Here is a 115,343-nt window from a genome sequence, read left to right on the forward strand (position 1 = left end):
AGCCTTTCCCTCGGCCTTGCCTTTCAGGCGGGTCTCCTCGATGAGGGTTCCGCTGCCGGGGAAGCGGCTGGTGCGGGTGGTCATCAGTTGCCTCCAGAGTTCGCGGGTCTGGGCGTCGCCCAGGCCGATCTCGGTGTATTCGGCCCAGTCCGCTGCGGTGTCGCCTCCGGTGTTGGCGAGCGCTGTCGCCAGCGCGTCCAGTATCGCAGGGAGGGCGGGATCCTTGGCGTGGGTGAGCGCGGAGAAGACGGAGACGGGGAGGTCGCGTGCCGCCTCGTCCGGGTCGGTGATCGCGGGGAGGTTGTCGGGGCCCAGGACCAGCGGGAAGACCGCGATGCTGGTGTGGGTCGGCGGGCCGATGCGGATGGGTTCCGCTGCCCAGGACGCGGTGGTCTTGTCCTGGCACACGACGAGCAGGATCGGCGGCACTTCGTACTTGGCGTACAGGTGGGCCAGGTAGTACGTCCAGCTGTTGAGCTTGTCGGGGTCCCGTCTGCCCTGCGACTCCACGGCGAGCAGGTAGCTTCCGTCGTGGGCCGTGTCGATACGCACCAGGGTGTCCACACGGCGTTCCAGCGGCTTGATCTCCGTGAGATCGGTGTCCAGGAGCTGGATCGCCGTGGGTTCGGGGAATGCGATGCCGGCCTTCGGAAGGGCCCGGGTGAACAGGCCTGGGTCCTCCCTGAAGATCTGGTGCAACGCCTCATGTGCTGAGCTGACCATGTGACGGAACGTAGTGAGGTTGCCCGCGCTCCGATGGTCGAACGTGATGCGTTCAGCCGTTCGCGTGACTTTGCCGCTGGATTATGCCGGAGCGGCAGGTCGGATATCTGTGGTGCGAGCCGGTGTTGAGCCGGAGGGCACAAGGTCAGGCCATGGAGTACGCGCGACGCAGGTCGGCGGTCATGCTGGGCTTCTGCGAACCGCCCGCCCCGCCATCACGTCCGTCCGCCGACCATCCTCGATCACGAAACGGCCGTCGATCAGGACGTACGGGATGCCCGTCGGCAGCGTGCGCGGTCGCTCGAAGGTGGAGCCCGCCGCGACCGTGGCCGGGTCGAAGAGCACCAGGTCGGCGCGGTAGCCCTCGCGCACCAGGCCCCGGTCCGGCAGGCGGAGGCGGGCCGCCGGGCGGCCGGTCAGATGCGCCACGCACTCCTCCAGGGACAGCACCCCCAACTCCCGTACGTACCTGCCCAGGTAGTGCGGGAAGGTGCCGTACGCCCTCGGGTGCGGCTTGTCGCCCTGGAGGATGCCGTCCGAGCCGCCGGTGTGGACGCGGTGCCGCATGATCGCCCGTACGTTGTCCTCGTGGCCCACGTGCTGGAGGATCGTCGAACCGAGGCGGTCCTCGGTCAGCAGGCGGCGGGCGAGGGTCCACGGGCTCTCGCCGCGCAGGTCCGCCGACTTCTGGACGGTCCGGCCGACGTACGACGCGAGCGCCGGGTCGCTCACGCCCGAGATCTCGATGGTGTCCCACTCGACAGGCACGCCGTGGCAGCCGTCCGCGCCGACGACCTCCATGTGGTGCCGGATCCGCTCGGCCGTCGTGTCGTCGGCGAGCCGCTCGAGGATCTCCGCCGGTCCGCCCTCGCTCGCCCAGCTCGGCAGCAGTGCCGCCAGCGTCGTGGAGCCGGGGGTGTAGGGGTAGGTGTCCAGCGTGATGTCGGCGCCGCCCGCCAGCGCCTCGTCGAGCAGGGACAGCAGCTCGGGGGCGCGGCCCTTGTTCACGCCGAAGTTCATGGTGGCGTGGGCGAGGTGGAGCGGGCAGCCGGCCTCCCGGGCCAGGCCCACCATCTCCTCGTACGCCTCCAGGGCGCCCGCCCCGTAACTGCGGTGGTGCGGGCAGTAGTAGCCGCCGTAGGAGGCCACCACCCGGCACAGTTCGGTGAGTTCGGCGTCCTTCGCGTACATGCCGGGCGTGTAGGTGAGCCCGGACGACATGCCGACCGCGCCCTGTTCCATGCCCTCCGCGACCAGCCGCCGCATCCGGTCCAGTTCCTCGGGTGTCGCCTCCCGGTCCTCCCAGCCAACGGCCAGCATCCGGACCGTGCCCTGGGGGATCAGATAGGCCGCGTTGACCGCGATGCCCTCGTCCAGGCGGTCCAGGTACTCGCCCACGGAGCGCCAGGTGAAGTCGATGTCGTCGCCGTACCCGTTCCAGCCGGTGATGGCGCGGCGCACCTCTTCGAGCGTCCGGTCGTCGACCGGGGCGTACGACAACCCGTCCTGCCCGATGACCTCGAGCGTCACGCCCTGCGCGGCCTTGGCGCTGTGGTCCGGGTCGCGCAGCAGGGCGAGGTCGCTGTGCGCGTGCATGTCGATGAAGCCGGGGGAGAGCACCAGGCCCTCGGCGTCCAGCTCCCGTACGGCCCGGGGGCGCTGGCAGCCCGCCTGGGCGGCCTCCTTGACGATCGAGACGATCCTGCCGTCCTTGATCGCCACATCGGCGCGGTAGGAGGGGTCGCCGGTGCCGTCGACGACGTCGGCGTCCCGGATGGCGAGATCGGCGAGGTCGGTGAAATCCACGGGGTCCATACCGTCCACGGGGCCTCCTGGCGGAACGTGTGATGTGGTCGACCTGGAAGAACGTGCGATGCGGCCGGCCTGGCAGAAAGCGCGATGCGGTCGGCCTGGAAGAACGTGCGACGTGGTCGGCCTAGAAGAACGTGCGGACGTAGTCCACGACCGTGCCGTCCGCCTCCGCCACCGGGATCAGCTGCCATTTGTCGAACGACGTGCACGGGTGCGACAGGCCGAGGCCGATCCAGTCGCCGACCTCCACGTCCGCCTCCGGCGTGGTGCGCAGCCAGGCGTGCTGGTCGGACAGGGCGGTCACCGAGACGCCGGTGGCCGGCCGCTCCTCGCCGTCCCGGCGCACCACCTGGGCGAAGGGCAGGTCCAGGTCGTAGGCCGCGTCCCGCTTGCCCGCGTTGACGAAGGCCTGCTCGGGGGAGGGCCGGGACACCACCTGCGCCCACAGCCGGAACGCCGGCTCCAGCGCGCCCTCCTGCGGGATCCTGGTGAACGGGGTGATCCTGCGGTAGTGGCCGTCGTCGTGCGAGACGTAGGCGCCGGAGCGGAGCAGCTTCAGGACGGTCGAGGAGAGTTCGGGGATCTCCGTGAAGACCTCCGCGACCGCGTCGAACCAGGCGCTGCCGCCCGCGCTCACCACGATCTCGTCGCATCCGGCGAAGCGCCCGGCCATGTCGAGGTCGACCGCCAGGGCGACCAGCCGGCGCAGCCACGCGCGCACCCGGTCCGGGTCCGGCTGCGGCACCTCGCCCTCGTATCCGGCGACCCCCACCAGCCGCAGCGTCGTGGTGGCGGCCACCGCGTCCGCGACCGCCGCGCACTCCGCCTCCGTCCGCACGCCGGTGCGGGCGCCCTCGCCGGCCGCGAGCTCCACGACCACGTCCACCGGGCGGGCGGTTCCGGTCAGGGCCGCGTCCATGAGTTCGACGCCGCGTACCGAGTCGACGTAACAGACGAACCGGAAGTCGGCGTCCGCGGCGAGTTGGTCGGCGACCCAGCGCAGGGCCGCGGGGTCGACGAGTTCGTTGGCGAGGAACACCCGCTGGATCCCGAACTCCCGTGCCACGCGCACCTGGTGGGGGACCGCGAGCGTGATGCCCCACGCGCCGTGCTCGATCTGGCGGTGGAAGAGCTGCGGAGCCATCGACGTCTTGCCGTGCGGGGCGAAGGCGAGGCCGTGACGGACCGCGTACGTCTCCATGAGCGTCAGGTTGTGCTCCAGGCGCTCCGCGGAGAGGGCCAGCACGGGTGTCGTGAATCCGCCGGTGAACAGATTGCGGCGCTGGGCGGCCAGCTCGCCGACGGTCAGGCCCTCGGCGTTTGGAGGGAGGCCCTTGAAGCGGTGGTCGACGCGTTCATCGGCCAGGCGGTCGAGCGCCTCGATGCCCATGGAGCCTCCTGATCTGTGCCGTTGCAGTATGTGCAACGAGCATTGCGTATGTCGCTTACGGCTGTCTAACATCTCGGCCGACGCGGGGTCAACGGACGCCGACCGAACCCGCACCCCCACAAAGGAGCTCCGACCATCGTGACCACCGACGGATCGCGCAAGGCCCACGACGTCGTGGACGTCGTCGCGCTCGGCGAGTCCATGGTCACGTTCCTGCCCACGGTGCCGGGGCGGCTCGCCGACGTTCCGTCCTTCGAGCGCGCCATCGGCGGCGCCGAGTCCAACGTGGCCTGCGTGCTCGCGGCCGCCGGGCACTCGGCGCGCTGGGTGAGCCGGGTCGGCGCGGACGGCTTCGGCGACCACCTCGTGGAGACGATCGGGGCGTACGGCGTCGACGTGTCGTTCGTACGGCGGGACCCGGCGCGGCCCACCGGCGTCTACTTCCGCACGGCCGGGGACCGGGCCACCGACGCCCACGAGGTGGCGTACTACCGGGCGGGCTCGGCGGCCTCCGCGATGGCGGTGGACACCGTCGACCTGGACGCCGTGCGCGCCGGCCGCGTGCTGCACCTGTCCGGGATCACGGCCGCGCTGTCCGGGCCCTGCCTGGACCTGCTGCGCGAGCTGACCGCACCCCGCCCCGGCCGCCCGCTGGTCTCCTTCGACGTCAACCACCGTCCCGGGCTGTGGCGCGACGCGGCGGGAGCACGGGTGCTGCTGGAACTGGCGCGGGGCGCGGACATCGTGTTCGTGGGTGACGACGAGGCGCGTGAGGCGTGGGGACTGCACGGCGCCCGGGCCGTCCGCGAGGCGCTGCCCGAACCGGAGATCGTCGTCGTCAAGCAGGGCCGGGGCGGGGCGACGGCGCTCGACAAGGGCACCGACGTCCCGGCCGAGGACGCCCCGGGCACCGCCACCTTCGTGCCCGCGCCGAACGTCGACGTCGTGGCGGCCGTCGGCGCCGGGGACGCCTTCGCCGCCGGTTTCCTCTCGGGAACCCTGCGTGGGCTGCCCGTCCGGGACCGGCTGCGCCACGGTCATCTGATGGCCGCCGCCGCGCTCACCGTCCCCGGCGACCTCGCCACGCCCCCCGCCCGCGACCACGCCGACCGCCTGGCCGCCCTCGACGACACCGCGTGGGGGACACTTCGACTCGGCCCTGGCTGGACCGAAGCCGCCCCCCGGGCCGAGGAGGAGGTACCCACCCCATGAGCCAGACCGTCGACCGGGCGCTGAGCATCCTGCCGCTGCTCGCCGAGGGACCCGCCGATCTCGGGCGGGTCGCCGACCGGCTCGGCGTGCACAAGTCCACCGCGCTCCGCCTGCTGCGCACCCTCGACGAGCACGGTCTGGTCTACCGCCAGTCCGACCAGCGCTACCGCCTCGGCGCGCGTCTCTTCGCCCTCGCCCAGGAGGCGATGGAGAACCTCGACATCCGCGAGATCGCCCACCCCCACCTCGTGCGCCTCAACGAGGAGTGCGGTCACACCGTGCACCTCGCCGTCTACGAGGAGAACGAGGTGCTCTACATCGACAAGGTGGACAGCCGCTATCCGGTCCGCATGTACTCCCGGATCGGCAAGCCGGTTGCCATCACCGTCGCCGCCGTCGCCAAGCTGCTCCTCGCCGACCTGCCCGAGGCCGAGCGCCGCGCCCTCGCGGAGAAGCTCGACTACCCCCCCTACACGGCCCGTTCCACCCCCAACGCCGCAGCGTTCCTGCGCGAGTTGGAACAGGTGCGCGAACAGGGCTGGGCCACCGACCTCGGCGGCCACGAGGAGTCCATCAACTGCATCGCCGCCCCCGTCCGCGGCGCCGACGGACGGGTGGTCGCCGCCATGTCGGTGTCCGCGCCGAACGTCGTCGTCACCGCCGAGGAACTCCTCACCCTGCTCCCGCAGGTGCGCCGTACCGCGGACGCGATCAGCGGCGAGTATTCCGGCAGAACACCAGTAAGGGACCCCGAATGACGGACAAGATCGCCCTCACCCCGAAGACCCACACCACCCCGCCCGCGAAGTTCTCGCACGGCGTGAAGAAGGGCAACATCCTCCAGGTCGCCGGCCAGGTCGGCTTCCTGCCCGCCGAGGAGGGCAAGCCGCCCACGCCCGCGGGTCCCACCCTGCGCGAGCAGACCCTCCAGACCCTCGCCAACGTCAAGGCGATCCTCGAGGAGGGCGGCGCCACTTGGGACGACGTGATGATGATCCGCGTCTATCTGACGGACGTGGACCACTTCGCCGAGATGAACGAGATCTACAACTCCTACTTCGAGGAGCAGGGCCTCACCCAGCCGCCCGCCGCCCGGACCACCGTCTACGTGGGCCTCCCGGCCGGACTGCTGATCGAGATCGACGCGCTGGCCGTCCTCGGCTGACGCCCCGTCGGCTCCCGCTCACTCCCGCACACTCCGTACGCCGTCACGGCGCGTCGACCGAACACCCCTGGGACGCCGCGCCGCGATCACCCATGCCCCGAACCCCATGGATTTACGAGAAGCAAGAGGACCACCTGTCATGCTCATGTCCCTCTCCTCGCTCGCGGCGTCCCCCACGCCACCGCCCGCACCCCACACCGGCGGCCTGCTCGCCCTCGTCCACGGCACCGCCGGGCTGCTCACCGTCGCCGCGCTCGGCATCGTGCTGCTGCTCGTCCTGATCATCAAGGTCAGACTCCAGCCCTTCGTGGCGCTGCTCGCGGTCTCCATAGCCGTCGGCCTCGGCGCCGGCCTGTCGGTCACCGAACTCTTCGGCACGGTCCAGCGCTCCGACGCCGTCTCCCTCATCGAGTCCGGCATGGGCGGCACCCTCGGCCACGTCGCCGTCATCATCGGGCTCGGCACGATGCTCGGTGCGGTCCTCGAGGTCTCCGGCGGCGCCGAGGTGCTGGCGTCCAGGCTGCTGGGCCTGTTCGGCGAGCGGCGCGCCCCGCTGGCCATGGGCCTGACCGGCCTGATCTTCGGCATCCCCGTCTTCTTCGACGTCGGCATCTTCGTCCTCGCGCCGATCGTGTACGCGGCGGCGAAGCGGGGCGGCAAGTCGATCCTGCTCTACTGCCTGCCGCTGCTCGCGGGCCTGTCCATGACCCACGCGTTCCTGCCGCCGCACCCGGGCCCGGTCGCCGCGGCCGGTCTGCTCAAGGTCGACCTCGGCATGGTCATCCTGATGGGCGTCGTCTGCGGCATCCCGGCCGTACTGGCCGCGTGGGCGTGGTCCGCGTGGATCGGCAGGCGGATCTTCGTCCCCGTACCGCAGGACATGGTCGAGGCGGCCGAGGAGGCCAAGGCGGCGCTCGAGCGGGAGCAGCGGGCGGCAGGCGTGACGCCGCCGGAGAAGCCCGTGCCGCTCTCCATCGTGTTCACGATCATCGGGACGCCTCTGGTCCTGATCCTCCTGGCCACCTTCTCCTCGATCGCCTTCGACCCCTCGACGTCCCGCTCGGTCATCGAGTTCTTCGGCCACCCCTTCGTGGCGCTGACGATCGCGCTGCTGCTGGCGTACTACCTGCTGGGCATCCGCCGTGGCTGGTCCCGCAAGTCGCTGGAGACGGTGTCCACTGCCTCGCTCAAGCCGGTCGGCAACATCCTGCTGGTGGTCGGCGCGGGCGGGGTCTTCGGCGCGGTCCTCAAGGGCAGCGGGGTGGCGCAGGCGCTCTCCGACACGTTCCACGACGTGGGCCTGCCGGTGATCGTGCTGGCGTACCTGATCTCCCTGGTCCTGCGCGTGGCCCAGGGCTCGGCGACGGTCGCGATCGTCACCACGGCGGGCATCGTCGCCCCGCTGCTGACGGAGGGCCACCACTCGCAGGCGTTCACGGCTTTGGTCATCATGGCCGTCTCGGCCGGCTCGATCTTCGCCTCGCACGTCAACGACGGCGGCTTCTGGATGGTCGCCAAGTACTTCGGGATCAGCGAACGGGACACGCTTCGGACGTGGACCGTGCTGGAGAGCGTGCTGTCGGTGGCCGGGTTCGCGGTCGCGGCGGTGGTGAGCCTCTTCGTCTAGGGTCTTTCGTTTGGATCAGGCCCCGCGAGCCCGGCGTGATCCAAGCGAGACGCCCCAGCCGTCCGGTGCCGACGTGAGGGCCGGTCGTAAGACACCCAAGACGTAAGACATCGGGCTGGATTCGTATAACGATGCCGGGGCCGACTGTGTCCGGCACAGGATCTTCGACCATACTGCCCGCTGTGGAGCAGCGCATTGGTTCGAGCAGCCAGCCCCTGGACGGCGCCGGGGTCGACCCGGCCTTCATCCCCGGGCTCACCTCACCCGTGGCCGTGGACCGGAAGGACTCCGTCGAACCGGACGACTCCGTGGAGCCGAACGACTCCGTAGAGCCGGAGGACGTGGTTCCGGAGACGGAGGCCGCCGCCGCGGAACCGGAGCAGGAGGCCCCTGCCGGGGAGACCCCCGCAGAGGGGCAAGAGGCTTCTGACGGCCCGGTGTTCGAGGCCGCCGACCGCCGCGCCCGGATCGTCGCCGATCGCAGTGGTGTACGGCTCCGCCTGGACGACCAGGAGTGCGAGTTCCGCTGGGACGAGATCGGCGCGGTGGAGACGGAGACCGCGCGTTTCGGGAAGCGGTTCACGGTGACCGTGCACACCCCGGAACGCCGCTGGTACCCCATCGAGATCGAGGCCGACTCCCGCGCACGCTTCCAGGAGTGGGAGACCAGGCTCGACGAGGTGCTGGACGCGTACTTCGAGGACGGCGAGGAGGAACCCGCCGCCGTCGAGAAGGACGACGACTGACCGTGGGATACGGTCCCCCGGGATACGGGCCCCCTGGACACAATCCCTCTGTCTCCGGTCCTTCTGTCTCCGGTCCTCCTGTAGCCGGTCCTCCTACGGCCGGTCCTCCTGTATACGGCCACCCGTCGCCACCGGCCGCGCCACCGGGCTTCGGACCGCCGCCACCGGCCGCGCCACCGGGCTTCGGACCGCCGCCACCGGCCTACGCCCCGTACCCGTCGTACGCTCCCCCGGCACCCCAGGTACCGCCCGGACCGGACTTCCTGGCCGCCGACCGTCACCACTCCGTCGTGGTGGACGCGTCGGGTGTCGCCTTCGAGATGCGCGGTGTGACGGCGGACTTCCCGTGGCCGGTGGTCCGCAGCGTCCACTACCGCTCCGGCCCCGACGAGAAGGTGCTGATGGTGGCGGTCGTGCACGTCGACGGCCGCGTGTTCGAGTGCGGGGTGGACGCGAAACGCCGCGAGAGGTTGCGGGAGTGGTTCGCCGAACTGGCGGCGGTACTGGGGCACTACCGCCCGATGGGCTGACTCACGGCACCTGGGCGTCCGCCGGGCGGTCGAGGGCGCCGACGAACGCCAGCGCGGCTGGGCTGGGATTGAAGTCGCTCCAGACCAGGTGCTCGACCCGCACCGGGCCCTCGGTGACCGGAACGGTGACCACGTCCGGCAGATCGCGGGTGAACGCCGTGGGCAGGAGGGCGACCGCGAGGCCCTGTCGGACGATGCGCGTCATCAGGTCCGCGGCGGTGACCTCGAAGGCGACCTCTCGGCCGAGACCGGCGGCGGTGAAGGCCTGGTCGCTCTGAGCGCGTCCAGGGGTGCCGGCGGGAAAGTCGACGAAGGTCTCCTCGGCCAACCGTGCCAGATCGACCTCGCCGGCGGCGGCGAGCGGGTGCGCGGTGCCGACGACGGCCACGAGACGGTCGCGGGCCAGCTCCCGCGCCCGCACGCCGAGCGGTCGGTCGGTCTCGGGCAACCCCAGGAAGGCGACGTCGAGTCTGCCTTCGCGCACCTCGGCCGTGAGCTCGTCGCTCGAGCCGACGCGCAGCGCGATCCGTACCCGCGGATGCTCGTCGCGGAACCGGTGCAGCGCGGCCGGGACATCGACCGCGGCGACGGTCGGGATCACGCCGACGGCCAGACGGCCGCGTACCTCGCCCACCGCTGCCGCGGCGTCCACGCCCGCCCGCTCGGCCGCCTCCAGGCACTGCCGGGCTGCGGGCAGAAATGCCTCCCCCGCCGCGGTGAGCCGCACCCGGCGGCTGGTGCGTGCGAACAGCTTGAGGCCCAGTTCGCGCTCCAGGTTGGCGATCCGGTGGCTGAGCGCCGACTGGACGACGAAGCACCGCTCGGCGGCCCGCGTGAAGCTGCCGGTCTCGGCCACCGCGAGGACGTACCGCATCTGCTGCAGATCCACCCATCGATCTTCCGCACAGATGGATGCCATGACAAGCATGTGTTGGATTCATCGACAGCTGAGGGCCGACAGTGATGAGGTGACTACGACAAGCATGCACACGGCCGCCACGGCCGCCGCCCCTGCTGCCCCTGCTGCCCCTGCTGCCCCTGCCGTCCCGGCGGGCCGGGCGGCCTCGACGTTCGCCACGGCGATCGCGCCCGCGGTGTGGGGCACGACGTACAGCGTCACGGCCCGGTTGCTGCCCGAGGGGCATCCGCTGTTCGCCGGGCTCATGCGGGCACTGCCCGCCGGGCTGCTCGTCCTGGCCCTGACCCGCACCCTGCCCCGCGGCGCGTGGTGGGTGAGGGCGGGGGTGCTCGGTGCGCTCAACATCGGCGTGTTCTTTCCGCTGCTGTTCTTCGCCGCCGAGCGGCTTCCCGGTGGTGTCGCGGCCACCCTGGGCGCGGCCCAGCCGATCGTCGTCGCCCTCCTCGCCGTGCCCGTTCTCCGCGAGCGTCCTTCCGTGTGGCGTCTGGCCTGGGGCGTCATCGGCGTGGTCGGCGTCGGACTCGTCGTCATCGGCCCGACGGCCGCGCTCGACCCGCTCGGCATCGCCGCCGGGCTGGCCGGCGCGGGGGCCATGGCGCTCGGTGTCACCCTCACCAAACGCTGGGGACGTCCCGCGGGTGTGGGTGCCATGACGTTCGCGGGCTGGCAGCTCACCGCGGGCGGGGTCGTGCTGCTGCCCGCCGCGCTGCTCGTGGAGGGCGTCCCGGACCGGATCGGCGCTCCGGCGGTGGCCGGCTACCTGTGGCTCGGCCTCGTCGGCGGTCTGCTCGCCTACACCCTGTGGTTCCGCGGGATAGGCACTCTGCCCGTCACCGCGACCGCCCTGCTCGGGCTGCTCTCCCCGCTCGTCGCCGCCGCCCTCGGCGTACTCCTGCTCCGCGAGTCCTTCACCGGCCTCCAGCTGACGGGGTTCGTCCTCGCCCTGGCCGCGCTGCTCGCCGGGCAGATCACTCCGTCCCGGACGCGACCCGCCCGGTGACCGTCTCTGCGACACGGAGGAGAGCGTCGGGGCTCGGGGGTTGCATAATCATGCGAAGGTGTGCATACACTTGGCCTCGTGTCCAAGGTGCTGACTTCCCTGCCTGTCGGTGAACGAGTCGGGATCGCCTTCTCAGGCGGCCTCGACACCTCTGTCGCGGTCGCGTGGATGCGCGAGAAGGGCGCCGTGCCCTGCGCCTACACCGCCGACCTCGGCCAGTACGACGAGCCCGACATCGCCTCCGTGCCCGGGCGTGCCACGGCCTACGGCGCCGAGGTCGCCCGGATCGTGGACTGCCGCTCCGCGCTCGTGGAGGAAGGACTCGCGGCCCTGGCGTGCGGCGCCTTCCACATCCGCTCCGGTGGCCGCGTCTACTTCAACACCACGCCGCTCGGCCGGGCCGTCACGGGCACCCTGCTGGTGCGCGCGATGCTCGAGGACGACGTGCAGATCTGGGGTGACGGCTCCACCTTCAAGGGCAACGACATCGAGCGGTTCTACCGCTACGGTCTGCTCGCCAACCCCTCCCTGCGCATCTACAAGCCGTGGCTGGACGCCGACTTCGTCAGCGAGCTCGGCGGCCGGCAGGAGATGTCCGAGTGGCTGCTGGAGCGGGACCTGCCCTACCGGCACAGCGCCGAGAAGGCGTACTCGACCGACGCCAACATCTGGGGCGCGACGCACGAGGCGAAGTCCCTGGAGCACCTCGACACGGGCATCGAGATCGTCCAGCCCATCATGGGCGTGCGGTTCTGGGACCCGGAGGTCGAGGTGACCCCCGAGGACGTCACCATCGGCTTCGAGCGGGGCCGGCCGGTCACCATCAACGGCAAGGAGTTCGCCTCCCCGGTGGACCTGGTCCTGGAGGCCAACGCGATCGGCGGCCGGCACGGCCTGGGCATGTGCGACCAGATCGAGAACCGGATCATCGAGGCCAAGAGCCGGGGCATCTACGAAGCACCGGGCATGGCGCTGCTGTACGCGGCGTACGAGCGGCTGGTCAACGCCATCCACAACGAGGACACGCTCGCCAGCTACCACACCGAGGGCCGCCGCCTCGGCCGGCTGCTGTACGAGGGCCGCTGGCTGGACCCGCAGGCGCTGATGCTGCGCGAGTCGCTGCAGCGCTGGGTGGGGACGGCGGTCACCGGAGAGGTCACGCTGCGGCTGCGGCGCGGCGACGACTACTCCATCCTCGACACGACCGGACCGGCGTTCAGCTACCACCCGGACAAGCTCTCCATGGAGCGGACCGAGGACTCCGCCTTCGGCCCGGTCGACCGGATCGGCCAGCTCACGATGCGCAACCTCGACATCGCCGACTCCCGCGCCAAGCTGGAGCAGTACGCCCGGCTCGGCATGGTCGGCGGCAGCCCGGACCCGGCGCTCATCGGCGCCGCCCAGGCGGCCTCGACCGGCCTGATCGGCGCGATGCCCGAAGGTGGCGCGGAGACGATCGCGTCCCGGGGAGAGGGCACCGCCGGCGAGGCCGAACTGCTCGACCACGCCGCGATCGAGTCGGGTACCGACTGAGACCCGACGACCCTGTCCTCGAGCGCACGGCCCGCCGCCTCCACCGGAGGGGCGGGCCGTGCGCCGCGGTCAGCCCCTGCCTACGGCAGCGCGTGCACGTGAGGGCCCACCGAGGCGGACCACGCGTTCCCGGACGCCGCGTCCCAGTTCGTCGACCACGTCATGGCGCCCCGGAGGTCCGGGTACGTCCTCGACGGCTTGAACGTGCCGCAGTTCGTTCCCTTCGACAGGCAGTCCAGGGCGTTGTTCACCACGGAGGGCGACACGTAGCCGCTGCCCGCCGCGCTCGTCGAGGCGGGGACGCCGAGGCCCACCTGGGACGGGGACAGGCCGCCCTGGAGCTGGATGCAGGCCAGGGCCGTCAGGAAGTCCACCGAGCCCTGTGAGTACACCTTGCCGTCACAGCCCAGCATGGAACCGCTGTTGTAGTACTGGGTGTTGACGACCGTCAGGATGTCCTTCACGTTCAGCGCGGTCTGGAAGTAGGCGTTCGACGTCGACTGCATGTCGATCGTCTGCGGGGCCATCGTGATCACGAGCGATGATCCCGCCTTCGACGACAGTTGCCTGAGCGCCTGTGACATGTAGGTCGCGTTCAGGCCGTTCTCCAGGTCGATGTCCACCCCGTCGAAGCCGTACGTCTGCATCAGCGCGTACACCGAGTTCGCGAAGTTCGCCGCCGACGTCGCGTCGTCGACCGACACTGTGCCGTTCTGGCCGCCGACCGAGACGACCACCTTCTTGCCCGCGGCCTTCTTCGCGGCGATGTCCGCCTTGAACCGGTCCACCGTGTAGCCGCCCAGGCCGGCCGAGTCGAGGGTGAAGCCCACCGCTCCCGGCGTGCTCGTCGCGTCCGCGAACGCCACCGCGATGATGTCGTACTGCGACGGCACGTCCGAGATCCGCTGCACCGTGGCGCCGTTGTCGAAGTTCTGCCAGTAGCCCGTCACCGCGTGCTTCGGCAGCCCGGTGCCGCCCCCGCCGCCGGACGGCGCCGTCGTGGCCGTCACCGCCGCCGACTTGGCCGACTCGCCCGCCGCGTTCGTCGCCGTCACCTGGAAGGAGTACGACGTCGAGGGGGACAGGCCCGTCACCGTCGCGGACGTGCTGGTCGCCGACGTCACCTTCGTGCCGCCGCGGTACACGGTGTAGCCCGTCGCGCCCGTCACCGCGTTCCAGGACAGGGACACGGAAGAGGACGTCGTGCCGGAGACCGCCAGGCCCGTGGGGGATGACGGGACCGTGGGGGAGGGGTCGCCGCCCCCGCCGCCGTCCGGGCCGTACACCGACACGTCGTCCGCGTAGTAGGCCGCCTGGCCGTACCAGCCGTTCAGGTACACCGTCACCGACGTCGTCGAGGCGCCCGTCGTGAACGTCGTGGACAGCTGCTTCCAGCTCGCCGAGTCCGGCGTCCACGTCGACACGTCCGTCGTACCCGTCCCCGTGGCGCCGAGATAGGTGTACCCGCCCTGTACCCATGCGCTCAGCGTGTACGTCGAGTTCGGCTTCACCGCGACCGTCTGGGCGCACTGCGCGTAGTCCTGGCCCGCGGGCGTCGCCTTCAGGGCGGCCGTGCCGCCGTGCACCGGGGAGGACACCGTCGTGCCGCTGCCCGCCGAGCAGGTCCAGTCGGCGAGGCCCGACTCGAAGCCGGCGTTCTTCGCGTTGTTCACGTCCGCCGCGGCCGCGTGGCCGGCGCCCAGCAGGGAGAGGGCGAGCGCGGCCACGGCGGCCCCGGCGAGGGTCCTTCTGCGGCGGGGCAGGGCTGGTAGGCGGTCCACTTCGGCCTCCGATGTGGGGAGAGGAAAGGGAGGAAAGCGCAGGAGGGCATTGCGGAACGGTGGCCACCGCCTGATGCTCCAAGAATTTGGTCCAGACCAATCCCGGTGTCAAGGGTTCGTGCACCTTCAACCGTCCTGGGGACGTCCGGAGTTGGGGCATATGCCCCTACTCTGTGTGGATCATGTCCCCACCTTCGGTGAGATGATCTTCTCGATTCTGTGTTGAGCGGGGCATGCCGTGGATATGGTGCTGTTGCAGGACGACGCAACAGGACGTCACAGGGGCCATCTGAGGCGGTGGTTGACCACCCCGCCGCAGTGAACGGGGTGGTGAGCAGCCGTGCCGACCGCGATAGCCGTCACCAGTCCCGACCTGGTGCTCCCACCGCTCGACCGGCAGACGCCGTCCGCCGCCGTCCAGCCCCAGCCCACGCTGGAGGCGTCCCTGACCGGTATGCACGCGCTGATCGAGCAGCACGGCTACGTCATCGCCCTGCACCCGGCCTCCGGCGACGACCCGGCCGTGCAGCGGCTGCGCACCGTCCGCTCCGTCCTGGAGAGCGACCGCGTCGCGCTGCTCGGCATCGACCTGCCCCCGCTCGCACTCGCGCTCCTCGCCCAGCAGTTGCGCCAGCTGTCGGTCTGCGACTTCAGCCCCGGCGTCCTCGCGTCCTCCGCGCGCCTGCTGGCCCACTACATCTACGCCGGTGCCCTCCTCGGCTCGGTCGCCAAGCTGGACCGCGTCCCCGTCCCGCTCACGTCCCACGCCAAGTCATGGGTGCCGGGCGCCCAGTTCGCCGTACTCGCCGGCCCCCACCCCCGGCTCGTACGTGTCGGGCAGGAGGAGTTACCCGGCCCCGAGTTCGGCACCCGGATGCTCGTCGCCGCCGGGCAGCCGCCCTCCGACTGGGTCACCGCCTCCCTCGCCCCCGCCTGGCGGGTCCAGGGCGTCGGGACCGTGCCGCTGCCGCAGGACTCGGCCCGCTGGTGGGGCACGAACCGGCTCGTCGAGTTCGCAGCCGGCCTGCACGACGTGTCCGTGCTCTACCAGCTCGTGTCGTCCGTACGGCGCGAGACATGCCACTGGTGCGGACTGGAACTCATCGGCGACCGCTGCGGGTTCTGCGCCGCTCCTCTCCCGCCGCCCCCCGAACAGCCACCGGCCACGACCGTCCGCGCCGCCCTGCCCCGCGGCGGGACGTAACCCGCAGGCGTTGGTCCGCAGTACGTCTCGCACAACGTTCGACCGCTCGACCGCCCGACCCGCCGTTTCCCGTCCCGATCGAGGTTGTCCGCGTCATGCTGCACCGCCCCGGGGGACGCCCCCCGGACCCCCGGCCGAAACGCAGGCCCGCTCGACCACCCGGCACGTCCCTTCGAGGTGAGATGTAGTGAACGCACGCCAGCGCCGCGGCGTCATCCTGCTGGTCCTCTCGGCCCTCGCCGCCGTCGGCGCCTTCGCCGGGGTGCTGTCGGTGATCCGCGACGTGAACTCCAAGGTCGGCCCCGAGGTCACGGCGTACCGCCTCAAGAACGGCATCGACCCCTACAAGGCACTCACGCCGGACCAGTTCCAGAAGATCTCCATGCCGAAGCGGTGGCTGCCCGCCACCGCCGTCACCGATCTGGCCCGGATCCGCGGGAAGATCGCCGTGACCCGGCTGGAGAAGGGCTCCCTGCTCCAGAGCGACATGATCGTGGACCGGCCCGAACTCCAGCCGGGGCAGCAGGAGATCGCCATCATGATCGACGCATCCACCGGCGTCGCGGGCAAGATCGACCCCGGTTCGCGGGTCAACATCTACGCCACCTTCAAGGCCGACAACGACAAGGGCAAGGACGAGTCCAAGGTCATCGTGACCAACGCCCGCGTCCTCGACGTCGGCAAGCTCACCGCCCTCGACCCGGGCCAGTCCAGCGACGATCGGCGGCGCACCGCCACCGAGGCGGTCCCCATCACCTTCGCGCTCGACACGGCGGACGCCCAACGGGTCGCGTACGCCGAGTCGTTCGCCACGCACGTCCGGCTCGCCCTGGTCGCGGGCGGCTCCCAGACCACCATCGCGCCGGGCGACCGTACGTACACCCTCGACCAGGACAAGTAGGAGGCCGCGCATGAGGTCCGTACCGGTCCCCAGCGGGCCTGTCCCCACGCTGTCCGACGGTGCGGGGTGTCGCCGATGACCGTCCGCGTCCTCCCCGCCGCCGGCGACCTCGACGCCGCCCGCTCGCTCACCACCCTGCTCGGCCAGCTCCCCGACGCCGAGCCCGCTCCGCCCGTCCACGACTCCACGGCCCTGCTCGACACCCTGGCGCGCCTGGCCGCGGACTCCCTCGACGAGCTGCCCGAGGTCGTCGTCGTGCACGAGCGGATCGGCCCGGTGCCCGCGCTCGACCTGATCCGCGACCTGGTGATGCGGTTCCCGGCGGTCGGGGTCGTCCTCGTCACCGCCGACACCAGCACCGGCGTGCTCACCGCCGCGATGGACTCCGGCGCCCGCGGCATCGTCACCCTGCCCCTCGGCTACGACGCCCTCGCCGAACGCGTCCAGGCCGCCGCCACCTGGTCCGCCGGGATGCGGCGCCACCTGAGCAGCGGCGCCCCGGAGTCGTACGCCGGCCCCGGAGGGACCGTGGTCGCGGTGACCGGCGCGAAGGGCGGCGTCGGCGCCACGGTCGCGGCCGTGCACCTCGCGCTCGCCGCCCGGGCGTCGGGCCGCACGGTCGCGCTGGTCGACCTCGACCTCCAGTCCGGGGACATCGCCTCCTACCTCGACGTGCAGTTCCGGCGCTCGGTCGCCGACCTCGCCGGGATCGCGGACATCAACCCGCGCGTCCTCCAGGACGCCCTCTACACCCACGACAGCGGCATCGGACTGCTCCTCGCCCCCGCCGAGGGCGAACGCGGGGAGGAGGTCACCGACCGGGTGACCCGCCAGGTCCTCGGCGCGCTGCGCTCCCGCCACGACGTGGTGATCGTCGACTGCGGCTCGCAGATGACCGCCGCCACCGCCGCGGCCGTCGAGATCGCCGACCAGGCCGTGCTGCTGGTCACCCCGGACGTGGTCGCGGTCCGCGCGGCCAAGCGGATGGTCCGCCTGTGGGACCGGCTCCAGATCCGCAAGGCCGAGGAGACGCTGACCGTCGTCAACCGCCACTCGCGCGGTACGGAGATCCAGCCCGCCCTCGTCGAACGCGTCACCGGCACCAAAGTGGCCCGCGCCGCCGTCCCGGCCGCCTTCAAGGAACTCCAGTCGGTCGTGGACGCCGGACGCCTCCAGGACCTCGACGCCCGCTCCACCGTCAAGCAGGCGCTGTGGGCGCTGGCGGGGGAGCTGGAGCTGGTCAAGGCGCAGGAGGCCGGCGGGCGGCGGCGCCGGGCACCGTCGGACCGGGGCGCGCTGAGCCTGTGGCGCAAGGGTGGCGACCGGGGGTCGGTGACCCTGGAGTTCGCCGGGATGTTCCCGCTGGTGCTGGTCGTGCTGGCGCTGCTGTGGGAGTGCGTGCTGTACGGCTACACGTACTCGCTGGCGGGCAACGCGGCGGACGAGGCGGCTAGGGCGGGTACGGCGGCGTTCGCGGCGTCCAAGGGGACCGACTACGACGGGGCCTGCGAGGCGGCGGGCGCCGAGCACCTGCCGGACGCCTGGAGCGGCGCGGAGATCCGTTGCGTCCCGGAGGGACCGGTGATGAAGGCGACCGTGAAGGCCGACGTACCGCTGTTCTTCCCGGGCATCAACCCGGGCTGGCACGTGGAAGGCAGCGCGGGCGCGGCGCTGGAGGGAGACGCCGGGTGAAGGGCAACTTCCGCCGCCACCGCACGCGGATGAAGCGAACCCGCCGCTGGGACGACCGCGGCGTCTCCATGCTCGAGTTCGCCGGCTTCCTGCCCGTCCTCCTCGTCATCGGCATGGCCGCCATCCAGCTCGGCCTCATCGGTTACGGCATCAACCAGGCCGGGTCGGGGGCACGGGCAGCTGCACGAGCGGGATCACAACACCGGGACGGAGTGGCGGCAGGCATTGCCGCGGTGAGTGACTGGCTGGACCCTGCGCCGGACGTCCAGGAGGGCGCCGACACGACCACCGCCACCGTCACCGTCCGCGTGCCGGCGGTGATCCCCCTCTTCGACAACATCCCCGTGCGCCGCCGCGCCACCATGCCCAACGACCCGGACCCCTTCATCCCGGGAAGGAGCTGACGACCGGCATGAGCCTCCGCTCCCGTATCGCCGCCCCCGACGACGGGGGAGCCGCCCGTGAGGACGGACACCTCGTCGCGGTCTACCGCGCCAAGCTCCTGGAGGAGATCGACCTCGCCGAGATGTCGGGCCTCGCCACCGCCGAACGCCGGGTCCGGCTCGAACGCGTCCTCGGCCACATCATCAGCCGCGAAGGCCCGGTCCTCTCCTCCGCCGAGCGTTCCCAGCTGATCCGGCGGGTCGTCGACGAGGCCCTCGGCCTCGGTGTCCTCGAACCGCTCCTCGCCGACGCCTCCATCACCGAGATCATGGTCAACGGCCCCGACTCGATCTTCGTGGAGCGGGCGGGCCGCGTCGAACAGCTCCCGCTCCGCTTCGCCTCCGCCGAGCAGCTGATGCAGACGATCGAACGCATCGTCTCCACCGTCAACCGCCGCGTCGACGAGTCGAACCCCATGGTCGACGCCCGTCTGCCCAGCGGCGAGCGCGTCAACGTCATCATCCCGCCGCTCGCCCTGACCGGCCCCACCCTCACCATCCGCCGCTTCCCGCGCGCCTACACCCTGCCCGAACTCATCGGCCTCGGCTCGCTCGACGAGCAGATGCTGATGCTGCTCGCCGCGTTCGTCCGCGCCCGCTTCAACCTGATCGTCAGCGGCGGCACGGGCTCCGGGAAGACGACCCTGCTCAACGCGCTCTCCGGGCTCATCCCCTCCCGGGAACGCATCATCACCATCGAGGACTCCGCCGAACTCCAGCTCCAGCAGGAGCACGTCATCCGCCTGGAGTCCCGCCCGCCGAACGTCGAGGGCAAGGGTCAGATCACCATCCGCGACCTGGTCCGCAACAGCCTCCGCATGCGGCCGGACCGGATCATCGTCGGCGAGGTCCGCGGCGGCGAGACGCTCGACATGCTCCAGGCGATGTCGACGGGCCACGACGGCTCCCTCGCCACCGTCCACGCCAACTCGGCCGAGGACGCGCTCATGCGGTTGCAGACCCTCGGCTCGATGTCTGAGGTCATGATCCCCTTCGAGGCGCTGAAGGACCAGATCAACTCGGCCGTCGACGTGGTCGTGCAGCTCGCCCGGTACCCCGACGGCTCCCGCAAGGTCGTGGAGATCGCACTCGTCGTGTCGCACGGCCGTGAGCAGTTCCGCGTCGCCACCGTGTCCCGTTTCGTGCCCCAGCCCCTCGGCCCCGACCGGATCGTCCGCGGGCGCTTCGAGCACCTCCCGCTGCCGCGGCCGGTCGCGGAGAAGCTGTACGGCGCGGGCGAACCGCTTCCGCCGGCCTTCGGGGTCGCGGACGCCCTCGACGTACTGAACACGAGGCAGGCCATCGGATGATCCCCGCCCACCCCAGGAGCCGGTCATGAACGATCCCGCCCTCCTCGCCCTCGGCGCCACCGTCCTCACCGGCACGCTCGCCGTCGCGGGCGTGCACTCGTACGCCTCCGGCCGCGCCCAGCGCCGGGCGCTCGTCGACCGGCTCTCCGGCGCCGCGGGCGGCCCGGTCCGCACGGCTGCCGGCCGCGCACGGCGCTTCACGGCCGTGGACCGCAGGCTGCGCCGCACCCGCCTGGGACGCGCCATCCACATGCGCCTGTCGGCCACGGGCCTCGATCTGACGGCGGGGGAGTTCTTCACCTACGTCGTCGCCGTCGTTGTCGCGCTGTGGCTGATCGCGGCGTCCACCCTGGCGCCCTTCTTCGGCCCGATCGCCGGCCTGGTCGGCATCTGGAGCGCGGCCATCTTCCTCAACTGGCAGCGTCAGAAACGCATCGAGGCCTTCATCAACCAACTCCCCGACGTGGCCCGTCTGCTGGCCAACGCCACGGCCGCCGGACTCGCGCTGCGCACCGCACTCGCCATGGCGGCGGAGGAGCTGGAGGCCCCGGCGGGCGAGGAACTCGCCCGGGTCGCCGACCAGCTGTCGCTGGGCCGCTCGGTCGACGACGCCCTGGACGAACTGGCCGAACGCCTCCCGTCGCGCGAGCTGATCGTCCTCGTCACCACCCTCGTCCTCGCCAACAAGGCGGGCGGCTCGGTGGTCAACTCCCTGCGCAACCTCACCCAGACCCTGGAGGACCGCAAGGAGACCCGGCGCGAGGTCCGCACGATGCTCTCCGAGGTCAACGCCACGGCCTTCACGGTCCCGATGCTCGGCCTCGGTTCCCTGATCCTGGTCAACTCGTCGAACGAGGGCGCGCTGGAACGCGTCACCGGCTCCCCGCTCGGCCAGGGCCTCGTCCTGCTCTCCCTCGGCCTCTACACGATCGGCTTCTTCGTCATCCGTCGCCTCGGCAAGATCGAAGTGTGAGGGGGAGAACGCGATGCTTCCGCTGCTCCTCGCCTTACTGATGGCGGTCTCCGTCGCCGGGGTCCTCCTCGGCGTCCGGATGATCCGCGCGGACGCGAAGCTGCCGAGCGACCTCGCACTGGCCCTGGAGGTCGGCGCCACCCGGGTGTCCAGGACGGGCTCGGCGGTCGACCGCCTCGGCATGCGCCTCGCCCCACTCGTGCTGCGCCTGATGGGTCCGCGCCGCGTCGAGGCCAAACGCCGCCGCATCGACATGGCGGGCAACCCCGGCGGCCTGACCCTGAACCGGTACGCCGCACGCCGGGCGGTCTACGGCATCTTCGGCCTGGTCCTCGGCCTGATGTTCCTCACGAACGGCCGACTCCTCTTCGCCGCCGCGACGTTCGCCTTCGGGCTGTTCGCCGCCGACGCCCTGATCTGGCAGGCCATCCGGGAACGCAAGGACGTCATCGACCGCACCCTGCCGGACTTCCTGGACGTCCTCGCGGTCGTCGTCTCGGCGGGCCTGGGCTTCCGGCAGGCCCTCGACCGGGTCGCGGAGAAGTACGAGGGCCCCTGGGCCGACGAACTGCGCATCACGCTGCGCCAGATGGACATGGGCGTCAGCCGCCGCCAGGCCTTCGACGAACTGCGCAGGCGCAACTCCTCCGAACAGGTCGCCCAGTTCGTCTCCGCTCTGCAACAGGGCGAGGAACTGGGCTCGCCCATCGCCGAAACCCTCATCCAGCTGGCCACGGACATGCGCCGCACGGACGCCCAGAACGCCCGCCGCCGCGCCGCCAAGACGATCCCCAAGGCCACGCTGGTCACCCTGGTGTTCATGCTCCCGGCGACGATGATCCTGATCGCGACCGGGATGTTCCTGGGGTCGGGGACGGACTTCGGATCGATTCTGGGCCGATGACGATGAGCCGCACGAGTCATCCCGCCCCCGGGTACTTGGAGGACGACGCCCCCGCTCCCGCCAGCGTCCTCCTCCAGCTCGGTGCGCTCCAGGCGCTGTGCCGCCAGACCGTGGCCGTACGACTCGCCCTGATCCTGATCGGCACACCCTTCGCCCTGGCCAACACGGACCAGGAAGGTCCCCGCTACGCCGCCGTCGCGGCAGCCGTCCTCGGCGTCACGACCTCGTACGCCGTGCTCCGCGACTGGAACCGCGTGGGCCCACGCCTCCTGGCCCACCCCACCCTGATGGCGCTGGACCTGCTCTTCGTCGCCACACTGCTCCTGACCGCCTCCCCGGCCTCTCCCCTCGCGTACGCCACGGTCTGCACGCCCCTGCTGTCCGGCCTGCTGTACGGCTGGCGCGGCGCGGGCGTCCTCACGGGCCTCCAGCTCGCGGTGGTCCTCTCGGTCTTCCGGGCCTGGGAACACCATCCCGGCGCGGCTACCAGCACACTCCTCATCGCCGGTTTCTGCGCCGCCGCCGGCGTCATCGGGGTGACCTTGCGCAACCTGATGTTCCGTATCGGCGTGGCCGGCGAGGCGCTGTCCCAGGCCAATGCCCGCCTGGCCGCGGCAGAGGCGGTGGAGGCCGAACGGGCCCGCCTGGCCCGGGAGATGCACGACTCGGTGGCGAAGACGCTGCACGGCCTGGCCCTGGCGGCACAGGCACTGGCCGCCTCGGCCGACCACGGCGACCCGGACACGCTCAAGCGCCAGGCCACCCTGGTCGCCGGGGCCGCACGCAGAGCGGCCGCGGAGTCCCGCGCCGTGCTGTGCGACCTGCGACGCCGTACGGGCGTCACGCCGGCTCACCTGGACCTGGCGGACGAACTCACCCTCCTCACCCAGGATTTCGCCGACCGCACCGGCGCGACAGTGGCCCTGAGAAAACCGGACGCCCCCCTGCTCCTGCCGTACACGACCGCCCAGCACGTCCTGGCGATCGCCTCGGAGGCGCTGGAGAACACCCATCGCCACGCCCGAGCGAGCCGGATACACATCGCGCTCGAGGCGCCCCGCAACGCCGTGCTGGACCTACGGGTGGGGGACAACGGTGTCGGCCTGCCCCCGTCGACCACGCCCGACGGCCTGGCGAAAACCGGCCACTTCGGCCTGCTCGGCATGACGGAACGCGCCGCCTCACTCGGCGGCCACCTCAGCCTGGGCCGCTCACCGCTGGGCGGCGCCGAGATCCACCTGCACCTCCCTCTCCCCGCGACCGCTTCCCCCGCCCCGCAAGAGGAGGCCGCACATGCCTGACCTGCCTGACCAGGCACAACCCGGCCCGCGCCTGCGCGTCCTCGTGGCCGACGACAACCCGGTCGTCCGGGCGGGCCTGACCGCCCTGCTGTCCGTCCACCACGACATCGAGGTGGTGGCGGAGGCGGCGGACGGCGCCCAGGCCCTCACGTACGCCACCCGGCACCACCCCGACGTCGTCCTCCTGGACCACCGCATGCCGGGCACGGACGGCCTGACGGCACTGCCGCGGCTGGCCGCCCAGGCCCCCGTGATGATGCTGACGTACAGCGGAGAACCCGAGGTGGTGGCGGAGGCACTGCGTCGCGGGGCCTCGGGCTACCTGGTCCACGGGGAGTTCACGGCGGCGGAACTGATCGCGGCGGTCCGGGGCCTCAGGGAGGGCCGACGGACGGTGTCCCCGTGCTCTGTCCGATCCTCGCTCGGCGCTTCCTACGAAGAACGGGAAGTCTCTTCGCACCTGCAACCGGTTATGGCACAGTCGTCGGGGGTTCCGCCCGCCCGGGCGGCGGGTCTGCGGCGCCGCGCCGCCAGGTGGCCGTCCTTCGGGCTGAGTTCGAGGGAGGTGGAGGTCATGGACCTCATAGCGGCCGGCATGAACAACCGGCAGATCGCCGCCGCCTGCTTCATCAGCGAGAAGACGGTCAAGAACCACATCAACCGGATCTTCGCGAAGCTGCACAGCTCATCGCGGAGCGAAGCGATTGCTCGTTGGCTGGGGACGGCTCGGGAGGGGTGGAGCCGATGAATGCACCGGCGGGCGGAAGTTGGGCCCCTGGGCCCACGAAGAGTGAGAGTGTTCTCACCTACGGTGTTTCGGTTGGTGGTTGCCGCATCGGGTGGGAGGGCCGGGGCCGTGATGAACAGGATCAGGCGCGGGGTGAGCGCGTGGGGACGGGCCGTGGGTGTCCGGATGCGGGGGGCCGGACGCGATGCGGGGGCGGGGTTCGTGGAGTATGCCGGGTTGATGATCATCATCGCCGGGATTTTCACGATGATCGACGGACTCGGCCTCGACGGCGCGATCTCGGGGGCCATCATGCGCGCCGTGAACAGCGTCATCGGTGGCGGCTGAGCGCACGACATTTGGCGGACGACCGGGGACAGACGCTCCCCCTCTACATCTGGCTGACAGGGATCCTGTTGTTCGCCGCGTTCGCCTTCTTCGCCTTCGCCCAAGCAGCGTCCGCACGCAATGGAGCTCAATCCGCGGCGGACGCTGCCGCCTTGGCGGCGGCACAGGATGCCCGGGACCAGCTGATGGACCGCATCCAGACCGCCGTTGGGCAAGAGGACGACTGGCTGACCTGGTTGGGCGGCCGACTGCCCGCTGACGACGGAGCCACCGCCGCCGCGCAGCGATTGGCTGCTGAGAACGACTCGGCCCTCGAGGGCGAAGCCGAGCCGGTGACCAGGGGCGGCTATCCCGGATTCCAGGTGGCTGTGCAGACGAACTACACGGTGGGTGATTCGGTCATTCCCGGTACGGAGGGCATGCATGCGAGGGCCCATGCCATTGCAGTCATCGAACCGCGCTGCGACTTCGACGCGCAAGCGGACCCCAAGAAACTTGTGCGACTGAACTGCGACGGCCAGACCGTGGACATCGACCCCGAGAAGTTCAAACCGGTCGACCTTCCTGACGCGTCCGTGCTGTTCTCCGTGCATCTGGCCGAGTGAAAGGAAGCCGTACCGATGGATTTTCGGCACACCATGAAGGGCCGCAGGGCGCTGAGCGCGGTCGCGATCACCGCCGGGTTGCTCCTTGCGGTGGCCGGTTGCGGTGGGGGAGGCGATGGGAAGTCGGACAAGGAGGCCACGACCTCCGCCGCACCCTCTCGGAGCAGCAGCGGTCCGAAGACGTCGCAGGCCCCCCATGCGGATCAGGTGCTCGCCGAGGTCAAAGGGGAGAACGGGCTGACACTCACGGTCACCTCGGCCCGGCGCGACAGCGGGGGCTTCGTGACCGTGGAGGGGACGGTGACGAACAACACCGGCACGCTCTGGGTCGCCGCGAATTGGCGCGGCAACGAACAGGAGCTGAAGAGGAACGGCGGCTCCATCGCCGGGGCCAGCCTGATCGACCAACAGGGCAAGAAGAGGTACCTGATCCTCCGCGACACTTCCGGCCGGTGCCTGTGCACGCAGTTCACCGGCGGTGTGCGGGAAGGCGAGACCGCACAATGGTTCGCTCAGTTTCCCGCCCCGCCCGAAGGCACCAACAAGGTCGACTTCCAGGTGGGCGCGATGCCGCCGGCATCCATCGAGATCTCCGAGGGGTGAGAGACCATGCCCCTCGCCGCTCGAACCGCGATGACCGCCCTCACGGCTCTTGCCGTCCTCACCACACTCTCGTGGGCCGCGCCCCCCGCCTTCGCCGACGACAACCCCAGCGCACCCCCCGGCACCGTAACCACCTCCCACCCCCCTCCATCGACCCCACCAGCCCGGGCCTGAAGCTCGCCGACGGGGCCGCTCTCGCGCCCGCCAAGGTGCTGGACATCAAGTCCGTCGTGGAGGATCTCGGTGGTGAGGAGAGGCGTGAGGACACCAACGAGAACGTGACGTTCGCGCTTCAGGCCGAGGTGCTGTTCCCCAAGGACAGCTCCAAGCTGAACCCGGAGGCGCGGTCCCGTATCAACGCCATCGCGGACGAGATCAAGAAGCAGAACGCCACGAACGTCCGCGTCTTCGGCTTCACCGACAACCTCGGTTCGTACGCCCACGGCCTGACCCTGTCCAAGCAGCGCGCGGAGGCGGTCCACGACCTACTGGCCGCCCGCCTCGGCGGCAACGTCACCTTCGAGGTGCGCGGTTACAGCGAGGACTACCCGATCGCGGACAACTCCACGGAGGAGGGCCGCCGCAAGAACCGACGGGTGGAGGTGTCGTTCCCGAGGGGAGGCTCGGCGGGCGCCGGTGCGTCGGGCGACGGCGGCGCGGCGATTTCCGGCGGCTGACACTCCGGCAGGAAGCGATCAGGAGGCGCATCCGCTGAGTACCGTGGGCGCCGGTGCCGGTCGGACGTCGATGAGGTGGGCCATGAGGAAGATCGTCCTGATGATGTCGGTGTCCCTCGACGGCTATATGGAGGGCCCGAACCGTGAGATCGACTGGCATCTCGTCGACGACGAACTCCACCAGCACTTCAACGACGTCCTGAAGGAGATGGGCGCCTTCCTCGAGGGGCGGGTCACCTACGAGCTCATGGCCGGCTACTGGCCCGACGCCGACCGGGACCCCGACGCCTCCGCCCCCGTCGTCGAGTTCGCAGGCATCTGGCGGAACATGCCGAAGGTGGTGTTCTCCCGCACCCTCCAGCACGCCGACCGGCACACCACCATCGTCCGGGACGTGGTCGTCGACGACATCCTCGCGCTCAAGGCACAGGACGGCGGCGACCTCGCGCTCGGCGGCGCCGAACTGGCCGCGGAGTTCCTGCGGCACGACCTCGTCGACGAGTTCCGCGTGTACGTCCACCCGGTCCTCCTCGGCCGCGGCAGACGACTGTTCCCGGAGGGCGACGCGCTCACCACCCTCCGGCTGATCGACTCCCGCCGGTTCGGCAACGGCGTCGTGCTCCTGCACTACGGGCGCCCGGAGACGGGCGGCCGGTAAAGGTGTTGCCCGGTGGGCAGCCGCCGGGTAGGAAGGCCGCATGACTGGACTCGGTGCTGTGTTCCGGCCCCAACTGCCCCCGGAGCGACTGCGTGCGATCGCGCAGCTCGCGGAGGAGGCGGGCCTCGAGGAGTTGTGGCTGTGGGAGGACTGCTTCCTGGAAGGGGGGATCTCCACGGCGTCCGCCGCGCTCGCCTGGACGGAACGGCTGCGCGTGGGCGTAGGACTGCTGCCCGTCCCGCTCAGGAACGTCGCCCTCACCGCGATGGAGACCGCCACGCTCGAGCGGATGTTCCCCGGGCGGGCCGTCCTCTGCGTCGGGCACGGCGTCCAGAGCTGGATGGGACAGGTCGGTGCCCGCGCCGAGTCGCCCATGACGCTGCTGCGGGAGTACCTGGACGCGCTGCGGGCCCTGCTGCGCGGCGAGCGGGTCACCACGGACGGGCGGTACGTGAAGCTGGACGACGTCGCCCTGGACTGGCCGCCGGCGCAGGCCGTCCGCGTCCTCGCCGGGGTCACCGGTCCGCGCTCGTTGCGCCTGTCCGGTGAGGCGGCGGACGGCACGCTCCTCACCGCCGCCACATCACCGGAGGGCGTGCGGGCCGCGCGTGGGATCGTCGACGAGGGACGCGAGGCGGCCGGTCGCAGCGACCTCCACCCCGTCGTCGTCTACCTCCGTGCCGCCACCGGCCCGGACGCCGCCGCCCGGGTGCGCGCCGAGATCGAGCAGGAGGGCGGGGCGACACACGGCGTGGCCGGGGACGCCGGCACGGTCGCCAAGGCAGTGCAGCAGCTCGCGGAGGCGGGTGCCGACACGGTGGTCCTGCAGCCGACGGGCGACGAACCGGACCCGGAGGGGTTCGTGCGGTTCGTGGCCGAGGAGGTACGGCCGCTCGTGCCGTAGGCCGGCAGCCGGCCGGGCCGGTTCCGCCCGCCGGCCATGTACCCGTGCCGGTCACCCGTAATTCGGTCGCGTCCGCTTCCGTGGCGCTGGGAACATCGCGGCATGTCCGTCCACCGTTCGTTCGAAGAGCTCGTCCGCGAGGCCGTCGAGGCTCCCGTCGAGGGCTGGGACTTCTCCTGGTTCGAGGGTCGGGCCACCGAGGAGCGGCCGCCGTGGGGGTACGCCCGGTCGATGGCGCGGCGGCTCGCCCGCGCGTCCGCCGCGCTCGACGTCCAGACGGGGGGAGGGGAGGTCCTGGCCTCCGCCCCGGCGCTGCCGCCGGTCACCGTCGCCACCGAGGGGTGGCCGCCGAACGTCGCCAAGGCCACCGCCCTGCTGCATCCGCGCGGTGCGGTGGTCGTCGCCTCGGCGGAGGATGCGCCGCTTCCGTTCGCCGAAGCCGCGTTCGACCTGGTCACCAGTCGGCACCCGGTGCGCACCTACTGGGGCGAGACAGCGCGCGTGCTGCGCCCAGGCGGCACGTACTTCTCGCAGCAGGTCGGACCGGCGAGCGCCTTCGAGGTCGTCGAGTACTTCCTCGGGCCGCAGCCGGAGGAGGTGCGCGGCGGGCGCGATCCGCGGCGGGCGCGCACCGAGGCCGAAGCGGCGGGACTGGACGTCGTGGATCTGCGGGAGGCCCGGTTGCGCATGGAGTTCCACGACATCGGGGCCGTCGTGCACTTCCTGCGCAAGGTGATCTGGATGGTGCCGGACTTCACCGTGGAGCGGTACGAGGACCGGTTGCGGTCCCTGCACGAGCGGATCGTGTCGGAGGGGCCGTTCGTCGCGCACAGCACGCGGTTCCTGATCGAGGCGCGCAAGCCGGGGGCGTAGGTTTTCCGCATCGTTATGCAGGCCGACTCCCGTCGGTTCAGGTGGCTCGAGTAAGTTCAGACCAAGGTAATTCGCGTGAGTGAGCTGCGCGGGCGGGACCGCGCAGTGGAGGGGGCTGCGCGGTTCCGTGCACTCCGTGCCGGTACGGCGCCCCCACGGCGTCACGGGTCCCGTATGCCGACTCGTACGCCGGGCCTGATCCCCCAGCGCTCCATCGCCCCGGCCTCCGCCTCCAGGACGTGGCGCGCACCCGGGCGGGGGAGGCCGACGCGGCCCGGCGGCATCGTCCGTACCGCCATGACCCGCAAGGTCCGGTCCAGATACGCCACGTCGATCGGAAACCGCATCCCCAGGGTGTGCACCGCGCTCGCCGGACTCAGCAGCAGCGCGCCGTCGATCCCGTCGCGCCCCAGCAGCCCGCGCCGCCGGGACTGCGCGGACCGTGCGACCTCCAGTGGCACCGGGTGGGGCGTCTCCGGTGTGGTGAGCATGGGCATGCCTGCGAAGTTAGCGGCGGCGTCAAGTGCGGGCTTCTGGCGCGGGTCACTCGGGCGGAGTAGGGAGTGGCATGTCGCCAGGTGACCCACTAGAGGGCGCAAGCCCCTTGGATCCCTTGGCTTTCGGCCGGATTACCCGGGAATGCGCCGGGTTTCGGCCATGATCAGGCCCTGAATGAGGGGTTCCGAGGCCACCGGGGCGTCGCCGGGCGGCTCCGGAGAGTAGTTGTTGGGCGCCGATGCACGCAGGATCCCTTACGAAGGGTTATGGTGGAAGCCCCCCCTCGGGCCGGTCCGTCTCCCCCCCACGGACCGGCCCGTTTTCCTTTCCGCCCGCGGGCGGCCCCTGCCCCGGGAACCAGCCTGAGGGTCTCGCCCCCGACCCGCCGGGGAGTGCGTCCAGTGGACCCCTGCGGAGGCACCCCCTTCAGAACCCCCACACCCCGGAAGCTCCCCCCGCCCCTGCTGGAGGGGCGTCGCCCGGACGGGCTGAACAGAGCCGGTCCGCACCCCGTACGCGCGCAGCCAATCACCGCAAATCCCCCCACCTCCACCCCCATTCAGACCCACAAACCCAAACCAACCCGCTGACACCCGTTGGCCGCCCCCGCCCTCTCCGGCGGTAGGCTTCGGCTTCGGGGACCGCCATCTGACGGGGATCGCGCACGACCGCGCCTGTCTGATCCGCACGGAGGGGCTGACAATCACGTGAACCTGCGCGACAAGCTGCGCGGCCTGCTCGTCAGGCTGTACGCACGCCGGGTGGAAGGCCACCTGGACCACGCTCAGGTGCCCAAGCACATCGGCGTCATCATGGACGGCAACCGACGCTGGGCGAAGGCCGCGGGATCGACCACCGCGCAGGGGCACCAGGCCGGAGCCGACAAGATCGAGGAGTTCCTCGGCTGGTGCGCCGAGACGGACGTCGAGGTCGTCACCCTCTGGCTGCTGTCCACGGACAACTTCGACCGGCCGAAGGAGGAGCTGGTCCCGCTCCTGAAGATCATCGAGGACGTCGTCCGCTCCCTCGCCGCCGACGGCCGCTGGCGTGTGCACCACGTCGGCGCGCTCGACCTGCTGCCCGGGCAGATGCAGACCGTCCTCAAGGAGGCCGAGGAGGCCACCGCCCACGTCGACGGCATACTCGTCAACGTCGCCATCGGCTACGGCGGCCGTCAGGAGATCGCCGACGCCGTACGCTCCATGCTCCTCGACGCCCATGAGAAGGGCACCTCGATGGAGGACCTCGCCGAGTCCGTCGACATCGACATGATCGGCCGGCACCTCTATACGAGTGACCAGCCCGACCCCGATCTGGTGATTCGTACGAGCGGCGAACAGCGTCTGTCGGGATTCATGCTGTGGCAAACGGCCCATTCCGAGTACTACTTCTGCGAGGTCTTCTGGCCGGCCTTCCGGAAGGTCGACTTCCTGCGCGCACTGCGTGACTACGCGGCGCGGCACCGCCGCTACGGCGGTTAGGACTCCCCGGGCGCCGGCCATCGGTACCCGCCCGGGCCGCCCCTGGTGTCACCTGCTCGGGGGACGGGATGTAACAAGGAGTTCACCGGGGCGCCGTCATATGCCGTGGCATGGCGGCGCATTTTCGAGGGCATAAGCCAGACAGGTCGACACCCGAACCACGGGTGTCGTATCTCAGCGGACGGCACGGGGCCGTCCGCCCGGGAGGCCCTTTGCACCAGCCCGACCGTGCGGTCACAGCACGGACGCAGACGCGGAGGGCCGGTTCTCGGCCCGTGCATCGCGGCCGACGACCGGTCCAGCTCCGCCTCGTCGCTCCCCGACCTCATCCGAGGGGGTACGTCCTTCCGTGGTGACCAGCACAAAGCGCCCCAAGCCAGACCGGCGCACCTACGTTCTCGACACCAGCGTCCTGCTGGCCGACCCCAATGCCATGACCCGCTTCGAGGAGCACGAGGTCGTGCTTCCGATCGTCGTGGTCACGGAACTGGAGGCCAAGCGGCACCATCCCGAACTCGGCTACTTCGCCCGGCAGGCCCTGCGCCACCTGGACGACTACCGCGTACGGCACGGCCGGCTCGACGCCCCCATCCCGATCGGGGACCTCGGCGGAACCGTCCGGGTGGAGCTCAACCACTCGGACCCCAGCGTTCTGCCCACCGGCTACCGCCTCGGGGACAACGACTCCCGCATCCTCGCGGTCGCCCGCAACCTGCAGGCCGAGGGGTTCGACGTCACCGTCGTGTCGAAGGACCTGCCGCTCAGGATCAAGGCGTCCTCCGTCGGCCTCCTCGCCGAGGAGTACCGCGCGGAACTGGCCATCACGGACTCCTCCGGCTGGACCGGGATGTCCGAACTGACCCTGTCCGCCGAACAGGTGGACATCCTCTTCGAGGACGGCCACCTGCACGTCCCCGAGGTGGCCGACCTGCCCGTGCACACCGGTCTGACCATCCAGTCGGAACGGGGCAAGGCGCTCGGCCGGGTCACGGCGGAGGGTGACGTCCGCCTGGTGCGCGGGGACCGGGAGGCGTTCGGCATCAAGGGGCGCAGCGCCGAGCAGCGGATCGCGCTCGACCTGCTGCTCGACCCGGACGTCGGGATCGTGTCGATGGGCGGCCGGGCCGGCACCGGCAAGTCGGCTCTCGCGCTGTGCGCGGGACTGGAGGCCGTGCTGGAGCGGCGGCAGCACCAGAAGGTGATGGTCTTCCGCCCGCTGTACGCGGTGGGCGGGCAGGAGCTCGGCTATCTGCCGGGCACCGAGGCCGAGAAGATGAGCCCCTGGGCGCAGGCGGTGTTCGACACCCTCTCCGCAGTCACCACCCGCGAGGTCATCGAAGAGGTCACCGCGCGCGGGATGCTGGAGGTCCTCCCGCTCACGCACATCCGCGGCCGCTCGCTGCACGACGCGTTCGTGATCGTGGACGAGGCGCAGTCACTCGAAAGGAACGTACTGCTGACCGTTCTGTCCCGGATCGGCGCCAATTCGCGGGTCGTTCTGACCCATGATGTGGCGCAAAGGGACAATCTGCGCGTCGGGCGATATGACGGAGTCGTCGCCGTGGTGGAGAAGCTGAAGGGGCATCCGCTCTTCGCGCATGTCACGCTCAACCGGTCCGAGAGGTCCCAGATCGCTGCCCTTGTGACCGAAATGCTCGAGGACGGGCAGATCTGACCCAAGTGTTCAACATGGGATAGCTACCCATGAGTTGGCGTCGTCCGGCAAAGGCGTAGAGCCTAGCCGGGCGGCGCTGTCGTGTGCGGGAGATCCCGAGAATTCCGTGGTCCAAACGGGATGTGAGCTTTCACACTCATCTCGGAATTGCAACGCGGCGCCGGATTACGGCAGAGTCTCGTTCCTGTCAGGCCCCGCATACGACACAGCTGTGCCCCCAGCGGTACGGCGCCACACAGACATCAACTGCATACAGCCGTCGTATGCCGCCCGAGCACCACGCGGCGCTCCCTCAGTGGGAGTCGCCCACCGGGCCCGTGCCTCCCGTGACCCGCAGGTGGGAGGCCAGTGTCAGGGGCACGATCGCGTCCGCCAGGGTCACCGAAGCGGGCGATGCTGGAAGGAAACCGTGTGAGCCCGATCTCGGTCCGGGGATTCGCAGTGGCCTCGGCCACGGCGGTCACCGCTGTCGGAAGCGTCGTCGGAGTCGCCTCGGGCAGCACTGCCCAGACGAACGACGCCGAGGCGACCGCAGCCGACTCGACGCTCCTCGCCGACATACCCGCCGGTCAGCAGGCCCAGGTCCAGACCGCGTCGCTGACGCAGCAGGCGGACACGCAGGCCATCGCCGCGGACACGCTCGCCAAGAAGGACGCCGAGGAAGCGGCCCGCAAGCAGGCTGCCGCGGACGCGATCGCCAAGCAGAAGGCAGCGCAGCAGGCCGAAGAGGCAGCCAAGGCGCGCAAGGAGGCGGAGGCCGCCAGCCGCAGCGCGAGCCGTGACGCCTCCAGCTTCCCGGTCCAGAGCTCGTACACCGTCGCGCAGATCCAGGCGATGGCCCGTCAGATGGTGGCGGCCGACCAGTTCCAGTGCTTCAGCAACATCGTGAACCACGAGTCCAGCTGGAACTACCAGGCGGTCAACGCCTCCTCCGGCGCCTATGGCCTCTTCCAGGCGCTGCCCGCCGGCAAGTACGCCTCCGCCGGCGCCGACTGGCGGACCAACCCGGCCACGCAGATCAAGTGGGGCCTCAACTACATGGACAGCCGCTACGGCAGCCCCTGCCAGGCATGGTCCTTCTGGCAGGCCAACAGCTGGTACTGAGCCGCCGATCCGGCCCGCGCGCGGCGCTCAACCCTCCACAGCCTCTCACCGTCTACGGGTGAGGGGCTGCGGCCGTCTCAGGGACCGCCGCCCCCACCATGTACGGTCGGAACCGACGACTCCAGGGGGGAGTGGTGGGGAGCACCCGGAGAAGCGGGGGAAGAGGACGGATCATGTCACAAGTGCCAGGGTGGCTCTCCCGGCTCGGCGCCGAACTGAGCCGGGTGGGGGAGCGGCTGGACGAACGCCGCGCGGAGGTCGAGAAGGAGCACGGCGAGCCCGAGCCGCCCCCGGCCGTGGACAGCGTCCCGCCACCCCCCGCGTACGCTCCCGCTGTTCGGCCGCAGCCGCGTCCGCATCCCGCCGAGGCGGTGCCCTGGGGCGTACGGGTCGCGGCGGAGGCGGGCTGGCGACTGCTCGTCCTCGCGGGCACCGTCTGGATTCTGATGCGGGTCATCAGCACGATTCAGCTGGTGGTGTTCGCGTTCGTGTGCGCGCTGCTCATCACGGCGCTGCTGCAGCCGACCGTGGCACGGCTCAGGCGCCACGGCGTGCCGCGCGGCCCGGCGACCGCGCTGACCGCGATCCTCGGCTTCGTCATCATGGGCCTGATCGGCTGGTTCGTGACCTGGCAGGTCATGGAGAACATCGACTCGCTGTCCAACCAGATACAGGACGGCATCGACGAACTGCGCAAGTGGCTGCTGAACAGCCCCTTCCATGTCACGGACAAGCAGATCAACCAGATCGCCAAGAACCTGCGCGAGGCGATCGGCGCGAACGCGGACCAGATCACGTCGACGGGTCTGGAGGGCGTACAGGTCATCGTGGAGGCCCTGACCGGCATCCTCCTGACGATGTTCTCGACGCTGTTCCTGCTGTACGACGGCCGGCGCATCTGGGAGTGGACCCTGAAGCTGGTGCCGGCGGCGGCGCGGCCCGGGGTGGCCGGAGCAGGTCCGCGCGCCTGGCGCACGCTGACGGCGTACGTCCGGGGCACGGTGCTCGTGGCCCTCATCGACGCCATCTTCATCGGCCTGGGGATCTACTTCCTCAACGTCCCGATGGCCGTGCCGCTCGCGGTGTTCATCTTCCTCTTCTCCTTCATCCCCCTGGTCGGTGCGGTGGCGTCGGGTGCGCTGGCCGTACTGGTGGCGCTGGTCACGCAGGGCGTCTTCACCGCGATCATGACGCTGGTCGTGGTGCTGGCGGTCCAGCAGATCGAGGGTCACATCCTGCAGCCGTTCATCCTCGGCCGCGCCGTCCGGGTGCACCCGCTGGCGGTGGTGCTGTCGGTGACGGGCGGAGGGATGATCGCGGGGATCGGCGGCGCGGTGGTGGCCGTACCGCTGGTGGCGGTCGCCAACACGGTGGTGGGCTATCTGCGCTCGTATGCGACGGCTCCAGCCGCACGTCAACAGCCGACCGTGCCGCCTCCCTCGCCGGAGAGCACGGCCGTGGGCTCTGCGGCCCAGAGCGAAGGGGAGCCCGAGGCGGCGCTCGAGAACAGGGAGGACTGAGGCCGGCCCACTGCTGTCGGCGGGTGGGGGCCGGAGCACGCAGCACCCGGCGAGGCATCCGGGGACCAGTCCGCGGCGGGGGAGCCGCGGCCGGCCCCCCGGGTCGGGACGGGTAGGCGCGGAGGGCGAAAAACATCCGGGCCCCGCCCACCGCCAAGGTGAACGGGGCCCGGGAAGGCGCGCCGTCGCGGACTACTCCGCGAGCACCGCCTCCGCGTCCAGCGTCACACCGACCGCCTGGACGACAGACGCGATCTTGAAGGCCTCCTGGACGACCTCACGCTCGACGCCCGCCTTCCGCAGCACCTGCTCGTGCGAGTCGAGACACATCCCGCACCCGTTGATCGCCGACACCGCGAACGACCACAGCTCGAAGTCGACCTTGTCGACCCCGGGGTTGCCGATGACGTTCATCCGCAGCCCCGCCCGCAGGCTGCCGTACTCGTGGTCCGACAGCAGATGCCGCGTACGGTAGAAGACGTTGTTCATCGCCATGACGGCCGCCGCGGACTTCGCCGCGGTGTACGCCTCCGGCGAGAGGTTCGCCTTCGCCTCCGGCTCCAGCTCGCGCAGCACGATCGCCGAGCGCGACGCGATCGCCGTCGCCAGCACCGTGCCCCACAGCTGCTGTGCCGGCAGCTCGGAGTTGCCGATGACCGAGCCCAGGTTGAGCTTCAGGTCCTTGGCGTAGTCCGGCAGGGCGGACTTCAGGGAGTCGAGGGACATACGTCACTCACCAGCCAGCAGCTTGACCGGGTCGAGGGTCTCCTCGCCCTTGTTCCAGTTGCACGGGCACAGCTCGTCGGTCTGCAGGGCGTCCAGAACCCGCAGGACCTCCTTGGGGTTACGGCCCACGGAGCCCGCCGTCACCATGGTGAACTGGATCTCGTTGTTCGGGTCGACGACGAAGACGGCACGCTGCGCGAAGCCGTCCTCACCCTCGATGCCCAGCGCGCGCATCAGCTCGTGCTTGGAGTCGGCCATCATCGGGAACGGCAGCTCGCGCAGGTCCGGGTGGTCCTTGCGCCAGGCGTGGTGGACGAACTCGGAGTCGCCGGAGAACCCGAGGATCTGGGCGTCACGGTCGGCGAACTCGTCGTTCAGCTTGCCGAAGGCCGCGATCTCGGTCGGGCACACGAAGGTGAAGTCCTTGGGCCATGCGAAGACGATCTTCCACTTGCCCTCGTAGGTCTTGTGGTTGATCTGCTCGAACTCCTTGCCCTTCTCCAGCGAGACGCAGGCGGTCAGTTCGAACTCGGGGAACTTGTCACCGACAGTGAGCACACGCTCTCCTTGCAGCACAGAAGCACCTCGAGCGCAAGATGCTTCTCATGGGTTGGACTGTTCCGATGCTGGCACAGGGTGCATTGATTAGGGAAATAGCTACACTCGGTCGGGTTGATCGGTGTCGGCTATCAGTAACCGGGAGTAGGAGCATGGCCGCGGGTGGGACCAGGACCAACGGACGCCGCCAGCCCACGCTCGCCCAGTTGCGCGCCTTCGCCGCCGTCGCCGAGCATCTGCACTTCCGGGACGCCGCCGCCGCGATCGGCATGAGCCAGCCCGCCCTGTCGGGCGCCGTCTCCGCCCTGGAGGAGGTGCTCGGCGTCACCCTGCTGGAGCGCACCACCCGCAAGGTGCTCCTGTCACCCGCCGGTGAGCGCCTCGCCGTACGGGCCAAGGCGGTGCTGGAGGAGGTCGGCGCGCTGATGGAGGAGGCCGAGGCCGTCCGCGCCCCCTTCACCGGGGCGCTGCGGCTCGGCGTGATCCCGACGGTGGCACCGTACCTCCTGCCCACCGTCCTCAATCTCGTCCACGACCGCTATCCGCACCTCGACCTCCAGGTCCACGAGGAGCAGACCGCGAACCTGCTCGACGGGCTGACCACCGGCCGCCTCGACCTGCTGCTGCTCGCCGTCCCCCTCGGCGTGCCCGGAGTCGTGGAACTCCCGCTCTTCGACGAGGACTTCGTCCTCGTCACCCCGCTCGACCACTGGCTCGGCGGCCGGGACGGGATACCCCGCGAGGCGCTGCGCGAGCTGAACCTGCTGCTCCTGGACGAGGGGCACTGCCTGCGCGACCAGGCCCTCGACATCTGCCGGGAGGCGGGTCGTGAGGACGTCCCGGTGACCACGACCGCGGCCGGTCTGTCCACCCTCGTCCAGCTCGTCGCGGGCGGCCTCGGCGTCACGCTGCTGCCCCGCACCGCCGTCGGGGTGGAGACCACCCGCAACGGCCGGCTCCTCACCGGCTACTTCGCGGACCCGGCCCCGACCCGGCGCGTCGCCTTCGCCATGCGCGCGGGCGCGGCACGCGGTCCTGAGTACGAGGAGCTGGCCGCGTCCCTGCGCGAGGCGCTGCGGCCGCTCCCCGTACGGGTGCTGGGGCCCGGCGACTGACCGGGCCCCGCACCGGCTACTCCGTGCGCAGCCCGTCCGGCCGCATCAGCCGCAGCAGCGGCGGGAGGCTGAGCGCGGTGACCAGCAGCACGACCCCCGCGCCGAGAGCGGTCATCGTCAGCACGCTCGCCCAGTCCACGCTCACCGTGGCGGCGGACATCTTCAGCAGGACGGCGCCCAGCGTCAGACCGACCACCGAGGCCAGCAGCAGGCCGAGCGCGATGGGGATCGCCGTCTGCCACAGCACCGACAGGCTCAGCGTGCGGCGCCGGGTGCCGAAGGCGACCAGAGACGACAGCAGCTTCTTGCGCTCGCGCAGCTGCTCGAGCTGGGAGACGAGCAGGCTCGCGCCGATCAGCATCAGCACGCACGCTGCGCCGACGAACAACCCCCTGCGGATGGAGGTGAAGCGCACGGACTCCTCGGTGGCCGCCCAGGTCATGGGGGTCGAGTACGGGGCGACCCGCGCCGCGGTGTTCCGTACCAAGTCGGGGGCGTCCGGGACCGAACGGTCGAGCGCGAGGTAGATCTCCCCCCGGAAGCCGCGCTCCGCCTGCGCGGGCAGAGCGCCGCGGGTGAACAGGAAACCGCCGCGCCGTACACCGGTCGGGTCCTCACGGGACTGCGCCTGCTTGAGGCCCTGCGGCACCGTCCAGGCGAACTCCGTTCCCTTCTCGTCGCCGTACGAAGGGTCGAGGTACAGGGTGCGGCCCGGCTTTGCCAGGGCCGGCGTATCGGTGTCGTATTCGGCGCCCCGCAGCACGAAGACGTCGCCCTCCCGGCATGAGGGCAGATGCGCCACCTCGCGCAGAGCCGCGCAGTCGCCGACGGTCACGTCACTGCTGGTCTTGGGGTCCTTGCGCCGGTCGCCCATCTCGGAACCGGAGAACGCCATGACCTGGCGGACGCCCTTGGTGCGGCCGAACTCCGCGGCGGCTGGGGCGACCCGGACGTCGCTCGGCAGGCTCACCTGTATCTGCGCCCGTGACACGTCCTGCCGCGACTGCTTCGTGTAGTCGCCCTCGACGCCGGAGAACAGCATCTGCAGGGCGATCGCCCCGGCCACCGCCACCGCGATGCCGTTGACCATGCGGGCGGCGGTGCCGCTGCTCAACTGAAGCCTGCGAACGGCCAGTTGCCAGGCCACGCCACCGGAGTTCAGCCGGGCGACGACCGTCTCGACGACCCACGGCAGCAGCGCGGTGACGCCGACCAGCAGCAGCAGGACACCCCCGACGACCAGGTACTCGTTGAAGTTCCCGTTGGTGTGGCCCTTGCCGAGCATCGGGTAGAGCATCGCGAGCCCGGCCAGCGGCAGCAGCAGGCGCCACCACAGCCTGCGCCGGGCCGGCTTCGCGGTGCGCACCACGCCGAGCGGTTCGATGACGACACCGCGCAGCGCGAACAGGGTGACCATGACCGCGGCCGCCGGGACCGCGACCGCCACGAGCAGGGCCAGTGTGGGAGAGGGGTTCATGTAGCTGGGGAAGACGCTGACGCCGAACACCTCGACGGATGCGGCGAGCTGACGTCCGACCAGGAAGAACGCGGTGCCGAAGAGCAGTCCGAGCAGTGACCCCGCGAGCGCCTCGCCGGCGGCGATGCGCCGGGTCATCCCGCTGTCCGAACCCACCAGCCGCAGCGCCGCCAGCCTGCGGTCGCGCCGCTCGCCGCCGAACCGCACGGCCGCGGCGATGAAGACGCCGACGGGCATGAGCAGGACGACGAAGACGACCAGGGTCAGCAGGAGAAGGACGGGGTCCGTCTTCTCGGACGTGGGTTCTTCGTCCCCGAACATGTCGATCCGGGCCACGTTCGGGGGGTCGATCTTCGCGGCGAGCCCTTGGGCACCCGCGTAGTAGGCCAGTTCGTGCGAGCCGATGAGCCCGCTCTCCGCGATGGTGCCGGTGATCCGGTACGGCAGCCGCTGCCGCAGCAGGGCGCCGTCGTCGGACTGGAGCAGTTTCTTCAGTGCGGGCGAGACGACCATCGTGCCCGGCTCCGGGAACCGGTCGAGGCCGGGCGGCAGCGGTGCCCGGGCGCCCTCGGGCTCCATCAGCCGTCCGCGGACGGCCTTCTGCCGGTAGGTGGTGTCGATGTCGGCGATCACCAGCGTGTTGTCGGCCTTCGGCTTGGGCGTCTGGCTGTAGGTGTGGTCCGCGCGCGCGTTGTCCCGCTCGTGCCGCACCGCGATCGCGTTGGGGAGAGCGGTGGTGAGGAGCAGCAGCGCCACGCCGAGACCGACGCCGAAGCCGGTCAGCAGGAGCCGGACCCATCCCTCGCGCCCACTGCTGAACGCGAACCTGGCACCCATCACCAGGTCTCTCGACCACTGACGCCCACTCATACGAGGCGCTCCATGTCCCGGGACTTGCCGTCGCGTACGACGACCTCGCGGTCGGAGTAGGCCGCCACCCGTGCCTCGTGCGTGACCAGGACGACGGCGGCGTTGGTCGAACGGGCCGCCTCGGTGAGCAGTTCCATCACGCGCTCGCCGTTGAGCGAGTCGAGGGCACCGGTGGGTTCGTCGGCGAAGAGCACGCGCGGGCCCGTGACCAGGGCGCGGGCCACGGCCACACGCTGGCCCTGGCCGCCGGATATCTCACCGGGCCGCTTGCCCGCGAGGTCGTCGACCTCGAGCCGGGCCATCCAGGACAGCGCGGCCTGCTCGGCCTGTTTGCGGGAGGTGCCGTTCAGCCGCAGCGGCAGGGCCACGTTCTCCACACAGGTCAGCTCGGGGACGAGCTGACCGAACTGGAAGACGAACCCGAACTCGCTGCGGCGCAGCAGGCTGCGCTGGGCATCGCTCATACCGGCCATCTCGCGGCCGTTGTAGACGATGGAACCGGCGTCGGGTGGCACGATCCCGGCCAGGCAGTGCAGCAGGGTCGACTTGCCCGACCCGGAGGGGCCCATGACGGCGACGATCTCGCCGGGGTGGATGGAGAACTCCGCGCCGTCCAGTGCGAGGGTGGGCCCGTACGCCTTGCGCAGGCCCTCGGCGGCGAGCAGGGAACCAGCGGGAGCAGTCACTCGGCCACCGCCTCGGCGAGCTTGGCCAGCCGTGCGGCGGTCAGCTCGAGCCACCGCAGGTCGGCCTCCAGGTGGAACAGGGCGTGGTCGCAGATCAACTGGTCGGCCAGGTCGCCCTTGCGTTTGCGGTCGGTCAGGATCCGCATCGTCCGCAGGTGCTCAGCGCGCTGAGTGTCGAGGATGCCGGCCGCGTCGCGGTGGGTGAGCAGCGCGATGACGACCTTGCTGTACAGGGTCGACTGCAGATACGGCTCCGGCTTCTCCGGCGTCGCCAGCCACCGCTGGACGTCGGTGACGCCGGCGTCGGTGATGGCGTACCGCTTGCGCTCGGGCCCGCCGCCGGGCTCGATCCCGTCGACCTCCACGAGCCCGTTCTTCAGCAACCGGGACATCGTCGAGTAGACCTGACCGTAGTGCAGCGGCCGGTCATGACCGAACTTCTCGTCGAAGGCCCGCTTCAGGTCGTAACCGTGGCGGGGCCCGGACTCCAGGAGTCCGAGGAGAGTGTGACCGATGGACATGCGGAGCACTGTACATACGGCGTATACACCTTGCGTATACATGGCGCGTAGAGGCAGTGACTGCGCGTTGGTCCGTGCAGGTGGGGGCTGATTGTCACGGTTCTGCCACACAGTCACCCCCACCGGGCCCGTCCAGGGGCCGTGCTCGAAGAGCCGGGCGAGTTCGAGGACGAGGCCGCAGGTCGATGTGGGAGTCTGCGGGGCGAGCCCCCGACGGAGGCCTACGCTTCCGGTTCTCCCGAGGCCGGTGGTCGCCCCCGGCGTGGGATCGGCTTGGCCTCGCGCGGCAGGCGCCCCGCCTCCGCCAGAGCCCGTCGCAGCAGGAACTCGATCTGGGCGTTCGCCGAGCGCAGTTCGTCCGAGGCCCAGCGGGCGAGCGCCTCGTACACCGACGGGTCGAGCCGCAACAGCACCTGTTTGCGCTGCTGCGGCCGACGCTGGGGGTCCGCGCCCCCGGAGGGAGCCGTCACTGGTAGAGGGACCCCGTGTTCAGGACCGGCTGCGGCGCCCGGTCCCCGCACAGCACCACCATCAGGTTCGACACCATCGCCGCCTTCCGCTCCTCGTCCAGCTCCACGATGTCCCGCTCCGCGATCCGGGCGAGCGCCGCCTCGACCATCCCGACCGCGCCGTCGACGATCTGCCGCCGCGCCGCGACCACCGCCCCGGCCTGCTGCCGCTGGAGCATCGCGGACGCGATCTCCGGAGCGTACGCGAGGTGCGTGAACCGTGACTCGATGATCCGCACGCCGGCGGCCTCCACGCGCGCGTGCAGCTCGGCGGCGAGCTTCTCGGTGATCTCCTCGGCGTTGCCGCGCAGCGACAGCCCGTCCTCCTCATGGGCGTCGTACGGGTATTCGATCGCGATGTGCCGCACGGCCGCCTCGGTCTGTGTGGCGACGAACTCCAGGAAGTCGTCGACCTCGAAGGTGGCCTGGGCCGTGTCCTCCACCTTCCAGACCACCACCGCGGCCAGCTCGATCGGGTTGCCGTAGGCGTCGTTGACCTTCAGGACGGCGGTCTCGTGGTTTCTGACCCTGGTCGAGATCTTCGTGCGCGAGGTGAAGGGATTCACCCAGCGCAGCCCGTCCTGCCGGATGGTGCCGCGGTAGCGCCCGAAGAGCTGCACCACCCGTGCCTCGCCCGGCGCCACCATGTTCAGACCGCACATCGCGAGGAACGCCGCCAAGCCGATCAGCACGCCGGCGACGATGAGCGCGGCCTTGACGCCGGATGCGGTGACCGTCGCGCCGACGGCGACCAGACCGACGCCAAGGGCCAGCCCCACCAGCCCGAGCAGCAGCGCCAGTCCGCCGCCGATGCTGTGTGCCGGGAACTCCCGCACGCGCGGGCTGGGCATCTCGGGTATGTCCGTGGAGGCGGACGCGGCTTGTGTCGACATGGGTGGTCTCCCCCGGTTTCGTCTCTAGCTCCGAACTAGCAAAGTGATAACACATTACCCTCCTGGACAACCTTCCACTCCTCCTGATCGTCGATTCCGATGGGACGGGTGCTGGATCTCACGTCCGTAAAAGACGTGATCGACAACCCTTTGTCATACCGCGCGGTGTTAGTTTTCTGAGCTGACCTGAACCACGCACCTGTGTGACGCACGAGAGTGAAGCGGAGCGGATCGACCCATGGGACGAGCGGAAGAGAGACGAGCGCGGCAGCGCGGTGGCCGCCGCGCGGCGCCCAAGAGCTCGCCCGGGACGACCCGGTCGGCGTCGGTCGGCACGGTCGGCCAGGGCGGAGCGCCGGCCGGCGGCAGGGCCGCCGCGCGGGCCGCCAGGAATCGCGGAAAGGGCGGCAAGGGCGGTAAGAGCGGCATACGCCGGTTCTTCACCTGGAAGACGGTCCTCGGCTCGCTCTTCGGCTTCGTGCTGCTGGTCATGGGCGCGTTCGTGGCGCTGTACGTGATGACTCCCATCCCGGCGGCGAACGCCGACGCCACGCTGCAGAGCAACGTCTACAAGTACAGCGACGGCTCGATCCTCACCCGCAGCGGCAAGCTCAACCGGGAGACGGTCGACCTCGCCGAGGTCCCCAAGCCCGTCCAGCACACCTTCGTCGCCGCCGAGAACAAGACGTTCTACCAGGACGCGGGCGTCGACCTGAGGGGCACGGCCCGCGGCCTCCTCAACACGCTCTCCGGCAAGGGCGCGCAGGGCGGTTCGACGATCACCCAGCAGTACGTCAAGAACTACTACCTGACCCAGAACCAGACCGTCACGCGCAAGCTGAAGGAACTGGTCATCTCGCTGAAACTGGACCGCAAGAAGTCCAAGGACTACATCCTCGCGGGCTACATCAACACGAGCTACTACGGGCGGGGCGCCTACGGCATCCAGGCCGCGGCGCAGGCCTACTACCACAAGGACGCCAAGAACCTCACGGTCGAGCAGGGCGCGTACCTGGCCGCCCTGCTCCAGGCACCGAACCAGTACGACTGGGCGATCGCCAGCGACACCGGCAAGAGGCTGGTGCAGCAGCGCTGGAACTACGTCCTGAACAACATGGTCGAGATGCACTGGCTGGACGCGGGCAAGCGCCAGGCCATGAAGTTCCCGGTGCCCCTGGCACCCAAGGGCGCGCCCGGTATGGAGGGGCAGACCGGCTACCTGGTCGACGCGGCCAACGCGGCGCTGGAGAAGCAGCTCGTCGCCCAGGGCACCGCCTCCACCCTCAGCGACGCCGAGGCGCTGATCACCAAGGGCGGCTGGACGATCACGCTGAACATCGACAAGAAGAAGCAGACCGGGCTGGAGCGGGCCGTCAAGCAGCAACTGACCAGCAAGCTCGACCAGAAGAAGCGTGCCGTCGACGGCGCCGTCCAGGCCGGTGCCGTCTCCGTCGACCCGAGGACGGGCAAGGTCCTCGCCCTCTACGGCGGCGTCGACTACTTCAAGCACTACACCAACAACGCGACGCGCCGCGACTACCAGCCCGCCTCCACGTTCAAGCCGGTCATCCTCGCCGCCGCCCTGGACGAGGGCGCCAAGACCCAGGACGGCCGACAGATCGACGCGAACACGATCTACGACGGCACCAGCGGCCGCCAGGTCGTGGACAACGGCACCAAGGTCGGCTTCGCCCCGCCGAACGAGGACGACCAGGACTACGGACCCATCACCGTCCAGACGGCGATGAACGACTCCGTCAACTCCGTCTTCGCGCAGATGGGTGTCGACGTGGGCATGGCCGAGGTGATGAAGGTCGCCGGCAAGCTCGGCATGGACACCAAGGGAATGCAGGCGGTTCCCGCGCAGACGCTGGGCTCCATGGGCGCGAGCCCGATGGAGATGGCCGGCATCTACGCCACCCTCGACAACCACGGCAAGAAGGTCACCCCGACGATCATCAAGTCGGCCGAGCACAACAACACCGCGGTCACCTTCCCCAACCCGATAGGCGACCAGGTCATCACCCCCGAGGCCGCCGACACGGTGACCTCGGTGCTCACCGGCGTGGTCGACGACGGTACGGCCAAGACATCGGTGGCGAACAACCCGGCGCGCCACGGCCAGCAGGTCGCCGGCAAGACGGGTACGTCCGACAACAACAAGTCGGCCTGGTTCACCGGCTTCACGCCGAACCTGGTGACCTCCGTCGGCCTGTTCGGCGAGGACCCCAAGACCCATGCCCAGGTTCCGATGACGGGTGCCACCGGCGACGTCCCGGGCAGCCCCAGCGGCCGTATCAACGGCGGTAGCTACCCGGCCCTGATCTGGGCGGCGTACACCTTCCAGGCGATGGGCCCGGTCAGCAAGTTCCAGCTGGACACCACGCAGGGCGCGGCCGTCCAGCCGAGTGTGACACCGACCCCCTCGCAGTCGCCGACCACCTCGCCGTCGTCGTCGCCGACCTCGCAGAAGCCGACGACCAGGCCCCCGACGAGCTCGGCCCCGCCGTCGAGCTCGCCGACGACGAGCAGGCCTCCGACGAGCTCGGCGCCGCCGTCGCCGACCAACTCGCCGTCGCAGCCGACGCCGCCGGAGAATCCGCTCGACCCCCACGGCGGCGGCCACTAGGCCCTGCCCTACGCGAAGGGCGCCCGGTGGACCGGCCACCGGGCGCCCTTCGCGCTGTCGTACCTCAGAGCCTGTGTCGCCGTCGTAGCCGGGAGCCTGTGCCGGACACAGGCTCTCAGCCCCGGTTCAGCTCGAACCAGACCACCTTGCCGGTGCTCAGCCGGGTCGCACCCCAGCGCCGGGCCAGCCGGTTCACCAGGTAAAGACCCCGACCGCCCTCGTCCGTGGCCCGTGCCTGCCGCAGACGCGGCAGCTGAGGCACGTCGTCGCCCACCTCGCAGCGCAGCACGTCGGTGCGCAGCAGCCGTAGCGTGATCGGACGCGACGCATACCGCACGGCGTTCGTGACGACCTCGCTGACCAGCAGCTCCACCGAATCCGTCAGGTCCTGCAGCCCCCAGCGGTCGAGCGCCCGGCGCGCCAGCCGCCTGGCGCGGCTCGGCGCCGCGTCCTCGGGCTCCAGCACCCAGTACGCGACGTCGCTCGGGGCGATCCCGTCGAAGCGGGCGGCGAGCAGCGCGATGTCGTCGTCGCGGTCGCCGGGCCCCAGCATGTCGAGCACCTCGTCGCACAACGCCTCCAGCGGCGGCGGGTGGTCGGCACCGGTGATTTGGGCGGTCGCGGCGAGCTTCTCCCGCAGCTGCTCTATGCCGGTCCACACGTCCCGCAGGCGCGACTCGACCAGCCCGTCGGTGTACAGCAGCAGGGTGGCGCCGGCCGGGGCGTCCAGCTCCACCGCCTCGAAGTCCACCCCGCCCACGCCGATGGGCGCGCCCGCGGGCACCCGCAGCACCTCGGCGCGGCCGCCCAGGTGCAGCAGCACCGGCGGTGGATGGCCCGCGTTGGCGATGGTGATCCGGTGCGAGACCGGGTCGTACACCGCGTACAGGCAGGTCGCCATGCGGTCGGTGCCGAGCCGCTGCGCCTGCTCGTCGAGGTGGTGCAGCACCTCCTGCGGCGGCAGGTCGAGACCTGCCAGTGTCTGGGCCGTCGTCCGCAGCTGCCCCATGATCGCCGCCGACGTCATGGAGTGGCCCATCACGTCACCCACGACGAGCGCGACCCGGCTGCCCGGCAGCGGAATCGCGTCGTACCAGTCCCCGCCCACCCGCGCGGTCTCCGCGGCCGGCAGATAGCGGGACGCCAGCCGCACGCCCGTCGGGTTGGGCAGCGTCTCCGGCAGCATGGTGCGCTGCAACTCGTCCGCGATGTACGCCTCACGGCCGTACAGCACCGCCTTGTCGATGCCGAGCGCGCTGTGCGTGGCGAGCTGCGCGGCGACCAGCAGGTCGTCGGCCTCGAACGCCGGGCGCTCCGCGCGGCGCAGGAACAGCACGGCGCCGATCACCCGGCGCCGTCCGCGCAGCGGCGCGAGGATGGCGCGCTGGCCCGGAGGGACCGTCAGCTCGTCGCCCAGCAGCTCGGGCAGTGCGGCCCGGGCGGCGGGCGCGTCCGCGAACACCGGCCGCACCCCGCGCAGCACCTCGGCGAGCGCACCGCCGGGCCGCACCTCGCACAGCTCGTTGCTCAGCTCGACGACCCCGGAGTCCTCCGGCACCGGAACCGGCAGGATGCCGTCCTCCAGGTCCCGCTCCTGCGGTATCCGGTCGGTGCGCCGCAACCGCAGCACCAGGGGACCGGTGGGGCGCTCGTCGCCCACCGGCAGCGGGTCGCGCAGATACACGAGGATCGCGTCCGAGAACGTGGGCACGGTGGCCCGGCACAAGCCCATCACGATCTCGTCCAGGTCGATGCCGCGGGCGATCCGCCGGGTCGCGGCGCCCACGAAACGCAGCCGGTCGCCGTCGCGCCGCATCGGCATGGGCCCGCTCGGCAGGCCCTGGCCGGTGCGCCGATCCTTGCCGCCGGGCAGGGCGGCGGGACGGTTCTGGTCCCCGCTCGGCTGGACCGGGATCACCTCCGGGGCAGGACGCGGCCGGTGCGTGTCGGGTTCGTCCGCGGCCGGCTGGGAGTGCTCGGTGCCATCCGCCGCGGGCAGCGGGGTGGACGCGCCACCCGGGGAGCCCGGCGATCCGTGCTGGGCGCAGGGCGCCGGCGCGGCGGGCGTGTCACCCGCCCGCGTCTGTGCGGGTAAAGCCGTGGCCGGCGGAGAGGTGAGCGGCTCCGGGGTACGCAGGAGCGCCCCGCGGGGCTCCGCGGGGCCGACGCCCGGCTGGGGGCGCTCGTGGGAGGTCGGGTGCTCCGTCACGCGTGTCGAATCCATCCGTCCGGGGCTGCGCGCCGTGCGTGCAGTTCGTCCCGCCGTGAAGCCGATACCCGGAATACGTGCCCCAGGAACGGATTTCCCGCCAGGTCACACGACGTTCCTGGTGCACCGGTCGGACGAGCCGTCCCGGTCTGGCCCTCGTACCCCTCGCTCACGTCCTGCCGCCCCTCGGTGACGTTCGGTCAAGCCCAGCGCTTACTGCGGGAGTTGCTGTGGTGCGCCCTTGCGGAGGACGATCCTACGGTTGTACCGCGGGGGCGCAACAAGGGTCTCATGACGTCGTGTACGCGGGAGTACGGTCCCAGTCGTCCGGCAGCCGCGGCACCGACCAGGCCGGATCGGGACGCCAGTGCTGCCAGCCGTCCGAGAACGGCGTGCCCCAGGCGCGGATCACCTCCACCGCGGACCGTCCCGCCTCCCGTACCCGCTCGGCGAGCTGAGCGTCGATCAGGCCGTCCTGCTGGGCCTGTGCGAACTCGTCCTCGTCGCGCCAGTCCCAACTGCGGTCCGGGTAGACGCAGATGTCCAGGAAGTGGTCCTCGGAATCGACGCCGCCGGCCCAGCGCACCAGCGGCTCCTCCAGGTTGACGTACCAGTTCTTGAAGCGCCAGCCCGGGTCCCAGAACAGCCACACCGACCAGGGCTCCCCGGGCCGGGCCAGCTTGAGCACTCCGGTGCCGAACCAGCGGTCGAACTGCACGGTGCGCGGCTTGGTGTAGCGGGTCCGGAGCGGCTCGGCGTGCAGCGGAGTGCCGTCGGCGAGGACGGGCCGCACGCACGTGGTCCCCGGCGCCATCCACACGGCCAGCAGATCCGAGTCGTCGCGTACGACGGTCACGGGTCGGGCGATGTGAAAGCGCTCGCCCGCGTTCTCCCGGTACCGCCACAGGATCTGGTCACCGGGCGCCCAACGCCCCGTCACCCCGTCGGCTTCGCCCGCTTCGCCCGCTTCCACTCGTCTCACCGCTCCACCCTCTGCCATGCACAGATATTAGGTGCCCCAGGCATACGACGCTGTGGTGCCCGTCATCGGTTCGCGTCACGGGCGGGTGATGTGCGTCGATATGGGGCGAGGCGTTACGGGTGTGTCATCCGCAGGACATCAAGCGCCTCGTCGAGCTGGTCGAGGGTGAGGTCGCCGCGGTCCACATAGCCGGACTCCAGGACGACTTGACGGATCGTCTTGCGTTCGGCGAGCGCCTTCTTCGCGACCTTCGCGGCCTCTTCGTAGCCGATGTACCGGTTGAGCGGCGTGACGACGGAGGGTGACGACTCGGCGTACTCGCGGGCGCGTTCGCGGTGGGCGACGATGCCGTCGATCGTGCGGTCGGCGAGGAGCCGCGAGACATTGGCGAGGAGCCGCACGGATTCGAGCACGTTCTTGGCGATGACCGGCATCATCACGTTGAGCTCGAAGTTGCCGGAGGCGCCGGCGGTGGCCACGGTGGCGTCGTTCCCGACGACCTGGGCGGCGACCATGAGAACGGCCTCGGGGATCACGGGGTTGACCTTGCCGGGCATGATCGAGGAGCCGGGCTGCAGGTCGGGGAGGCTGATCTCGGCGAGGCCGGTGCGGGGGCCGGAGGCCATCCACCGCAGATCATTGGCGATCTTCGTGAACCCCACGGCGATGGTGCGCAGCTGCCCGCTGATCTCGACGATCCCGTCCCGGGCGCCCTGGGCCTCGAAGTGGTTGCGGGCCTCGGTGAGCGGGAGCCCGGTGGTGCGGGCGATCTCGGCGATGACGGCGGCGGAGAAGCCGGGCGGGGTGTTGATGCCGGTGCCGACGGCGGTGCCGCCGAGGGGGAGTTCGGCGAGGCGGGGGAGGGAGGCGGTGAGCCGCTCGATGCCGTACCGCACCTGTGCGGCGTACCCCCCGAACTCCTGACCGAGCGTCACGGGGGTGGCGTCCATGAGGTGCGTCCGGCCGGACTTCACCACATCGGCGAACTCCTCGGCCTTGCGTTCGAGGGAGGTGGCGAGGTGGTCGAGAGCGGGGACGAGGTCCCGGCTGACGGCGGCGGTGGCGGCGATGTGGAGGGAGGAGGGGAAGACGTCGTTGGACGACTGGGACGCGTTGACGTGGTCGTTCGGGTGCACGTCCCGGCCGAGGCGCTCGGTCGCGAGGGTGGCGATGACCTCGTTGGTGTTCATGTTGGAGGAGGTGCCGGAGCCCGTCTGGAAGACGTCGACGGGGAAGTGCTCGTCCCACCGGCCCTCGGCCACCTCGGCGGCGGCCTCCTGAATGGCGTCGGCGACGTCCTTGTCGAGCACGCCCAGCTCCGCGTTGACCTTGGCGGCGGCGGACTTGATGCGGGCGAGCGCCTCGATGTGCGCGCGCTCGATCCGCTGCCCGGAGACGGGGAAGTTCTCCACGGCACGCTGTGTCTGCGCGCGCCACTTGGCGTGGAGGGGGACCTGGACCTCGCCCATGGAGTCGTGCTCGATGCGGTATTCGCTCATGCCGGGTACAGCGCGGGGGAGGGCGGGGTTGTTCCGTGGGTGGGCCGGATGGGGGTGCGGGCCGGTGGGCGGTTGCGGCCACTGGGTCCGCGTCTGCCTTTCCTGCCCTCCCCGTCCCTGGGGGCCGCGTCCCCAGACACCCGCTTCGGCCCTGACGGCCTCGTCGTCAAACTCCGCAAACTCTTCGAGCAGGGGGGCGCCAGATGGGCTGAATCGATGCCGACCGGCGCTGAACACATCAGCCCCTCCTTTGGGAGATCCAGCCGCGCCGACGTTTGAGGGGCGGGGGTGCGGGGGCTGGCCCCGGATGGGTCTGGGGCGGAGCCCCGGGGGGGTGCGGAGGCGGGGCGCCGCGAGGGGTGCGGGGGCGGAGTCTCCGGCGGGGGTGAAGGGGGGAGTCCCGTGGTGGGGGTTTCTGGTGGGGCGTCGCGAGGGGTGCGGGGGCGCGGTCCCCGCTGGGGTGCGGGGGCGGAGCCTCCGGCGGGGGTGAAGGGGGTGGAGTCCCTGGCGGCGTTTCTGGTGGGGCGTCGCGAGGGTGTGGGGGACGCAGTCCCGGCCGGGGCGCGGGAGGGAGCCCCTCACGGTCCAAGGGAAGCCCCCGGTAGGTTTTCTGGTGGGGCGTCGCTTGGGTGTGGGGGACGCAGTCCCGGCCGGGGCGCGGGGGCGGAGCCCCTCACGGTCCAAGGGAAGCCCCGGTGGGGTTGAAGGGGCGGAGCCCCTGGGTGGGACGGTCGAGGTGGCGGGGGCGAAACCCCAAGGGTCGGCCCCCGCCGTAGCTTGAGGGCTACGCCAGGCCCGGTCCCCGCACCGGGATCGACGTGAACGTCGGCTGGGGCGCCGGGTCCTTGAAGAAGTCGTTGCCCTTGTCATCGACCACGATGAACGCCGGGAAGTCCTCCACCTCGATCTTCCAGACCGCCTCCATGCCCAGCTCCTCATACTCGAGGACCTCGACCTTCTTGATGCAGTCCTGGGCGAGGCGGGCCGCCGGGCCGCCGATGGACCCCAGGTAGAAGCCGCCGTGCGCCGCACACGCGTCCGTGACCTGCTTGCTCCGGTTGCCCTTCGCCAGCATCACCTTCGAGCCGCCCGCCGCCTGGAACTGCTCGACGTAGGAGTCCATGCGGCCGGCCGTCGTCGGGCCGAAGGAGCCGGAGGCGTAGCCCTCGGGGGTCTTCGCCGGGCCGGCGTAGTACACCGGGTGGTCCTTCAGGTACTGCGGCATCTCCTCACCCGCGTCCAGACGTTCCTTGATCTTCGCGTGGGCGATGTCCCGGGCGACGACCAGCGGTCCCGTCAGGGACAGGCGGGTCTTGACCGGGTACTTCGTCAGCTCGGCGAGGATCGCCTCCATCGGCTGGTTCAGGTCGATCCTCACGACCTCCCCCTCGTCCAGATGGGCGTCCGTCGTGTCCGGCAGGAAGCGGGCCGGGTCCGTCTCCAGCTGCTCCAGGAACACGCCCTCCGCCGTGATCTTGGCGACCGCCTGCCGGTCCGCCGAGCACGACACCGCGATCGCCACCGGGCAGGACGCACCGTGCCGCGGGAGACGCACCACGCGCACGTCGTGGCAGAAGTACTTGCCGCCGAACTGGGCCCCGATCCCGATCTTCTGCGTGAGCTCGAAGACCTTCTCCTCCAGCTCCTTGTCACGGAAGCCGTGCCCCAGCTCCGAGCCCTCGGTCGGCAGCTCGTCCAGGTAGTGCGCGGAGGCGTACTTCGCGGTCTTCAGGGCGTACTCCGCGCTCGTACCGCCGACGACGATCGCCAGGTGGTACGGCGGGCACGCGGCCGTGCCCAGCGAGCGGATCTTCTCCTCCAGGAACTTCATCATGGAGGCCTCGTTCAGGACGGCCTTCGTCTCCTGGTACAGGAAGGACTTGTTGGCGCTGCCGCCGCCCTTCGCCATGAACAGGAACTTGTAGGCGCCGCCGTCCGTCGCGTACAGCTCGATCTGCGCGGGGAGGTTGGAACCGGTGTTCTTCTCCTCCCACATCGTCAGCGGAGCCATCTGCGAGTAGCGCAGGTTGAGCTTCGTGTAGGCGTCGTAGACGCCGCGGGAGAGGGCCTTCTCGTCCTCGCCCTCCGTCAGCACGTTCTGGCCGCGCTTGCCCATCACGATCGCCGTGCCGGTGTCCTGGCACATCGGCAGCACGCCCGCCGCCGCGATGTTCGCGTTCTTCAGCAGGTCCAGGGCCACGAACTTGTCGTTGGCGCTGGCCTCCGGGTCGTCGATGATGCGGCGCAGCTGCGCCAGGTGGGCGGGGCGCAGGTAGTGCTGGATGTCGTGGACGGCCTCCTCGGCCAGCTTGCGCAGCGCCTCCGGCTCCACCTTGAGGAACGTACGCCCGTCGGGTCCCTCGACGGTGGAGACGCCCTCGGACGTCACCAGCCGGTACGGGGTGGTGTCCTCTCCCGTGGGGAGCAGATCGGTGTACGCGAACTCAGGCATCTCGCCCATTCCTCACTAGACAGACAGCGGCTGGCCTCCGTTGGCAGCGTCCACCAGCGTAGAACCTGGCTCCTGCCGCGGACCTGTGAGGTAGGGCTCAGTCCCGGGTTCCGTCCCGACGACCCGGTTCGACGGCCCGGTTCGCCGCTTCCCGGACTGGTTCTCCACAGGCGTGTTCGAGGGCTAGTCGCGATCTATCGCGTTTCGCTACGCTGCTGTCGTGGACCTTCAAAAGAGCCCCGCCCCGACCGACGACCGGCCCGTGCCGCCGGCCGAGCTTCGCTGCTCGGACGCCGACCGCGACCGCATCACCGACATCCTGCGCGACGCCCTCGCCGAGGGGCGTCTGACGGCCGAGGAGCACGCCGAGCGCGTCGAGGGCGTGCTGCACGCCAAGACGGTCGGTGAGCTCGACCGGTTCGTCCGCGACCTGCCCGCGGCCCTCCCCCGAGCCGTCGACTTCGCTGGAGCAGGGAGGTACTCCCATCTCCGCACCGCCCCGGCGTACGCCGCGCCGGGCCGGCCCGCTCCGGGTTTCATGCCGAGGGAGCCCGACGAGAACGTGGTGGCGGTCTTCAGCAGCGCCATCCGCCGGGGCCGCTGGCGCCCCCGCCGCCGCACGCACGCGTACGCGATCTTCGGCAGTGTCGAGATCGACCTCAGCGAGGCGCTGTTCGAGTACCAGCAGGTCGTGATCAAGGCGGTCTCGGTCTTCGGCGACGTGCAGATACGCGTCCCGGAGAACGTGTCGCTGCGCAGCACCGGCGGTGGCGTACTCGGCAACTTCGAGGTGAGCCCGCTGGATTCGGGGGATCCCGACGCGCCCGTCATCCATGTCGACGGACTCGCCGTCTTCGGGAACGTCGAGGCGAAGCCGAAGCGCGGCAAGACGGTCGCCGACATTCTCGACCGCATGTCGCACAAGGTGGACAAGGGTTTGCGCAAACACCTGGGCCATTGACGCTTGTGAATTCGGCCGGGCCCCGCATGCGCCGGTCACATTCCGGCGGCATGAACAACCCCTGGAGTTCCTGCGGTTGGGAACTCAGTGCATAGGCGCGCGCACAGCGGGTAGGCCTTGCTGCATCGTCTCTCGCTCGCGAAGCCGTCGTCAGGAGTAGACCGTGCTGCAACCGCCGCATTCGTCCCTGCAGGTCGCTGACGTTCCGCACCAGCGGGTGCCAGTGCGCGACAGGGATCAGGACGCCCCGTGGCACACGGAGGCGGTGTGCCGGCGCGACGAGGCCGGCCTGTTCTTCGCCCCTTCCAAGGAGCCCACCGCGGCCCGACTGTCCCGCGAGGAGGCGGCCAAGCGGGTCTGTGCGCGCTGTCCCGTGATGGTCGAATGCCGGGAACACGCGCTGCTGCAGCCCGAGCCGTACGGGGTGTGGGGCGGGCTCACGGCCGCCGAACGCCGTGTGGTGCTGGCCCGGCGCCGCCGCCGCGAGCTGGAACTGAAGAAGGCCGCGCGGGGGACGATAGCGGCGGCCGGCTGAGCGGCCGCGCATTCAGGCGCGTACGGAAAGGGGCGCCCTCTCCGCACAGAGGGCGCCCCTTTCCGTACGGGCCTACTTCGCCCGGTCGAAGTCGATCGCGCTGTACGCGCGCAGCTTGCTCAGCCGGTGAACGGAGTCGATCCGCCGGACCGTGCCGGACTTCGAACGCATGACGATCGAGTCGGTGGTGGCGGTCTCCGACCGGTAGCGCACACCGCGCAGCAGCTCGCCGTCCGTGATGCCGGTGGCGACGAAGAAGACGTTCTCACCGGAGACCAGGTCGTCCGTGGTCAGGACCCGGTCGAGGTCGTGGCCCGCGTCGAGGGCGCGCTGCCGCTCCTCGTCGTCCTTCGGCCACAGCTTGCCCTGGATGGTGCCGCCCAGGCACTTCACCGCGCAGGCGGAGATGATGCCCTCGGGCGTGCCGCCGATGCCGAGCAGCAGGTCGATGCCGGTGCCCTCGCGCAGCGCCAGGATCGAACCGGCCACGTCGCCGTCCGAGATGAGCTTGATACGCGCGCCGGTCTCCCGGACCTCCCTGATCAGGCCGTCGTGGCGCGGCCGGTCGAGGATGACGACGGTGACGTCCTCGGGCGTGGAGTGCTTGGCCTTCGCCACCCGGCGGATGTTCACCGAGACGGGCGCGTTGATGTCGACGAAGTCGGCCGCTTCCGGGCCGGTGACCAGCTTGTCCATGTAGAAGACGGCGGACGGGTCGAACATCGTGCCGCGGTCGGCGGCGGCCAGCACCGCGATGGCGTTCGGCATGCCCTTCGCGGTGAGCGTGGTGCCGTCGATCGGGTCCACGGCGATGTCGCACTCCGGGCCGGTCCCGTCGCCGACCCGCTCCCCGTTGAAGAGCATCGGGGCCTCGTCCTTCTCCCCTTCGCCGATGACGACGACGCCGTTCATCGACACGGTCGAGACGAGGGTGCGCATGGCGCGCACCGCGGCGCCGTCCGCGCCGTTCTTGTCCCCGCGGCCGACCCAGCGGCCGGCGGCCATCGCGGCGGCCTCGGTGACCCGGACCAGTTCGAGGGCGAGGTTGCGGTCCGGGGCCTCGGAGGGGACTTCGAGCTCGGACGGCAGATGATGATTCTCGGTCATCGGAGCGCACCTTTCTGATACGACGACGGCCGGATGAGGGTGATGCCCCCGACTCTATCGTCGGACAGACAAAATGAGCAGGGCACCCCACGGATGAGCAGACCCTGGCACCTGCGACGATAGGGGCGTGGCAGGTATGAAAGGCAAGCAGACGGTCCGGGACATGATCCTCTCCCTGGGCCTCATCGGGCTGATGGCGGGCGTCATCTATCTCTTTATCCCCCACGACGACCACGCTCCCGACATCAAGCGGGTCGACTACCGCGTCGAGCTGCTCACCGCGCGTCGCGCCGCGAGCTACCCGGTCGCCGCCCCCGAAGGCCTGCCCGACACCTGGAAGGCCACCTCGGTCCGCTTCCAGGACGAACCCTTCGACGCCTGGCACCTGGGCTTCCAGGACCCCGAGGGACAGTACGTGGCGATCGAGCAGTCCACTGAGAGGGCGTCCACGTTCGTCGACGACGCCAGCCAGGGCGCACAGGAGACCAAGGACACCCAGCGCATCGGCGGCCAGACCTGGCAGCGCTACACCGGCGGCCGCTACGACGCGCTCGTGCTCAAGGGCAAGGGCGCCACGACCGTGGTGACGGGCACCGCGTCGTTCGCGCAGCTGACGAGGATGGCCGAGGCGCTCAAGACCGGCTGACGGGCGTGGGACGCCGGACGGCGCAGCCCGGTCACCCGGCCCCTTCCGCGCCCTCGCCCTCCTGGCCGCCCTCCTCCTCGGCCAGCGCCGCGTCGAGCCGCCTGCGGGCGCCCTCCAGCCACGTCCGGCACACCCTGGCCAGTTCCTCCCCCCGCTCCCAAAGCGCCAACGACTCCTCGAGCGTGGTGCCCCCGGCCTCCAGGCGCCGCACCACCTCGATCAACTCGTCCCGCGCCTGCTCGTAGCCGAGTGCCTCGTCCGTCCTGCTGGTCATGCGCCCACCCTAAGATCCCTGGGTGCCGACGGGACCCTCGCCGTCGGCCCGTACCGTGAACTCGCCCGCGGCGACCCGCGCCCGCAGCGCCTCGCCCGCCGCCACCTCGTCCGGCGCGCGGACCACGTGCCCGTCGGCCTTCTGCAGCACCGCGTACCCCCGCCGCAGCGTCGCGGCCGGGGACAGCGCCACCACGCGCGCGTGCGTGTGCGTCAGCTCCGACTCGGCGCGGTCGAGGAGATGCCCGAGGGTGCGCCGGGCGCGGTCGACCAGCGCGGTGACCTGGTCGGCCCGCTCGTCGACCATGCGGTGCGGGTCCTCCATGCAGGGCCGCGCCAGCGCGTGCGCCAGCCCGCGCTCCTCACGTTCGACGAACGCCTGCGCGCACCGCCGTGCCCGGTCCCGCAGCTGCCGTACCCGCTCCAGCTCCTCGCCGACATCCGGGACGACCTTCTTGGCCGCGTCGGTCGGGGTGGAGGCCCGGAGGTCGGCGACGTGGTCGAGCAGCGGGTTGTCCGGCTCGTGCCCGATAGCCGACACCACGGGCGTACGGCAGCCCGCCACCGCCCGGACGAGCTGTTCGTCCGAGAACGGCAGCAGATCCTCCACACTGCCGCCGCCGCGCGCCACGATGATCACGTCCACCTCTTCCAGCGCGTCCAGCTCCTTCACGGCCTGCACGACCTGCGGTACGGCGTGCACGCCCTGCACGGCGACGTTGCGCACCTCGAAGCGGACGGCGGGCCAGCGGTGCCGCGCGTTCTCCAGCACGTCGCGCTCGGCCGCCGAGGCACGGCCGCACACCAGCCCGATCAGCTGCGGCAGGAACGGCAGCGGCTTCTTGCGCTCGGGCGCGAAGAGGCCCTCGGCGGCCAGCGCCTTCTTCAGCTGCTCCAGCCGCGCGAGCAGTTCCCCGACGCCCACGGGCCGTATCTCGGCCGCCCGAAGCGACAGCTGCCCCCTCGGGGCGTACCACTCGGGCTTGGCGAGGACGACGACGCGGGCGCCCTCGCTCACGACGTCGGCCACGGAGTCGAACACCTGGCGGTAGCAGGTGACGCCGACGGAGATGTCGTACGAGGGGTCGCGCAGCGTCAGGAAGACGACCCCGGCGCCGGGCCGGCGCGACAACTGCGTGATCTGCCCCTCGACCCACACGGCCCCGAGCCGGTCGATCCACCCCCCGATGAGCCGCGACACCTCACCGACGGGCAGGGGGTTCTCCGCGGACGTGTTGACAGCCATGCGCCCGAGCGTAGTGGCCGGGGCCGACAACACCGGTCGGCACAACCTCTCCCCAAGGAGGCGATCTACGACGCCGGGCCCGGCCTTACGATGGATCGCATGACTGCTTCGTCCGGCCGCCGTGTTCTGCTCGCCGCCCCCCGGGGCTACTGCGCGGGAGTCGACCGTGCGGTGATCGCCGTGGAGAAGGCCCTCGAGCAGTACGGGGCGCCGATCTACGTCCGCCACGAGATCGTCCACAACAAGTACGTCGTGCAGACCCTGGAGAAGAAGGGCGCGGTCTTCGTGGAGCGGACGGAGGAGGTGCCCCCGGGGAACATCGTCATGTTCTCCGCGCACGGCGTTGCACCCACCGTCCACGAGGAGGCCAGGCAGGGCCGGCTCGCCACCATCGACGCCACCTGCCCGCTGGTCACCAAGGTCCACAAGGAAGCGATCCGGTACGCCAAGGAGGACTTCGACATCCTCCTGATCGGGCACGAGGGCCACGAAGAGGTCATCGGCACCTCCGGCGAGGCCCCCGACCACATCCAGCTCGTCGACGGCCCCGAGGACGTCGCGAAGGTGGAGGTGCGCGACCCGTCGAGGGTCGTCTGGCTGTCCCAGACCACCCTGTCGGTCGACGAGACCATGGAGACGGTCGACGCGCTCAAGGAGAAGTTCCCGCAGCTCGTCTCCCCGCCCAGCGACGACATCTGCTACGCCACCCAGAACCGCCAGCTCGCGGTGAAGCAGATGGGCGCCGAGGCGGACCTGGTGATCGTGGTCGGCTCCCGCAACTCCTCCAACTCCAAGCGGCTGGTCGAGGTCGCCAAGCTCGCGGGCGCGCGCGAGGCGTACCTGGTGGACTTCGCCGACGAGATCGACGAGTCCTGGCTCGAAGGCGTGTCGACGATCGGTGTGACATCGGGTGCCTCCGTGCCGGAGGTCCTGGTGGAGCAGGTGCTCGAGTGGCTCGCGCGGCGCGGCTTCGAGGACGTCGAGATCGTCAAGGCGGCCGAGGAGTCCATCACCTTCTCGCTGCCCAAGGAACTCCGCCGCGACCTGCGCGAGGAGGCCGCGGCGCTGGTGGCCGAGCGCACCGGCGACAAGTAACGCGCCAACCGTCGGCATGACGCCGGTACGTGGCTGTCCGTGCCACGACGTACCGTGGTGCCCATGCAGATCTTCGGCGTGGACATCGGCGGATCCGGGATCAAGGGCGCTCCCGTGGACCTGGAGCGGGGCGACCTGGCTCGGGAGCGCTTCAAGGTGCTCACCCCTCACCCGGCGACGCCCGACGGGGTGGCGGACGGGGTGAAGGAGGTCGTCGACCACTTCGGGTGGACCGGGCCGGTCGGCCTGACGTTCCCCGGTGTGGTCACGGACGGCGCCATGATCCGTACGGCGGCGAACGTCGACAAGAGCTGGGTCGACACGGACGCGCGCGCCCTGTTCGGTGAGCGCCTGGGCGGTCTCCCGGTGACCGTGGTCAACGACGCGGACGCGGCGGGCGTGGCCGAGATGCAGTTCGGCGCGGGCCGCGGCCGCAGGGGCACGGTCATCGTGCTGACGTTCGGTACGGGCATCGGCAGCGCCATGTTCACCGACGGTGTGCTCGTGCCCAACACGGAGCTGGGCCACCTGGAGCTGAACGGCCGCGACGCCGAGAAGCGCGCCTCCAGCAAGGCCAAGGACGACAACGGCCTGACGTGGGAGCACTGGGCCCGCCGCGTACAGAAGTACCTCGCGCACGTGGAGATGCTGTTCTCACCGGAGCTGTTCGTCATCGGCGGCGGCGTCAGCCGCAAGTCGGAGAAGTTCCTGCCGCTCATCGAGGGCATCGAGGCGGAGATCGTCCCCGCCCAGCTCCAGAACAACGCGGGGATCGTGGGAGCGGCGATGAGGGCGGCGAAGCAGGCATAGCAGCAGGCACCGGTGCGGGACGCCCGGTGGTGTGGGCGTCCCGCACCGTCAACCGCTCCGACGGCGCGCCGCCACCTTGCGCCGCAGCATCCGCACCTTGCGCACGGTCGTGATGACGCCCGCGATCAGCGTGCCGCCGTACAGCCAGCCGGCCTGCGTGGCGAGCGCGGTGACCAGCCCGACCAGGCGCCCGGCGACCCCGCTCTCGCTGTCGGCCACGACCAGCAGCCCGGCGGCGAACGCGATGGGCACGACCACCGGCGCGGTCACCAGGTCCCCGCGGCGTACCCACAGCGCGGTCAGCGCGGCCACCGGCAGGAACAGCACGCCGTAGACCGTCAGGGACGCCCCGAACAGCAGCCGGTCGAGACACCCCAGCACCAGCATCACGGCACCGCAGAACAGCCCGCCGCCGAGCCCGGTGAGCCGGGGGCCGGGCAGCCGCCGTGCCGCCGGGTCGAGCGCGGGAGCGTTCCGCACCCGAGCCGCCGGGCGCCGCTGCGCACTGGTGTTTCCCTGGGGCGCCGGCCGTGCCCAGCCGGCCCCGTCGCCCACCTCGGGCCGGCCGGGGCCGCCGGGCCGGGGAGGCCGTGCGGCCGCGCCGGACCGTACGGGCGCGGCGGCGCTGCGCCGGCCCTGCGGGGGAAGGGGGGCACCGCGTCGCGGTCCGTGTTGCGGGGGTCGCGTCCTGTGTTGCTCCACTGGACCAACTTAGGTCGGTTTATGTGCGGAATGGCGTATGACACACGCCGTTGGCGAGAGCTTGTCCAAGCGTTCGATACGTCGCCGGAGCGCGGCCGGGTACGCCGTAGACTGGTGGATCGGCCCGCACACTCTCCTGACGGACCCGGGCCCGCAGCCCAGTCCAGTCCTCCAACCTCACGTACGGGAAGTCGCAACGTGTCGCTCACGATCGGAATCGTCGGTCTGCCCAACGTCGGCAAGTCGACCCTGTTCAACGCCCTGACCAAGAACGACGTGCTGGCGGCCAACTACCCGTTCGCCACGATCGAGCCGAACGTGGGTGTCGTCGGTGTCCCCGACGCCCGTCTCGCCAAGCTGGCCGGGATCTTCAAGTCGGAGCGGATCCTCCCGGCGACCGTGGACTTCGTCGACATCGCGGGCATCGTGCGCGGCGCGAGCGAGGGCGAGGGCCTGGGCAACAAGTTCCTCGCGAACATCCGCGAGTCGGACGCGATCTGCCAGGTCATCCGTGCCTTCAAGGACGAGAACGTCGTGCACGTGGACGGCAAGGTCTCGCCGAAGGACGACATCGAGACGATCAACACCGAGCTGATCCTCGCGGACCTCCAGACGATCGAGAAGGTCCTGCCGCGGCTGCAGAAGGAGTCGCGGATCAAGAAGGACGTCGCGCCCAAGGTGAAGGCCGTCGAGGAGGCCAAGGAGATCCTGGAGAAGGGCGACACGCTCTTCGGGCACGGGATCGTCCAGGGCAGCGAGCGCGCCGAGCTCCTGCACGACCTGCACCTGCTCACCACCAAGCCGTTCCTGTACGTCTTCAACGTCGACGAGGACGAGCTGATGGACGACTCCTTCAAGGACGAGCAGCGCGCGCTGGTCGCCCCCGCGGAGGCGATCTTCCTCAACGCCAAGCTGGAGGCGGACCTCGCCGAGCTGGACGAGGACGAGGCCCTCGAACTCCTCGAGTCGGTCGGCCAGCACGAGCCGGGCCTCGCCACCCTGGCCCGCGTCGGCTTCGACACCCTGGGCCTGCAGACCTATCTCACGGCGGGCCCCAAGGAGTCCCGCGCCTGGACCATCAAGAAGGGCGCCACGGCCCCCGAGGCGGCCGGCGTCATCCACACCGACTTCCAGAAGGGCTTCATCAAGGCGGAGGTCATCTCCTTCGAGGACCTGGTGGAGACCGGCTCGGTTGCGGAGGCCCGCGCCAAGGGCAAGGCGCGCATGGAGGGCAAGGACTACGTGATGCAGGACGGGGACGTGGTGGAGTTCCGCTTCAACGTCTGATCGATTCGTCACCGCGCTAAGTGGTTCGGCGAGCGTGCAGATCAGAAGGGGCTGAGCTCCGGCGAGCTCAGCCCCTTCTGCGTTCCCGTGCTGACGTGGTGCTGACTCCTAGCCGCCCGTCGGCGGCGTGAGCCTTTCGAGATCCAGGCTGATCTCGAAAGGCACTGGGCGCTTCAGAGTGCCTCGGAAGATGCCGGCGGGCGCGTAGACGCCAGTCGGTTCGTCGAGTTCGTAGACGTGGACGACAGGGGCGCCGTCCTCGTCCTCGATGCACCAGTAGTGCGGGATGCCGGCCTCCGCGTACTTGCGCAGCTTGACCGTGCGGTCCCGGTGCGCGGACTCGGGTGAGACGACCTCGATGACGAGTCGCACCTCGTCCGGCGCGAACCAGGTGCGGTCTCCGTCGTAGTCGGCCGTCGTCACCAGCAGATCAGGCTCGGGTCGGTTTCGCTCGTCGAGTTTTATGGTCATCTCGCGGCCGACCCTGACATCGCCGGGCGCCTGCTCCATGAGGGCGACGGTGAGCATGGTGACGAGGTGGCCGTGCCACCACCTCTGCGGCGACATCACGAAGACGAGCGCTCCATCGATCAGCTCGGTGTGTCGGGGCGCCTCGGGAAGGCGGTCCAGGTCCTCCGCGAACCAGCCTTCCTCGCGCGGCGGGCGCATCCAGTCGGGCAGTGCGGTCATGGCTCAACCGTAGCGATTCGACGAGGCGCGGGCCACGAGATCGTCACCGGGGACCGCCCTTCCCGCCGTACTGGAGTCCCAGGCCTGTCGCCGGTGCTGATTCTGTGCTGACTTGGATCTCCAGGAGCTCCTTTCCGCAGGTGGGAGCGTTGTGGTAGACGTTCCGCTGCAGCTGTGACGGATTCGCGACCGTGCGCCAGGGAATTCGTCAAGTGCACGGGTCGGCAGGGGGCGGGCTCGAGCGGGCCCGATCCCTTCGGTGCTGGATGCCGACTTGGGCCTTCAGCGGATGATCGAGGTCAGCACGTCCACGCCCAGATGCATGAGGCGGTCCGTGTCCAACCGGTGGTGGATCTGTCGGCCGTCCCGCCGGGAGGTCAGCAGTCCCACCTCGCGCAGCCGGCCGAGGTGGCGGGAGACCTGGGGGAGGCTCATCCCGGTCCGTACGGCCAGGTCGGAGGTGGTGATGGGTTCGTTCACCAGGTGCCGGCACAGCGACAGCCGCGCGGGGTCGGACAGGACCGCCAGTCTGAGCCGCACCTGTGCCAGTGTGGCCCGCTCCGCCTGAGCGGTGTTCTCGACGGGGAAGTGCACGACGAGCGGATAGGGCGGATCGTCCTTGACGATCAGGTGCGGTCGGGAGTGCACCGACGGCACGAGCAGGCAGCGACGGCCGCGCAGGTCGGCCCGCAGTGACTGCAGCTTGTCGTAGACGACCGCGGGCGGGTTGCTGCGGACGACGGCGTTCGGGCTGAGCGAGGCCAGTGCCTCGGGGAGCGGCAGTGCCTGGACGCGGGCCCGCAGGCGGGTGCATTCGCTCTCCAGCCGGTGCTGTACCCGCGCCCATTCGGCGTCGAAGAACTCGGCGGCACAGCGCCGCAGCAGCTCCAGCAGCCCGCTCCGCATCCGCTCCGGGGTCTGGAGCAGGCCGCGGGCCAGCTCGCCGCGGCTGAAGGAGCGCCGTTCGGCGGAGACCGTGTAGGCGTCGCGGACCGCCTCGTCGGTGAGCAGGTCCCGGGTGTCGAAGACACCGCCGTGCACGCTCGGTGCGACGCCCAGCACGAAGTCGTCCAGCGGCAGCGCCTCCAGGCGGTCGAGTTCCTGCTCCAGCGTGCGGCCCAGGGGCGGATCCAGCGGCATCAGCAGGCGGCAGCGCCGCCGGGTCCACAGGGGTGCGTAGACCGCGATCAGGCTCTGGGACTCCGGGGACAGGTCGGTGCGCACGCGTTCCAGCCACGGGCGTACGGCGAGGTGGTGCTCGGGCTCGGCGATCGAGTGGAGGCACGCCATCAGCTCGGCCAGCGGTGACAGGCCGACGGCCACATCCGCCGGAACCGCCCCCTGCAAGGTGATGACCACGGCCATGCCGCGCAGCGTACAGCGGTTGTTTACCGCGTGCGCGGTAAGCATCGCGGTCGCCGCCGGCCGGCCGACCTAGGCTGCGTCCCATTCCAGCCGCTCCGAGCAGGCGTCGATTCCGCTCCGAGCAGTCCGAGCAGCGAGAGGCTCCGGCCGATGCACCTGTTTCTGCAGACGTTCTTCGACCCCGACGAACTACTCAAGGCGTTTCCCGTCCTGCTGACCGAGGGCCTGCGCAACACCCTGCTGATCGCCGGGCTGGCGATCGTCTTCGGTGTCGTGCTCGGTGTGCTGCTCGCGATGCTGCTGCTGTCGCACCGCCGGTGGGTGCGACTGCCCGCGCGGATCTACGTGGACGTGTTCCGCGGTCTGCCCGCGATCGTGACCGTCAGCCTGGTCGGCCTGGGCCTGCCGTCGGCCGGGATCCGGCCGTTCGGCCGGGACCCGCTCGGCTACGCGGTCCTCGCCATCGGCCTCATATCGGCGGCCTACCTGGCGGAGATCTTCCGGTCCGGCATCCAGGCCGTCCCGACCGGGCAGCTCAGCGCGGCACGCAGCCTCGGCATGTCCTATCCGACCGCGATGCGGGTGATCGTCGTCCCGCAGGGCGTACGGAACGTGCTGCCCGCGCTGGCCGGCCAGTTCATCATCGACATCAAGGAGAGCGCGCTGGTGTATCTGCTCGGGCTCGGCCTCGGGCAGCGCGAGCTCTACTTCATCGCGCAGGAGCGGCAGGCGGCGACGTACAACTCCTCCGCGCTCGTGGCCGCCGGTGCCTGCTATCTGATGCTCACGATTCCGCTCACTTTCCTGGTCAATCGGCTCGACCTGCGCCTGCGCACCGGCGGGCGAAAGCAGAACGAAGCGGCTGCCGCGCCGGCCGTGGTCCCGCCCGCCCCGTCCGTGATGGAGGTCTGAGCCATGGCCGGAACACTGTCCGAGAGCAACTCCCGCGCCGACGGGACGGGGACGGCCGCCACAGCGGCAGTCGCCGTGCGCGGCCTGCACAAGCGCTACGGCGAGGTGGAGGTCCTGCGGGGTGTGGATCTCGATGTCGCCGCGGGCGAGACCGTCTGTGTGATCGGCCGGTCCGGTTCGGGCAAGTCGACGCTCCTGAAGTGTATGAACCTGCTGGAGCCGCCGACGGCGGGCGAGATCCGCCTGGGTGGCGACCTGATCACGGGTCCGGGCGTGGACGTCGACGCGGTCCGCACCCGGGTGGGCATGGTCTTCCAGCACTTCAACCTGTTCCCGCATCTGAGCGTCCTGCACAACGTGACCGTGGCCCTCCGCAAGGTCCGCGGGATGGGCAGGCAGGAGGCCGACACCGTCGCCATGACCCAACTGGAGCGGCTCGGCCTCGCGGGGCTGGCCCACGCCCGGCCGAGCCGGCTCTCGGGCGGTCAGCAACAGCGGGTGGCGATCGCCCGCGCGCTGGCGATGGAGCCCGAGGTCATGCTGTTCGACGAGGCCACGTCGGCCCTCGACCCCGAGCTCGTCAAGGACGTCCTCGACGTCATGCGGCTGCTGGCCGAATCCGGGATGACGATGATCGCCGTCACGCACGAGATCGGTTTCGCCCGTGAGGTCGCGGACCGGTTGATCTTCATGGACGAAGGCCGCATCGCCGAGTCCGGCCCCGCCCGCCGGACGCTGGAACACCCCGGCACGGCACGCCTGCGCGACTTCCTCGCCCGCGTCCTCTGAAGCGAGGCCCGCCGACGGACGCTCCTGCTGAAGCGCCTCTCCGGTGAAGCGCCCTCTGCGGCACCGCATTTCGACGCACTGCCGCCTGAACCACTGTCCCCGCTCCCCGCTGTGCCCCAAGGAGGACCATCATGTCCAGATCATCCCTTAATCGACTCGGGCGGCGCCCGATGCTGGCACTCGTCGCCCTGTCGGGCCTCGTACTGCCCCTCGCCGGCTGCGGCAGCAGCGACAGCGCCGGCACAGCCAAGGCGTCGAGCGGCAACCCGTACGGTCTCATCGAGGCCGGCACCATCAGATCCGCCACCCAGACCGGCCAGCCACCCTTCGCCTACGCCGAGGACTCGGGGAAGCCCACCGGTTTCATCGTCGACGTGACCGACGAGGCCGCGAAGCGCCTCGGACTCAAGGTCGACTACAAGGCGACGTCCGTCACCGGATCGCTGGCCGGCCTGACCGCCGGTCAGTACGACCTGGCCTCGTCCGGGCTCGGGGTCACCGCGGAGCGGGAGAAGAGCGTCGACTTCACCAAGCCGCTCTTCTGGAGCACCGTGACCGTCCTGACGACCTCGAAGAGCACGATTTCCACCTTCGACGGCTTCAACGGCAAGCGCGTCGGAGTGGTGACCGGATCATCGCAGGAGGCCCAGCTGCCCACGCGGATACCGAAGGCGCAGCCGGTCCGCTTCCAGACCCAGAACGCGGCGGTGAGCCAGCTGCTCAACGGCAGCATCGACGCCTTCCTGGTGGGCGGTCCCGACGCGACGGAGTTCATGAAGCAGTACCCCGGCCTGCGGCAGGCGGTGTCCGCGCCGGTGGACCACCCGACCTCGATGGCGGTGCCCAAGAACCACACCGCTTTCCTCAAGGCCCTCGACAAGGAGATCGGCGCCATGGTCGCGGACGGCAGCTACGCCAAGCTGTACCGCAAGTACTTCAGCACCCGGCCGGAGCCCGAACTTCTCGCCGCATGGCCCGCGTTGAAATCCCAGTTCCCCGGGAGCAAGTGATGCCCGTGATCGACGACGAGTGGCAGCGGGTGCCGGTGCCCGGCGGGCGGGCGTGCTGGCGGCGGGTGGTGCGGACGACGGTTCGGGACGGCGTGGTGCTCGTCGCGGACGTCTACGCCGACCGGCCCGACCCGGGACCGGGACCGGTCATTCTGGAGCGCACACCGTACGGCCGCCGGGCCGCGCGCTCCTCGGACGGCGCCCTCGGCGGCGAGAACCCGCCGGCGCCCGAGACCGCGGCCGAGGTGTTCACCCGGGGCGGGTACCGGATCGTACGGCAGGACTGCCGCGGCCGGGGCGACTCCGAGGGCACCTTCGTCAAGTACCTGAACGAGGCCACCGACGGCTACGACACCGTCGAGTGGATCGCCGAACAGCCCTGGTGCGACGGCCGGGTCGCGACGATGGGCGTCTCCTACTCCGCGCACGCCCAGGCCGCCCTCGCCTCCCTGGGCGCACCGCACCTGGCCGCGATGTTCCTCGACTCCGGCGGCTTCGCCAGCGCATACGAGGCGGGCACCCGGATGGGCGGGGCCTTCGAGCTCAAGCAGGCCACCTGGGCGTTCCACCGGGCCAAGGTGAGCGAGACGGTCCGCACCGACCCGGTGCTGCGCGCCTCGCTGGAGTCGGAGGACCTGAGCGCCTGGTTCACCCGCATGCCGTGGCGGCGCGGGGCGAGCCCGCTCCGCTTCGTCCCGGAGTACGAGGACTACCTGCTCGAACAGTGGGAGAACGGCGCCTTCGGCCCCTACTGGGAACAGCCCGGCATCTACGCCCGCGGCTTCTACGACGACTTCCCGGACGTACCGAGCCTGCACATGTCCAGCTGGTACGACCCCTACGTCCGCACCGCCACGGAGAACTTCCGCGAGCTGGGACGGAAGAAGGACAGCCCGGCCTACCTGGTGCTCGGTCCGTGGACGCACGGCGGGCGCAGCCGCAGCTTCGCGGGCGATGTCGACTTCGGCCCGCAGGCCCGGCTGGACGGCAGCCTCGCCGAGCACTACGCGGCGATGCGGCTGAGCTGGTTCGACGCGCACCTCGGCCCGGCGGGGATGGCGGATCCGCCGCCTCCCGTGCGGTACTTCCTCATGGGCGGCGGCTCCGGCCGCCGTACCGCCGAAGGGCGGCTCGACCACGGCGGTCGCTGGTGCACGGCGACCTCCTGGCCGCCCGAGGAGAGCGCGAACCTCACCCTCGTCCTCGGCAGTGCGGGAACCCTCGCGACGGCCTCCGGCACGTGCGACGCCCAGGGCTCCTTCCTGGAATACGACTTCGACCCCCGCGACCCGGTGCCGACCCTCGGCGGCCAGGTCACCTCCGGTGAACCGGTGATGAGCGGCGGCGCCTTCCACCAGCACCCCGACGACCGGTTCTTCGGCGTGACCGAGCCGCACCTGCCCCTCGACAGCAGACCCGACGTGCTGGTGTTCCAGACCCCGCCGCTCACCGAGGACCTGGTGGTCGCCGGACCGGTCAGCGTGCACCTCACCGTGTCGTCCACCGCCCCCGACACCGACTTCACGGTCAAGCTCATCGACGTCCATCCACCGAGCGAGGACTATCCGCAGGGTTTCGCGATGAACCTCACCGACGGCATCCTGCGCTGCCGCTACCGCGACTCCTTCAGTGATCCGCAGCCGATGACACCGGGCGAGACGTACGAGATCACCGTGGAGGCGCCGGACACGGCGAACCTGTTCCTGGCCGGCCACCGGCTGCGGCTCGACGTCAGTTCGAGCAACTTCCCGCGCTTCGACGTCAATTCCAACACCGGCGGCCCGGAGGTCGGCGACCGGCGCAAGGCAGTCGCCACCAACCGTGTGTACACGGGCGGCCGTTCGTGGCTGACCCTGTCCGTACTCCGCCCGGAGCCCGAAGGGCGCCCCGCATGACCGACGGAAGGCTGTCTCCCTCCTGGCGCCAGGCCAATGTGCGCGACGGCTTCACCCTGACCGCCGTCGGCGACCTGGTCGTCGACGACGCACTCGCCCCGCTCCTCGAAGCCCGCTCGCCCCAGTTGCTGGAACTGCTGCGCTCGGCGGACGTGACCTTCGGCAACTTCGAGAGCACGGCCGTCGACCTGACGCAGTTCGACGGCTGGCCCGAGGCCGAGTCCGGCGGATCGTGGCTGATCAGCACCTCGCGGGTGCCCGCGGATCTCCGCCGGATCGGCTTCGATCTGATGGCCAGGGCCAACAACCACACCACCGACTGGGGCGTGGCCGGTATGCGCTCCACCGACCTGCTGCTCACCGAGGCGGGCATCGTCCACGCCGGCACCGGCGACACCCTCGCCGACGCGCGTTCCCCGCGCTTCCTCACCACTCCCGCAGGCCGTGTCTCCCTGGTCTCCGTCGCCTCCCGCTTCGAGCCCATGTCCCGTGCCGCCGACCCCCTCGGGCGCGTGCCCGGCCGCCCCGGCGTCAACGCCCTGCGCACCACACGCCATGTGCTCGTCCCGGGCAGGCGCTTGCGAGAACTCGCCCTGGTCCGCGACGCGCTGCCGGCCGGCTCGGTCCGTGCCTCCGTTCTTGAGGCCGACCGCAGAGACGGCACCGTCACCCTCTTCGGCACCCGCTACGCGGCGAAGCCCGGTCCCGAGCCCCATACCGACGCCGTGGAGTTCCACTTCTCCGTCCACGAGTCGGACCGCCGAGAGGTGCTGCACACCGTCCGGCAGGCCAAGCAGACCTCCGACTTCGCGATCGCCACGATGCACACCCACGAACCGGGGAACTACAGCCAGGAGCCCCCCGACTTCCTTCCGCTCATCGCCCGCGAGGCGATCGACAACGGCGCCGACGCGTTCCTCGGCCACGGTCCCCACCAACTCCGCGGCATCGAGGTGTACCGGGGACGGCCGATCTTCTACTCCCTCGGCAACTTCGTCTTCATGGAGAACACCCAGCAGCCGCTGACCCGGGGCGCCTACGAGAAGGACGGCAGGCGGGAGCACGAGACCGAGGCCGAGTTCCTGGAACGCAAACGCGTCCACGGCGTCTTCGGAGAGCAGATCTGGTACGAGTCCGTGGTCGCGGTCAGCTGTTTCAACGGCGACGGCACCCTCCGGGCCGTGGAACTGCATCCGATCGAACTGCACTGGGACGGCCCGCGCGACGCCGACCGCGGCATCCCCCGGCTCGCCGACCCGCCCACCGCGGAACGGATCCTGCGACGCCTGCAACGACTCTCCAAGCCGTTCGGCACGGAGATCGTCATCCGGGAGGGCGTCGGCCACCTCGGCGTCTGATCCGTCGATGTGCGGCGTGACGTGACCGAGAGCAGGCCGGCGAAAGTCATACGGCCTCGGTACGGCCCGAAGGCGCCGGCCGCACACGGCACCCACACCCCGCGTGGTGGACCCTGCTGCCCGCGCGGCTCGCTGCGGGCGTCCGCGTACGGGACGGCGTTTTGCCTGCTCAGCGCCGATCCTTTGCATTGCTGCGGTCATGTCATTTTCTCGTCAAATCGCCGCTGCCGGCGACCTGTTGAGCGAGCCCCGTACCTAGCATCGTCTTGATCATCACAACATATTCATGACTCACATTGAGTCCACTTCGCGGCAGGGGCTGCACGTGGCAACAGGGGTACACCAGCGCATCTTCGGACCCGGGAGACGCAGACCCGGGCCCTCCTATGTACGGGGCCTGCTCGCCACGGCGGTGGCGACGGCGATCGCGGTCACGAACCTGGCCGCCGCGCCTGCGGTGCACCAGCGGCCGGCAGCACCCCCGAACACCAAGCCGGTCCCGGTCCACGCGGTGACCTCGCACTACCACCAGCCGAAGAGGCTCCCGTCCTGGCAGCCGGCCAAAACGGTCTGGCCGGCCGGCTCCGCCAGGGTCGACCTGCTCGGCACCGCCGAGCGAGCCGGATCCCTGCCGGTGTGGCTGGGCACGGCCGACCGCGCCACCCGCACGGAGCGCACCGCGCCGCACCGGTCCGCGGGCCGCGCGACGGTCACGGTGCTGCCCCGGTCCGCCGCGAAGGCGGCCGGCGTCGACGGCATCCTGCTCAAGGTCGCACCTGAGGCCACGCGGTCGCAGGTGGGCACGGGGCGTCTGACCGTGGACTACCGGCCGTTCGCGGACGCCTATGGCGCGGACTGGGCCTCGCGGCTGCGTATCTTCCGGCTGCCCACCTGCGTGCTGACCACCCCGAAGGCGCCTTCCTGCAGGACCGCCACTGCCCTGGAGTCCAGGAACGACGTCAAGACCGGCCGGGTCTCCGCCGACGTGCCCCTGGGTCGGCCGACGGCTTCCGGCGGCGCGCCCACCACGTTCGCCTCGTCGACCATGACCGTCCTCGCCGTGACCTCGTCGACCGGCGGCGGTGGCGGCGACTTCACCGCCACATCCCTCAAGCCGTCGAGTTCCTGGCAGGCGGGCGGCAGCACCGACGCCTTCAACTGGTCCTACCCGCTGACCACGCCTTCCGCTCCGGGCGGGCTCACCCCGGGCCTGAAGGTCACCTACAACTCGCAGAGCGTCGACGGGCTGACCTCCTCGACCAACAACCAGGCGTCCATCGTCGGCGACGGCTTCTCGTTGCCTGAGAGCTACATCGAGCGTTCCTACCAGTCCTGTCACCAGAACCCGTCAGGGACGACCAAGACCTGGGACAACTGCTGGTCCGGCAACAACCAGTTGACGCTGTCGCTCAACGGGTCCACCACCACGATCATCAAGGACGACAGCACCGGGACCTACCGCGCCCAGGGCGACACCGACGAGAAGATCCAGTACCTTACCGGTGCGTCCAACGGCGCCCAGAACGGCGAGTACTTCCGGGTCACCACCACCGACGGCACCCAGTACACCTTCGGCCTCAACCAGCTGCCCGGGTACGCCAGCGGTGACGCGATCACGAACTCGGTGCTGACCGAGCCGGTGTACGCCACGGCCTCCGGACAGCCGTGCTACAACGCCACCTTCTCCTCCTCCTGGTGCCAGCAGGGCTACCGGTGGATGCTGGACTACGTCAAGGACACGCACGGCGACGTGATGTCCTACTTCTACACCGACGACACCAACTACTACGCGCGCGACCTCGGCAGCACCGCCAACACGTCCTACATACGCGACGCGCGGCTGACGAAGATCCAGTACGGTCAGCGCGACGGCTCGGTCTACTCCACCAGCCCCGCCGCCCAGGTCACGTTCACCTACAACGGGCGCTGCAAGACCGCGTCGACCGGCTGCGCGGTCTCCACCCTGTCCTCCTCCACCGCCTCGAACTGGCCGGACGTCCCCTACGACCTGAACTGCGCCAACGGCGCCTCGTGCACCTCGCAGTCGCCGACGTTCTGGTCCGAGTACGAACTGACCGGCATCCAGACTCAGGCGCTCGTCGGGACGACCGAGACCAACGTGGACTCCTGGGCGTTCACCTACTCCTTCCCGGCCACCGGTGATGCGACGACCCCCTCGCTGTGGTTGTCGTCCATCGTGCGTACCGGTCAGGACACCAGCGCCGGTGGATCGTCCGGCTCGATCAGCACGGCTCCGGTCACCTTCTCCGGCACGCCGCTGTCCAACCGCGTCGACCTGACGGACGGGTACCCGCCGATCACCCGCTACCGGCTGAACACCATCACCACCGAGACCGGTGAGATCATCAGTGTCGGCTACTCGTCGCCGGCGTGCGGCAGTTCCACACCGAGCGACGACAGCCAGAACACGTCGCTGTGCTTTCCCTCGTACTGGACGCCCAGCGGGCTGACCTCGCCGATCAAGGACTGGTTCAACAAGTACATCGTCACGACCGTCACCCAGCAGGACCCGACCGGTGGTGGGGTCAACGACACCACGGTCACCACGTACACCCCGGTCGGCAGCCCGGCCTGGCACTACGACGACAACCCGCTGACCCCGTCCGACGAGCGCACATGGAACGAGTGGCGCGGGTACCAGGGAATGAAGGTGTCCACCGGCACCGCTCCCGACCCGAAGACGGAGACGGACTACACCTACTTCCGCGGCATGGACGGTGACACGCTGCCGGGCGGCACCACGCGTTCGGTGAGCGTCACCGACTCGCGCGGCGACACCGCGGTCCCGGACTCCGACCAGTACGCGGGGCTGACGTACGAGACGATCCTGTACAACGGATGGAACTCGGGGAAGGTCGTCAACGACACCATCACCGACCCGTGGTCCGGCTCCGCCACCGCCACGCACACGCTCAGCGGCGGCCTGCCTGCCCAGAAGGCGTACCTCACGGGCACCGCGCGTACGCGGGTCTACACGCCACTGGCGTCGGGCAGCACCCGGGAGACGGAGACCGACAGCACCCATGACTCCAACGGACGGGTGACCAGGGTCGACGACAAGGGTGACGTCTCCACCACCTCGGACGACATCTGCACCACGACGACCTACGACGACAACACCTCGGCGTGGATCCTGGACACCCCCGACGAGACCGACACGGTCTCGACCGACTGCGCCAACACCCCTTCGCTGCCCGGTGACGCCGTGTCGGACAAGCGGGCCTACTACGACGGCTCCACCACCTTCGGGGCGGCGCCGACTGTCGGCGACACGACGATGACGCAGCAGGTCACCTCATACAGCGGCTCGACCCCGACCTGGTCGACGATGACCACGCTCACCGTCGACGAGTACGGCCGGACCCTGACCAGCACCGACCCTGACCAGCGCACCACCCACATCGCCTACACGCCGGCCACCGGCGCTGCGCCCACCTCCGTCACCACCACCGACCCGCTCACCCACACCGCCACCGAGACCTTCGACGCCCTGCGCGGGCTGGAACTGAGCCGGACCGACGCGGCCGGCTACGTCACCAAGGCGCAGTACGACGCCCTCGGACGGACCACCGCGGTCTTCAAGCCCGGCATCACCGCCGCCGACACCAAGTACACCTACGCCGTCTCGCAGAGCTCACCCAGCGTGGTGACCGCGCAGACGCTCAACGACGACGGCAGCTACGCCGTCAGCGAGTCGCTCTACGACTCCTTCCTGCGCCTGCGGGAGACCCAGACCGGCACCGTCGACGGCGGACGGACCATCACCGACACCGTCTACAACACCGACGGCTGGGTCGCCAAGACCACGAATCCCTACTACACCACCGGAGCTCCCAGCTCCACGCTCGTCCAGGCCCAGGACGGCCAGATCCCGTCCGAGACCGGCTTCGCCTACGACGGAGCCGGCCGCAAGACCACAGCCACCGCGTACGCACTGGGCACCGAGACCTGGCACACCAGCACGGTCTTCGGCGGGAACTTCACCACGACCGTCCCGCCGGCCGGGGGCGTGGCCGAGTCCCAGCTCACCGACGCCCGGGGCCACGTCACCGACCTGTACCAGTACCACGCGGGAGTCCCGGCCGACCCGGTCAACGACCCGAGCAGCGACTACTCCGACACCCACTACACCTACAACCCCGACGGCTCGAAGTCCGGCGAGACCGACCCGGCCGGCAACACGTGGGCCTGGCACTACAACCTGCTCGGCGACCAGGTCTCCGCGACCGACCCGGACGCCGGCACGTCGACCGCCACCTACGACAACGCGGGACAGGTCCTCACCACCACCGACTCCCGTTCCAAGACCACCAGCTACTCCTACGACGCCGGCGGGCGGAAGACGGCCGCCTACGACACCACCGGCGGGGCGACGGCCTCCGCGAGCAACGAGATCGCATCGTGGACGTACGACACCCTCAAGAAGGGTCTGCTCACCTCCTCGACCTCCTACCAGCTCGGCACGTCGAGCCCCTCGGTGACCAACGCCGTGCTCGGCTACACCTCCCTGGGCGAGGTGGCCGCCTCCCGTGTCACGCTCGCGAACCTGCCGGCCGCCGAGGCCGCGCTGGCGCCCTCCGGCGGGTACACCACCTCGTACACCTACAAGACGACCGGCGCCCTGGCCACGCAGCAGGACGCCGCGGCCGGCGGACTGCCCTCCGAGACCATCGCGACCGGCTACGACCAGTACGGCGCCCCGACCAGCCTCGCCAGCACCGGGACCACGGCCTGGACCTACGTCGACGCCCTCGGCTACGACGAGTACGGACACCCACTGCAGTACTCCATGGGCCCGTCCACCAGCTGGGTCGACCTCACCCTGCAGTACGACCCCCAGACCGGCCAGCCCACCGACGCCAAGACCACCGACTCCAGCAGCTCCACCGTCGTCGACGACACCTCCTACAAGTGGAACGACGGCGACATCTCCAAGGGCTCGGGCCTGCTCGCCTCGGTGACCGACGCGCAGAACGGCGGCGCCACCACCGACACCCAGTGCTACGCCTACGACTGGGACGTGCGGCTGTCCGCCGCCTGGACCGCGACCGACCAGTGCGCCACCGCCCCGGCGGCCGGCAGCAGCTCCATGGTCGGCGGGCCCAACCCCTACTGGGAGAGCTGGACCTACCGCGCCGACGGCGAGCGGCTGACCCAGACCGACCATGACACCGGCGGGAACACCGCCAACGACACCACCACCACCTACAGCTACCCGACCGCGGGCTCAGCCACCGACCAGCCGCACACGCTCACCTCCACCACAGCCACCGGACCGGGCGCCACGGCGGCCACCGCCTCCTACACCTACGACAGCGCGGGCGACACCACCGCCATCAACGGCGGCGCCCTCGGCAACCAGAGCCTGACCTGGAACGACCAGGACAAGCTGGCCACCGACACCACCTCCGCCGGCACCACCGGCCACCTCTACGACGCCGAGGGCAATCTGGTGCTGCGCACCGGCCCCAGCCAGGCCACCCTCTACCTCGACGACGAGGAGATCGTCGAGAACACCAGCACCCACGCCCTCAGCGGCACCCGCTACTACGCCATCGGCAACACGACCATCGCCGAGCGCAGCAGCACCGGTGACATCCAGTACCTGATCCCGGACCGCCAGGGCACCGACACCCTCGCCGTCGACTACCAGAGCCAGACCGTCACCCGGCGGCAGTACCTCCCCTTCGGCAAGGTCCGCGGCACCGCGCCCAGTTCCTGGCCCGGCGACAAGGGGTACGTCGGAGGCATCGCCGACTCCGGCACCGGCCTGGAGGACCTCGGCGCCCGGGAGTACGACGCGCAGACCGGGCGCTTCGTCTCCCTCGACCCCCTCCTGGAGTCCTCCGACCCCTCGCAGATCTCCGGCTACGACTACAGCGGGAACGACCCGGTCACCGGCAGCGACCCCACCGGAGCCAGCTGGTTCAGCTCCCTCAGCAACGCCGTCTCCGGCTTCGCCCAGACCGCAGGCCAGGTCATGCAGCGCACCGACTGGGCCCAGGCGGCCCTCGGAGTCGGTGAGCTGCTCCTGGGCGCGGCGGCGGACGCGGGCGGCACCGCCCTCATGGCGACGGGCGTCGGCGCTCCGCTGGGCGCGGCGCTCGACTTCGCGGGCACGGGGCTGGCCATCTCCGGCGCCGCGACCACCATCGCGGCGGTGGCGGGTCCGAACATCGCGTACGCGGTGCAGAACGGCGACGGCGGGGGTGGCGGGGGTACGCCGAACGAGGGGGCGTCGGACGGCAAGGACGCGGGCGCCGCAAAACTCCGCGCCGAGCATCTGGGTTCGAAGAATCAGGAGCTGCTGACCGAGGAGAACTCCTACAAGTCGCTGGAGGGCGGCCCGGACGACACCGTGGCCGAGGTTAACCCGGAGGCCAATGGAAAGAACGAGCAGGGCCAGACGAACCCGGACATCAAACTTCTGGACCGTCAGGGCAACGTCGTCGGCTACCGCGAGGTCAAGACCATCGAGAACCCGAATCAGAACGCCTTCATGAGGCAGTTGTCGAAGGCCACCCGACAGCTCAGGGCCAAGGGGACGAGAATCAACCAGATCTTCTTCCAGGTGCCCAAGACGTCGGACGTCTACAAATGGCTGGAGGACTGGCAGAAGCAGCCGGACCGGGACATCTCCAAGTGGCGCGGATACACCGTCCGCATCGTGGACGACACCGGTGAGGAACTCGGCACCTATGACCTTGGGGATTCCGGCCTCCACGACCTGAGCAAGGGCGGGGGAGACGGAGGCGGAGACGACTCCGGGTACTACGAGGACGCGATGAGGCAGGGGATGTTGAACAAGGAGAGGGCGATGGAGAGAGAGGGTTTCTGAATGTCCTCGCCCGGCAGGAGGCGCCGCACCGCGCCTCCTGCCGGGCCGTTTCACGAAACAAGGAACACATGTCCGACTGCGCGAGCCTCATCTGCTGGGACTCATCACTGGTTGGAACCTGGGCCGGTTCACGCAGTCCGCCATTCCCCGGAAAATCGTCACGGAGTTCGGCAGCGCCGCACCCTGTCCGGTCGTGACCGCGAGGACGTGCTGCCCTCATCACGATGGCCCCTGCCAGCGGGACGAGGGGTGGGCGACGCGGAGCTGCTGGCCCGCGCGGCAGCCGTGGGACGGGTCCGTGCCGCCTTCGACCGCGTCGCCGCGTCCTTCGCCGGCCAGCGGGCCGGCCTTCCGGCGGCGTTGCGGGCGTTCTCCGATGTACTCGGGCCACGGGCGACATCGCGCCGGAGCCCCTTCTCACGGAAGAGACTTCGCTCTTGACCACTACCGTCGCACAGGGCGCGGCGGGACTGCGGCCTGGCGTGGACGTTACTGTAAGTGATCGATCCTGGCGGACGGAGTCTTCGCCAGGAAGAGTGGAGGAAAACGTGGCCGAACTCGTCGACGTCGCGTGTCACACATGCCGGATCGTGCTGCCCCTGCTCGATTCCCCGGACGGCCGAGAGGCATGGTGGAAGTTCCTGGACGAACACGCCTACCACCAAGTGGAGTTGCTCTGGGAGCACTCCGCGTCCCAGGAGCGGATCGACATCGACTACATCGAGGTGGGCAGCGACATTCGGAGCGACCCCTCGTTCGCCGAGTACGCGGGCGAGTGGTCGGGCCGCTCGCTGGCCCTGCGTCCCCGGCCGATCGCCCGTGCAGTCGCCGAGATCGTGCGGCGCGCCTTTGACGCCATGGACGCCCACGAGTGGCAGGCCGCACCGGCTGACGCGGCGGCGGCCGAACGAATCATGCCGTACCTGGATTTCGCACCCCCGCCCGGTGAACTGGTCGACGACGCCGTGGTACTCGCCCGGCTGGCCGCGGTGGAGGCGGCGCTGGAGCAACTGCGCCGGGCGACCACCGAACCGCTCGGCGACCACTTCGGCACATTCCTGAGCGACGTTCTGCGCGCGCTGCCCACCGCGGCGGATCTCCCCCCGGACGAACTGTGCGCCGAAAGTGGCCCCTTGGCCTCCCCTCGACTCTGGGACACCGAGCGGGCACTACGACTGATCCAGCACCTCGTAACCTCCAGGATCAGCCTCCGTTAGGTCATCCCCCGTGGCCTCTCGCGCCACGCCGGGTGTCACGACACGGGGACGCGTCGGACCTTGGTGTCGGTGTGCCCGTCCGGGGCGCGGAGGTCGAGGACCGCGGCGTGGGGCGGTCCGGCGAGCCGGAGGCGGTACGTGGGGGTCGGCCGGTTGCTGAGGGCGATCCGGTGCCGGGGCGCAGTCGCTGCGGGTCGCGGCGCTGGTCCGGCCCGAGGTCACCCGGTTGCACGGTCGAGGGCTTGGCCGGTCACGAGGTGTGGGCCATGCCCGGCGGCGGTGGAGTGGACGCGTCAGGTGGGCGGTCGTGGTCGTGGTGACCGACACAGTCGGCTGAGGCGTGCCGCTGGGCCGCCGGAGCCGATCAGGCCGAGGCCCTCGACGGCGATCTCGCCTGTTCTGAGGCTGGCAGGCCAGGCTGAGGCGGCCGGGGATCGTGATGTGCGCGGGCACGGCCGGCTTGAGGCGGGCGGCGGAGCGCGCGGACTCCTCGTGCTCGGACGCCGGCGTGCCGGGTCGGACCGGCCGGCTGCCGGACTGCTTGGCCCGGGTGGTCGGCGACGCCCCGGAGAACGGGTGCTCCTCGACGATGCGGCATGGCGGTCACCGCGGCGACTGCCGCGGTGACCGCGATCCACCGGACGCGGTCGCGATTGCCGTGTGCCGGAGTGGATCTGGGCATGGGTTGTTCCTCGGCGGTGTCCGCGATGTTCCTGCACGCGGCAGGAAGCCGACGGGGCGGCCCGCCGGCTTCCTGCCGGCGGGCCGCCCCGGGTGCTCGTGAGGGTCAGGGGATCTGCTGGTAGAGCGCCGTGATCTGGTTCGCGCTCAGGGTGTAGTTCCAGGCCTGTACGTCACTGACCATGCCGGGCAGGTAGTTGGTCTGGCTGCCGTCGTACAGCGCGCGTCCGACGGTGAAGGAACCTGTGCTGCTCCATGGTGTGACTCCTGTCGTGGTGGCCGCCAGGACGCCGTTCACGTACAGACGTCCGGTGTGGGTGGCCGCGTTGTACGTGCCCACGAGGTGGGTCCAGGTGTTCGCGGTGGCCCCCACCCAGTAGGCCGCGTGGGAGGTGGGGTCGGCCACGTCGCTGTCGGGAAAGGTCATGGACCATGCCGGCTTGTTCTGGGACGTGTAGTCGTACTTGAGGAAGAAGGCGCTGTCCTGGGTTCCGTCCTGGGCGGCGACGGCGGCGTTGTGGGTGGGGAGTGACGACAGTTTGACCCAGGCCGAGACGGAGTAGCTGCCCGTGGTGTCGAGCACCGGGGCGCTGCTGGTGGTGTCGCCGCTGCTGCCGTCCAGGCTGAGGACCGTGCCGCGGGTGGAGTCCGTCGACCAGGTCGTCGAGCCGTTCAGGGTGAGCGGGTTGTTACCGACGTTCGGGTTGGCCATGTTGGCGTTGAGCGTGTTCAGGGAGTCGGTCGCCGCGGTGTCGGTGGCCACCGGCATGCCGGCGCCGTCGTCGAAGTTCCAGGTGTCCTGGGGGGACAGCAGCGCGGTGGCCAGCGCACCGAAGGCGGGGTTGGTGAGGTTGACGTGGTCGCCGTAGTCGGCGCCCGCGGCGAGTTTCTCCTCGCCGTTGCTGTCGAGGGTGGGGTCGGCCACGGCGGCGTCGAAGTCCGCGAAGTACACGGCGGGGGTGGCCCAGGGGTTGCCGAGGTTCATTCCGCCGAGGAAGGCGTTCACGTCGGTGCGGTAGCCGTCGACCGTGCTGGTGCAAGGGTCGTTGGGGGTCGCGCCGTCGCCGGTGAAGCCGTCGCAGGGGGTGAGGGAGGTGAGGACGACGTTGATGCCCCAGGCCTGCAGTTGCTGCACCAGGGCCGTGTAGCCGTTGCCTTCCAGATCGTCGCTGGTGCTGCCGGCGAGCAGGTCCTCCAGGCCCTCGTCGACGATGACGGAGTTGATGCCCGGCTGGTCGAGGACGTCGCGGTCGATGCGGGACAGGGCGGCCGGGCCCCCGATGGTCGAGCCGTTGTACGTCTCGGGGTTGTCGGTCATCAGCTGGTTGGACTCGATGCCTTCGGCAAGCACGCCATAGGGCGTCGTGGTGGTCGGCTCGGCGGCGGTCAGGGCGTCGGAGACGCGGTAGCCGTTGGAGTTGGGCAGTGTGGTGCTGGGCTGGAACGGGTCGACCAGGTTGTCACCGAGTACGGCCTCGGTGGGTACGTTCGACGACATCACGTCGAGGCCCGTGACCAGGTCGGTGAAGTTGCCGTACGCGGCGGCGTTGGTGGTGTACGGCGTTCCGGTGGTGTCGGTGGTCAGGTCTCCCGAGCCGACGGCGCTGACGTATTCGTAGGAGCCGTTGGCGTAGGAGTGCTGAACCAGGTAGGGGACGGAGTTGGTCAGGTCGTAGGAGACCAGCAGGTACTGGCCCGCGGTGGCGTTGAAGCTGATCGGGTCGCTGTAGACCATGCCGCCCTCGGGAACGGTGACCGACTGGCTGCCGCCGAACTTCAGCGTGCTGATCGTGCCGGTGGGTACCGCGGAGGGGGAGGAGGCGTTGGAACTGAGCGCGATCGTGGCGTGCCCGATGGACAGCTTGCTGGTCCCCAGGCCGTTGTCCAGCTTGACGCGCACCGTGCCGCCGGACAGGGACGGCTTGAGCGCGATCCGGAAGGACTGGTTGGAGAAGTTCGAGCCGAGGAAGTTGTAGTTGCCCTCGTTGGGGTTGGCCCAGGCGCCCGTCCAGGACTGTCCGGAGGCCGCCGCGGTGTAGGTGCCGTTCACCTCGGGGGTGCCCGCCGTGGTGTTGCGGGTGCCCATCGAGAAGATGTGCAGCGCCTGCTCGTGCGGGCCGGTGCCGGTGGAGATGTCGGGCAGGGTGACCGAGGAGATGGTCTTGGTCGGGTCGATGGGGACGGAGAAGGCGTAGAGCCGCCGGGAGGCGGTGGCCTGGCCGGCCGCCGCGTTCTTGTGCGGCAGCACCACGGCGGCGATGGGGTTCACCCCGGCGCTCCAGTCGGGGACGGTCAGGTCGTAGGTGGTGCTGGTGCCGTCCGTGTACGTGATGGTGCCCGTTCCGGGGCAGGCCCCGACCAGGGTCGTCCCGCTGAAGCAGTAACTGCCGGTGATCGACGTGTCGGCGGGTACGTAGGGGGCCGTGGAGTCGCCCGCGATCGATCCCGGATTGGACATGCCGGAGCCGGTCGAGGTGCCGACGAACACCAGGGCGTTGCCGGAGCCGCTGTAGGTGATGGTCTGGTTGCCGGCCAGGAGGTTGTCCTTCTGGCCGGAGCCGAAGGAGGGCAGGGTCAGGGTCGCGCCGTCGACGGTCACCTTGCCGCCGCTGGTCCATCCGGCGTTGGCCAGGTCGGTGGCGGAGAGGCTGTTGCCGGAGCCGTCCAGGTCTGCCTGGCCCATGTTGCTGTCCGAGCTGATGCCGGTGTTGTTGAAGCAGGCGGCCAGGCTGGTGCACGTACTGCCGGGGTGCCCGGCGGCGATGAACGGGTAGGCGAACTCGCCCGAGTCGTCACCGGCACCGTCGACCGAGTACACGTACAGCGTGTGCGGGCCGGGAGACGGAGGAGTGATCGAGACGGTCGCGCTGTTGGTGGTGGTGGTGACGTACTGTCCGCTCGGAGGGTTGCTGGTGGCCGGCGGGACGTCGAGGTGGTAGACGAACTTGGTCGCGGTCGTGCCGTTGCCGGAGATGTCGAACTTGCCCGTGGTGCCCGCGGCCGCTCCGACCACGCCGTCGTTCTGGTCGGTGTTCGGATAGAGGTTGCTCTCCGACGTCACCGACGGTGTGTCGGGTGCTGTGGGCTCGGCCGTGAAGTGGCAGGTGGGGGACTGGGAGTAGGAGGTGCTGGCCATCCCGTCGCTGATCTTGACGTCCCAGTCAACCGTCTGGCCGCTGGTGAGCCCGGAGACGAAGGACGACGGCAGCGAGACGCTCGCGTAGGTCCCGCTGGCGAGGTTGTCTCCGCTGACCAGCGTTGACTTGGTGCTGGACCCGTCGATCCAGTACTGGAAGGTCGCCTGGAGCTTGTCTGCGTTCGGGTCGGAGATCTTGGCCTTCAGCACCGGCGGCGTCGAGGCGATGGTCTTGCCCATGTACGGGTAGTACGGCCCGGTGGTGTCACACGCGGCGTCGTCCGCGCCGGAGACCGCCGCCATGGTGCCGGCGGTCGGGGCGCTCGGCGGGTTGTCGAAGAAGACCTGCAGCGTGGGGTTGTGCGAGAAGCGCTTGAAGCCGAGGTCGTTGTGGTTGGACTCCATCGAGTCCTCGCTCAGCGTCGCGGTGAAGCTGCTGGAGTGCCCGCTGGCCGCGCTCCTGATCGGGGTGAGGACGTTGAACCCGTTCGTCACCGAGCCGTTCGACGGGCAGTACGTGGGGTTGTAAGCCGGTCCGAAGCTCGCGGAGGTGGAGTAGCTGTTGTAGCCGGGGCGGTTGCTCCAGTCGGTGCCCGAACCGATCCCCTTCGACCAGTGCAGGTTCACGGTCGCGGTCGTCGAGCACGAGGCGGAGTAGAGGTCGGTGGCGTCCACCTCGGCGCTGTTGATCGTCGCGCCCCAGATGGTCTTGGACAACGACCACTGGTAGATCGAGTGCTCGTCACCGGTGTTGCAGTAGCCCTCGGGCCATCCGTTGTAACCGACCCCGAGGTTGCCGTTGTCCGCGAGGGCGGTCGTCTTGTCGTAGAACGACGTGCCCGGGCAGCCCTGCTTCACTTCGTCGAAAGCCGGGCTGGTGTAGTCGACGGGGTGCCAGTTCACGGACGGGTCGACGTAGACCGGCCACACGGTCGACCTGGCGGCGAGCATGCGGGCGTCCGGCACCAGGGTCAGGGCATGGGAGGTGACCTCGGTGCGCACGGGCGCGACGCGGGCTGCGAGACCGGGGTGGGAGGCGTCGGAGGCGTCGGCGGCGACCTTGGCGCCCCGGGGCTGGTGCGTGGCGGGCAGGGTGCGGTTGGAGTCCCACTGCAAGGCGGCAGGCGCGTCCACGACCACGTGGCCCTGACGGTCGGTCACCCGGAGGGTGCCGTCCGGGTTCTGGGTCAGTCGGCCGCCGCGCACCCTCGCGGCCAGGCGCAGCGAGGAGAGCGCCGGATTCCTGGCGGCCCGCGCGGAGTGTACGACCAGCGTGTCGCTCAGGCCTCCGGAGGGGGTCGCAGAGACCTGCAGGTCCACGTCGGCCATCACCGAGCGGTATGTGGCGGTCGCTCCCGAGACCACCGGGGCGGGCAGCGCGGTCGGCCAGGACAAGGACAGGGACACCTGACCCGAACGGGTCACGGCGAGCGGACCGTTGCCGCCACCGGAGAAGGCCACGCTTCCGTAGGCGGTGGCCTTCGGAGCCCAGGTGCCGTCGGGCCCCCGCCGCAGGCGCAGGTCCACCGGGACCCATTGGCCGGCCTGCTTGGCCCGCACCGGAAGCGGATTGGAGGAGAACCCGAACTTTCCTGACGGCAATGCCTCTACTGCCTCCGTCGGCGTGGTCAGCACGTCGACGGCCACGGCCTTGCCGATTCGGCGCGCCCGGACTGCGGCCGCCTGCATGGCTGCCTGCTCCGCCTGGGTCGCACCGTACCCGCTGGGCAGCGGGACCAGGTTCTTCGCTGTGGGGGCGGTCTTGCCGAGGGGCTCGGTGGAGCCCGTGGAACTTCTCGCGTGCGGAGCCGGCGTGGCGGCGTGGGCCGGGTAGAGGCCGAAGGTGCCGAGACCCAGGGCCAACATCCCCGTCACGGCGACTCGGCACCAGCCCAGGCGCCGACTGGGGTGGGGTATGCGCATCGGTTGAGACTCTCCATGTCCAGACCGGAGGACCGGCTGAGTAAAAGGTGGGGAGTGGGTGAGGAAACCGACAGCGAACCCTCCCCCGTTGTGAAGATTCTGCCGGGGATGAGCGTTTGGGCGGGCATGTCCATACCAAATCTGAGTAACGGATCTTGCAACTCCGCAGGCTCGGCCGCCTTCCGTACGCGAGCACCGTGGTCGTCCAGCGGTTGCAGTCGCCGGTCAGGCCGTCGTCCGACGATCAGGCCTGCCACCTGGGCGGATGATGTACCGGCAGCTGCTGGGACGGGACTGCCCTCCGGGCTCCGTCGCGCAGGGCGGTCCAGGTGGGGAGGAGGAGCAGGGCGAGGGCGGCGGTCCAGGCCACGACCGTCGCCGTGATCGAGGCCATCGCGGGTGAGGGAACCAGTTCGCAGGCCTGGTGGCCGGTGCCCCAGCGCACGCAGGCGAAGTGGTCGCGTGCGGTGAACGCGGCCACGGGGAGCAGCAGACCCGCGCCGAGGACGGCGAGAACTCCGTGCAGCGAGCGCAGTTCGTGGTCCGTGTTCCGCCAGGAGACGAAGAAGCCGACGGCGACCTGCAGCAGGATCGCGACAGGCACGAAGTAGAGGGGGAACACCGCGCCGACCAACTGGATCGGCCACGGGAAGACCAGGGCACTGACGACATGCACCACCCACAGTCCGAGCCCTGCGGCGCCGCCGAACACGACGCCCTCCGCCAACGCCCGCAGGGGACGCAGACGTGGCGGCACGAGGAGCGCCGCGGAGACCTCCGGAGACGGGGGCCACAGCAGGAACCGTTCGGGTCCCGCGGCGGGCGCGTCACCACGCGTGCGCCCGAAGAGCCGTACCCCGAGCCCGGCGGCGAGCGGGAGCCCCACGGTGACGGCGACCAGGGCGAGGACTCCCAGCGGGGGTGTGATCACGACGGCCAGGGAGAACACGAAACCGAGGTAGTCCAACGGAGTCGGCAGCAGGTTCAGCGGGCGTGGCAGGGACAGCAGCCCGAAGCCGGGCGTCCCCGCGGCATAGGCGTGCCCGAGCCAGAAGCTCAGCAGCACCACGCCGGTCGCACAGCCGACGACGACCGGCCCGAGCGGGCGCCGGGCGGCGAGCACGACCGGTGCCCACACCCGGGCGGCCACCACGTTCCACCGTACGAACCCGTAGCCGACGGCCCCGAGGAGCAGCCACCAGGCCAGCCGCACCGGGAGCGAGTCGGCGACGCCGAGGGCGAGGGCCGTCCTGTGCCACTGGTCCCCGAACGTGCCGACGACGAGGCCGCAGCCCACGGCGAGACCCGTGCGGTGGGCGTCCGTCCACCTGGCGTGGCTCATATGCGCGGCCAGTGTCACACGCCAGATGCCCGCCGCCACGCCACCACCCAGCAGCACGGCGGGGACGATCGCGCTCAGCGCGCTGCCGCGGTCGGCCAGACTGGTCGCCGCCTCGGTCCACTGCGCCACCTGCCAGTAGACGAGCGAGCAGCACAGGGCCAGCCCGAAGGCCTCCCAAGGGGACACGTCGAACAGCACTCTGGTGTCGCTCAGCGCGGCCAGCCGCTTCGCGGCGGAGGGATGCGTACGCCGGAACAGCGGCCGGCGGAGCGTGGCCGGCTCGATGCCGTGCTGTGCGGCGAGCAGGCGCCGCAACGAGTGGGCGCCGCCCGTCCACACGGCGACCCGGGCGTCCGCGTACAGCTCGCGGTTGCGCAGTACGGCACTGCTGGTGTGGGCGACCGTGACCGCCAGCGCGCACTGGGCGAAGGTGAACAACAGCTGGTAGATCACACCTCCCGGCAACAGCACCCAGCTGACCAGCAGGGCGAAGGGCGCCGTGACGGCCGTCGGGATCGCGAACGCGACGACGAACAGCCGGTAGCAGATGAGGGTGAGGAAGGCGATGTCGACATCGCGGTTGCGCAGGTGCGCGAGTTCGTGCAGGACGATCGCGCGGAAGGCCTCGGGGTCGCGGCCGTGCAGTCGCAGCAGTCCCTCGCCGAGCATCACACAGCGTCGGCCGAGGCGCCCGAAGGCGAGTCCGGTGGGACGCTGATCCCGCCAGTCGACGACGAAGCGCACCCGGCACCGCAGCTCGGCGAGCGCCACCAGTTCCGTGAGTGTGCGCTGGACGTCCGGGTGCGCGTCGCCCCGCAAGGGCCGTAGCCGACGTCGGCGGATCCGGTAGGCGGGGAGCAACCAGTACGTGATGCCGACGGCCAGCCACAGGGCCGCGAGGGCAGCCAGCTCCATGGTGGTCTCGCCGCTCACGTCCGGTGGCGCGCAGCGGCGGGCGAATTCGGCGGGATCGGCGGCCGTCTCGGCGAAGTTCGAGGACGCGCATTCGAGGGACCTGGTGATGGAGCCGAGGTCGCCGCCGAGCCCGAAGTACCTCGCCATGCCGACTGCTCCGCCGATGGTCGTCGCCATCGCCACCGATGTGCTCAGAATGAGCAACGCGAACCGCAGGGACGTTCCGGACGGTAATCGGAACGGGTGCACCGCCACCGGGTTGCCGAACCCCGATCTGATCGGCCCCTCCCTCACGAGGGGCCGTCCTCCCCGTCCCGGCTGTCCCGGGTCAGTGCGTCGCCCCCCGGAGCGCGGCCGCCCCGCCCACCGACGAGCGCACCCAGGATGGCGTCGGCGAGGAGCTGTGCCTGGTCCGGCGGCAGGCCCAGCGCCACTCCCCGGTCGTGGGCGACGCGCCGCAGCAGCTCGAAGTCCGCGGGCCCGGCCTCCCCGGCGCCCGCTGCCACGAGCCGTGCGGTGCCCGGTGCCGCGAACGGGTTGTCCGCGGCACCGGCCGAATCGCCGGCCGACCGGCTGTCCGGGGCGCCGCCCGCATCGCCGTCCGTACGCTCGTCCGCCCGTGCACCGCGCCTTCGCCACCAGCCTCGTCTGCGCTCCTCACGCATGACGTCGGTGGCGATGTTCCCGGCGACGGTCGCCGCGACCGGCAATGCGAACGCCGTCAGTGTGGAGACGACGATGGCCTCGATGCCGATGCCCAGCGGCTCGGGCCGAGCCTTGCGGCTCGCTCGGGCCGGGTCCTCGAAGTAGGCGTCGGCCGTCTCGTCGAAGAACGCCAACTCCTCCGGAGCCAACCGCCGTACGGCCTCCCGCGCCAGCTCCCGCACCCGCGCCGACCCGTCATGCCCCGAAGCACCCACCGGCGGGCCCCCGTCCCCCTGATCGCCAGTCCCGTCGGCCCCAGTATCTCGCTCAACTCAGGTCGCGTACAAGGCGTTTGGAGTCGGTGCGGCACCGCTGTGCGCGTCCGGCCCCGGTGGCGTGGGAGGCTTACGGCGGCCGAGGCCGCCGACGGCCGGGCTCCGCCGCCCAGGGGGACGGGCAGGCTCCGCCACCGTGCCTCGCGGCTGGTTCAGCCCTGGCGCGGGTTCGGCTTCAGCACGGCGAACACCGCCTGTCCCGGGTCCGCCAGCCAGGCGATGCGTCCGACGTCCGGCACGTCCGTGGCCGGCATGAGCACCGTCCCGCCGTTGCCCTGCACCGCGGCGGCGGTGGCATCGGCGTCGGCCACGGCGAAGTACGGCACCCAGCGGGTCTCCTCCCGCTCGTCCTGAAGCGGAGCCACCCCGCCGAAGGACCCCTCCTGCTGGTCGCCTTCCTCGATGCTGAGCACCCGGTACGTCATGCCGGGTGCCTCCATCTCCTGTGAACGCCAGCCGAACAGCGCACGGTAGAAGCCGATCGCGGCTTCCGGATCGCCCACGTGCAGTTCCACCCACACCAGCGTGTTGTCCTTCGAGGTCAACTCCAGGCCCTTGGTCCGCCCGGGCTGCCACACGGCGAACCGCGCTCCCTGCGGGTCGGTGAACTGGGCCATCCAGCCCTCGCCCATGACGTCCATGGGTTCGGCACGCACACCGCCCCCGCCGGCGACCACCTCGCGGGCGGTGGCCTGGATGTCGTCGCTCTGGAAGTACGTCGTCCAGGCCGACGCGGCGCCCTCCTCGGTCAGCGGCCCGACGGCACCGACGGTCCTCCCGTCCTTCTGGAAGAACCCGTAGCCGCCCGCCTGCGGCCCGGCGGACACGAACTGCCAGCCGAAGACGGCGCCGTAGAAGGCGGCAGCCGCGTCCGTGTCCGGGCTGCCGAGGTCGATCCAGTTGGGTGACCCGGTGCGGAAGTCGGTGCCGAGCATGCGTTTCCTCCTGCGTGCGGTGCGAGAACCCCGCCACTATGCCGAGCCCGTGGACAGGGCCCGGCGCACCGGCCCAGCGGGCCCGTGGGTTTCACCCGGGGGTGGGAAGGAAACCCCCGGTCGCTGCTTCCGGTTGAGCCATGTGCCGACTCGGTCGAGCGGCGCTCACCGCTTCCTCGGCTCCCTCAGCCTGTACGGGCCGCTGCCAGGGTGGTCCACTGGCGGGCGACGGTAGGGCTCCAGCCACGGAAGGCGGCGCCGTCGCCTTGAACCCGCCCAGGCCGCCCACCGCTACGTGATCAAGAAGCCGATCGAGCGGACGGAGCGCGCACCGGCGGCCCCGTGCAGGCAAGCGATCCCAGTGATCTACGTCACTCCAGCCTGTTTCCCTGTGATGTTCGCCGGTCCGGCCGCGCTGGGTGGATGGGTCACCCCTGTGACGGGTGTGCCCTCCGTGACTTGTTCTGTGGCCCTTGCCGGCCCTCGAGGGGTGGAAACGTCGTGAGTCGTCGTACGTCGCATGCGTACAGACCGCTGAGTCTCAAGCGTCGGGCGTGGCTGACGCTCGGTGCCGTGGTCCTGGGAGGCGGGGGCGTGGTGACGTATGCCGTCGCCAGCCCCTCCGACCACGGGGCGGCCGGCCGTGCCAAGCGGCCGGTGAAGGTCTACGACCTCACGCTGAAGGGCACCGAAGCGGGCAGGCGGGAGCTGCCGCGCACGGACACCGAGCAGTTCTCGATGGTCGGCGTCTCGTGGACGGGCGGAGCCAAGCGGCTCGACGGCACGGCGCAGGTGCGCACCCGCAGCCTTGAGACAGGTGAGTGGAGCGCCTGGCGCGACCTCGAAGTGAACATCGACCCGCTGGAGAAGCCCGGTCCCCGCGTGCGCGGTGCCTCCGAGCCCCTCTGGGTCGGCTCCTCAGACGGCGTCCAGGTACAGGTCGTCCGCAAGAACGGCACCACCGGTCCGCTGCCCAGGGGACTCGAGGTGAACCTGGTCGACCCGGGCGTGGTGACCGAGGCCGAGACCAGGTCCACCACCAGTGAGCCGGCCGCGTTCGTCGCCGACACGAGTCCCGGCGCCACGCCCACCGACTCGACCGCGCCCACCGACTCGGCCGCGCCCACGGACTCCGTGGTACCCGGCGACGGCACCACCGCCACGCCCACGGACGGTCAGACCACCACGTCCCCGGCGCCGACCGACTCGGCCACGCCCACGACCACCCCGTCCGACTCGGTGTCCGCCTCACCCACGACGAGCGCGCCGTCCGCCACGCCGTCCGCACCGCCGTCCACCGTGCCCGAACCGCCGATCACCTCGCGCGCCGACTGGGGCGCCGACGAGTCGCTCAGCCCCGATCCGTCGGAGTACAACGCGAACGTCAAGGCCGTCTTCGTCCACCACACCGACGGGGCCAACGACTACTCCTGCGCCGACTCCGCGTCGATCGTGCGGGGCATCTACGCGTACCACACGCAGGTCAACCACTGGAACGACATCGGCTACAACTTCCTCGTCGACAAGTGCGGCACCATCTTCGAGGGCCGCAAGGGAGGCGTCGGCCTGCCGGTGCTGGGTGCCCACACCTACGGCTGGAACCGGGAGTCCGCGGGCATCGCGGTGCTCGGTGACTACACCTCCACCAGCGCCACCAACGCCGCGCTGACCTCGATCGCCCGCGTCGCGGCCTGGAAGCTCGGCCAGTACGGCGCCGATCCGGCCGGGACCGTCCAGCTCACCGCGGGCGCGACCCAGACGAACTACTTCGGCACCGGCTTCACCGCGGGCAGCAAGTACACCTTCCAGCGGATCTCCGGCCACCGTGACGGCTACAACACCCAGTGCCCCGGCGGGTCCCTCTACAACCAACTGCCGACCGTCCGCGCCTGGGCGTCCGGCCCGGTGCAGGGCCTGAAGGTCGCCTCGGTCGGCGGCGCGGGCCTTTCCGGCTCGACGTTCTACACCAAGGGCGCCGTCACGGTGCGCTGGACGGCCACCACGCCGTCCTCGCTCATCTCGAGCTTCAGGCTGCTCGTCGACGGCAAGACCGTCGCCACCGCCCCCGGCTCCGCCACCTCCGTCGGTGCCACCCTTGCCCTGGGCAGCCACACCGTCGCGGTGCAGGCCGTCCACCAGTCCGGCAAGACCGCCACCAGCGCTTCGGTGAACGTCGTGGCCGAGACGACGGCGCCGACCTTCACCACCACCCCGACGCTCTCCCTGCGCACCGGCACGGTCAACACCACCGCTGTCCCGGTCACCCTCGGCTGGAAGGCCGCCGACAACACCGCGCTCAGCTCCGTGAAGCTGCTGTCGCCGACCACGGCCACCTTCGGTCCGACCACCACCGGCTCCGGCCGCACCGCCACGTCCGGCACGGCCACCACCTGGTCGATGCGTGCCTACGACTACGCCGGCAACTACCGCACGGTCTCCCCGGCGTACACGCCGGTGATCCTCCAGGAGAGCTCCGCCACCAAGTCCGGCAGCTGGACCACTCGTTCCTCCAGCAGCTACCTCGGTGGCAAGTCCTACTCCAGCGGCTCCAAGGGCGCCGGCCTGACCTGGACCTTCACGGGCCGCTCCGCCGCCTGGGTGGTCTCCCGCGCCTCCAGCTCCGGCCAGGCCTACGTCTACGTCGACGGCACCAAGGTCGCCACCGTGGATCTGAAGTCGTCCACCACCCTCTACCGGCAGGCGGTCTGGACCAAGACCTGGTCCAGCAGTGCCAAGCACACCGTGAAGATCGTGGTGGTCGGCACCAGCGGCCGTCCCACCGTCACCACCGACGGCCTCGTCTACATCAAGTGACCCCCGGCGCCGCCGACGTGGCGGCGTGCCGTCCGACCGGCGCATGCGGGACCGCATGCGCCGGTCGGCGTATGCGCGCGTTCGTCAGTGCTTCCGCGGTCGGTCGGTGCTCCCGCTGTTCTCAGCGCCTGGCGGCCGGCAGGGACCGCCACTCGGAGGCATGCGCCGGGGCGAGGTCCACCCTGGCCGACCGCAGGGCCGGCGAACCGGTGGTGGGAGCGCACAGAGCCTTGGCCACGAACGTGTTGACGGCGTCGTCGATCGGGCCCGGGGTCACCGTGCCGTCCGCGGCGAGCTTGTCGTACTTCGACAGGTTGTAGGCGAGGGCCATCTGCCGGCGGCCGTCCGGGCTGGAGAGCGCCCATGTCTCGGCGCCGAACACCGCGCCGCTGTGGCCCCAGAACGTGCCGCATCCCCAGTCGAACCGTATGAGGCCCAGACCGTAGTGCCCGATCACGTTGTCCTGGGCGTCGGTCATCGGGACCGTCGTCTTCATCTCGGCCAGCTCGGCGGCGGGGAGCAGTCGGCCGGTGAGCAACTGCCGGTAGAAACGGTCGAGATCCGCCATGGTGGAGACGACGGCGCCGGCGGTTCCGGCCCAGGACATGTCGTAGACGCTGTAGTCGCGCGGTGGATCGATCAGTCCGTAGAAGGACTCGTACAGCTTCGGGTGCGGGCCGGTGATGCGCGGGCCCCTGGGGAAGTAGGTGTGCCGCAGACCGGCCCGGCGGATGACGTTGCGCGTGATGTACCGCTCGGGGTCCTCGCCGGTGAGCTTGCCGAGCAGCAGCCCCGCGATGATGTAGTTCGTGTTGGAGTACGACCACTTCTCGCCGGGAGCGCCGGTCGGCGGAGCCTGCACTCCCATCCGGACCAGCTCCCGGGGGTCGACGTGCCGGAAGCGGTTCTCGTCCAGGCTGCTCGTGGACAGCGTCTGCAACGACGGGAAGGCGTAGAGGACGTAGTCCCCGATACCGCTGGTGTGGTTCAGCAGCATCCGCACGGTGATCCGGTCACCGCGCTGTCCGGGGACGAGCCCGGGGAGGTAGCGGGAGACGGGCGCGTCCAGGTCGAGGCGGCCCGCGGCGACCTGCTGGAGCAGGGCGACAGCGGTCATCGACTTGGAGATGCTGCCGATCCGCTGCTCCATGTCCGGCGTCACCGGACGGCCGGTGTCCCGGTCGGCGACACCTGCGGCACCGCGCCACGCGGTGTCGCCGTCCCGCACGGCCGCGTAGGTGCCGTACATGCCCGCGGTGTGGATGGCCTCGAGTGCCTCCGCCAGGGCCGCCCGGTCCGTGCCCGGCCGGTGGGCGGCGGCGGAGGTGGCCGGGCGGGTGGCCGCCTGTGCCTGGGGGAGCGCGGCAGCCGAGGTGACAAGGGCCGCGGCACAGGTGAGGGCGACGGCCCATCCCCGTCCCGTCGCGGCCGGGCGCCGCTCGTGCCGGCTTGCTAAGTGCATGGTCGTCTCCACAGTCTCTCTGCGTGCGGGAACCGGGAAAGATCCTCACGGTGATCTTCGCCGGGGCGCTGGTGAGGGGCATCGTGCACGCGGAGGAGCGGGGGTACTACCGGCGGACGAGCGGATTTCGGTCAGGCGGTCACGACCGGGCGACGGAAGGGCCGGGACGGGCGCGGCACCGCACACCGGCCCCGTGAGTGTGCGCGTTCCATCCGGTAAACGATAGAAAGGGGATATGACTGGAGAATCCGGTCGATCTGCGCGCCGCCCAGGCCGCTCGCTGAGCGTGCGCAGTCTCGCCGGGCAGGTCTTTCTCCTGCAGTTCGCCGTCGTGGTGCTGCTCGTCGCCGCCACGGTGGTGGCTCTCGTGGTGCAGGCCCGGCGCGACAACATGGCGGACGCCCGGAACCGCACCCTCGCCGCCGCCCAGACGTTCGCCAACTCGCCGGGGATCGTGGCCGCGCTGAACAGCCCGCATCCGAGCGCGGTGCTCCAGCCGCGTGCGGAGGCGGCGCGGAAGGCCGCGGGTGTCGACGCCGTCATCGTGTACCGGCTGGACGGGATCACCCTCACCCACAGCGATCCGCACCAGATCGGCAAGCATGTCATCGGGCCCTACGCACAGGCCGCGGCCGGCAAGCCGTTCACCAGGACCTTCCAAGGGTCCCTGGGGCTCTCGGTGATCTCGGCGGTCCCGGTCAGGGCCCCCGACGGCTCGGTCGTCGCCATCGTGTCCGTTCCCGTCACGGTCGAGAAGCTGCAGCACCGGGTGGACCGGCAGCTGCCGGTGCTCTTCGGCGGCGCCGCCGGGGCGCTGGTCATCGCCGTGGGCGGGTCCGCCCTGGTGAGCCGTCGCCTGCGGCGGCAGACCCATGGCCTGGGCCCGACCGAGATGACCCGGATGTACGAGCACCACGACGCGGTCCTGCACGCCGTGAGGGAAGGCGTACTGATCATCTCCGCCGAGGGCGGGCTGCTGCTCGCCAACGACGAGGCACGGCGGCTGCTGGACCTGCCGGCGGACGCCGAGGGACGCCATGTCACCGATCTGGGCCTCGAGGAGGACCTGCCCGGACTGCTGGCCTCCGACCGCCCGGCCACCGACGAGGTGTACCTCGCGGCGGACCGCCTGCTGGCGGTCAACAAGCGGCCCACCGCTCCCCGCGGACCGGCCGGCAGCGTGGTGACGCTCCGGGACACCACGGAGCTGCTCGCGCTGTCCGGACGGGCGGAGGTGGCGCGCGAACGCCTGAAGCTGCTCTACGACGCCGGGGGCCGGATCGGCACCACCCTGGACGTGAAGCGCACCGCCGAGGAACTGGCGGAGGTGGCGGTGCCCCGGTTCGCGGACGTGGTCACCGTCGAACTGCTGGACCCGGTCCTGTCCGGCGGGGAGCCCTCCGCGGCGAACCCCGACATGCGCCGGGTCGCGCTCGCGGGCCTGCACGACGACCGTCTCCTGTACCCCGTCGGCGCGCGGGTCCGGTTCATCCCCGCCCACCCCGTCGCCAGGGCGATGCAGAGCGGAGGAGCGGTCCTGGTCAGGGAGCTGGGCGCGGACGACAGCTGGGTGGCCCAGGACGCCGTACGGTCCCGGCGCATCCTCGACCACGGCATCCACTCCCTGCTGGCGGTCCCGCTGCGGGCCCGCGGGGTGGTGCTGGGAACCGTCGACTTCTGGCGGGGGCGGGCCTCCCCGCCGTTCGACGAGGAGGACGTGTCCTTCGCCGAGGAGCTGGTCGCCCGGGCCGCGGTGAGCATCGACAACGCCCGCCGCTTCACCCGTGAGCACACCATGGCCGTCACCCTCCAGCACAGTCTGCTGCCCCGCGGGCTCCCCGAGCAGTCCGCCCTCGACGTGGCCTACCGCTACCTGCCCGCGCAGGCGGGAGTGGGTGGCGACTGGTTCGACGTCATCCCGCTGTCCGGCGCCCGGGTGGCCCTGGTCGTCGGCGACGTGGTGGGCCACGGCCTGCACGCCGCGGCGACCATGGGCAGGCTGCGGACCGCCGTGCACAACTTCTCCGGCCTGGACATGCCGGCGGACGAGCTCCTGGGCCGACTGGACGAACTGGTGGCCCAGATCGACGCCGAGGAGGTCACCGCGGGGGAGGACGGGCAGGGGATCGCCGGGGCGAGCTGCCAGTACGCCGTCTACGACCCGGTCTCCGGGCAGCTGGCGATCGCCACCATGGGCCACCCGGGACCGGCGGTCGTCCATCCCGACGGGAGCGTGGACTTCCCTCCCGTGCCCGTCTCTCCGCCCCTCGGACTGTGCACCGGTCTGCCCGTCGAGAGCACCGAGCTGACCGTGCCGGAGGGGTCGCGGCTGGTGCTCTTCACCGACGGCCTGGTCGAGGACCGCGACCGCGACCTGGACACCGGCCTCGCGGCCCTGGGCGCCGCCCTGGCCGGACCCGACCGCACCCCGGAGGCCACCTGCGCGAGGGTGATGGAGGCGTTGCTGCCCGAGCGGCCCACGGACGACATCGTGCTGCTGGTGGCGCGCACCCGCTGTCTCGGCCCCGACCGGGTGGCCGAGTGGCAGGTGCCCCGCGACCCGGCGGCGGTGGGTCCGGTGCGCACCGCCTGCGCCCGCCGGCTGACGGAGTGGGGTCTGGAGGAGAACGTCTTCACCGCCGAGCTCATCCTGAGCGAGCTGATCACCAACGCCGTCCGCTACGGCGGCGAACCCGTCTCCGTCCGGCTGCTGCGTGATCGGGCGCTGATCTTCGAGGTGGCGGACGGCAGCAGTACCTCACCGCGGCTGCGCCGGGCGAAGGCCACCGACGAGGGGGGCCGGGGACTGTTCCTGGTCGCCCAGTTCGCCGAGCGCTGGGGCACCCGCTACACGGGCACCGGCAAGGTCATCTGGGCCGAACAGTCCCTCCACGGCGGCGCCGCGCCGGGCGCCGAGGGGCTCGGCGAGATCCTGCTCGGCCAGTGGGAGGACACGGCCCTGTGAGGGCGCGGCGCACACCGCCTCACCTGCGCGATCGCCCGGCGTGGGTACGCTGGCCTGGATGACCGAAGAGCCGACGCGGTATCCGTATCGCGGCTGAGGGATGGAGAGTTTCCGAACTCCACGATCGCGCCGCCCGCACCCCGTCTGGAGTCGTCGTGACCGCACCCCGTGGCCGAGTTGCAGCCGTCCTCGGCTGCCTCGCCCTCACGGCACTGTCCCTGAACGCCTGCGGCGGCCCACCGGCCACCCGGCTCGAGAAGCCGGCGTCGGCGACCTCCGCGCAGAACGCGGGCGGCATGCGGGCCCTGGCCGCCGCGGCGAAGAAGGAGGGCAGGCTCACGGCGATCGCGCTTCCGCGTGACTGGGCCGACTACGGCGGCCTGATCGACGGCTTCCAGAAGAAGTACGGGATCAAGGTGACCGTCCAGAACCCACTGGGGCACAGCCAGGACGAGATCAACGCCCTCAGAAGCAGCGGGACGCGGCCGACCGCTCCGGACGTGATCGACGTCGGCGACACGTTCGCCCGGACAGCGGCGCGGCAGAACCTGCTCGCGCCGTACAAGGTAGCGGCGTTCGACGCGATCCCCGGCAACCAGAAGGACCCGGGGGGCCGCTGGGCCAACAACTACGGCGGCTACATCTCGATCGGCTGCGACGCCCGGCGCGTGAAGCCCTGCCCGCAGACCTTCGCCGATCTGCTGAAGCCCGCCTACAAGGGCATGGTCGCCCTCGAGGGCGACCCGACCCGGTCGGAGACCGCCTTCGCCGGCGTCTACGCGGCCGCGCTGGCCAACAACGGGTCGTTCGACGACATCGGGCCCGGCATCGACTTCTTCGCCAAGCTCGAGAAGAGCGGCAACTTCAACCCCCTTTCCGCCACCTCGGCGACGGTCCGGGACGGCCGGACACCCATCACCATCAACTGGGACTACATCAATCTCCACACCGCCGACGAGCTGCGCGGCAGGGGCGTGAACTGGCACGTCTCCATCCCGTTCGACGGCAGCTTCGCCCAGTACTACGCGCTGGCGGTCAACAGGCACGCCCCGCACCCGGCGGCCGCCCGTCTGTGGCAGGAATACCTGTTCGGCACCGAGGGCCAGAACCTCCGGCTCCGCGGCTATGCCCGCCCGGTGCTCATGGACGTCATGCGGAAGGACGGCACCCTGGACACGGCCGCCGCCGCCCGGCTGCCGACGGTGGAGGGAACGCCGCAGTTCCCGACGGACGCGCAACTGGAGAAGGCGAGGCGCACCGTCGACCGGGACTGGACGGCGGCCGTCTCCGGATGACCGGCGGGTCCTACGGTGAGTCGGTGGACGGCAGCGGCTGCTCGGTCCAGATGGTCTTGCCCGTGGGGGTGTAGCGAGTTCCCCACTGCTGGGTCATCTGGGCGATGATGTACAGGCCCCGGCCGCCCTCGTCGTCGCTCGCGGCGTGGCGCAGGTTCGGGGCGGTGTGCCCGGGGTCGGACACCTCGCAGATCAGGCTGCCCGAGGTGAAGCCGGTGATCGGCTCCGCGCGGATCAGACGCACCTGGATCGGGCCCCCGACGTAACGGATCGCGTTGGTGACCAGCTCGGTCACGATGAGCTCGGTGGTGAACACGAGGTCGTCGAGACCCCAGTCGCCGAGCTGCTTGCCGACGGTGTTGCGGACGGAGGCGACCGCTGCCGGGTCCGCCGCCAGCTCCCACTGCGCGAGCCGGTTGCGGTCCAGCAGGCGGGTGCGGACCAGCAGCAGCGTCGCGTCCTCGTCCACCGGCCCGGGCAGCAGCGTGGCCACCGCCCGGTCGCACAGCTCCTCCAACGGCTCGCGGTGATCGGCGAGGGCCCGGGCGAGCAGGCCGCGCCCGACCTCTGGGCCGTCCGCCGCCTGGAAGAGGCCGTCTGTGAAGAAGGCGAGAAGGCTGCCCGGTTCGAGCCGCAGTTCGGTGGACTGGTAGGGCGGTCCGGTGCCTCCGAGAGCCGGGCCGGGCGGGAGTTCCGGGTAGTCGGCGACGCCCGTGTCCGGCGCGACGACCGCCAGGGGCGACCGGCCCGCCCGCGCCAGGCTGCACTGTCCCGACACCGGGTCGTACACCGCGTACAGGCAGGTCACCCCGTGTGCGCCCTCGACGTGCCGGCCGCGGCCCGCAGGGCGTCCGGCCGGGCGCTCGTGCGCGGTCTGCTCGACCAGGTCGGCCAGCCGGGCGAGCAGTTCGTCCGGGGCCAGATCCAGCCGGGCCAGTACGCGTACCCCCGTGCGCAGGCGCCCCATGGTGGCGGCGGCCCGCAGCCCGTGGCCGACCACGTCCCCGACGACCAGGCCGACCCGGGTGCCCGACAGCGGGATGACGTCGAACCAGTCGCCGCCCACCCCGGAGCCGTTGTCGGCGGGCAGATAGCGGCTCGCGGCCTGTACGGCACTCTGCTGCGGCAGGCGGTGCGGGAGCAGGCTCCGCTGGAGCTTGAGCGCCGCGGTGTGCTCACGGGTGATCACCAGCATCAGCACGAAGCCCAGCAGCAGAGCTCCCAGGCCCACCACGGTGACCCCGCCCGTCGGGCCGATCACCGGCAGGTCGACGACCGTCGAGCCGTAGCGGGGGTCCGCGTAGACGCCGAAGGCGGCGTAGAGGAACAGCCCGAACATGATGAGCCCGCCGAGCCCCGGCAGCACGCCCTTGCACAGCAGGTCACGGACGCTGCGGGTGAGGACCCTGCGGTGGTACCACAGGCAGGCGAAGCCGGTGAGCCCGTAGTAGAACGCGATCGCGAGGCCGACCGATTCGACCGAGTCGGCCAGGAAGTCCCGGCTGAACGAGGACAGCAGGAGCAGAACGGCGATGGAGAGCGCCCCCATGCCGACGGTCGACCAGGTCGGGGTGAGGAACCGGCGGTGGATCCGGGCGAAGTGGGCGGGGACCGCCTTGTGGACCGCCATGGAGAACACGGTCCGGGCCAGCGGCAGGATGGTCGTCTGGGTGGAGGCCAGCGCCGAGGTCAGCACCATCAGGATCAGCAGCCGGGAGAACACCAGCCCCGGGCCGTGGCTGCCGAAGACGGCGTCGCCCAGCCCGGAGAGCACATCGCCCGAGTTGCCGGGGTTGCCCAGCCCGATGCCCGAGCTGCCGACCCCGGCGAACGCCTGCGCGGACGTCGACACCAGTGCGTAGGTGACCAGGAGCAGCACGGTGGAGACCACCGCGGCCCGCCCGGGGACGCGTGTGCTGTCGACGGTTTCCTCGTTGACCGTGACGGCGGTGTCCCAGCCCCAGTAGATGAACACCGCCGCGAGGAGGCCCGAGGTCAGCGCCTTCGCCGAGGACACCTGGAAGGGGTCGAACCAGGAGGCGGAGACGTGGATCGCCGTCGGGGGAGCGCTGGTGTAGACCCTGACCAGCGCGGTCACCGCGAACAGGACCAGTACCGCCACCTCGACGCACAGCAGCCAGCGCTGGAGGGCGGCCGAGATCTCGATGCCGATGTAGCAGACGGCGGTGAGTACGACGATCCAGACGATGCCCGCCACGGTGGTCCACACCCGGCTCATCGCCAGGGCGTCCAGGCCCACCAGCCGGAAGCCGTAGATCCCGGCGATCTCGGCGAGGTTGGCCAGGACGAGGATGTCCGCCACGATCAGGCCCCAGCCGCCCATCCAGCCGGTGCGCGGCCCGAAGGCACGGGTCGCCCAGGTGAAAGCGGTCCCGCAGTCGGCGTTGGACGCGTTCAGCTCCCGGTAGGCGTACGCGATCAGCAGCATCGGGACGAACGCCAGCATGGTGACGATCGGGGCCTGCAGCCCCACACCCGCCACGATGAGGCCCAGCGTGGCCGCGAGGCTGTACGCCGGCGCGGTGGAGGCCAGCCCGATGACGACCGAGGAGAACATGCCGAGGGCGCCGCTCTTGAGCCCTTTCCGGCCGGGCCCCGTGCCGGGGGCGGGACTGCCGGCGGGACGAGTCGAAAGTGCGGCCCTGTCACCCACCTTGCCCATTATGTGGAGAATCGGCAGGGAGCGCTTCTTCGTCACCGCGCCCGGCGACCCGGCCGGGGAGGCCGTCCCGGGTCCGGTGGTCTCAGGGGCCGGCAAGCCCCGTCTTCAGGCCCGCCCCGCACAGCGGCAGCACCGCGCTGCGGGACCCGAGGACCCCCTCCCGTACGGCCGCCCAGCAGGCCACACCCGTCGACTCCACGTACAGGCCCCGGGACGCCAGGTCGAGTTGGGCGTCGCGGATCCGGTCCTCGGTCACCGTCAGGAACGTGCCGCCCGAGTCGCGTACCGCGCGCAGGATCTGGCGGGCCCGGGGTGGGCGCGGGATCGCGATCCCCTCGGCGGACGTCGGCGTCGCGGGGGTGATGTCCACCAGGTCCTCGGCGCCCTCCTCCCACGCGCGTGCCAGCGGGGCGACGGCCGCCGCCTGCACCGCGTAGAGCGCCGGGCGGCGGTCGAGCAGCCCCGCCCCGTACAGCTCCGTGATCGCGAGGGAGGCGCCCAGCAGCAGCGTGCCGTTGCCGACGGGGAGCACGAGCACGTCCGGGAGCCGCCCGCCGAGGTCCTCCCACAGTTCGTGGACGTACGTCTTCGTGCCGTGCAGGAAGTAGGGGTTGAAGACGTGTGAGGCGTAGAACACCCCCGGCTCGTCCGCCGCGTCGCGTGCCACCCGCGCCGCCGCCTCGCGCCCGCCCTCGACGGGCACCACCCGCGCGCGGTGCGCCTCCATCTGCTCCAGCTTCTTGGCCGGGGTGCCTTCGGGGACGTACACCGTGCACGGCAGCGCGGCCCGGGCGCAGTACGCGGCGATCGACGTGCCCGCGTTGCCGCTGCTGTCGGCGATCACCTGCCGGGGCTGCAGGCGCAGCGCGAGTTCGGCGAGCAGCACCGCGCCGCGGTCCTTGAAGGACAGCGTCGGCATCAGGAAGTCCAGCTTCGCCGAGATGCCGTCCGTCAGCTCCACGAGCGGTGTACGGCCCTCGCCGAGGCTGATCGAGGGAGCCGCGAGCGGCAGCGTCTCCGCGTATCGCCACAGCGAGTTCACCCGGCCGCCGAGGGACTTCAGCGGGGCGGGCGTCGGAGCGAAGTCCAGGTCCAGCGGGCCGCAGCAGACGGGGCAGCACCAGGCGAGCGACTCCGCGGCCACTCGGGTGCCGTCCGTCGGGCAGTAACAGTCCGGCAAAGGTGTCATGCGAGAAGGCTAGTTGTCGGCCTTCCTGACTCTCTGTCATGAGGGCTGTCCGGCTTCCGCGTCCGGGGCAGGTGTGACGGCGTCCATAACGGGGAGAAAGTGCCTGGGTAAAGCCCTCGGCGCGGAGAAGTCATCACATCGGGTGATTCTTTGGCCCGTGCTTGCATGGCGGAACCGACGGTTGCCACGCTGTTGCTGTCTGTACAACCTGATGGGAGCGGCCAGTGACTTTCGGTGAGCAGCCGGCGTATCTGCGTGTCGCGGGTGATCTTCGCAAGAAGATCGTCGACGGTCTGCTGCCACCACACACCCGGCTGCCGTCCCAGGCCCGCATCCGCGAGGAGTACGGCGTCTCGGACACGGTCGCCCTGGAGGCGCGCAAGGTGCTGATGGCCGAGGGGCTGGTGGAGGGCCGCTCCGGGTCGGGCACCTACGTCCGGGAGCGGCCGGATCCGCGGCGCATCGCCCGCTCCGGGTTCCGGCCGGAGAGCGGCGCGACCCCGTTCCGCCAGGAGCAGGCGGACGCCTCCGCGCGCGGGACCTGGGAGTCGCACAGCGAGCAGACGGCCGCGAGCGGCGCGATCGCCGAGCGGCTCGCCATCCAGCCGGGTGACCGGGTGATGTGCACGAAGTACGTGTTCCGGGACGCGGGCGAGGCGATGATGCTGTCCACGTCCTGGGAGCCGCTCGCGCTGACGGGGCGCACCCCCGTGATGCTGCCCGAGGAGGGCCCGCTCGGCGGCATGGGGGTCGTGGAGCGGATGGCGGCCATCGACGTGATCGTGGACAACGTCACGGAGGAGGTCGGCGCCCGCCCGGGCCTCGCGGAGGAGCTCCTGGCCCTGGGCGGCGTCCCCGGCCATGTGGTCCTGGTCATCCGGCGGACGTTCTACGCCTCGGGCCGCCCGGTCGAGACGGCGGACGTCGTGGTGCCGGCGGACAGGTACCGAGTGGCGTACCACCTGCCGGTGAAGTAGTCGGAAGCCGTTGAAGTAGTCGCGAGTGGGACGGCGGCCCGCCTCCGGGACCCCCACTGCACCCGCCTCCGCGCCCCCACGGCGTCCGCCGCCGAAAAGCCTCACCCCGGCCGTCGCACCCGGCCTCCCCAAGTCGCCTTCCCGGCCCTCCGGTTGCCCGCTGCCCAGGCTGTCCCGCCGCTGCAATCCGGCCGTTTCTCGCCGCCCGACCCCCCGGCGCTCCGCGCTGCTCTGTGTGCACCAGGGGCGTGTTAGGGGGCGCGTGTGACGGCGCGCGCTCCCTCTGTCATGGCTGGTTGCGTACCTCTTTGTGAAAAGTCGGATTCGCTGCGTGAAGGTAAGGCGTAGGCTCAGGCATATGCGCAGTGCGGTTTCCCTGGTGGGCGAGGCGAAGCCGGGGACGGGACATGGGCGGGCAGGGGCGGGAAGGAGCGGTGGGGCGCGATGAACGACAGCACGGTCACTCTCCCCTGGCTCGTCATACGGCAGGACGACAACGGCAACCGCTACCGCGTGGGCAGGTACGCCACCCGCGCCGAGGCCCAGAAGATCGTGGACAGCCTCGGCGACCGCGGCCACAAACAGCTCTACTGGGTCGAGCGCATCGGGCAGAACGGAGGCGCGTGAGCCGCGCCCCTCGCGCGCGGGTGACCCGTCCCGCCTGGGTGGCCCGTCGCGCGGCTCCCGTAGGCTCCGGCGCATGACGCAACCGATCGTGGTGGTCGGCGCCGCCCTGCTGGACGGTGGCCGCCTCCTGGCCGCCCGCCGCAGCGCACCCCCGGAACTCGCCGGCCGCTGGGAGCTGCCCGGCGGCAAGGTCGAACCCGGAGAAGCCCCTGAGCAGGCCCTCGTACGCGAGCTGCGCGAGGAACTCGGTGTCACGGCCGAGCCGGTCGCTCGTGTCCCGGGGGAGTGGCCCCTCAAGCCCGGGTACGTCCTGCGCGTGTGGACCGCCCGCCTCGTCGCCGGCACCCCCGAGCCCCTCCAGGACCACGACGAGCTGCGCTGGCTGACCCCCGAGCAGGTCCGGGACGTCGACTGGCTCGACCAGGACGTCGCGGCGGTCGAGGCGGTACGGGCCGCGTGGCGGCCGCTCCCGCGCCACGGCGCCTCGTAGAGCCTCGACCGCAGGACCTCCGGGCGGGGCGCGGCGGTTCGACGGCCGTGCCCGGACCGTGTGAACTCGGGCTGATGTGCATGGATACGGTAAAACCTGTGCTCGTCGTGTGTGCGGGCCCCGTGGCCGCGCAGGCCGGAATGCCCCCGTCCCCACCTGCGGAAAAGCCGCAAGCCGCGCCCCGCGCGGGGGTGTCCCGGTCTCTCTGCCGCTGGTGGTGATGGGACTGGTGTTGCTCCAGGGGCTGGCGCCCCATACGCCGTTCGTGCCACAGTGCGCCCCAGTGCGCGGTAAGGCGCCATTGATATCGGGTATGTGCCCATTAACCCCACGAAACCGGACATGGGTGGGCTTCTGGCCTGGGAAGTGATCGGCGTGCTCGACACCCAAGGCGAAAGCGCCGAGTGGACATTCCCCGCTGACCCCGGTGCGGTCCGCACCGCCCGCGCCGTCGTCCGGGGCCAGCTGCGCACCTGGGGTCTCGACGAGCTCGGTGATGTCGCCGCGCTGCTGGTCAGCGAGCTGGTCACCAACTCGATGCGGCACGCCACCGGCCCCATCGGCGTCCGCCTCGTCCGGGCCGCCGCCCCCGTGCCCACCCTGCTCGTCGAGGTCTCCGACCCGCTCCCCGACCTGCCCCGCGAGCGCAAGGCCCGCTCCGACGAGGAGGACGGCCGCGGTCTGCAGCTGGTCGCCCACTCCTCGCGCCGCTGGGGCACCCGGCCCGCGGACACCGGAAAGACGGTCTGGTTCGAGCTCGCGGTTCCCCGTTGACCGCGCTCACCCGGTGCACGGCAGCGCGCCACCCGCGCGGTCGGCGGGGCGCGCACCGACCGATCGGATCGAGCCAGGAGCGCGGGCGGCGTTCTTTGGTTCGAGCGGGCATCACCTGGTTAGAAGACTGGGAGTATGGCCCGGCCGGTCCAAAAACCATCGGGATCGTGCTGTGATCGTGAACACCGTGTTGTGCGGCACCGTAGTGCTGGATACTGCGGGCAGCCGCCCCCGGTGACCGGTGCCGGACGCGGTGAGCTGGAGGGGACGGTTCGCGTGAGCGAGATACCAGCGAAGGCCACGGAGTCCGAGGACCCGTCGGACGGCGCGAGGGGCGGGGGCGCGGTCGATGCCGCCGCGGCCGTCGAGCCGCGCGACCCGGCGGGCGGCCCCCTTTGGCAGAGCAGTCCGCCCGGCTCCATCTACGACTACATCAAGGTCGCCTCGTTCTCCCTCGGTCCCGACGGGCTCGTCGACCAGTGGAGCCTGCGCGCCGAGCGTCTCTTCGGCATCCCCGCCGAGCGGGCCGTAGGCATGGACCCCATCGAGGCGTTCGTCGCCGCTGACCTGCGCGAGCGCGGTCAGCGCAAGATGGCCGAGATCCTGGACGGCCGTGAGTGGACCGGCGTCATCCCCTTCCGGCTGCCCGACGCGGAGCGGACCGAGGGGCTCGCCGAGGTCTACGTGATGCCCACCACGACCGAGGACGGCGAACAGGGCGCCGTGTGCATCATCGTCGACGCCCGCACCCTCCGCAGCATCGAGACCGACCTTGCCGCCTCGCAGGCGATATTCGGCCAATCTCCCTTCGGCTTCCTGCTGATCGACACGGACCTGCGGGTGCGCCGCGCCAACGAGCGGTTCGCCTCCACGTTCGGCGGCACGCCCGCCGACCACCGCGGGCGCACCGTCCACAACTACCTGGAGTCGCCGGAGGCCGAGCGCGTCACCGCCACGCTGCGGCGCGTCCTGGAGACCGGCCAGTCCATCACGGACATGCACATCACGGGATTCGTCCCCGGCTCCGACGAGCGCAGGCACTGGTCCGTCAACCTCTACCGCGTGCACAGCGGCACCGGGCGGCCCATCGGGATCGCCTGGCTCGGAACCGACATCACCGCGCGCCGCGCCGCCGCCCGCGAGGCCGCCGCCGCCCGCCGCAACCTCGCCCTGCTGAACGAGGCCGGCGCCCGTATCGGCAACTCCCTCGACCTGGAGACCACCGCCCGGGAACTCCTCGACGTCGTCGTGCCCGGTTTCTGCGACCTCGCCACCGTCGACCTCTACCAGGGGCTCCTGGCCGGCGACGAGACACCGCCGGGCCTGCCCGACGGCAGCGCCGAGCTGCGCCGCGTCGCGTTCGCCAGCGCCGTCTCGGACGCGCCCCTGCCCGGCGGGCACGCGCCGGTCGAGGTCGGCGCGGTGCACCACTTCTCCTTCAACTCGGCCTTCGCCGACGCCCTGCGCACCGCGCGCCCCCGGCACATCTCCGCCGAGGACGGCGGGCTGATCCAGTCCACCCTCGCGGTCCCGATGGTCGCGCACGACACCGTGGTCGGCCTCGCCCAGTTCTCCCGCACGAAGGGCAGCGAGCCGTTCGGGGAACGCGACCGCGCGCTCGCCGTGGAGCTCGCCGCGCGCGCCGCGGTCTGCATCGACAACGCGCGCCTGTACCGCCGCGAGCACGAGCGGGCGCTGATCCTGCAACGGTCCCTGCTGCCCCCCGGCGACCCGGAGGCCTCCGGCCTGGACATCGCCTGCCGGTATCTGCCGGGCAACGCGGCCACCGGACGGCCGAGCGAGGTCGGCGGCGACTGGTTCGACGTCATCGAACTCCCGGGCCACCGCACCGCGTTGGTGGTCGGCGACGTCATGGGCCGGGGCCTGCGCGCCGCCGTCGCCATGGGGGAACTGCGCACCGCCGTGCGCACGTTGGCCCAGCTCGACCTCGAACCGGCCGAAGTCCTCGCACAACTGGACGAGATCGCGCGCGGCCTGGGGGCGCCCGGAGGCGTCCAGCAGGCCACCCGTGCCGCGCGCCGGCCCCGGGAGGCCGACCTGTCCGAGGTCTACCTCGCGACCTGTGTGTACGCGGTCTACGACTCGGTGACGCGCCGCTGCACCTTCGCCAACGCGGGCCATCTCCCGCCGGTGCTCGTCGAGCCGGGCGAGCCCGCGCTGATGCTGGACGTGCCGCCCGGGATGCCGCTCGGCGTGGGTGGCGAGCCGTTCGAGGAGGTCGAGGTCGAACTCCCGGAGGGCGCTCTGCTGGCGCTCTACACGGACGGTCTGGTGGAGTCCCGCGACCACCCCCTGGACGAGGGCCTGCAGGCGTTCGTCGGCGCCCTCACCGACCCCGCCGACCCGTCACCCGACCACCACCCCTCAGCGACGGCGCTGCGCGCCGACACCCATCGAAATCTGGAGGACGTCTGCGACCACGTCCTGAACACCCTGGACACCCATCACGGCGAGGACGACATCGCGTTGCTGATGGCACGTGTACAGGGACTGCCGGCCGACTCCGTCGGCGACTGGACGCTGCCCCGCGAGCCGCGCAGCGTGGGCAGGGCCCGGGAGTACGCGCGCGCACAGCTGCTCAGCTGGGACCTCGAACCGCTGGTCGACACCACCGAACTTCTCGTCAGCGAGCTGGTCACCAACGCGTTGCGCTACGGCGAGGGCGAGATCAGGCTCCGGCTGCTGCTGGACCGGACGCTGGTGTGCGAGGTGTGGGACTCGGGCCTGGTCCAGCCGCGCCGCCGCCGCGCCCGGGACACCGACGAGGGCGGCCGGGGGCTGCAACTGGTCGGCATGCTCTCCGCGGCCTGGGGCTCGCGCCGTACGCCGCGCGGCAAGACGGTGTGGTTCGAACTCCCGTTGCCGGGCGGTGAGGGCGGCGTCACGGACCCGGCGGAGGCGTTGCTGAGTCTGTTCTAGGCGCCGGGTCCGTGTTTCCCGGCCGGGGCGCGCTCTGGGCCGGCGCCCTCCGGAACAGCCCGCCGCCGTTCCTGCGCCCCCGGGTGGCCGGCCCACCGAAGCTCGCGGGTCCACCCTGGCCGGCCGGGTGGTGCCGCGCTGTGAGCAGGATGCCGCCGAGCACCGCGCCGCCCGTCCACAGACCCTCGCCGTACGGCGTCCCGTGCGCCCGTACGTCCCGCTCCGCGAGCCGGCGGGCCTCCCGGGCGAGTGCGTCGGCCTCCCGCGCGTCGGCGAGGGCGTCGGCCGGCGCGGGGACGGGCGGCACAGCGGTGTTCGCCGCCCCGCGCAGCCGCCGCTCGGCCTCGGCGAGCCGCGTCCGCGCCTCCCAGCCGACGGCGCCGCGGTGCGTGGCCACATGGTCGGCGGCCGCCCCGACGGTACTGCGCGCGACGAGCACGGTCCGCTCGAGCCGCTCCAGCGCGCCGGAACCCCGCGCCACCCGGTGCAGGGCCCGGTCCAGCCCCACGGCCACCTGCTCGATGCGCCGCAGCGCGCCCAGGGGGTCGTAGGGCCCCTCCCCGTTCCGCTCCTGCCGCACCCGCGCCGCAACCGACTGCCCGTGGGCGATCGCCCGGGCGGTGTCCGTGCCCAGGAGCCCGCGGGCCTCCGCGAGGTCGGCCTCCACGCCGGTCAGGGCCGTGGGCAGGCGGTCCGCCGCCGCCGTCAGGTCCGCGGCGAGCCGGACCACACCGTCCAGGAGGACCGCCGCCTGGTCGGTCGCGGCCTCGGCGGCGCGCAGCAGGGCCACCGCGTCGTCCGTCGCGCCGTCCCGCATCGCCTGCCGCGCCCGGTGCAGCACGGTCGTGGCGAAGAGCAGCCGGTCCTTCGTCTGGTCTTCGTGGCCGGCCACCGGCAGACAGGCCGACAGGGCGTACCGCGCGCGTGTCTCGGCGAGTGTGCGGTCCGCGTCCGGGACCCGCGCCGTCACCTCCCGCAACCGTGCCTCGGCACGCTCCAGTGCCTCGCCCGCGGTCCGCTCCAGCGCGCGGATCCGGTCGAACTCGGGCGCCTGAGCGTCCAGCCGCCGCCCGGCCGCCCCGCACCGCTCGACGATCTCCTCCAGCAGCCCCCGCGCCTGCACCTCCCCGTCGTCGAACCGCTGCCGCAGCCGGAACGCCTGTGCCAGCTCCACCGCGGCGAACTCCACCGCCTCGGCGCACTCCCGTACCGCCGCTTCCCCGAACGCCTCCGCCGCGCGGCCGAGTTCCTCCCGGCTGGTGCGCACACAGTCGTCCGTCTCGACGAGCAACCGCCGGGCCCGCCGGTCGAGTTCGTCCAGCGGCACCACGGTGGGCAGCATCCCGCCGGGTGTCGTACGGGTCGCCGCGCGCAGCCTGCGCCGAACCGACGCGTACGCCGCCACGGCGACGGCGGCGAGCGCGGCGACCAGCGGCAGCACGAGATCCCCGGTGGAGGTGTGGTGCGGTACCAGCACCACGGCGAACACGACAGGCACCCTCCGCACGGGTCGGAACACGGCGGCCGGGCGCGGCCGGCGTCGACGGTGGGGCGGCGTCACATTTCGGAGCGTATGGCTGAATACGCGGCGCCGCGACCGGGATGCGGCGCCTGATGTACGGGGGACGGATCTGGTCCTGACCGGCGGTTGGTGCCATGATCAGGCCAACGAACCGCCGGGGGCCCGATGCTGCACATCACCTCACTGATCGCCGTGTATGTGGTCGTGGTGCTCCACGCCGTCGCGGGCGTCCTCGTCCTCACGACCGGCCGGGTCGCGCCGTGGGCGCGGGGGAAGGTGCTGCGGCCGCATCTGTGGGGCTTCGGAGCGCTGTTCTTCGCCGCCGGCTTGGGGCTGTGCCGATACGCCTCCACCGTGCGCGACCTCACCGTCCTCGACATCCTCTTCTCCATCGGCCTGCCCCTGATGATCTGTGGCGGATTGCTGCAGTTCCTGGGCGCACGCGTCGACCGCGGGCCCGCATGACGCCCGCACGGACACCCCTCACCCGCGACGAGCTCGCGCCCCTGGCCCGCGAGGCGCTGGGCCCCACCCGCCGCCTGGACACCGTCACCCGGCTGCGCGGCGGTTCGAAGAAGGGCGTCTACCGCCTCACCCTCGACGACGCCTCCACCGCGATCGCCTACGTCTGGTCACCCGACGAGGACTACTGGGACGCTCCGCCCGCCGACCCCCGCGACCCCTTCTCGCACGCCTCCGGTCTCGACCTGTTCACCGCGTCGCACGACCGTCTGACGGCCCTCGGCATCCGGACACCGAGCCTGCTGTTCGCCGATCCCACCCACAGGCACCTGCCTGCCGACGCCGCGATCGTCGAGGACCTCGCCGGCGGCACCCTGGAAGAGCTGCTGCGCCGCCACCCCCACGCGGCCACCGGCCCGCTGAAGGACCTCGCCGCCGACCTGACCGCGATGCGCGCCCACACCGCTCCCCGCTTCGGCAAGGTCGCCGTCGTCGACGACGGCGGATCCGCGCACGGCACCTCGTGCGAAGCCGTCGTACGGGACCGCGCGCTGCGGGACACCGAGGAGGCCGCGGCCCGCGAGCCCCGAGTCGCGGCCGTACGCGACCGGCTCGGCCACCGACTGCACGAACTCTTCTCGGCGGTGCGCCCCCGCGCCCGCCACACCGTCGTCCACGGCGAACTCGGCCCGGACCACGTCCTGCTGGACGCGGACGGCCGTCCGGCACTGATCGACATCGAAGGACTGATGTACTTCGACGCCGAGTGGGAGCACGCCTTCCTCCGGCTCCGCTTCGGGCCCCACTACGAGGCCCTGCGCACCGACGACCTCGACGAGGACCGGCTGCGCCTGTACTGCCTCGCGCTGCACCTCTCGCTGGTGGCGGGCCCCCTCAGGCTCCTCGACGGCGACTACCCGGAACCGGGGCCGATGCGGGGCATCGTGGAACACAACCTCGAGCGTGCACTGGAGTTCGTACGACGGTGAACGGCATGCACCGGGTGCTGGTGGGGGTGGCCGCGGCGGCGTCGGTGGCGGGCGCGGCGGTGGGTGTCGCCGCGATCGCGACGGGCTGGGTGCCGCCGTGGGGCGCGAGCAGGATGATGCGGCCGAGGCTGTGGGGATACGGCACGCTGTCGGGCGCCGTCGGCATGTCCGGCTACGCGTTCATCGGTCCCCTCAACGGCACCCCCTTCGCCCATATGCCGCTGGCGGCCATGGGCTTCGGGCTGTATCTGGCCGGCACGGTGGTGCAGCTGTCGGCCGGCACCCCGGCCGTACCCGGGCCGCCGCCGCTACGAAGAACGCCTCCTGATCTTCGAGCCCAGCCACACCAGGGGGTCGTACTTGCGGTCGACCGCCCGTTCCTTCAGCGGGATCAGGGCGTTGTCCGTGATCCTGATGCCCTCGGGGCAGACCTCCGTGCAGCACTTGGTGATGTTGCAGTAGCCGAGGCCGTGCTCGTCCTGGGCCGTGCGCTTGCGGTCCAGGCCCCGCTCGGCCGCCGCGTCCAGCGGGTGCATGTCCAGTTCCGCGACCCGCATGAGGTAGCGCGGGCCCGCGAACGCCTGCTTGTTCTCCTCGTGGTCGCGCACCACATGACAGGTGTTCTGGCACAGGAAGCACTCGATGCACTTGCGGAACTCCTGCGAGCGGTCCACGTCCTCCTGCATCATGCGGTACTCGCCCGGGCCGAGCCCCGCGGGCGGGACGAACGCCGGGACCTCGCGCGCCTTGACGTAGTTGAATCCGACGTCCGTCACCAGGTCGCGGATCACCGGGAAGGTGCGCAGGGGGGTGACGGTGATCGTCTCCTCCCGGTCGAACACCGACATCCGCGTCATGCACATCAGCCGCGGCCGCCCGTTGATCTCCGCAGAGCACGAACCGCACTTGCCGGCCTTGCAGTTCCAGCGCACCGCGAGATCCGGCGCCTGCGTGGCCTGCAGACGGTGGATGATGTCCAGCACCACCTCGCCGTCGTTGACCTCGACCTTGAAGTCCTCGAGGCCGCCACCGCTCACATCGCCCCGCCACACCTTGAAGCGGGCTTCGTAGCTGCTCATTCGTACAGCTCCTCTTCGGCGAGGTACTTCACCAGCTCCTCCTTCTCGAAGAGGGCGAGCAGGTCGGGGCGGACGGGTTCGGTGGTCTCCCGGGTGAGTGCGATCTGGCCCCGGACCGGGTCCGTCGCCGCCAGGCCTCCCGTAGGGTCGGTGAGCCGGCACAGCAGGTTGACCCGCCGCCACGCGCGGTCCATCGACGGGAAGTCCTCGCGGGTGTGGCCGCCGCGCGACTCCGTGCGCTCCAGCGCGGCCCGCGCCACGCACTCGCTGACCAGCAGCATGTTCCGCAGGTCCAGCGCCAGGTGCCAGCCCGGGTTGTACTGCCGGTGCCCCTCGACGCCCGCCCGGCGCGCCCGCACCCGCAGCTCCGCCAGCTTCTTCAGCGCCTGCTGCATCTCCGACTCGCGGCGGATGATGCCGACCAGGTCGTTCATCGTCTGCTGGAGCTCCTGGTGCAGGGCATAGGGGTTCTCCGGCGGGTGGCCCTCCTCGCCGATGTCCTCGCCGGGTGCCGGACCCTCCGCCGAGAACGGGCGCAACGCCTCGGCCGCCGCCGTGTCCACCTGGACCTCGTCCACGCGGGGCCGCTCGGCCAGCCCCATGGCGTACTGCGCCGCGTGCAGACCGGCCCGGCGCCCGAACACCAGCAGGTCGGAGAGCGAGTTGCCGCCCAGCCGGTTGGAGCCGTGCATACCGCCGGCCACCTCACCCGCCGCGTACAGGCCCGTGACCCCGCGGGCCGCCGCCGTGTCGGAGTCGACCGCGACGCCGCCCATCACGTAGTGGCAGGTCGGCCCGACCTCCATCGCCTCAGCGGTGATGTCGACGTCCGCCAGCTCCTTGAACTGGTGGTACATCGACGGCAGCCGGCGCCGGACGACCTCGGCCGGCATGCGCGTCGACACATCCAGGAAGACACCCCCGTGCGGGGAACCCCGGCCCGCCTTCACCTCGGCGTTGATGGCGCGCGCCACCTCGTCGCGCGGCAGCAGCTCGGGCGGGCGGCGGTTGTGCTCCGGGTCGTCGTACCAGCGGTCGGCCTCCGCCTCCGTCTCCGCGTACTTCTCCTTGAAGACGTCGGGGATGTAGTCGAACATGAACCGCTTGCCGTCGGAGTTCATCAGCACCCCGCCGTCGCCGCGCACGGACTCGGTGACGAGGATGCCCTTCACCGACGGCGGCCACACCATGCCCGTCGGGTGGAACTGCACGAACTCCATGTTCAGCAGCGGCGCCCCGGCCAGCAGCGCCAGCGCGTGCCCGTCGCCGGTGTACTCCCATGAGTTCGACGTCACCTTGAAGGACTTGCCGATGCCGCCCGTCGCGATCACGACCGCCGGGGCTTCGAGGACGAAGAAGCGGCCCGACTCACGCTCGTAGGCGAAGACACCCGACACCCGCTCCCCGTCCTTGAGGACCCGGGTGACCGTGCACTCCTGGAACACCTTCAGCCGGGACTCGTAGTCGCCGGTCTCCTCCTTGTCCTCCTGCTGGAGCGCGACCACCTTCTGCTGGAGCGTGCGGATCAGCTCGAGCCCCGTGCGGTCGCCGACGTGCGCCAGGCGCGGGTACTCGTGGCCGCCGAAGTTGCGCTGGGAGATCTTCCCGTCCTGCGTACGGTCGAAGAGGGCACCCCAGGTCTCCAGCTCCCAGACCCGGTCGGGTGCCTCGCGCGCGTGCAGCTCGGCCATCCGCCACTGGTTGAGGAACTTCCCGCCGCGCATGGTGTCGCGGAAGTGCACCTGCCAGTTGTCGTGCGGGTTGGCGTTGCCCATCGCAGCCGCGATGCCGCCCTCCGCCATCACCGTGTGCGCCTTGCCGAACAGTGACTTGCAGATCACGGCCGTGCGGGCGCCGCGCTCGCGGGCCTCGATGGCGGCGCGCAGCCCGGCGCCGCCGGCCCCGACCACGACCACGTCCCACCCCTGCCGGTCGACCACGGACATCACAAGGCCTCACTGTCGTCAGAAGAAGCGCGGGTCGGCGAAGGCGCCGGACGCCACCAGGTACACGTAGAAGTCGGCGAGGGCCACGCTGACCAGGGACGCCCACGCCAGCAGCATGTGCCGGGCGTTGAGCCGGCTGATGAACACCCACGCCTTGTAGCGCACCGGGTGCTGCGAGAAGTGCTTGAGCTTTCCGCCGACGATGTGCCGGCAGGAGTGGCAGGAGAGCGTGTACGCCCAGATCAGCGCGATGTTCACCAGGAAGACCAGGGTGCCGAGTCCCATGTGGCCCCAGCGGTAGTGCTGGTCGCGGAAGGCGAGCACGGTGTCGTAGGTGAGGACTCCCGCCACCAGGAGCGCCGCGTAGAAGAAGTACCGGTGGACGTTCTGCAGGACCAGCGGGAAGCGGGTCTCGCCGGTGTACTTCTTGTGCGGCTCCGCCACCGCGCAGGCCGGGGGCGAGGCCCAGAAGCCGCGGTAGTAGGCCTTGCGGTAGTAGTAGCAGGTCAGACGGAAGCCCAGCGGGAAGATCAGGATGATGATCGCCGGGGAGATCGCCCACCAGCTGCCGAAGAGGTCCGCGTTGGGCCCCATGTGCATGGTCCGGCACCGCTCCGCCAGGCACGGCGAGTAGAACGGCGAGACGTACGGCGCGGCGTAGTAGTGCGCGTCGGCGAAGGCGCGCCAGGTCGAGTACACGACGAAGGCCAGCAGCCCGGCGGCGGTGCCGGCCGGGGCCAGCCACCAGCGGTCGGTGCGCAGGTGGCGCCCGGGGATCGCGGCGCGCCTGCCGGCCCGCTCGCCGCCGGGCGCGGCGGCGTGGGTGTCGGGGGATTCGGTGCCAGTGGCCAACTTGGGACGCACCTTCTTCATCAGGGGGCGTGCCGGTCGCGGGCGCCGAGACCCTCGTCGTCCGAGTCCGTCCACAGGGTGGTGTCGTACGGGGTGTCGGGGATGGCGACGAGATCGGGTCGTCGCAAGGCGCCTGCCGCACTGGCCGCCTCGCGCAGCAGCGCCACGCTCTCGCGCAGGTGGTCGGTGTCGGTGCGGACACGGCGGATGTCGAGCCCGCCGCTGCCCATCTGCCGCTCCAGCCGCCCCACCGACCGGCACAGGTCGTCGAGGCAGCGCTGGACCGATGTCAGTTCCTCTTGCACGGACATGACGTGACCTCGCTTCCACGGGTCCATCGGACCGGGCCGGCAACGCTCATGCGCCTGCGAGTGTTGCGCGTCACACCGACCGTAGGGAAGGGACATGCAGCGATTGGCCGACGCACGGGGGTGTGTGCGGGTGCGTTTTCGAATCTCCCGCCACTCAGGAGCGAACGCGGCGGGGGTCCGGACAGGCGGCCGGCTGCGCCGGACGGGTGAGCCTGCCCCGTCGCGTCGTCGTGTCGCCGCATCCGGCCGGCTCCTTTCCTCTTCAGTGGGCGCATACATCTGATCAGCTCCAAATACCCCCAATACTCCCAAACCGGATCATAACGCCCTAACCCCGCTCATCAGCGGAGCGGCCCCCGGAGGTAGACGTGATGTCCCACGACGGCGTCGGACCACGCGCGGTACTGCGCGCCATCGCGTTCCTCACCGCGGGGGCCCTCGCGGCCTCGGCGCTCGCCGCCTGCAGCGCGGACGACGAGCAGAAGAGCAAGCCGGTCGCCGCACAGGACGTCGCTCCCGCCGCCCGTGCCCTCGTCGCCGACGGAGGCACCCTGCGCTGGGCCGTCGACGCCGTGCCCGAGACCTTGAACACCTTCCAGGCGGACGCCGACGCCGCGACCGCCCGGGTCGCGGGCGCCGTCCTGCCCTCGCTGTTCCGGCTGGACGCGCAGGGCCGCCCGCAGCGCGATCCGGACTTCCTGGAGTCCGCCGAGGTGGTGTCGACCGAGCCCAAGCAGGTCGTCGTCTACCGCCTCAACCAGCAGGCCGTCTGGAGTGACGGCCGGGAGATCGGCGCCGACGACTTCGCCGCCCAGTGGCGCGCCCTCGCCGGCAAGGACAACGCCTACTGGACCGCCCGCAACGCCGGTTACGACCGCGTCGAGAAGGTGGAGCGCGGCGCGAACAACCTCGAGGTCAAGGTCACCTTCGCCAAGCCGTACGCCGACTGGCGGTCGCTGTTCTCGCCGCTGTACCCGAAGGACGTCACGGGCACCCCGGACAGCTTCAACGACGCGGCCCGACACGGCCTGAAGGTCACCGCCGGGCCCTTCTCCCTCGCCAAGGTGGACCGCAAGGGCGGCGAGGTCACCCTCGCCCGCAATCCGCGCTGGTGGGGACGGCCCGCCAAGCTCTCCCAGATCGTGCTCGTGGCCGTGCCGCTCGACCAGCGGGCCACCGCGCTCGCCGACGGCAAGGTCGACATGGCGGAGGTGAACCCGCAGGACGCCGAGCGGATCACCCTGGCCGCCCGTGACAAGGGAAGCAAGCCCCTTCAGGGGCCCTCCGCGACCCCCAGCGACGCCACGGGCGCGCCCGGCAGCGAGCAGCAGCAGGCCCTGCGCGGGTTCGTGATCCGCAAGTCCCTCGAACCCGCCTACACCCAGCTCGCCCTCAACGGCTCCCGGGGCCCCCTCACCGACGAGCGGGTGCGCCGGGCGATCGCCCGCGCCCTGGACCGCACCGAGCTGGCCGGGCTGGTCCTCAAGCCGCTCGGGCTGCCCGCCGTGCCGGTCGGCAGCCACCTCGCGCTCGCCGGGCAGGACGCCTACCAGGACAACAGCGGCTCCCTCGGCAAACAGGACACGGCCCAGTCCCAGGCGCTGCTGGCCGAGGCGGGCTGGGTGCCCGGCGGCCCGGTCAAGGAAGAGCCGAAAAAGAACAAGAGCGCGGCCGGGCCCCAGGGCCACACGGCGGAGCACGGGGACGGCACGGGCAACGACGGCGCCTACATCGTCGGCCAGGACAACAAGCCGCCCGCCCAGCACGACCCCCGCGACCACGCGAACAAGCCCGCCGACGAACAGGCGGGCAGACACCTCGACGGCGAGCTCCAGCAGGAGCACGGCCGGCGTCAGGGCGGGGCGCCGGGGGCGTACGCGCCCAAGGGCACGGCCGCTCCGGGCGGCGCCTCCGGGGTCCTCACCAAGGACGGAAAGGCGCTGCAACTGCGGTTCGTGCTGCCCTCCGGACCGGGCTCGAAGACCCTGCGGACCGTCGGCGACCGCATCACCCGCATGCTTCAGAAGATCGGCATCCGCACGGAGATCACCGGCGTCCCCGACGACAGCTACTTCAAGGACCACGTCGCGTCCGGGGACTACGACCTGGCGCTGTACTCCTGGCCCGCCACCGCGTTCCCCGCGACCGACGCCCGGCCGATCTTCGCCAAGCCGGTACCGGCGGCGGACGGCTCACTGAGCGTCGAACAGAACTACACGCGGGTCGGCACCGACCAGGTGGACCAGCTCTTCGACCAGGCGATCGCCACGCTGGACGAGGACGAGGAACGGGACCTGGTACGCAAGGCCGACGCCCGCATCTGGGCCACGGCGGCCTCGATCCCGCTCTACCAGCGCCCCCAGCTGACAGCCACCCGCACCAATCTGGCCAACGCCGGCTCGTGGGGCTTCGAGACCCCGGTCTACGAGGACATGGGCTACCTGAAGAAGGGCGCAAAACCGTCCCCGCGGGCTTCCTAGCTGCGGGCGGTCGTGCCGCTGGGCGATGGGGGTCCCCCTGCTCGAGCGAAGCCGAGAGCTTGGGGGAGGGTGGGCGCAGCGGGCACCCCGTAGCGCCGGGTTGCGCACCCCACCCCGCCCAGCCTCGGTACCGGGCGCCGCAAACCACCCTGAGCTGCACCAACGTAACCCGGCCCCCCCAAGCGGCAGAGCCCCCGTACCATGGGGTGAGGCCGTGGCACGTTCAGCCCGGCAGGGCGCGCGTACCGAGGACGTACGCGCAGCCGTCCTCACCACTCCGGGAGTACGCCGCAATATGGCTGTGACTGCAACGCGTCACGACATCCGCAACGTCGCCATCGTCGCCCACGTCGACCACGGCAAGACGACCATCGTCGACGGCATGCTGAAGCAGGCCGGCGCCTTCGCCGCCCACCAGCTCGAGCAGGTCGACGACCGGGTCATGGACTCGAACGACCTGGAGCGTGAGAAGGGCATCACGATCCTCGCCAAGAACACGGCGGTGAAGTACCACCCCAAGGACGGCGGGGACCCCATCACCATCAACATCATCGACACCCCCGGCCACGCCGACTTCGGCGGCGAGGTCGAGCGCGGTCTGTCGATGGTGGACGGTGTCGTCCTGCTGGTCGACGCCTCCGAGGGCCCGCTGCCGCAGACCCGTTTCGTGCTGCGCAAGGCGCTCCAGGCCCGGCTGCCCGTCATCCTGTGCATCAACAAGACGGACCGCCCCGACGCCCGTATCGACGAGGTCGTCAACGAGACCTACGACCTCTTCCTCGACCTGGACGCCGACGAGGAGCAGATCGAGTTCCCGATCGTCTACGCGTGCGGCCGTGACGGCATCGCCTC

Annotated in this window: 88 protein-coding genes and 1 pseudogene (1 of these 89 running past the window's edge); 54 read left to right on the forward strand and 35 right to left on the reverse strand. The window is 71.0% G+C overall.

Translation table 11 applies throughout. The features are described from left to right. The 3 genes from C3488_RS06445 to C3488_RS06455 form a co-directional block, all read right to left on the reverse strand. On the reverse strand, nucleotides 1–723 hold a 723-nt coding region (locus C3488_RS06445; RefSeq protein WP_146067835.1), incomplete at its 3' end, for a hypothetical protein. Nucleotides 724–903: 180 nt separating this feature from the next. After that, a complete protein-coding gene (locus C3488_RS06450; protein WP_103838439.1) occupies nucleotides 904–2,538 on the reverse strand; it encodes an amidohydrolase family protein in 1,635 nt (544 codons plus the stop codon). A gap of 121 nt (nucleotides 2,539–2,659) precedes the next feature. Beyond that, nucleotides 2,660–3,925 (reverse strand): amino acid deaminase, encoded by a 1,266-nt coding sequence (locus tag C3488_RS06455; protein WP_103838341.1) that lies wholly within the window; start codon nucleotides 3,923–3,925, stop codon nucleotides 2,660–2,662. 138 nt (nucleotides 3,926–4,063) lie between these two features. Between C3488_RS06455 and C3488_RS06460 the strand changes: the two genes are divergently transcribed. The 6 genes from C3488_RS06460 (at nucleotide 4,064) to C3488_RS06485 (ending at nucleotide 9,205) form a co-directional block, all read left to right on the forward strand. Next, nucleotides 4,064–5,137: a sugar kinase gene (locus tag C3488_RS06460; protein WP_103838342.1), complete on the forward strand. Its 1,074-nt coding sequence runs from the start codon at nucleotides 4,064–4,066 to the stop codon at nucleotides 5,135–5,137. Beyond that, on the forward strand, nucleotides 5,134–5,895 hold the full coding sequence (locus tag C3488_RS06465; RefSeq protein ID WP_103838343.1) for an IclR family transcriptional regulator: 762 nt from the start codon (nucleotides 5,134–5,136) through the stop codon (nucleotides 5,893–5,895). The genes C3488_RS06460 and C3488_RS06465 overlap by 4 nt, the downstream gene beginning before the upstream one ends. Beyond that, complete coding sequence (locus C3488_RS06470) at nucleotides 5,892–6,302, forward strand: RidA family protein (RefSeq protein ID WP_103838344.1); 411 nt, start codon at nucleotides 5,892–5,894, stop codon at nucleotides 6,300–6,302. The genes C3488_RS06465 and C3488_RS06470 overlap by 4 nt, the downstream gene beginning before the upstream one ends. Nucleotides 6,303–6,447: 145 nt before the next feature. Further along, entirely contained in the window at nucleotides 6,448–7,929 is a 1,482-nt protein-coding gene (locus C3488_RS06475) for a GntP family permease (RefSeq protein WP_103838440.1), read from the forward strand. A 131-nt stretch (nucleotides 7,930–8,060) separates the two neighbouring features. Then, complete coding sequence (locus C3488_RS06480; protein ID WP_103838345.1) at nucleotides 8,061–8,675, forward strand: hypothetical protein; 615 nt, start codon at nucleotides 8,061–8,063, stop codon at nucleotides 8,673–8,675. Nucleotides 8,676–8,965: 290 nt separating this feature from the next. Beyond that, entirely contained in the window at nucleotides 8,966–9,205 is a 240-nt protein-coding gene (locus C3488_RS06485) for a hypothetical protein (protein ID WP_258053311.1), read from the forward strand. A 1-nt stretch (nucleotide 9,206) separates the two neighbouring features. Here C3488_RS06485 and C3488_RS06490 read toward each other — a convergent pair whose 3' ends face one another. Then, nucleotides 9,207–10,094, reverse strand: coding sequence for a LysR family transcriptional regulator (locus tag C3488_RS06490; RefSeq protein ID WP_103838346.1), 888 nt, complete (start codon nucleotides 10,092–10,094; stop codon nucleotides 9,207–9,209). 94 nt (nucleotides 10,095–10,188) lie between these two features. Here C3488_RS06490 and C3488_RS06495 point away from each other — a divergent pair, with 94 nt between their 5' ends. Beyond that, on the forward strand, nucleotides 10,189–11,124 hold the full coding sequence (locus tag C3488_RS06495; protein ID WP_103838347.1) for an EamA family transporter: 936 nt from the start codon (nucleotides 10,189–10,191) through the stop codon (nucleotides 11,122–11,124). Between the two features lie 78 nt (nucleotides 11,125–11,202). Continuing rightward, nucleotides 11,203–12,657, forward strand: a complete 1,455-nt coding sequence (argG, locus tag C3488_RS06500) for an argininosuccinate synthase (RefSeq protein WP_103838348.1) — start codon at nucleotides 11,203–11,205, stop codon at nucleotides 12,655–12,657. A gap of 80 nt (nucleotides 12,658–12,737) precedes the next feature. Here argG and C3488_RS06505 read toward each other — a convergent pair whose 3' ends face one another. Next, complete coding sequence (locus tag C3488_RS06505) at nucleotides 12,738–14,438, reverse strand: chitinase (protein WP_103838349.1); 1,701 nt, start codon at nucleotides 14,436–14,438, stop codon at nucleotides 12,738–12,740. A 340-nt stretch (nucleotides 14,439–14,778) separates the two neighbouring features. On the opposite strand from C3488_RS06505, the gene C3488_RS06510 reads away from it, so the two are divergent. The 15 genes and pseudogenes from C3488_RS06510 to C3488_RS06585 all read left to right on the forward strand — a co-directional run bounded on the left by C3488_RS06510 (nucleotide 14,779) and on the right by C3488_RS06585 (nucleotide 28,561). Further along, nucleotides 14,779–15,642 (forward strand): hypothetical protein, encoded by an 864-nt coding sequence (locus C3488_RS06510; RefSeq protein WP_103838350.1) that lies wholly within the window; start codon nucleotides 14,779–14,781, stop codon nucleotides 15,640–15,642. A 187-nt stretch (nucleotides 15,643–15,829) separates the two neighbouring features. Continuing rightward, nucleotides 15,830–16,543, forward strand: coding sequence for a Flp pilus assembly protein CpaB (gene cpaB, locus C3488_RS06515; RefSeq protein WP_103838351.1), 714 nt, complete (start codon nucleotides 15,830–15,832; stop codon nucleotides 16,541–16,543). Nucleotides 16,544–16,618: 75 nt separating this feature from the next. Beyond that, nucleotides 16,619–18,235 carry an AAA family ATPase gene (locus C3488_RS06520; protein WP_103838352.1) on the forward strand — a complete coding sequence of 539 codons (1,617 nt, stop codon included), beginning with the start codon at nucleotides 16,619–16,621 and terminating at the stop codon, nucleotides 18,233–18,235. Between the two features lie 29 nt (nucleotides 18,236–18,264). Then, on the forward strand, nucleotides 18,265–18,639 hold the full coding sequence (locus tag C3488_RS06525; protein ID WP_258053312.1) for a TadE/TadG family type IV pilus assembly protein: 375 nt from the start codon (nucleotides 18,265–18,267) through the stop codon (nucleotides 18,637–18,639). An 8-nt stretch (nucleotides 18,640–18,647) separates the two neighbouring features. Further along, the gene (locus C3488_RS06530) at nucleotides 18,648–19,988 is read left to right on the forward strand and encodes a CpaF family protein (protein ID WP_103838353.1); all 1,341 of its coding nucleotides are present in this window, start codon (nucleotides 18,648–18,650) and stop codon (nucleotides 19,986–19,988) included. Nucleotides 19,989–20,013: 25 nt separating this feature from the next. Then, nucleotides 20,014–20,961 (forward strand): type II secretion system F family protein, encoded by a 948-nt coding sequence (locus C3488_RS06535; RefSeq protein ID WP_103838354.1) that lies wholly within the window; start codon nucleotides 20,014–20,016, stop codon nucleotides 20,959–20,961. 13 nt (nucleotides 20,962–20,974) lie between these two features. Beyond that, nucleotides 20,975–21,865: a DUF5936 domain-containing protein gene (locus C3488_RS06540; RefSeq protein ID WP_103838355.1), complete on the forward strand. Its 891-nt coding sequence runs from the start codon at nucleotides 20,975–20,977 to the stop codon at nucleotides 21,863–21,865. After that, nucleotides 21,862–23,166: a sensor histidine kinase gene (locus C3488_RS06545; RefSeq protein WP_103838356.1), complete on the forward strand. Its 1,305-nt coding sequence runs from the start codon at nucleotides 21,862–21,864 to the stop codon at nucleotides 23,164–23,166. Before C3488_RS06540 ends, C3488_RS06545 begins: the two co-directional genes overlap by 4 nt. After that, nucleotides 23,159–23,914 carry a response regulator transcription factor gene (locus C3488_RS06550; protein WP_103838357.1) on the forward strand — a complete coding sequence of 252 codons (756 nt, stop codon included), beginning with the start codon at nucleotides 23,159–23,161 and terminating at the stop codon, nucleotides 23,912–23,914. Before C3488_RS06545 ends, C3488_RS06550 begins: the two co-directional genes overlap by 8 nt. 338 nt (nucleotides 23,915–24,252) lie before the next feature. Next, nucleotides 24,253–24,846 carry a pilus assembly protein TadG-related protein gene (locus tag C3488_RS06560; protein ID WP_258053313.1) on the forward strand — a complete coding sequence of 198 codons (594 nt, stop codon included), beginning with the start codon at nucleotides 24,253–24,255 and terminating at the stop codon, nucleotides 24,844–24,846. A 15-nt stretch (nucleotides 24,847–24,861) separates the two neighbouring features. Continuing rightward, on the forward strand, nucleotides 24,862–25,449 hold the full coding sequence (locus C3488_RS06565) for a hypothetical protein (RefSeq protein WP_103838358.1): 588 nt from the start codon (nucleotides 24,862–24,864) through the stop codon (nucleotides 25,447–25,449). 30 nt (nucleotides 25,450–25,479) lie between these two features. Continuing rightward, nucleotides 25,480–26,126 (forward strand): annotated as a pseudogene (locus tag C3488_RS06570) (OmpA family protein). A gap of 82 nt (nucleotides 26,127–26,208) precedes the next feature. Next, complete coding sequence (locus tag C3488_RS06575) at nucleotides 26,209–26,784, forward strand: dihydrofolate reductase family protein (protein ID WP_103838359.1); 576 nt, start codon at nucleotides 26,209–26,211, stop codon at nucleotides 26,782–26,784. A 40-nt stretch (nucleotides 26,785–26,824) separates the two neighbouring features. Then, entirely contained in the window at nucleotides 26,825–27,688 is an 864-nt protein-coding gene (locus C3488_RS06580) for an LLM class flavin-dependent oxidoreductase (protein WP_103838360.1), read from the forward strand. Nucleotides 27,689–27,790: 102 nt separating this feature from the next. Continuing rightward, nucleotides 27,791–28,561, forward strand: coding sequence for a class I SAM-dependent methyltransferase (locus C3488_RS06585; RefSeq protein ID WP_103838361.1), 771 nt, complete (start codon nucleotides 27,791–27,793; stop codon nucleotides 28,559–28,561). 161 nt (nucleotides 28,562–28,722) lie between these two features. Here C3488_RS06585 and C3488_RS06590 read toward each other — a convergent pair whose 3' ends face one another. After that, entirely contained in the window at nucleotides 28,723–29,058 is a 336-nt protein-coding gene (locus C3488_RS06590) for a DUF192 domain-containing protein (protein WP_103838362.1), read from the reverse strand. Between the two features lie 708 nt (nucleotides 29,059–29,766). On the opposite strand from C3488_RS06590, the gene C3488_RS06595 reads away from it, so the two are divergent. The 4 genes from C3488_RS06595 (at nucleotide 29,767) to C3488_RS06615 (ending at nucleotide 34,839) form a co-directional block, all read left to right on the forward strand. Next, a complete protein-coding gene (locus C3488_RS06595; RefSeq protein WP_103838363.1) occupies nucleotides 29,767–30,540 on the forward strand; it encodes an isoprenyl transferase in 774 nt (257 codons plus the stop codon). Nucleotides 30,541–30,889: 349 nt separating this feature from the next. Next, on the forward strand, nucleotides 30,890–32,215 hold the full coding sequence (locus C3488_RS06605; RefSeq protein ID WP_103838365.1) for a PhoH family protein: 1,326 nt from the start codon (nucleotides 30,890–30,892) through the stop codon (nucleotides 32,213–32,215). Between the two features lie 411 nt (nucleotides 32,216–32,626). Further along, complete coding sequence (locus C3488_RS06610; protein WP_181138902.1) at nucleotides 32,627–33,319, forward strand: transglycosylase SLT domain-containing protein; 693 nt, start codon at nucleotides 32,627–32,629, stop codon at nucleotides 33,317–33,319. A 173-nt stretch (nucleotides 33,320–33,492) separates the two neighbouring features. Further along, nucleotides 33,493–34,839: an AI-2E family transporter gene (locus C3488_RS06615; protein ID WP_103838367.1), complete on the forward strand. Its 1,347-nt coding sequence runs from the start codon at nucleotides 33,493–33,495 to the stop codon at nucleotides 34,837–34,839. 192 nt (nucleotides 34,840–35,031) lie between these two features. Here C3488_RS06615 and C3488_RS06620 read toward each other — a convergent pair whose 3' ends face one another. Continuing rightward, nucleotides 35,032–35,565, reverse strand: a complete 534-nt coding sequence (locus C3488_RS06620; RefSeq protein ID WP_103838368.1) for an alkyl hydroperoxide reductase — start codon at nucleotides 35,563–35,565, stop codon at nucleotides 35,032–35,034. A gap of 3 nt (nucleotides 35,566–35,568) precedes the next feature. After that, nucleotides 35,569–36,123: a peroxiredoxin gene (locus tag C3488_RS06625; RefSeq protein WP_103838369.1), complete on the reverse strand. Its 555-nt coding sequence runs from the start codon at nucleotides 36,121–36,123 to the stop codon at nucleotides 35,569–35,571. Between the two features lie 152 nt (nucleotides 36,124–36,275). On the opposite strand from C3488_RS06625, the gene C3488_RS06630 reads away from it, so the two are divergent. Then, on the forward strand, nucleotides 36,276–37,238 hold the full coding sequence (locus C3488_RS06630; protein WP_103838370.1) for a LysR substrate-binding domain-containing protein: 963 nt from the start codon (nucleotides 36,276–36,278) through the stop codon (nucleotides 37,236–37,238). 16 nt (nucleotides 37,239–37,254) lie between these two features. On the opposite strand, the gene C3488_RS06635 is transcribed toward C3488_RS06630, so the two are convergent. From C3488_RS06635 to C3488_RS06655, 5 genes are all read right to left on the reverse strand, one after another. Continuing rightward, on the reverse strand, nucleotides 37,255–39,585 hold the full coding sequence (locus tag C3488_RS06635) for an ABC transporter permease (RefSeq protein ID WP_103838371.1): 2,331 nt from the start codon (nucleotides 39,583–39,585) through the stop codon (nucleotides 37,255–37,257). After that, nucleotides 39,582–40,271: an ABC transporter ATP-binding protein gene (locus tag C3488_RS06640; RefSeq protein WP_103838372.1), complete on the reverse strand. Its 690-nt coding sequence runs from the start codon at nucleotides 40,269–40,271 to the stop codon at nucleotides 39,582–39,584. The genes C3488_RS06635 and C3488_RS06640 overlap by 4 nt, the downstream gene beginning before the upstream one ends. After that, complete coding sequence (locus C3488_RS06645) at nucleotides 40,268–40,792, reverse strand: PadR family transcriptional regulator (protein ID WP_103838373.1); 525 nt, start codon at nucleotides 40,790–40,792, stop codon at nucleotides 40,268–40,270. The genes C3488_RS06640 and C3488_RS06645 overlap by 4 nt, the downstream gene beginning before the upstream one ends. Nucleotides 40,793–41,013: 221 nt before the next feature. After that, the gene (locus tag C3488_RS06650) at nucleotides 41,014–41,262 is read right to left on the reverse strand and encodes a hypothetical protein (protein ID WP_103838374.1); all 249 of its coding nucleotides are present in this window, start codon (nucleotides 41,260–41,262) and stop codon (nucleotides 41,014–41,016) included. Beyond that, nucleotides 41,259–42,194, reverse strand: a complete 936-nt coding sequence (locus C3488_RS06655) for an SPFH domain-containing protein (protein ID WP_103838375.1) — start codon at nucleotides 42,192–42,194, stop codon at nucleotides 41,259–41,261. The genes C3488_RS06650 and C3488_RS06655 overlap by 4 nt, the downstream gene beginning before the upstream one ends. 238 nt (nucleotides 42,195–42,432) lie before the next feature. Here C3488_RS06655 and C3488_RS06660 point away from each other — a divergent pair, with 238 nt between their 5' ends. Next, nucleotides 42,433–44,823: a transglycosylase domain-containing protein gene (locus C3488_RS06660; RefSeq protein ID WP_103838376.1), complete on the forward strand. Its 2,391-nt coding sequence runs from the start codon at nucleotides 42,433–42,435 to the stop codon at nucleotides 44,821–44,823. Between the two features lie 115 nt (nucleotides 44,824–44,938). Here C3488_RS06660 and C3488_RS06665 read toward each other — a convergent pair whose 3' ends face one another. The 4 genes from C3488_RS06665 to C3488_RS06680 form a co-directional block, all read right to left on the reverse strand. Further along, nucleotides 44,939–47,047, reverse strand: coding sequence for a SpoIIE family protein phosphatase (locus C3488_RS06665; protein ID WP_103838377.1), 2,109 nt, complete (start codon nucleotides 47,045–47,047; stop codon nucleotides 44,939–44,941). Nucleotides 47,048–47,321: 274 nt separating this feature from the next. Beyond that, nucleotides 47,322–48,032 carry a DUF402 domain-containing protein gene (locus C3488_RS06670; protein WP_103838378.1) on the reverse strand — a complete coding sequence of 237 codons (711 nt, stop codon included), beginning with the start codon at nucleotides 48,030–48,032 and terminating at the stop codon, nucleotides 47,322–47,324. 95 nt (nucleotides 48,033–48,127) lie between these two features. Next, nucleotides 48,128–49,513: an aspartate ammonia-lyase gene (locus tag C3488_RS06675; RefSeq protein ID WP_103838379.1), complete on the reverse strand. Its 1,386-nt coding sequence runs from the start codon at nucleotides 49,511–49,513 to the stop codon at nucleotides 48,128–48,130. A gap of 784 nt (nucleotides 49,514–50,297) precedes the next feature. After that, the gene (locus C3488_RS06680) at nucleotides 50,298–51,974 is read right to left on the reverse strand and encodes a fumarate hydratase (protein ID WP_103838380.1); all 1,677 of its coding nucleotides are present in this window, start codon (nucleotides 51,972–51,974) and stop codon (nucleotides 50,298–50,300) included. A 211-nt stretch (nucleotides 51,975–52,185) separates the two neighbouring features. Here C3488_RS06680 and C3488_RS06685 point away from each other — a divergent pair, with 211 nt between their 5' ends. Together C3488_RS06685 and C3488_RS06690 are read left to right on the forward strand one after the other, a co-directional pair. Then, nucleotides 52,186–52,926 carry a DUF1707 domain-containing protein gene (locus C3488_RS06685; RefSeq protein ID WP_103838381.1) on the forward strand — a complete coding sequence of 247 codons (741 nt, stop codon included), beginning with the start codon at nucleotides 52,186–52,188 and terminating at the stop codon, nucleotides 52,924–52,926. Nucleotides 52,927–53,089: 163 nt separating this feature from the next. Continuing rightward, nucleotides 53,090–53,461 carry a WhiB family transcriptional regulator gene (locus C3488_RS06690; protein ID WP_103838382.1) on the forward strand — a complete coding sequence of 124 codons (372 nt, stop codon included), beginning with the start codon at nucleotides 53,090–53,092 and terminating at the stop codon, nucleotides 53,459–53,461. Between the two features lie 72 nt (nucleotides 53,462–53,533). On the opposite strand, the gene glpX is transcribed toward C3488_RS06690, so the two are convergent. Further along, nucleotides 53,534–54,568, reverse strand: coding sequence for a class II fructose-bisphosphatase (gene glpX, locus C3488_RS06695; protein ID WP_103838383.1), 1,035 nt, complete (start codon nucleotides 54,566–54,568; stop codon nucleotides 53,534–53,536). A gap of 127 nt (nucleotides 54,569–54,695) precedes the next feature. Here glpX and C3488_RS06700 point away from each other — a divergent pair, with 127 nt between their 5' ends. After that, entirely contained in the window at nucleotides 54,696–55,214 is a 519-nt protein-coding gene (locus C3488_RS06700) for a DUF4245 domain-containing protein (protein ID WP_103838384.1), read from the forward strand. A gap of 31 nt (nucleotides 55,215–55,245) precedes the next feature. Here the strand turns inward: C3488_RS06700 and C3488_RS06705 are convergent, their stop codons facing one another. Together C3488_RS06705 and xseA are read right to left on the reverse strand one after the other, a co-directional pair. Further along, a complete protein-coding gene (locus C3488_RS06705) occupies nucleotides 55,246–55,488 on the reverse strand; it encodes an exodeoxyribonuclease VII small subunit (protein WP_103838385.1) in 243 nt (80 codons plus the stop codon). Between the two features lie 9 nt (nucleotides 55,489–55,497). After that, nucleotides 55,498–56,733, reverse strand: coding sequence for an exodeoxyribonuclease VII large subunit (gene xseA / locus C3488_RS06710; RefSeq protein ID WP_103838386.1), 1,236 nt, complete (start codon nucleotides 56,731–56,733; stop codon nucleotides 55,498–55,500). 90 nt (nucleotides 56,734–56,823) lie between these two features. Here xseA and C3488_RS06715 point away from each other — a divergent pair, with 90 nt between their 5' ends. Both C3488_RS06715 and ppgK read left to right on the forward strand, forming a co-directional pair. Beyond that, nucleotides 56,824–57,828: a 4-hydroxy-3-methylbut-2-enyl diphosphate reductase gene (locus tag C3488_RS06715; RefSeq protein ID WP_181138904.1), complete on the forward strand. Its 1,005-nt coding sequence runs from the start codon at nucleotides 56,824–56,826 to the stop codon at nucleotides 57,826–57,828. Between the two features lie 63 nt (nucleotides 57,829–57,891). Beyond that, nucleotides 57,892–58,638 (forward strand): polyphosphate--glucose phosphotransferase, encoded by a 747-nt coding sequence (ppgK, locus tag C3488_RS06720; protein ID WP_103838387.1) that lies wholly within the window; start codon nucleotides 57,892–57,894, stop codon nucleotides 58,636–58,638. A gap of 48 nt (nucleotides 58,639–58,686) precedes the next feature. Here ppgK and C3488_RS06725 read toward each other — a convergent pair whose 3' ends face one another. Further along, complete coding sequence (locus C3488_RS06725) at nucleotides 58,687–59,118, reverse strand: DUF6542 domain-containing protein (RefSeq protein WP_374955401.1); 432 nt, start codon at nucleotides 59,116–59,118, stop codon at nucleotides 58,687–58,689. Nucleotides 59,119–59,538: 420 nt separating this feature from the next. Here C3488_RS06725 and ychF point away from each other — a divergent pair, with 420 nt between their 5' ends. Next, the gene (gene ychF / locus C3488_RS06730) at nucleotides 59,539–60,627 is read left to right on the forward strand and encodes a redox-regulated ATPase YchF (protein ID WP_103838389.1); all 1,089 of its coding nucleotides are present in this window, start codon (nucleotides 59,539–59,541) and stop codon (nucleotides 60,625–60,627) included. A gap of 108 nt (nucleotides 60,628–60,735) precedes the next feature. On the opposite strand, the gene C3488_RS06735 is transcribed toward ychF, so the two are convergent. Beyond that, complete coding sequence (locus tag C3488_RS06735) at nucleotides 60,736–61,317, reverse strand: Uma2 family endonuclease (RefSeq protein ID WP_103838390.1); 582 nt, start codon at nucleotides 61,315–61,317, stop codon at nucleotides 60,736–60,738. 282 nt (nucleotides 61,318–61,599) lie between these two features. Then, nucleotides 61,600–62,682, reverse strand: coding sequence for a DUF5937 family protein (locus C3488_RS06740; RefSeq protein WP_103838391.1), 1,083 nt, complete (start codon nucleotides 62,680–62,682; stop codon nucleotides 61,600–61,602). 150 nt (nucleotides 62,683–62,832) lie between these two features. On the opposite strand from C3488_RS06740, the gene C3488_RS06745 reads away from it, so the two are divergent. The 7 genes from C3488_RS06745 to C3488_RS06775 all read left to right on the forward strand — a co-directional run bounded on the left by C3488_RS06745 (nucleotide 62,833) and on the right by C3488_RS06775 (nucleotide 76,722). Next, nucleotides 62,833–63,594, forward strand: coding sequence for an amino acid ABC transporter permease (locus C3488_RS06745; RefSeq protein ID WP_103838392.1), 762 nt, complete (start codon nucleotides 62,833–62,835; stop codon nucleotides 63,592–63,594). Nucleotides 63,595–63,597: 3 nt separating this feature from the next. Continuing rightward, entirely contained in the window at nucleotides 63,598–64,383 is a 786-nt protein-coding gene (locus tag C3488_RS06750; protein WP_103838393.1) for an amino acid ABC transporter ATP-binding protein, read from the forward strand. 170 nt (nucleotides 64,384–64,553) lie between these two features. Further along, nucleotides 64,554–65,393: an ABC transporter substrate-binding protein gene (locus tag C3488_RS06755; protein ID WP_181138905.1), complete on the forward strand. Its 840-nt coding sequence runs from the start codon at nucleotides 64,554–64,556 to the stop codon at nucleotides 65,391–65,393. Beyond that, complete coding sequence (locus tag C3488_RS06760) at nucleotides 65,393–67,288, forward strand: CocE/NonD family hydrolase (RefSeq protein ID WP_103838395.1); 1,896 nt, start codon at nucleotides 65,393–65,395, stop codon at nucleotides 67,286–67,288. Before C3488_RS06755 ends, C3488_RS06760 begins: the two co-directional genes overlap by 1 nt. Next, nucleotides 67,285–68,646: a CapA family protein gene (locus C3488_RS06765; protein ID WP_103838396.1), complete on the forward strand. Its 1,362-nt coding sequence runs from the start codon at nucleotides 67,285–67,287 to the stop codon at nucleotides 68,644–68,646. Before C3488_RS06760 ends, C3488_RS06765 begins: the two co-directional genes overlap by 4 nt. Nucleotides 68,647–68,971: 325 nt before the next feature. Next, on the forward strand, nucleotides 68,972–75,505 hold the full coding sequence (locus C3488_RS42345) for an RHS repeat-associated core domain-containing protein (RefSeq protein ID WP_146067836.1): 6,534 nt from the start codon (nucleotides 68,972–68,974) through the stop codon (nucleotides 75,503–75,505). Nucleotides 75,506–76,053: 548 nt separating this feature from the next. Beyond that, the gene (locus tag C3488_RS06775; RefSeq protein ID WP_146067837.1) at nucleotides 76,054–76,722 is read left to right on the forward strand and encodes a hypothetical protein; all 669 of its coding nucleotides are present in this window, start codon (nucleotides 76,054–76,056) and stop codon (nucleotides 76,720–76,722) included. 787 nt (nucleotides 76,723–77,509) lie between these two features. Here C3488_RS06775 and C3488_RS06780 read toward each other — a convergent pair. The 4 genes from C3488_RS06780 to C3488_RS06795 all read right to left on the reverse strand — a co-directional run bounded on the left by C3488_RS06780 (nucleotide 77,510) and on the right by C3488_RS06795 (nucleotide 86,634). Next, nucleotides 77,510–82,405 carry a LamG-like jellyroll fold domain-containing protein gene (locus C3488_RS06780; protein ID WP_258053315.1) on the reverse strand — a complete coding sequence of 1,632 codons (4,896 nt, stop codon included), beginning with the start codon at nucleotides 82,403–82,405 and terminating at the stop codon, nucleotides 77,510–77,512. Nucleotides 82,406–82,706: 301 nt separating this feature from the next. Further along, nucleotides 82,707–84,896: a M48 family metalloprotease gene (locus tag C3488_RS06785; protein ID WP_146067838.1), complete on the reverse strand. Its 2,190-nt coding sequence runs from the start codon at nucleotides 84,894–84,896 to the stop codon at nucleotides 82,707–82,709. Nucleotides 84,897–85,009: 113 nt separating this feature from the next. Then, nucleotides 85,010–85,639: a hypothetical protein gene (locus C3488_RS06790; RefSeq protein ID WP_146067839.1), complete on the reverse strand. Its 630-nt coding sequence runs from the start codon at nucleotides 85,637–85,639 to the stop codon at nucleotides 85,010–85,012. A 212-nt stretch (nucleotides 85,640–85,851) separates the two neighbouring features. After that, nucleotides 85,852–86,634, reverse strand: coding sequence for a VOC family protein (locus tag C3488_RS06795; RefSeq protein WP_103838402.1), 783 nt, complete (start codon nucleotides 86,632–86,634; stop codon nucleotides 85,852–85,854). Between the two features lie 738 nt (nucleotides 86,635–87,372). Here C3488_RS06795 and C3488_RS06800 point away from each other — a divergent pair. After that, nucleotides 87,373–89,448: a peptidoglycan recognition protein gene (locus tag C3488_RS06800; RefSeq protein ID WP_258053316.1), complete on the forward strand. Its 2,076-nt coding sequence runs from the start codon at nucleotides 87,373–87,375 to the stop codon at nucleotides 89,446–89,448. Between the two features lie 121 nt (nucleotides 89,449–89,569). Here C3488_RS06800 and C3488_RS06805 read toward each other — a convergent pair whose 3' ends face one another. After that, nucleotides 89,570–90,910, reverse strand: a complete 1,341-nt coding sequence (locus C3488_RS06805; protein ID WP_103838446.1) for a serine hydrolase — start codon at nucleotides 90,908–90,910, stop codon at nucleotides 89,570–89,572. A 235-nt stretch (nucleotides 90,911–91,145) separates the two neighbouring features. On the opposite strand from C3488_RS06805, the gene C3488_RS06810 reads away from it, so the two are divergent. Both C3488_RS06810 and C3488_RS06815 read left to right on the forward strand, forming a co-directional pair. Beyond that, entirely contained in the window at nucleotides 91,146–93,875 is a 2,730-nt protein-coding gene (locus C3488_RS06810) for a SpoIIE family protein phosphatase (RefSeq protein WP_103838404.1), read from the forward strand. Nucleotides 93,876–94,030: 155 nt separating this feature from the next. Further along, nucleotides 94,031–95,170 (forward strand): ABC transporter substrate-binding protein, encoded by a 1,140-nt coding sequence (locus C3488_RS06815; RefSeq protein ID WP_103838405.1) that lies wholly within the window; start codon nucleotides 94,031–94,033, stop codon nucleotides 95,168–95,170. Between the two features lie 10 nt (nucleotides 95,171–95,180). Here the strand turns inward: C3488_RS06815 and C3488_RS41355 are convergent, their stop codons facing one another. Both C3488_RS41355 and C3488_RS06825 read right to left on the reverse strand, forming a co-directional pair. Then, the gene (locus tag C3488_RS41355; protein ID WP_374955402.1) at nucleotides 95,181–97,844 is read right to left on the reverse strand and encodes a SpoIIE family protein phosphatase; all 2,664 of its coding nucleotides are present in this window, start codon (nucleotides 97,842–97,844) and stop codon (nucleotides 95,181–95,183) included. A 91-nt stretch (nucleotides 97,845–97,935) separates the two neighbouring features. Continuing rightward, nucleotides 97,936–99,042, reverse strand: a complete 1,107-nt coding sequence (locus C3488_RS06825; RefSeq protein ID WP_103838406.1) for a threonine synthase — start codon at nucleotides 99,040–99,042, stop codon at nucleotides 97,936–97,938. A 224-nt stretch (nucleotides 99,043–99,266) separates the two neighbouring features. Between C3488_RS06825 and C3488_RS06830 the strand changes: the two genes are divergently transcribed. From C3488_RS06830 to C3488_RS06850, 5 genes are all read left to right on the forward strand, one after another. Beyond that, complete coding sequence (locus C3488_RS06830) at nucleotides 99,267–100,019, forward strand: GntR family transcriptional regulator (RefSeq protein WP_103838407.1); 753 nt, start codon at nucleotides 99,267–99,269, stop codon at nucleotides 100,017–100,019. Between the two features lie 444 nt (nucleotides 100,020–100,463). Continuing rightward, nucleotides 100,464–100,646, forward strand: coding sequence for an SPOR domain-containing protein (locus C3488_RS06835; RefSeq protein WP_103838408.1), 183 nt, complete (start codon nucleotides 100,464–100,466; stop codon nucleotides 100,644–100,646). A gap of 73 nt (nucleotides 100,647–100,719) precedes the next feature. Next, the gene (locus tag C3488_RS06840; RefSeq protein ID WP_103838409.1) at nucleotides 100,720–101,136 is read left to right on the forward strand and encodes a (deoxy)nucleoside triphosphate pyrophosphohydrolase; all 417 of its coding nucleotides are present in this window, start codon (nucleotides 100,720–100,722) and stop codon (nucleotides 101,134–101,136) included. Nucleotides 101,137–101,478: 342 nt separating this feature from the next. Continuing rightward, complete coding sequence (locus C3488_RS06845) at nucleotides 101,479–101,910, forward strand: ATP-binding protein (RefSeq protein WP_103838410.1); 432 nt, start codon at nucleotides 101,479–101,481, stop codon at nucleotides 101,908–101,910. A 276-nt stretch (nucleotides 101,911–102,186) separates the two neighbouring features. Continuing rightward, nucleotides 102,187–104,850 (forward strand): SpoIIE family protein phosphatase, encoded by a 2,664-nt coding sequence (locus C3488_RS06850; protein ID WP_103838447.1) that lies wholly within the window; start codon nucleotides 102,187–102,189, stop codon nucleotides 104,848–104,850. Here C3488_RS06850 and C3488_RS06855 read toward each other — a convergent pair. Then, complete coding sequence (locus C3488_RS06855) at nucleotides 104,813–106,339, reverse strand: fibrillarin (RefSeq protein WP_103838411.1); 1,527 nt, start codon at nucleotides 106,337–106,339, stop codon at nucleotides 104,813–104,815. The two genes, C3488_RS06850 and C3488_RS06855, sit on opposite strands and share 38 nt — an antisense overlap. Nucleotides 106,340–106,537: 198 nt before the next feature. On the opposite strand from C3488_RS06855, the gene C3488_RS06860 reads away from it, so the two are divergent. After that, the gene (locus C3488_RS06860) at nucleotides 106,538–106,837 is read left to right on the forward strand and encodes a hypothetical protein (RefSeq protein WP_103838412.1); all 300 of its coding nucleotides are present in this window, start codon (nucleotides 106,538–106,540) and stop codon (nucleotides 106,835–106,837) included. After that, nucleotides 106,834–107,823, forward strand: a complete 990-nt coding sequence (locus C3488_RS06865) for a phosphotransferase family protein (RefSeq protein WP_103838413.1) — start codon at nucleotides 106,834–106,836, stop codon at nucleotides 107,821–107,823. The genes C3488_RS06860 and C3488_RS06865 overlap by 4 nt, the downstream gene beginning before the upstream one ends. Before the next feature lie 308 nt (nucleotides 107,824–108,131). Here the strand turns inward: C3488_RS06865 and C3488_RS06870 are convergent, their stop codons facing one another. The 4 genes from C3488_RS06870 to C3488_RS06885 are packed head-to-tail and all read right to left on the reverse strand — an operon-like array spanning nucleotide 108,132 to nucleotide 112,011. Beyond that, nucleotides 108,132–108,902, reverse strand: coding sequence for a succinate dehydrogenase/fumarate reductase iron-sulfur subunit (locus tag C3488_RS06870; RefSeq protein WP_103838414.1), 771 nt, complete (start codon nucleotides 108,900–108,902; stop codon nucleotides 108,132–108,134). Continuing rightward, nucleotides 108,899–110,848 (reverse strand): fumarate reductase/succinate dehydrogenase flavoprotein subunit, encoded by a 1,950-nt coding sequence (locus C3488_RS06875; protein WP_103838415.1) that lies wholly within the window; start codon nucleotides 110,846–110,848, stop codon nucleotides 108,899–108,901. The genes C3488_RS06870 and C3488_RS06875 overlap by 4 nt, the downstream gene beginning before the upstream one ends. Before the next feature lie 18 nt (nucleotides 110,849–110,866). Continuing rightward, on the reverse strand, nucleotides 110,867–111,700 hold the full coding sequence (locus C3488_RS06880) for a hypothetical protein (protein WP_103838448.1): 834 nt from the start codon (nucleotides 111,698–111,700) through the stop codon (nucleotides 110,867–110,869). A 20-nt stretch (nucleotides 111,701–111,720) separates the two neighbouring features. Next, the gene (locus C3488_RS06885; protein WP_103838449.1) at nucleotides 111,721–112,011 is read right to left on the reverse strand and encodes a hypothetical protein; all 291 of its coding nucleotides are present in this window, start codon (nucleotides 112,009–112,011) and stop codon (nucleotides 111,721–111,723) included. A 371-nt stretch (nucleotides 112,012–112,382) separates the two neighbouring features. On the opposite strand from C3488_RS06885, the gene C3488_RS06890 reads away from it, so the two are divergent. Beyond that, nucleotides 112,383–114,491, forward strand: coding sequence for an ABC transporter family substrate-binding protein (locus C3488_RS06890; protein ID WP_103838416.1), 2,109 nt, complete (start codon nucleotides 112,383–112,385; stop codon nucleotides 114,489–114,491). A gap of 295 nt (nucleotides 114,492–114,786) precedes the next feature. Further along, on the forward strand, nucleotides 114,787–115,343 hold the 5' end (the start) of the coding sequence (typA, locus tag C3488_RS06895; protein ID WP_103838417.1) for a translational GTPase TypA. It continues 1,360 nt past the right edge of the window; the window shows 557 of its 1,917 coding nt (coding positions 1–557); its start codon is at nucleotides 114,787–114,789; its stop codon lies off the right edge, out of view.

Source organism: Streptomyces sp. Ru72, assembly GCF_002920635.1.
GTDB lineage: Bacteria > Actinomycetota > Actinomycetes > Streptomycetales > Streptomycetaceae > Streptomyces.

What these genes read in the sequence shown, in the direction of transcription:
- C3488_RS06450 (WP_103838439.1), bottom strand. Translation starts at nt 2,538, where the DNA reads ATGGACCCCGTGGATTTCACCGACCTCGCCGATCTCGCCATCCGGGAC.
- C3488_RS06455 (WP_103838341.1), bottom strand. Translation starts at nt 3,925, where the DNA reads ATGGGCATCGAGGCGCTCGACCGCCTGGCCGATGAACGCGTCGACCAC.
- C3488_RS06465 (WP_103838343.1), top strand. Translation starts at nt 5,134, where the DNA reads ATGAGCCAGACCGTCGACCGGGCGCTGAGCATCCTGCCGCTGCTCGCC.
- C3488_RS06470 (WP_103838344.1), top strand. Translation starts at nt 5,892, where the DNA reads ATGACGGACAAGATCGCCCTCACCCCGAAGACCCACACCACCCCGCCC.
- C3488_RS06475 (WP_103838440.1), top strand. Translation starts at nt 6,448, where the DNA reads ATGTCCCTCTCCTCGCTCGCGGCGTCCCCCACGCCACCGCCCGCACCC.
- C3488_RS06480 (WP_103838345.1), top strand. Translation starts at nt 8,061, where the DNA reads ATGCCGGGGCCGACTGTGTCCGGCACAGGATCTTCGACCATACTGCCC.
- C3488_RS06495 (WP_103838347.1), top strand. Translation starts at nt 10,189, where the DNA reads ATGCACACGGCCGCCACGGCCGCCGCCCCTGCTGCCCCTGCTGCCCCT.
- C3488_RS06520 (WP_103838352.1), top strand. Translation starts at nt 16,619, where the DNA reads ATGACCGTCCGCGTCCTCCCCGCCGCCGGCGACCTCGACGCCGCCCGC.
- C3488_RS06525 (WP_258053312.1), top strand. Translation starts at nt 18,265, where the DNA reads ATGAAGCGAACCCGCCGCTGGGACGACCGCGGCGTCTCCATGCTCGAG.
- C3488_RS06530 (WP_103838353.1), top strand. Translation starts at nt 18,648, where the DNA reads ATGAGCCTCCGCTCCCGTATCGCCGCCCCCGACGACGGGGGAGCCGCC.
- C3488_RS06535 (WP_103838354.1), top strand. Translation starts at nt 20,014, where the DNA reads ATGAACGATCCCGCCCTCCTCGCCCTCGGCGCCACCGTCCTCACCGGC.
- C3488_RS06540 (WP_103838355.1), top strand. Translation starts at nt 20,975, where the DNA reads ATGCTTCCGCTGCTCCTCGCCTTACTGATGGCGGTCTCCGTCGCCGGG.
- C3488_RS06545 (WP_103838356.1), top strand. Translation starts at nt 21,862, where the DNA reads ATGACGATGAGCCGCACGAGTCATCCCGCCCCCGGGTACTTGGAGGAC.
- C3488_RS06550 (WP_103838357.1), top strand. Translation starts at nt 23,159, where the DNA reads ATGCCTGACCTGCCTGACCAGGCACAACCCGGCCCGCGCCTGCGCGTC.
- C3488_RS06565 (WP_103838358.1), top strand. Translation starts at nt 24,862, where the DNA reads ATGGATTTTCGGCACACCATGAAGGGCCGCAGGGCGCTGAGCGCGGTC.
- C3488_RS06575 (WP_103838359.1), top strand. Translation starts at nt 26,209, where the DNA reads ATGAGGAAGATCGTCCTGATGATGTCGGTGTCCCTCGACGGCTATATG.
- C3488_RS06580 (WP_103838360.1), top strand. Translation starts at nt 26,825, where the DNA reads ATGACTGGACTCGGTGCTGTGTTCCGGCCCCAACTGCCCCCGGAGCGA.
- C3488_RS06585 (WP_103838361.1), top strand. Translation starts at nt 27,791, where the DNA reads ATGTCCGTCCACCGTTCGTTCGAAGAGCTCGTCCGCGAGGCCGTCGAG.
- C3488_RS06590 (WP_103838362.1), bottom strand. Translation starts at nt 29,058, where the DNA reads ATGCCCATGCTCACCACACCGGAGACGCCCCACCCGGTGCCACTGGAG.
- C3488_RS06615 (WP_103838367.1), top strand. Translation starts at nt 33,493, where the DNA reads ATGTCACAAGTGCCAGGGTGGCTCTCCCGGCTCGGCGCCGAACTGAGC.
- C3488_RS06620 (WP_103838368.1), bottom strand. Translation starts at nt 35,565, where the DNA reads ATGTCCCTCGACTCCCTGAAGTCCGCCCTGCCGGACTACGCCAAGGAC.
- C3488_RS06630 (WP_103838370.1), top strand. Translation starts at nt 36,276, where the DNA reads ATGGCCGCGGGTGGGACCAGGACCAACGGACGCCGCCAGCCCACGCTC.
- C3488_RS06635 (WP_103838371.1), bottom strand. Translation starts at nt 39,585, where the DNA reads ATGAGTGGGCGTCAGTGGTCGAGAGACCTGGTGATGGGTGCCAGGTTC.
- C3488_RS06645 (WP_103838373.1), bottom strand. Translation starts at nt 40,792, where the DNA reads ATGTCCATCGGTCACACTCTCCTCGGACTCCTGGAGTCCGGGCCCCGC.
- C3488_RS06655 (WP_103838375.1), bottom strand. Translation starts at nt 42,194, where the DNA reads ATGTCGACACAAGCCGCGTCCGCCTCCACGGACATACCCGAGATGCCC.
- C3488_RS06660 (WP_103838376.1), top strand. Translation starts at nt 42,433, where the DNA reads ATGGGACGAGCGGAAGAGAGACGAGCGCGGCAGCGCGGTGGCCGCCGC.
- C3488_RS06665 (WP_103838377.1), bottom strand. Translation starts at nt 47,047, where the DNA reads ATGGATTCGACACGCGTGACGGAGCACCCGACCTCCCACGAGCGCCCC.
- C3488_RS06670 (WP_103838378.1), bottom strand. Translation starts at nt 48,032, where the DNA reads ATGGCAGAGGGTGGAGCGGTGAGACGAGTGGAAGCGGGCGAAGCGGGC.
- C3488_RS06675 (WP_103838379.1), bottom strand. Translation starts at nt 49,513, where the DNA reads ATGAGCGAATACCGCATCGAGCACGACTCCATGGGCGAGGTCCAGGTC.
- C3488_RS06680 (WP_103838380.1), bottom strand. Translation starts at nt 51,974, where the DNA reads ATGGGCGAGATGCCTGAGTTCGCGTACACCGATCTGCTCCCCACGGGA.
- glpX (WP_103838383.1), bottom strand. Translation starts at nt 54,568, where the DNA reads ATGACCGAGAATCATCATCTGCCGTCCGAGCTCGAAGTCCCCTCCGAG.
- C3488_RS06705 (WP_103838385.1), bottom strand. Translation starts at nt 55,488, where the DNA reads ATGACCAGCAGGACGGACGAGGCACTCGGCTACGAGCAGGCGCGGGAC.
- xseA (WP_103838386.1), bottom strand. Translation starts at nt 56,733, where the DNA reads ATGGCTGTCAACACGTCCGCGGAGAACCCCCTGCCCGTCGGTGAGGTG.
- C3488_RS06715 (WP_181138904.1), top strand. Translation starts at nt 56,824, where the DNA reads ATGGATCGCATGACTGCTTCGTCCGGCCGCCGTGTTCTGCTCGCCGCC.
- ppgK (WP_103838387.1), top strand. Translation starts at nt 57,892, where the DNA reads ATGCAGATCTTCGGCGTGGACATCGGCGGATCCGGGATCAAGGGCGCT.
- C3488_RS06735 (WP_103838390.1), bottom strand. Translation starts at nt 61,317, where the DNA reads ATGACCGCACTGCCCGACTGGATGCGCCCGCCGCGCGAGGAAGGCTGG.
- C3488_RS06740 (WP_103838391.1), bottom strand. Translation starts at nt 62,682, where the DNA reads ATGGCCGTGGTCATCACCTTGCAGGGGGCGGTTCCGGCGGATGTGGCC.
- C3488_RS06745 (WP_103838392.1), top strand. Translation starts at nt 62,833, where the DNA reads ATGCACCTGTTTCTGCAGACGTTCTTCGACCCCGACGAACTACTCAAG.
- C3488_RS06750 (WP_103838393.1), top strand. Translation starts at nt 63,598, where the DNA reads ATGGCCGGAACACTGTCCGAGAGCAACTCCCGCGCCGACGGGACGGGG.
- C3488_RS06755 (WP_181138905.1), top strand. Translation starts at nt 64,554, where the DNA reads ATGCTGGCACTCGTCGCCCTGTCGGGCCTCGTACTGCCCCTCGCCGGC.
- C3488_RS06760 (WP_103838395.1), top strand. Translation starts at nt 65,393, where the DNA reads ATGCCCGTGATCGACGACGAGTGGCAGCGGGTGCCGGTGCCCGGCGGG.
- C3488_RS06765 (WP_103838396.1), top strand. Translation starts at nt 67,285, where the DNA reads ATGACCGACGGAAGGCTGTCTCCCTCCTGGCGCCAGGCCAATGTGCGC.
- C3488_RS06780 (WP_258053315.1), bottom strand. Translation starts at nt 82,405, where the DNA reads ATGTTGGCCCTGGGTCTCGGCACCTTCGGCCTCTACCCGGCCCACGCC.
- C3488_RS06785 (WP_146067838.1), bottom strand. Translation starts at nt 84,896, where the DNA reads ATGGCGACGACCATCGGCGGAGCAGTCGGCATGGCGAGGTACTTCGGG.
- C3488_RS06795 (WP_103838402.1), bottom strand. Translation starts at nt 86,634, where the DNA reads ATGCTCGGCACCGACTTCCGCACCGGGTCACCCAACTGGATCGACCTC.
- C3488_RS06800 (WP_258053316.1), top strand. Translation starts at nt 87,373, where the DNA reads ATGGTCGGCGTCTCGTGGACGGGCGGAGCCAAGCGGCTCGACGGCACG.
- C3488_RS06805 (WP_103838446.1), bottom strand. Translation starts at nt 90,910, where the DNA reads ATGCACTTAGCAAGCCGGCACGAGCGGCGCCCGGCCGCGACGGGACGG.
- C3488_RS06810 (WP_103838404.1), top strand. Translation starts at nt 91,146, where the DNA reads ATGACTGGAGAATCCGGTCGATCTGCGCGCCGCCCAGGCCGCTCGCTG.
- C3488_RS06825 (WP_103838406.1), bottom strand. Translation starts at nt 99,042, where the DNA reads ATGACACCTTTGCCGGACTGTTACTGCCCGACGGACGGCACCCGAGTG.
- C3488_RS06835 (WP_103838408.1), top strand. Translation starts at nt 100,464, where the DNA reads ATGAACGACAGCACGGTCACTCTCCCCTGGCTCGTCATACGGCAGGAC.
- C3488_RS06840 (WP_103838409.1), top strand. Translation starts at nt 100,720, where the DNA reads ATGACGCAACCGATCGTGGTGGTCGGCGCCGCCCTGCTGGACGGTGGC.
- C3488_RS06845 (WP_103838410.1), top strand. Translation starts at nt 101,479, where the DNA reads ATGGGTGGGCTTCTGGCCTGGGAAGTGATCGGCGTGCTCGACACCCAA.
- C3488_RS06860 (WP_103838412.1), top strand. Translation starts at nt 106,538, where the DNA reads ATGCTGCACATCACCTCACTGATCGCCGTGTATGTGGTCGTGGTGCTC.
- C3488_RS06865 (WP_103838413.1), top strand. Translation starts at nt 106,834, where the DNA reads ATGACGCCCGCACGGACACCCCTCACCCGCGACGAGCTCGCGCCCCTG.
- C3488_RS06870 (WP_103838414.1), bottom strand. Translation starts at nt 108,902, where the DNA reads ATGAGCAGCTACGAAGCCCGCTTCAAGGTGTGGCGGGGCGATGTGAGC.
- C3488_RS06875 (WP_103838415.1), bottom strand. Translation starts at nt 110,848, where the DNA reads ATGTCCGTGGTCGACCGGCAGGGGTGGGACGTGGTCGTGGTCGGGGCC.
- C3488_RS06885 (WP_103838449.1), bottom strand. Translation starts at nt 112,011, where the DNA reads ATGTCCGTGCAAGAGGAACTGACATCGGTCCAGCGCTGCCTCGACGAC.
- C3488_RS06890 (WP_103838416.1), top strand. Translation starts at nt 112,383, where the DNA reads ATGTCCCACGACGGCGTCGGACCACGCGCGGTACTGCGCGCCATCGCG.